The sequence below is a fragment of the Stenotrophomonas sp. TWI377 genome (assembly GCF_039674525.1).
Taxonomy (GTDB): domain Bacteria; phylum Pseudomonadota; class Gammaproteobacteria; order Xanthomonadales; family Xanthomonadaceae; genus Stenotrophomonas.
Window position 1 is genome coordinate 1 of record NZ_JBDJNT010000010.1, and the last position, 109779, is coordinate 109779.

Annotated in this window: 115 protein-coding genes, 13 tRNA genes and 1 other RNA gene (1 of these 129 only partly in view); 52 read left to right on the top strand and 77 right to left on the bottom strand. The window is 66.0% G+C overall.

Features of this window, described 5'->3' with window-relative positions:
- The first annotated feature begins 241 nt into the window (after positions 1 to 241).
- The 5 genes from mgtE (at position 242) to ABE546_RS10030 (ending at position 4684) form a co-directional block, all read left to right on the top strand.
- The gene (gene mgtE / locus ABE546_RS10010; RefSeq protein ID WP_123728558.1) at positions 242 to 1603 is read left to right on the top strand and encodes a magnesium transporter; all 1362 of its coding nucleotides are present in this window, start codon (positions 242 to 244) and stop codon (positions 1601 to 1603) included.
- Between the two features lie 13 nt (positions 1604 to 1616).
- On the top strand, positions 1617 to 1883 hold the full coding sequence (locus ABE546_RS10015; RefSeq protein WP_152153549.1) for a hypothetical protein: 267 nt from the start codon (positions 1617 to 1619) through the stop codon (positions 1881 to 1883).
- Between the two features lie 67 nt (positions 1884 to 1950).
- On the top strand, positions 1951 to 2751 hold the full coding sequence (locus tag ABE546_RS10020) for a prolyl oligopeptidase family serine peptidase (protein ID WP_346463540.1): 801 nt from the start codon (positions 1951 to 1953) through the stop codon (positions 2749 to 2751).
- Between the two features lie 38 nt (positions 2752 to 2789).
- On the top strand, positions 2790 to 3809 hold the full coding sequence (locus ABE546_RS10025) for a ParA family protein (RefSeq protein ID WP_346463542.1): 1020 nt from the start codon (positions 2790 to 2792) through the stop codon (positions 3807 to 3809).
- A gap of 71 nt (positions 3810 to 3880) precedes the next feature.
- On the top strand, positions 3881 to 4684 hold the full coding sequence (locus ABE546_RS10030) for an SIR2 family protein (protein ID WP_346463544.1): 804 nt from the start codon (positions 3881 to 3883) through the stop codon (positions 4682 to 4684).
- Between the two features lie 55 nt (positions 4685 to 4739).
- Here ABE546_RS10030 and ABE546_RS10035 read toward each other — a convergent pair whose 3' ends face one another.
- The 3 genes from ABE546_RS10035 to ABE546_RS10045 are packed head-to-tail and all read right to left on the bottom strand — an operon-like array spanning position 4740 to position 6763.
- Positions 4740 to 5690: an aspartate carbamoyltransferase catalytic subunit gene (locus ABE546_RS10035; protein WP_313212143.1), complete on the bottom strand. Its 951-nt coding sequence runs from the start codon at positions 5688 to 5690 to the stop codon at positions 4740 to 4742.
- A gap of 16 nt (positions 5691 to 5706) precedes the next feature.
- A complete protein-coding gene (ruvX, locus tag ABE546_RS10040) occupies positions 5707 to 6204 on the bottom strand; it encodes a Holliday junction resolvase RuvX (protein WP_313212142.1) in 498 nt (165 codons plus the stop codon).
- Positions 6197 to 6763: a YqgE/AlgH family protein gene (locus ABE546_RS10045; protein WP_313212141.1), complete on the bottom strand. Its 567-nt coding sequence runs from the start codon at positions 6761 to 6763 to the stop codon at positions 6197 to 6199. Before ABE546_RS10045 ends, ruvX begins: the two co-directional genes overlap by 8 nt.
- Before the next feature lie 109 nt (positions 6764 to 6872).
- Here ABE546_RS10045 and ABE546_RS10050 point away from each other — a divergent pair, with 109 nt between their 5' ends.
- Together ABE546_RS10050 and ABE546_RS10055 are read left to right on the top strand one after the other, a co-directional pair.
- Positions 6873 to 7409 (top strand): DNA-3-methyladenine glycosylase I, encoded by a 537-nt coding sequence (locus ABE546_RS10050; protein ID WP_346463663.1) that lies wholly within the window; start codon positions 6873 to 6875, stop codon positions 7407 to 7409.
- Positions 7406 to 8545, top strand: coding sequence for a hypothetical protein (locus tag ABE546_RS10055; RefSeq protein WP_346463546.1), 1140 nt, complete (start codon positions 7406 to 7408; stop codon positions 8543 to 8545). Before ABE546_RS10050 ends, ABE546_RS10055 begins: the two co-directional genes overlap by 4 nt.
- Before the next feature lie 6 nt (positions 8546 to 8551).
- Here the strand turns inward: ABE546_RS10055 and ABE546_RS10060 are convergent, their stop codons facing one another.
- On the bottom strand, positions 8552 to 9259 hold the full coding sequence (locus ABE546_RS10060; protein WP_179460934.1) for a YitT family protein: 708 nt from the start codon (positions 9257 to 9259) through the stop codon (positions 8552 to 8554).
- 186 nt (positions 9260 to 9445) lie between these two features.
- Here ABE546_RS10060 and ABE546_RS10065 point away from each other — a divergent pair, with 186 nt between their 5' ends.
- Positions 9446 to 10267: an alpha/beta hydrolase gene (locus ABE546_RS10065; RefSeq protein WP_346463547.1), complete on the top strand. Its 822-nt coding sequence runs from the start codon at positions 9446 to 9448 to the stop codon at positions 10265 to 10267.
- A gap of 87 nt (positions 10268 to 10354) precedes the next feature.
- Here the strand turns inward: ABE546_RS10065 and ABE546_RS10070 are convergent, their stop codons facing one another.
- The 3 genes from ABE546_RS10070 to ABE546_RS10080 all read right to left on the bottom strand — a co-directional run bounded on the left by ABE546_RS10070 (position 10355) and on the right by ABE546_RS10080 (position 13966).
- Positions 10355 to 11338, bottom strand: coding sequence for an aldo/keto reductase (locus ABE546_RS10070; protein ID WP_346463549.1), 984 nt, complete (start codon positions 11336 to 11338; stop codon positions 10355 to 10357).
- 372 nt (positions 11339 to 11710) lie between these two features.
- A complete protein-coding gene (locus ABE546_RS10075; RefSeq protein ID WP_313212136.1) occupies positions 11711 to 12850 on the bottom strand; it encodes a PilT/PilU family type 4a pilus ATPase in 1140 nt (379 codons plus the stop codon).
- 78 nt (positions 12851 to 12928) lie between these two features.
- Positions 12929 to 13966 carry a type IV pilus twitching motility protein PilT gene (locus ABE546_RS10080; protein ID WP_019185385.1) on the bottom strand — a complete coding sequence of 346 codons (1038 nt, stop codon included), beginning with the start codon at positions 13964 to 13966 and terminating at the stop codon, positions 12929 to 12931.
- Positions 13967 to 14074: 108 nt separating this feature from the next.
- On the opposite strand from ABE546_RS10080, the gene ABE546_RS10085 reads away from it, so the two are divergent.
- The 3 genes from ABE546_RS10085 to ABE546_RS10095 are packed head-to-tail and all read left to right on the top strand — an operon-like array spanning position 14075 to position 16266.
- On the top strand, positions 14075 to 14755 hold the full coding sequence (locus ABE546_RS10085; protein ID WP_346463550.1) for a YggS family pyridoxal phosphate-dependent enzyme: 681 nt from the start codon (positions 14075 to 14077) through the stop codon (positions 14753 to 14755).
- A 27-nt stretch (positions 14756 to 14782) separates the two neighbouring features.
- Complete coding sequence (gene proC, locus ABE546_RS10090; protein ID WP_346463552.1) at positions 14783 to 15604, top strand: pyrroline-5-carboxylate reductase; 822 nt, start codon at positions 14783 to 14785, stop codon at positions 15602 to 15604.
- A gap of 59 nt (positions 15605 to 15663) precedes the next feature.
- Complete coding sequence (locus ABE546_RS10095; RefSeq protein WP_313212132.1) at positions 15664 to 16266, top strand: short chain dehydrogenase; 603 nt, start codon at positions 15664 to 15666, stop codon at positions 16264 to 16266.
- A 139-nt stretch (positions 16267 to 16405) separates the two neighbouring features.
- On the opposite strand, the gene soxR is transcribed toward ABE546_RS10095, so the two are convergent.
- The gene (soxR, locus tag ABE546_RS10100; RefSeq protein WP_176990998.1) at positions 16406 to 16840 is read right to left on the bottom strand and encodes a redox-sensitive transcriptional activator SoxR; all 435 of its coding nucleotides are present in this window, start codon (positions 16838 to 16840) and stop codon (positions 16406 to 16408) included.
- A 91-nt stretch (positions 16841 to 16931) separates the two neighbouring features.
- On the opposite strand from soxR, the gene ABE546_RS10105 reads away from it, so the two are divergent.
- Entirely contained in the window at positions 16932 to 18305 is a 1374-nt protein-coding gene (locus tag ABE546_RS10105) for an MFS transporter (RefSeq protein WP_346463555.1), read from the top strand.
- A gap of 25 nt (positions 18306 to 18330) precedes the next feature.
- Here the strand turns inward: ABE546_RS10105 and ABE546_RS10110 are convergent, their stop codons facing one another.
- Both ABE546_RS10110 and ABE546_RS10115 read right to left on the bottom strand, forming a co-directional pair.
- The gene (locus ABE546_RS10110; protein WP_346463665.1) at positions 18331 to 20238 is read right to left on the bottom strand and encodes an alpha/beta hydrolase; all 1908 of its coding nucleotides are present in this window, start codon (positions 20236 to 20238) and stop codon (positions 18331 to 18333) included.
- A 38-nt stretch (positions 20239 to 20276) separates the two neighbouring features.
- Positions 20277 to 21254: a DUF4105 domain-containing protein gene (locus ABE546_RS10115; protein ID WP_313212145.1), complete on the bottom strand. Its 978-nt coding sequence runs from the start codon at positions 21252 to 21254 to the stop codon at positions 20277 to 20279.
- A gap of 209 nt (positions 21255 to 21463) precedes the next feature.
- Here ABE546_RS10115 and ABE546_RS10120 point away from each other — a divergent pair, with 209 nt between their 5' ends.
- The gene (locus ABE546_RS10120) at positions 21464 to 21874 is read left to right on the top strand and encodes a GFA family protein (RefSeq protein ID WP_313212130.1); all 411 of its coding nucleotides are present in this window, start codon (positions 21464 to 21466) and stop codon (positions 21872 to 21874) included.
- Here the strand turns inward: ABE546_RS10120 and ABE546_RS10125 are convergent.
- The 3 genes from ABE546_RS10125 to ABE546_RS10135 form a co-directional block, all read right to left on the bottom strand.
- Complete coding sequence (locus ABE546_RS10125; protein ID WP_143592064.1) at positions 21871 to 22089, bottom strand: hypothetical protein; 219 nt, start codon at positions 22087 to 22089, stop codon at positions 21871 to 21873. The two genes, ABE546_RS10120 and ABE546_RS10125, sit on opposite strands and share 4 nt — an antisense overlap.
- Positions 22090 to 22201: 112 nt before the next feature.
- On the bottom strand, positions 22202 to 25315 hold the full coding sequence (locus ABE546_RS10130) for an efflux RND transporter permease subunit (protein ID WP_346463557.1): 3114 nt from the start codon (positions 25313 to 25315) through the stop codon (positions 22202 to 22204).
- A 7-nt stretch (positions 25316 to 25322) separates the two neighbouring features.
- A complete protein-coding gene (locus ABE546_RS10135) occupies positions 25323 to 26528 on the bottom strand; it encodes an efflux RND transporter periplasmic adaptor subunit (RefSeq protein ID WP_346463559.1) in 1206 nt (401 codons plus the stop codon).
- A 178-nt stretch (positions 26529 to 26706) separates the two neighbouring features.
- Here ABE546_RS10135 and ABE546_RS10140 point away from each other — a divergent pair, with 178 nt between their 5' ends.
- The 3 genes from ABE546_RS10140 (at position 26707) to ABE546_RS10150 (ending at position 29650) form a co-directional block, all read left to right on the top strand.
- Positions 26707 to 27390, top strand: a complete 684-nt coding sequence (locus tag ABE546_RS10140) for a response regulator transcription factor (protein WP_313212127.1) — start codon at positions 26707 to 26709, stop codon at positions 27388 to 27390.
- Positions 27383 to 28753: an ATP-binding protein gene (locus ABE546_RS10145; RefSeq protein ID WP_346463561.1), complete on the top strand. Its 1371-nt coding sequence runs from the start codon at positions 27383 to 27385 to the stop codon at positions 28751 to 28753. The genes ABE546_RS10140 and ABE546_RS10145 overlap by 8 nt, the downstream gene beginning before the upstream one ends.
- 84 nt (positions 28754 to 28837) lie before the next feature.
- The gene (locus ABE546_RS10150) at positions 28838 to 29650 is read left to right on the top strand and encodes a sugar phosphate isomerase/epimerase family protein (RefSeq protein ID WP_313212125.1); all 813 of its coding nucleotides are present in this window, start codon (positions 28838 to 28840) and stop codon (positions 29648 to 29650) included.
- A 73-nt stretch (positions 29651 to 29723) separates the two neighbouring features.
- Here ABE546_RS10150 and ABE546_RS10155 read toward each other — a convergent pair whose 3' ends face one another.
- The 4 genes from ABE546_RS10155 to ABE546_RS10170 form a co-directional block, all read right to left on the bottom strand.
- A complete protein-coding gene (locus ABE546_RS10155) occupies positions 29724 to 30602 on the bottom strand; it encodes an SDR family NAD(P)-dependent oxidoreductase (protein WP_313212123.1) in 879 nt (292 codons plus the stop codon).
- Positions 30603 to 30688: 86 nt separating this feature from the next.
- Complete coding sequence (locus ABE546_RS10160) at positions 30689 to 31072, bottom strand: YbjQ family protein (RefSeq protein ID WP_313212122.1); 384 nt, start codon at positions 31070 to 31072, stop codon at positions 30689 to 30691.
- Positions 31073 to 31193: 121 nt separating this feature from the next.
- Positions 31194 to 31490, bottom strand: a complete 297-nt coding sequence (locus ABE546_RS10165) for a hypothetical protein (protein WP_346463563.1) — start codon at positions 31488 to 31490, stop codon at positions 31194 to 31196.
- Positions 31491 to 31586: 96 nt separating this feature from the next.
- Positions 31587 to 33104: an alpha/beta fold hydrolase gene (locus ABE546_RS10170; RefSeq protein WP_346463565.1), complete on the bottom strand. Its 1518-nt coding sequence runs from the start codon at positions 33102 to 33104 to the stop codon at positions 31587 to 31589.
- A 159-nt stretch (positions 33105 to 33263) separates the two neighbouring features.
- Between ABE546_RS10170 and ABE546_RS10175 the strand changes: the two genes are divergently transcribed.
- A complete protein-coding gene (locus ABE546_RS10175; RefSeq protein ID WP_346463566.1) occupies positions 33264 to 34973 on the top strand; it encodes a histidine kinase in 1710 nt (569 codons plus the stop codon).
- A complete protein-coding gene (locus ABE546_RS10180) occupies positions 34961 to 35662 on the top strand; it encodes a LytTR family DNA-binding domain-containing protein (RefSeq protein ID WP_313212118.1) in 702 nt (233 codons plus the stop codon). The genes ABE546_RS10175 and ABE546_RS10180 overlap by 13 nt, the downstream gene beginning before the upstream one ends.
- Positions 35663 to 35743: 81 nt before the next feature.
- Here ABE546_RS10180 and ABE546_RS10185 read toward each other — a convergent pair whose 3' ends face one another.
- From ABE546_RS10185 to ABE546_RS10195, 3 genes are read right to left on the bottom strand one after another with little or no spacing between them, the layout of a single operon-like run.
- Complete coding sequence (locus tag ABE546_RS10185; RefSeq protein WP_313212117.1) at positions 35744 to 36595, bottom strand: MBL fold metallo-hydrolase; 852 nt, start codon at positions 36593 to 36595, stop codon at positions 35744 to 35746.
- 8 nt (positions 36596 to 36603) lie between these two features.
- The gene (locus tag ABE546_RS10190) at positions 36604 to 36930 is read right to left on the bottom strand and encodes a hypothetical protein (protein WP_346463568.1); all 327 of its coding nucleotides are present in this window, start codon (positions 36928 to 36930) and stop codon (positions 36604 to 36606) included.
- Positions 36923 to 37483 carry a hypothetical protein gene (locus ABE546_RS10195; protein WP_313212115.1) on the bottom strand — a complete coding sequence of 187 codons (561 nt, stop codon included), beginning with the start codon at positions 37481 to 37483 and terminating at the stop codon, positions 36923 to 36925. The genes ABE546_RS10190 and ABE546_RS10195 overlap by 8 nt, the downstream gene beginning before the upstream one ends.
- 125 nt (positions 37484 to 37608) lie before the next feature.
- Between ABE546_RS10195 and ABE546_RS10200 the strand changes: the two genes are divergently transcribed.
- Positions 37609 to 38541, top strand: a complete 933-nt coding sequence (locus ABE546_RS10200) for a LysR substrate-binding domain-containing protein (RefSeq protein WP_313212114.1) — start codon at positions 37609 to 37611, stop codon at positions 38539 to 38541.
- A gap of 141 nt (positions 38542 to 38682) precedes the next feature.
- On the opposite strand, the gene ABE546_RS10205 is transcribed toward ABE546_RS10200, so the two are convergent.
- Positions 38683 to 39648 (bottom strand): helix-turn-helix domain-containing protein, encoded by a 966-nt coding sequence (locus tag ABE546_RS10205; RefSeq protein ID WP_346463570.1) that lies wholly within the window; start codon positions 39646 to 39648, stop codon positions 38683 to 38685.
- Between the two features lie 99 nt (positions 39649 to 39747).
- On the opposite strand from ABE546_RS10205, the gene ABE546_RS10210 reads away from it, so the two are divergent.
- Together ABE546_RS10210 and ABE546_RS10215 are read left to right on the top strand one after the other, a co-directional pair.
- Positions 39748 to 40617, top strand: a complete 870-nt coding sequence (locus ABE546_RS10210; protein WP_137190677.1) for an MBL fold metallo-hydrolase — start codon at positions 39748 to 39750, stop codon at positions 40615 to 40617.
- 10 nt (positions 40618 to 40627) lie between these two features.
- Positions 40628 to 41113: an isochorismatase family protein gene (locus tag ABE546_RS10215; RefSeq protein ID WP_137190678.1), complete on the top strand. Its 486-nt coding sequence runs from the start codon at positions 40628 to 40630 to the stop codon at positions 41111 to 41113.
- A gap of 263 nt (positions 41114 to 41376) precedes the next feature.
- Here the strand turns inward: ABE546_RS10215 and ABE546_RS10220 are convergent, their stop codons facing one another.
- Positions 41377 to 42246 (bottom strand): NmrA/HSCARG family protein, encoded by an 870-nt coding sequence (locus ABE546_RS10220; protein WP_313212112.1) that lies wholly within the window; start codon positions 42244 to 42246, stop codon positions 41377 to 41379.
- Between the two features lie 97 nt (positions 42247 to 42343).
- Here ABE546_RS10220 and ABE546_RS10225 point away from each other — a divergent pair, with 97 nt between their 5' ends.
- Positions 42344 to 43240, top strand: coding sequence for a LysR substrate-binding domain-containing protein (locus tag ABE546_RS10225; protein ID WP_346463572.1), 897 nt, complete (start codon positions 42344 to 42346; stop codon positions 43238 to 43240).
- Between the two features lie 162 nt (positions 43241 to 43402).
- Complete coding sequence (locus ABE546_RS10230; protein WP_346463574.1) at positions 43403 to 45094, top strand: hypothetical protein; 1692 nt, start codon at positions 43403 to 43405, stop codon at positions 45092 to 45094.
- Between the two features lie 97 nt (positions 45095 to 45191).
- Here ABE546_RS10230 and ABE546_RS10235 read toward each other — a convergent pair whose 3' ends face one another.
- Entirely contained in the window at positions 45192 to 45644 is a 453-nt protein-coding gene (locus ABE546_RS10235; protein ID WP_313212222.1) for a DUF4375 domain-containing protein, read from the bottom strand.
- A gap of 453 nt (positions 45645 to 46097) precedes the next feature.
- Between ABE546_RS10235 and ABE546_RS10240 the strand changes: the two genes are divergently transcribed.
- Complete coding sequence (locus tag ABE546_RS10240) at positions 46098 to 47276, top strand: integrase family protein (RefSeq protein WP_346463576.1); 1179 nt, start codon at positions 46098 to 46100, stop codon at positions 47274 to 47276.
- Here ABE546_RS10240 and ABE546_RS10245 read toward each other — a convergent pair.
- Positions 47273 to 47749 carry an Arc family DNA-binding protein gene (locus ABE546_RS10245; RefSeq protein ID WP_346463578.1) on the bottom strand — a complete coding sequence of 159 codons (477 nt, stop codon included), beginning with the start codon at positions 47747 to 47749 and terminating at the stop codon, positions 47273 to 47275. The two genes, ABE546_RS10240 and ABE546_RS10245, sit on opposite strands and share 4 nt — an antisense overlap.
- Before the next feature lie 95 nt (positions 47750 to 47844).
- On the opposite strand from ABE546_RS10245, the gene ABE546_RS10250 reads away from it, so the two are divergent.
- The 11 genes from ABE546_RS10250 (at position 47845) to ABE546_RS10300 (ending at position 54315) form a co-directional block, all read left to right on the top strand.
- Complete coding sequence (locus tag ABE546_RS10250; RefSeq protein ID WP_346463580.1) at positions 47845 to 48051, top strand: helix-turn-helix domain-containing protein; 207 nt, start codon at positions 47845 to 47847, stop codon at positions 48049 to 48051.
- A gap of 105 nt (positions 48052 to 48156) precedes the next feature.
- Complete coding sequence (locus tag ABE546_RS10255; protein WP_346463582.1) at positions 48157 to 48513, top strand: hypothetical protein; 357 nt, start codon at positions 48157 to 48159, stop codon at positions 48511 to 48513.
- Positions 48513 to 48764: a hypothetical protein gene (locus ABE546_RS10260; protein ID WP_346463584.1), complete on the top strand. Its 252-nt coding sequence runs from the start codon at positions 48513 to 48515 to the stop codon at positions 48762 to 48764. Before ABE546_RS10255 ends, ABE546_RS10260 begins: the two co-directional genes overlap by 1 nt.
- Positions 48761 to 48913 carry a hypothetical protein gene (locus ABE546_RS10265; protein ID WP_346463586.1) on the top strand — a complete coding sequence of 51 codons (153 nt, stop codon included), beginning with the start codon at positions 48761 to 48763 and terminating at the stop codon, positions 48911 to 48913. The genes ABE546_RS10260 and ABE546_RS10265 overlap by 4 nt, the downstream gene beginning before the upstream one ends.
- Positions 48910 to 49194 (top strand): hypothetical protein, encoded by a 285-nt coding sequence (locus ABE546_RS10270; protein ID WP_346463587.1) that lies wholly within the window; start codon positions 48910 to 48912, stop codon positions 49192 to 49194. The genes ABE546_RS10265 and ABE546_RS10270 overlap by 4 nt, the downstream gene beginning before the upstream one ends.
- Complete coding sequence (locus ABE546_RS10275; protein WP_346463589.1) at positions 49184 to 49696, top strand: hypothetical protein; 513 nt, start codon at positions 49184 to 49186, stop codon at positions 49694 to 49696. The genes ABE546_RS10270 and ABE546_RS10275 overlap by 11 nt, the downstream gene beginning before the upstream one ends.
- Positions 49697 to 50060: 364 nt before the next feature.
- A complete protein-coding gene (locus tag ABE546_RS10280; RefSeq protein ID WP_346463591.1) occupies positions 50061 to 50258 on the top strand; it encodes a hypothetical protein in 198 nt (65 codons plus the stop codon).
- Complete coding sequence (locus ABE546_RS10285; RefSeq protein ID WP_346463593.1) at positions 50255 to 50524, top strand: hypothetical protein; 270 nt, start codon at positions 50255 to 50257, stop codon at positions 50522 to 50524. Before ABE546_RS10280 ends, ABE546_RS10285 begins: the two co-directional genes overlap by 4 nt.
- A 327-nt stretch (positions 50525 to 50851) precedes the next feature.
- The gene (locus ABE546_RS10290) at positions 50852 to 52162 is read left to right on the top strand and encodes a phage major capsid protein (RefSeq protein ID WP_346463595.1); all 1311 of its coding nucleotides are present in this window, start codon (positions 50852 to 50854) and stop codon (positions 52160 to 52162) included.
- A gap of 399 nt (positions 52163 to 52561) precedes the next feature.
- Positions 52562 to 53671, top strand: a complete 1110-nt coding sequence (locus ABE546_RS10295) for a DUF262 domain-containing protein (RefSeq protein ID WP_346463597.1) — start codon at positions 52562 to 52564, stop codon at positions 53669 to 53671.
- Positions 53668 to 54315, top strand: a complete 648-nt coding sequence (locus ABE546_RS10300) for an MAE_28990/MAE_18760 family HEPN-like nuclease (protein WP_346463599.1) — start codon at positions 53668 to 53670, stop codon at positions 54313 to 54315. The genes ABE546_RS10295 and ABE546_RS10300 overlap by 4 nt, the downstream gene beginning before the upstream one ends.
- A 141-nt stretch (positions 54316 to 54456) precedes the next feature.
- Here the strand turns inward: ABE546_RS10300 and ABE546_RS10305 are convergent, their stop codons facing one another.
- From ABE546_RS10305 to ABE546_RS10375, 15 genes are all read right to left on the bottom strand, one after another.
- Entirely contained in the window at positions 54457 to 54930 is a 474-nt protein-coding gene (locus ABE546_RS10305; protein ID WP_346463667.1) for a hypothetical protein, read from the bottom strand.
- A 523-nt stretch (positions 54931 to 55453) separates the two neighbouring features.
- Positions 55454 to 55528, bottom strand: a tRNA-Val gene (locus tag ABE546_RS10310).
- 65 nt (positions 55529 to 55593) lie between these two features.
- Positions 55594 to 55947, bottom strand: a complete 354-nt coding sequence (locus ABE546_RS10315) for a PilZ domain-containing protein (RefSeq protein WP_088432861.1) — start codon at positions 55945 to 55947, stop codon at positions 55594 to 55596.
- Complete coding sequence (locus ABE546_RS10320; RefSeq protein ID WP_313212224.1) at positions 55944 to 56903, bottom strand: DNA polymerase III subunit delta'; 960 nt, start codon at positions 56901 to 56903, stop codon at positions 55944 to 55946. Before ABE546_RS10320 ends, ABE546_RS10315 begins: the two co-directional genes overlap by 4 nt.
- Positions 56896 to 57564, bottom strand: coding sequence for a dTMP kinase (tmk, locus tag ABE546_RS10325; RefSeq protein ID WP_313212225.1), 669 nt, complete (start codon positions 57562 to 57564; stop codon positions 56896 to 56898). The genes ABE546_RS10320 and tmk overlap by 8 nt, the downstream gene beginning before the upstream one ends.
- On the bottom strand, positions 57561 to 58622 hold the full coding sequence (gene mltG / locus ABE546_RS10330) for an endolytic transglycosylase MltG (RefSeq protein WP_313212226.1): 1062 nt from the start codon (positions 58620 to 58622) through the stop codon (positions 57561 to 57563). The genes tmk and mltG overlap by 4 nt, the downstream gene beginning before the upstream one ends.
- Positions 58623 to 58688: 66 nt before the next feature.
- Positions 58689 to 60044 carry an aminodeoxychorismate synthase component I gene (locus ABE546_RS10335; protein ID WP_313212227.1) on the bottom strand — a complete coding sequence of 452 codons (1356 nt, stop codon included), beginning with the start codon at positions 60042 to 60044 and terminating at the stop codon, positions 58689 to 58691.
- A gap of 96 nt (positions 60045 to 60140) precedes the next feature.
- Positions 60141 to 61403 (bottom strand): beta-ketoacyl-ACP synthase II, encoded by a 1263-nt coding sequence (fabF, locus tag ABE546_RS10340; RefSeq protein WP_176990978.1) that lies wholly within the window; start codon positions 61401 to 61403, stop codon positions 60141 to 60143.
- 136 nt (positions 61404 to 61539) lie between these two features.
- Complete coding sequence (gene acpP, locus ABE546_RS10345; RefSeq protein ID WP_017357544.1) at positions 61540 to 61779, bottom strand: acyl carrier protein; 240 nt, start codon at positions 61777 to 61779, stop codon at positions 61540 to 61542.
- Between the two features lie 153 nt (positions 61780 to 61932).
- Positions 61933 to 62676, bottom strand: a complete 744-nt coding sequence (gene fabG, locus ABE546_RS10350; RefSeq protein WP_070426748.1) for a 3-oxoacyl-ACP reductase FabG — start codon at positions 62674 to 62676, stop codon at positions 61933 to 61935.
- A 74-nt stretch (positions 62677 to 62750) separates the two neighbouring features.
- Positions 62751 to 63695: an ACP S-malonyltransferase gene (gene fabD, locus ABE546_RS10355; protein ID WP_313212228.1), complete on the bottom strand. Its 945-nt coding sequence runs from the start codon at positions 63693 to 63695 to the stop codon at positions 62751 to 62753.
- Positions 63696 to 63783: 88 nt separating this feature from the next.
- The gene (locus ABE546_RS10360) at positions 63784 to 64566 is read right to left on the bottom strand and encodes a serine/threonine protein phosphatase (protein ID WP_313212229.1); all 783 of its coding nucleotides are present in this window, start codon (positions 64564 to 64566) and stop codon (positions 63784 to 63786) included.
- Between the two features lie 75 nt (positions 64567 to 64641).
- Positions 64642 to 65619 carry a beta-ketoacyl-ACP synthase III gene (locus tag ABE546_RS10365; protein ID WP_313212230.1) on the bottom strand — a complete coding sequence of 326 codons (978 nt, stop codon included), beginning with the start codon at positions 65617 to 65619 and terminating at the stop codon, positions 64642 to 64644.
- Between the two features lie 88 nt (positions 65620 to 65707).
- Positions 65708 to 65905 carry a 50S ribosomal protein L32 gene (gene rpmF / locus ABE546_RS10370; RefSeq protein ID WP_017357626.1) on the bottom strand — a complete coding sequence of 66 codons (198 nt, stop codon included), beginning with the start codon at positions 65903 to 65905 and terminating at the stop codon, positions 65708 to 65710.
- Between the two features lie 108 nt (positions 65906 to 66013).
- Positions 66014 to 66523: a YceD family protein gene (locus ABE546_RS10375; RefSeq protein WP_088432868.1), complete on the bottom strand. Its 510-nt coding sequence runs from the start codon at positions 66521 to 66523 to the stop codon at positions 66014 to 66016.
- Between the two features lie 114 nt (positions 66524 to 66637).
- On the opposite strand from ABE546_RS10375, the gene ABE546_RS10380 reads away from it, so the two are divergent.
- Positions 66638 to 67210, top strand: a complete 573-nt coding sequence (locus tag ABE546_RS10380) for a Maf family nucleotide pyrophosphatase (RefSeq protein WP_346463601.1) — start codon at positions 66638 to 66640, stop codon at positions 67208 to 67210.
- Positions 67211 to 67213: 3 nt separating this feature from the next.
- On the opposite strand, the gene ABE546_RS10385 is transcribed toward ABE546_RS10380, so the two are convergent.
- Together ABE546_RS10385 and ABE546_RS10390 are read right to left on the bottom strand one after the other, a co-directional pair.
- Entirely contained in the window at positions 67214 to 68923 is a 1710-nt protein-coding gene (locus ABE546_RS10385) for a hypothetical protein (RefSeq protein WP_346463603.1), read from the bottom strand.
- Positions 68924 to 68939: 16 nt separating this feature from the next.
- On the bottom strand, positions 68940 to 70781 hold the full coding sequence (locus ABE546_RS10390; RefSeq protein WP_346463605.1) for a glycosyltransferase family 39 protein: 1842 nt from the start codon (positions 70779 to 70781) through the stop codon (positions 68940 to 68942).
- 40 nt (positions 70782 to 70821) lie between these two features.
- On the opposite strand from ABE546_RS10390, the gene ABE546_RS10395 reads away from it, so the two are divergent.
- From ABE546_RS10395 to ABE546_RS10410, 4 genes are read left to right on the top strand one after another with little or no spacing between them, the layout of a single operon-like run.
- Positions 70822 to 71775, top strand: a complete 954-nt coding sequence (locus ABE546_RS10395) for a MoxR family ATPase (RefSeq protein ID WP_313212234.1) — start codon at positions 70822 to 70824, stop codon at positions 71773 to 71775.
- A 1-nt stretch (position 71776) separates the two neighbouring features.
- Positions 71777 to 72733, top strand: a complete 957-nt coding sequence (locus ABE546_RS10400) for a DUF58 domain-containing protein (RefSeq protein ID WP_346463607.1) — start codon at positions 71777 to 71779, stop codon at positions 72731 to 72733.
- Entirely contained in the window at positions 72726 to 74678 is a 1953-nt protein-coding gene (locus ABE546_RS10405; RefSeq protein WP_346463609.1) for a DUF3488 and transglutaminase-like domain-containing protein, read from the top strand. Before ABE546_RS10400 ends, ABE546_RS10405 begins: the two co-directional genes overlap by 8 nt.
- Positions 74675 to 75199: a Slp family lipoprotein gene (locus tag ABE546_RS10410; RefSeq protein ID WP_019185338.1), complete on the top strand. Its 525-nt coding sequence runs from the start codon at positions 74675 to 74677 to the stop codon at positions 75197 to 75199. Before ABE546_RS10405 ends, ABE546_RS10410 begins: the two co-directional genes overlap by 4 nt.
- 56 nt (positions 75200 to 75255) lie before the next feature.
- Here the strand turns inward: ABE546_RS10410 and ABE546_RS10415 are convergent, their stop codons facing one another.
- From ABE546_RS10415 to dnaX, 4 genes are all read right to left on the bottom strand, one after another.
- Positions 75256 to 75615 (bottom strand): histidine triad nucleotide-binding protein, encoded by a 360-nt coding sequence (locus ABE546_RS10415; protein WP_346463611.1) that lies wholly within the window; start codon positions 75613 to 75615, stop codon positions 75256 to 75258.
- An 81-nt stretch (positions 75616 to 75696) separates the two neighbouring features.
- Complete coding sequence (recR, locus tag ABE546_RS10420; protein ID WP_259261179.1) at positions 75697 to 76296, bottom strand: recombination mediator RecR; 600 nt, start codon at positions 76294 to 76296, stop codon at positions 75697 to 75699.
- Positions 76297 to 76395: 99 nt separating this feature from the next.
- A complete protein-coding gene (locus tag ABE546_RS10425; RefSeq protein WP_019185335.1) occupies positions 76396 to 76716 on the bottom strand; it encodes a YbaB/EbfC family nucleoid-associated protein in 321 nt (106 codons plus the stop codon).
- 6 nt (positions 76717 to 76722) lie between these two features.
- On the bottom strand, positions 76723 to 78729 hold the full coding sequence (gene dnaX / locus ABE546_RS10430) for a DNA polymerase III subunit gamma/tau (RefSeq protein ID WP_346463612.1): 2007 nt from the start codon (positions 78727 to 78729) through the stop codon (positions 76723 to 76725).
- Between the two features lie 136 nt (positions 78730 to 78865).
- On the opposite strand from dnaX, the gene ABE546_RS10435 reads away from it, so the two are divergent.
- Positions 78866 to 78958, top strand: a tRNA-Ser gene (locus ABE546_RS10435).
- 330 nt (positions 78959 to 79288) lie between these two features.
- On the top strand, positions 79289 to 79741 hold the full coding sequence (locus ABE546_RS10440; RefSeq protein ID WP_346463613.1) for a GNAT family N-acetyltransferase: 453 nt from the start codon (positions 79289 to 79291) through the stop codon (positions 79739 to 79741).
- A gap of 90 nt (positions 79742 to 79831) precedes the next feature.
- On the opposite strand, the gene ABE546_RS10445 is transcribed toward ABE546_RS10440, so the two are convergent.
- Positions 79832 to 80149 carry a multidrug efflux SMR transporter gene (locus tag ABE546_RS10445; RefSeq protein WP_123728503.1) on the bottom strand — a complete coding sequence of 106 codons (318 nt, stop codon included), beginning with the start codon at positions 80147 to 80149 and terminating at the stop codon, positions 79832 to 79834.
- Positions 80150 to 80427: 278 nt separating this feature from the next.
- On the opposite strand from ABE546_RS10445, the gene ffs reads away from it, so the two are divergent.
- Positions 80428 to 80524: signal recognition particle sRNA small type (gene ffs / locus ABE546_RS10450), an RNA gene on the top strand.
- A 43-nt stretch (positions 80525 to 80567) separates the two neighbouring features.
- On the opposite strand, the gene ABE546_RS10455 is transcribed toward ffs, so the two are convergent.
- From ABE546_RS10455 to ABE546_RS10465, 3 genes are read right to left on the bottom strand one after another with little or no spacing between them, the layout of a single operon-like run.
- The gene (locus ABE546_RS10455) at positions 80568 to 80936 is read right to left on the bottom strand and encodes a nuclear transport factor 2 family protein (protein ID WP_346463614.1); all 369 of its coding nucleotides are present in this window, start codon (positions 80934 to 80936) and stop codon (positions 80568 to 80570) included.
- Positions 80937 to 80938: 2 nt separating this feature from the next.
- Positions 80939 to 81706: an MBL fold metallo-hydrolase gene (locus ABE546_RS10460; protein WP_346463616.1), complete on the bottom strand. Its 768-nt coding sequence runs from the start codon at positions 81704 to 81706 to the stop codon at positions 80939 to 80941.
- A complete protein-coding gene (locus ABE546_RS10465) occupies positions 81706 to 82455 on the bottom strand; it encodes a 3-deoxy-D-manno-octulosonic acid kinase (protein WP_313212245.1) in 750 nt (249 codons plus the stop codon). Before ABE546_RS10465 ends, ABE546_RS10460 begins: the two co-directional genes overlap by 1 nt.
- A gap of 21 nt (positions 82456 to 82476) precedes the next feature.
- Between ABE546_RS10465 and ABE546_RS10470 the strand changes: the two genes are divergently transcribed.
- On the top strand, positions 82477 to 83532 hold the full coding sequence (locus tag ABE546_RS10470; protein ID WP_346463618.1) for a glycosyltransferase family 9 protein: 1056 nt from the start codon (positions 82477 to 82479) through the stop codon (positions 83530 to 83532).
- Here the strand turns inward: ABE546_RS10470 and ABE546_RS10475 are convergent.
- Together ABE546_RS10475 and ABE546_RS10480 are read right to left on the bottom strand one after the other, a co-directional pair.
- Positions 83511 to 83918, bottom strand: a complete 408-nt coding sequence (locus tag ABE546_RS10475) for a DUF6165 family protein (RefSeq protein ID WP_019185792.1) — start codon at positions 83916 to 83918, stop codon at positions 83511 to 83513. The two genes, ABE546_RS10470 and ABE546_RS10475, sit on opposite strands and share 22 nt — an antisense overlap.
- Positions 83919 to 84324: 406 nt before the next feature.
- Positions 84325 to 84415, bottom strand: a tRNA-Ser gene (locus ABE546_RS10480).
- A gap of 166 nt (positions 84416 to 84581) precedes the next feature.
- Here ABE546_RS10480 and ABE546_RS10485 point away from each other — a divergent pair.
- Complete coding sequence (locus ABE546_RS10485) at positions 84582 to 85286, top strand: protein phosphatase 2C domain-containing protein (protein WP_019185793.1); 705 nt, start codon at positions 84582 to 84584, stop codon at positions 85284 to 85286.
- A 45-nt stretch (positions 85287 to 85331) separates the two neighbouring features.
- Here the strand turns inward: ABE546_RS10485 and dnaQ are convergent, their stop codons facing one another.
- Genes dnaQ through ABE546_RS10500 form a run of 3 tightly spaced genes read right to left on the bottom strand, consistent with a single transcriptional unit; the run spans position 85332 to position 87176 of the window.
- Entirely contained in the window at positions 85332 to 86063 is a 732-nt protein-coding gene (gene dnaQ / locus ABE546_RS10490) for a DNA polymerase III subunit epsilon (RefSeq protein ID WP_313212247.1), read from the bottom strand.
- Positions 86064 to 86067: 4 nt separating this feature from the next.
- On the bottom strand, positions 86068 to 86520 hold the full coding sequence (gene rnhA, locus ABE546_RS10495; protein WP_121042991.1) for a ribonuclease HI: 453 nt from the start codon (positions 86518 to 86520) through the stop codon (positions 86068 to 86070).
- An 11-nt stretch (positions 86521 to 86531) separates the two neighbouring features.
- Positions 86532 to 87176 (bottom strand): methyltransferase domain-containing protein, encoded by a 645-nt coding sequence (locus ABE546_RS10500; protein WP_313212249.1) that lies wholly within the window; start codon positions 87174 to 87176, stop codon positions 86532 to 86534.
- An 11-nt stretch (positions 87177 to 87187) separates the two neighbouring features.
- On the opposite strand from ABE546_RS10500, the gene gloB reads away from it, so the two are divergent.
- Positions 87188 to 87955 (top strand): hydroxyacylglutathione hydrolase, encoded by a 768-nt coding sequence (gene gloB, locus ABE546_RS10505; protein ID WP_346463620.1) that lies wholly within the window; start codon positions 87188 to 87190, stop codon positions 87953 to 87955.
- Positions 87952 to 89166, top strand: a complete 1215-nt coding sequence (locus ABE546_RS10510) for a transglycosylase SLT domain-containing protein (RefSeq protein WP_313212251.1) — start codon at positions 87952 to 87954, stop codon at positions 89164 to 89166. Before gloB ends, ABE546_RS10510 begins: the two co-directional genes overlap by 4 nt.
- A 112-nt stretch (positions 89167 to 89278) precedes the next feature.
- Here ABE546_RS10510 and ABE546_RS10515 read toward each other — a convergent pair whose 3' ends face one another.
- The 17 genes from ABE546_RS10515 to ABE546_RS10595 form a co-directional block, all read right to left on the bottom strand.
- Positions 89279 to 91252 (bottom strand): peptidyl-prolyl cis-trans isomerase, encoded by a 1974-nt coding sequence (locus ABE546_RS10515; protein ID WP_313212252.1) that lies wholly within the window; start codon positions 91250 to 91252, stop codon positions 89279 to 89281.
- Positions 91253 to 91464: 212 nt separating this feature from the next.
- A tRNA-Asp gene (locus ABE546_RS10520) sits at positions 91465 to 91541 on the bottom strand.
- 90 nt (positions 91542 to 91631) lie between these two features.
- Positions 91632 to 91708: transfer RNA gene (locus tag ABE546_RS10525), tRNA-Asp, on the bottom strand.
- 113 nt (positions 91709 to 91821) lie between these two features.
- Positions 91822 to 91898 (bottom strand) — tRNA-Asp (locus ABE546_RS10530).
- Positions 91899 to 91926: 28 nt separating this feature from the next.
- Positions 91927 to 92001 (bottom strand) — tRNA-Val (locus tag ABE546_RS10535).
- Between the two features lie 11 nt (positions 92002 to 92012).
- The gene (locus ABE546_RS10540; RefSeq protein ID WP_019185801.1) at positions 92013 to 92285 is read right to left on the bottom strand and encodes an HU family DNA-binding protein; all 273 of its coding nucleotides are present in this window, start codon (positions 92283 to 92285) and stop codon (positions 92013 to 92015) included.
- 207 nt (positions 92286 to 92492) lie between these two features.
- The gene (gene lon, locus ABE546_RS10545) at positions 92493 to 94967 is read right to left on the bottom strand and encodes an endopeptidase La (protein WP_346463622.1); all 2475 of its coding nucleotides are present in this window, start codon (positions 94965 to 94967) and stop codon (positions 92493 to 92495) included.
- Positions 94968 to 95109: 142 nt separating this feature from the next.
- On the bottom strand, positions 95110 to 96399 hold the full coding sequence (gene clpX, locus ABE546_RS10550) for an ATP-dependent Clp protease ATP-binding subunit ClpX (protein ID WP_019185803.1): 1290 nt from the start codon (positions 96397 to 96399) through the stop codon (positions 95110 to 95112).
- Between the two features lie 126 nt (positions 96400 to 96525).
- Positions 96526 to 97152 carry an ATP-dependent Clp endopeptidase proteolytic subunit ClpP gene (gene clpP / locus ABE546_RS10555; protein WP_019185804.1) on the bottom strand — a complete coding sequence of 209 codons (627 nt, stop codon included), beginning with the start codon at positions 97150 to 97152 and terminating at the stop codon, positions 96526 to 96528.
- A gap of 66 nt (positions 97153 to 97218) precedes the next feature.
- Complete coding sequence (tig, locus tag ABE546_RS10560) at positions 97219 to 98511, bottom strand: trigger factor (protein WP_121042977.1); 1293 nt, start codon at positions 98509 to 98511, stop codon at positions 97219 to 97221.
- Positions 98512 to 98744: 233 nt separating this feature from the next.
- A tRNA-Leu gene (locus tag ABE546_RS10565) sits at positions 98745 to 98829 on the bottom strand.
- Positions 98830 to 98935: 106 nt separating this feature from the next.
- A complete protein-coding gene (locus ABE546_RS10570; protein WP_346463624.1) occupies positions 98936 to 99247 on the bottom strand; it encodes a hypothetical protein in 312 nt (103 codons plus the stop codon).
- Between the two features lie 150 nt (positions 99248 to 99397).
- Positions 99398 to 99473 (bottom strand) — tRNA-Lys (locus tag ABE546_RS10575).
- Positions 99474 to 99634: 161 nt separating this feature from the next.
- Positions 99635 to 99710, bottom strand: a tRNA-Lys gene (locus tag ABE546_RS10580).
- Positions 99711 to 99791: 81 nt separating this feature from the next.
- Positions 99792 to 99868 (bottom strand) — tRNA-His (locus tag ABE546_RS10585).
- Between the two features lie 35 nt (positions 99869 to 99903).
- A tRNA-Arg gene (locus ABE546_RS10590) sits at positions 99904 to 99980 on the bottom strand.
- Between the two features lie 45 nt (positions 99981 to 100025).
- Positions 100026 to 100102: transfer RNA gene (locus tag ABE546_RS10595), tRNA-Pro, on the bottom strand.
- 178 nt (positions 100103 to 100280) lie between these two features.
- Between ABE546_RS10595 and ABE546_RS10600 the strand changes: the two genes are divergently transcribed.
- The gene (locus ABE546_RS10600) at positions 100281 to 101039 is read left to right on the top strand and encodes a Bax inhibitor-1/YccA family protein (protein WP_346463626.1); all 759 of its coding nucleotides are present in this window, start codon (positions 100281 to 100283) and stop codon (positions 101037 to 101039) included.
- A gap of 99 nt (positions 101040 to 101138) precedes the next feature.
- On the opposite strand, the gene ABE546_RS10605 is transcribed toward ABE546_RS10600, so the two are convergent.
- From ABE546_RS10605 to grxC, 6 genes are all read right to left on the bottom strand, one after another.
- On the bottom strand, positions 101139 to 102047 hold the full coding sequence (locus ABE546_RS10605) for a LysR family transcriptional regulator (RefSeq protein WP_070426713.1): 909 nt from the start codon (positions 102045 to 102047) through the stop codon (positions 101139 to 101141).
- 57 nt (positions 102048 to 102104) lie between these two features.
- Positions 102105 to 102848 carry an isochorismatase family cysteine hydrolase gene (locus tag ABE546_RS10610; RefSeq protein WP_346463628.1) on the bottom strand — a complete coding sequence of 248 codons (744 nt, stop codon included), beginning with the start codon at positions 102846 to 102848 and terminating at the stop codon, positions 102105 to 102107.
- A 159-nt stretch (positions 102849 to 103007) separates the two neighbouring features.
- Positions 103008 to 103436 (bottom strand): hypothetical protein, encoded by a 429-nt coding sequence (locus tag ABE546_RS10615; RefSeq protein WP_346463630.1) that lies wholly within the window; start codon positions 103434 to 103436, stop codon positions 103008 to 103010.
- A gap of 132 nt (positions 103437 to 103568) precedes the next feature.
- A complete protein-coding gene (locus tag ABE546_RS10620) occupies positions 103569 to 104576 on the bottom strand; it encodes an isocitrate dehydrogenase (RefSeq protein ID WP_346463632.1) in 1008 nt (335 codons plus the stop codon).
- Between the two features lie 334 nt (positions 104577 to 104910).
- Complete coding sequence (locus ABE546_RS10625; RefSeq protein WP_256776270.1) at positions 104911 to 105303, bottom strand: carboxymuconolactone decarboxylase family protein; 393 nt, start codon at positions 105301 to 105303, stop codon at positions 104911 to 104913.
- On the bottom strand, positions 105300 to 105599 hold the full coding sequence (grxC, locus tag ABE546_RS10630; protein WP_019185813.1) for a glutaredoxin 3: 300 nt from the start codon (positions 105597 to 105599) through the stop codon (positions 105300 to 105302). The genes ABE546_RS10625 and grxC overlap by 4 nt, the downstream gene beginning before the upstream one ends.
- Positions 105600 to 105740: 141 nt before the next feature.
- On the opposite strand from grxC, the gene ABE546_RS10635 reads away from it, so the two are divergent.
- The 4 genes from ABE546_RS10635 to ppk1 all read left to right on the top strand — a co-directional run.
- Entirely contained in the window at positions 105741 to 107381 is a 1641-nt protein-coding gene (locus tag ABE546_RS10635) for a M48 family metalloprotease (RefSeq protein WP_070426710.1), read from the top strand.
- A gap of 132 nt (positions 107382 to 107513) precedes the next feature.
- Positions 107514 to 108203: a phosphate regulon transcriptional regulator PhoB gene (gene phoB / locus ABE546_RS10640; RefSeq protein ID WP_121042967.1), complete on the top strand. Its 690-nt coding sequence runs from the start codon at positions 107514 to 107516 to the stop codon at positions 108201 to 108203.
- 98 nt (positions 108204 to 108301) lie between these two features.
- Entirely contained in the window at positions 108302 to 109642 is a 1341-nt protein-coding gene (gene phoR, locus ABE546_RS10645) for a phosphate regulon sensor histidine kinase PhoR (protein WP_346463634.1), read from the top strand.
- Positions 109639 to 109779, top strand: the beginning of a protein-coding gene (ppk1, locus tag ABE546_RS10650) for a polyphosphate kinase 1 (protein ID WP_346463636.1). 1941 nt of this gene lie beyond the right edge of the window; the window shows 141 of its 2082 coding nt (coding positions 1-141); the start codon lies at positions 109639 to 109641; the stop codon falls past the right edge of the window. The genes phoR and ppk1 overlap by 4 nt, the downstream gene beginning before the upstream one ends.

Here is a 109779-nt window from a genome sequence, read left to right on the forward strand (position 1 = left end):
TCGCCCCACCGGCCCGGGTTGGGCCGGCCGGGGCCCGGCCCGGACTCACCTTTGGTTGCGCGTGGGGGGGTGGCCGCCCCGGGCCCGGCACTACCGTCGTTGAATGCGTGCGTCCCACGCGCATCGCCGTCTGCGCGCTACCCGATTGACACACAAGCACGCGATAATGACGCGGTGACCACCGCCCATGCCGCATCCTCTACCGGATAGCGGCCTTTTTCTTTTTCCGCAGGAGCTGCGCATGGCCGAAGCCGTACGCCACGACAAGACGGCGCGCCAGCTGCGGCTGTTGTCCGATGCACTGGACAGCGGGCGGCTGGGTCCGGTCCGTCGGTTGGTCAATACCCTGGCGCCGGCGGAAATCGGCAACCTGCTCGAATCGCTGCCGCCGGGCAAGCGTGAGATCGTCTGGGGCCTGGTGGATCCGGAAGACGACGGCGAGGTACTGGTCCACGTCGGCGAGGAAGTGCGCGAAAGCCTGCTGGCCGACATGGACCCGGACGAGATCATCGCCGCGGTCGAAGATCTGGACATCGATGACCTGGCCGATCTGGTCGAAGACCTGCCGGACACGGTCATCGATGAAGTGCTCAAGTCGATGGACCGCGAGAACCGCGAGCGGCTTGAGCAGGTGCTGTCCTATCCCGAGGACAGCGCCGGCCGCCTGATGAACCCGGACGTGGTCACCGTGCGCGCCGACGTCAATGTCGATGTGGTGCTGCGTTACCTGCGCCTGCGCGGCGAACTGCCCGACCACACCGATCACCTGTTCGTGGTCAGTCGCCGCCACCAGTACCTGGGCCGCCTGTCGCTGGCCGCGCTGGTGACGCACGAGGACAACACCCCGATCAACCGCCTGATCGATGACGAGCAGCCGGCGATCGATGTCGGCGAGAGCGCCGATGAAGTCGCGCGCCAGTTCTCCGATCATGACTGGGTGTCCGCCCCGGTGGTGGACGACAACAACATCCTGCTCGGCCGCATCACCATCGATGACGTGGTCGACATCATCCGGTCGCAGGCCGAGCACCAGGCGCTGGGCGCCGCCGGCCTGGATGAAGAAGAAGATCTGTTCTCGCCGATCAAGCGCGCCGTGCGCGGTCGCGTGGTCTGGCTGGGCATCAACCTGTGCACCGCGTTCCTGGCGGCCAGCGTGATCGGCCAGTTCGAGCTGACCCTGCAGAAAGTGGTGGCGCTGGCGGTGCTGATGCCGATCGTGGCCGGCGTGGGCGGCAATGCCGCCGTGCAGGTGCTGACCCTGATGGTGCGCGGCATCGCGCTGGGCCAGGTCGGCCAGAGCAACGCGCGCATCCTGCTGTGGAAGGAATCACGCGTCGCCTTGATCAACGGCACCCTGATCGGCACCGTGGTCGGCATCATCGCCTACCTCTGGTTCCACAGCTTCCTGCTGTCGCTGGTGATCACCCTGGCGCTGATCATCAACTTCTGCGCCGCGGCCCTGGCCGGTGTGCTGCTGCCGCTGCTGCTCAAGCGCATGAACGTGGACCCGGCCGTGGCCGGTACCGTGGTGGTGACCGCTGTCACCGATGTCATGGGCTTCTTCAGCTTCCTCGGCCTGGCCAGCCTGATCCTGCTGCACTGACCCTGGACACCGCATGGCCCTGACCCTCGACAACTACTTCCAGCCCGGCTGGCGCGACGCGACGTATACCTGCGCCGCCTGCGAATGGCAGGGCAGCGCGCGGCAGATGCCGATGGAACTGCACGAAGACGAAGCGCAGTTCGACTGCCCGCAGTGCGAGAACCCGATCCTGCTGGTGGTCCACCCCAGTCTGGCGCAGGTGCAGGCGGCCGCCGCCGACGGTCACCCCGAGGCGATCGAACAGCTGGACATCCTGGCTGCGGCCCCGCGCCCGCACTGATGCACTGCAAGATGCTCCGGCGCGCCACCGGGCCTAGACTGAAATCGATTTCAGACAAGGCACGACAATGGCGCGACGCTGGGGAAGCTGGCTGCTGTGGGCGGTGGCGATGATGACAGTGGCCGGCTGTGCGAGCACCCCTGATGCCGCCGGTGGCCAGTTCGTCGGCCGTGCGGTCAAGGTGGATGGGCAGACTGCGTATTACCAGGTGTTCGTTCCTCGCAACGCAGCGGCCTCACGCGGCGAACTGCCCGTGGTGCTGTTCCTGCATGGCTCCGGTGAGCGTGGCCGCGACGGCCGCCGCCAGACCCAGGCCGGGCTTGGGCCCTACCTGCGCCAGCACGCCTCCACCTTCCCCGCGCTGGTCGTGTTGCCGCAGACGCCCGATGACCAGGAGTGGTCCGGCGAGAACAACCGCATCGCGCTGGCTGCACTGGATGCCGCCATCGCCGAGTTTGGTGCCGACCCGCAGCGGCAGTACCTGACCGGAATGTCGATGGGCGGCTACGGCAGCTGGAACATCGCGCTGGCCGAACCGACCCGCTTCGCCGCCATCGTGCCGGTCTGCGGCGCGGTGCTGTCCCCGCACCAGAGCCGCCCGGACCTGCAGGTGGAGGCCGTGGCCGGCCAGAGCGACCCGTACGCCGCCATCGCCCAACGCCTGCGCAACGTCCCGATCTGGATGTTTCATGGCGCGCTGGACGACCTGGTGCCGCCGGACGACGACCGCAAGCTGCACGCCGCGTTCCAGCAGGCCGGCGCGAAGGACGTGCGCTACACCGAGTACCCCGAAGGCAACCACAACGCCTGGGACGCCACCTATGCCGATGCGGCGATGTGGGCGTGGTTATTCATCCAGATGAACTGATAGCATCTGGAAACCGCCGCTATCGCAATAGTCACTCTATGCACACCCTATGCGTTTTCAACAACAAAGGGGGAGTGGGAAAGACCACTCTACTATGTAATCTCGCCGCGTATTTTGCGCTTGTCGAGAAAAAACGAGTACTAGTTGTTGATGCAGACCCCCAGTGCAACGCCACGGCCTATATGCTTTCTGAAACGAAGGTAGAAAAGCTGTACTCGTCTTCAACTGACGGGAGCACCATCAACTCGCTTATTACGTCACTAAAGAAATCAAAGGGGTTTGGATCACCACCGGTAACGAAAAGCGTCGGATTTGGTGTGGACATTGTTCCCGGCGACCCTAAATTCTCTCTGGCGGAAGACTTTCTTTCCAAGGATTGGCTCGATGCGACGAATGGACAAGAGCGCGGCCTTAATACTACCTACTTCCTAAAAGCAATGCTCTCCTGGGCAAAGACTCAAGGATATGATTATGTATTTTTCGACATTGGCCCGTCGCTAGGCGCCATAAATAGAACGGTTCTATTAGCGTGCGACTACTTCATCCTTCCGATGTCGTCTGACATTTTTAGCCTAAGGGGACTTCAGAACATTCAAATCGCAATTCAGGGATGGCTGAAAGGAGTTGAAAGAGGCTTGGAGGTGTATGAAGAGGAAAACGGAAGTCCGTTCGAAATGGAAGACGGCGTAGCCACGAGCACGGACAAGATAAGATTTATTGGATACGTTACTCAGCAATATACCGCAAAGACTGTTGGCGGCAAGAAGCAGCCGGTAAAATCTTTCGAAAAAATCATCAAGAGAATTGCTCCGGCAATTGAGAAAAGCCTAATCAAGCCACTGAACGACGGAGCAATTCTCAACTATAAACTTGGAGAGATTCCCTACTTCCAGAGCCTTGTTCCGATGTCACAAACCGCGGTCAAGCCAATCTTTGCGCTGAAATCTGCTGATGGTATTGTCGGCGCGCACTTTGATAAGGTAAAGGAATTCAACCAAGTAATATCCGAGATCGCAAACCATCTCGACCAAAACCTTGCTGAGGCAGACTGGGCATGAAGTGGCCGGACGCATTGGTTTCTGACATTGCCGCGCGAAGAGCCGTACTCTTTCTAGGCGCGGGAGTTTCAATGAATTCTGTCGGCCAAGACGGGAAATCGAGACCAAAAAGCTGGCCGGGTTTTCTAGAAGCAGGAGCAAAGAAGATTGGATCAGGGAACTCAAAGATCGTCAAACAAATCAGAGAGCTTATCTCAAGAAATGACCTGCTCACGGCTTGCGAAGTAATTAAGAACAAACTAGGCGAAGAAGCATTCGCAACCCTCATGATCGAGGAATTTCAAACACCCGGATTTCGTCACGCCGGAATTCATGAAACCCTTTGGTCATTAGATGCAAGAATCACCATAACTCCAAACATCGACACAATCTACGACACTCTTGTCGCCGATCGCGGCAACAACACAGTAACGGTAAAAACCTACAAAGATACCGATGTAGCGCAAGCCATTAGAAGACGAACCCCGCTCCTAATAAAGAGTCATGGAAGCATCGGCTCCCCCAACGCTCTTATCTTCACACGCAGTGATTACGCGAAAGCAAGAAACGAACATCGAACGTTCTATGAATTGCTTTATTCACTCCTAAGTACACACTCTTTTTTATTCGTAGGCTGTGGACTTGAGGACCCTGATATCCGCTACTTACTCGAAGACTACAAGTACAGAAACTCCTACACCCAAACCCACTTTTTCACCATCCCCAAAAATCAGTACGTTCCTGAGGTCCGGAACGTCTACTCCACATCCTTGAACCTTAACTTCATTGAATACTCTGAAGAGGACAACCACCAACAGCTCAAGGACGGCTTGATAGAGCTAAGCCAGAAAGTTGAGTTGGCAAGGCAGGAGATGAGCGCAAGAAGCTCTTGGTAAAGATGTTCTCGCTAAGATGCGGAGCTTTCGAAGAAGCTCCGCCATAGCTTTCCGCTTACCCCAACAACGTTTCCAGCACCGCCATGCGCACGGCGACGCCGTTGGCGACCTGGCGCAGTACCCACGACTGCGGGCCGTCGGCCACCTCGTCGGTCACTTCCACGCCGCGGTTGATCGGGCCCGGGTGCAACACGGCGGCGTCGGTGCCGGCACGCTTCAAGCGCGCGGCATCCAGGCCGTACTGCGCGTGGTACTGCTCCAGCGAGGGCACCAGGCCTTCTTCCATGCGCTCGCGCTGCAGGCGCAGCATCATCAACGCATCGGCGCCTTCCAGCATGGCGTCGAAATCATCGCCAACGATGCAGCCCTTGAGGGTGTCATCGTCCGGCAACAGCGACTGCGGGCCGCACACGCGGATCTCGCCGACGCCCAGCGTGCGCAGGGCATGCAGGTCGGTGCGGGCCACGCGCGAGTGCTTCACGTCGCCGACGATGATCACCTTCATTTTCGAGAAATCGCTGCCCTTGGCCTGGCGCAGGGTCAGCATGTCCAGCAGGCCCTGGGTCGGGTGCGAGCTGCGCCCGTCACCGGCGTTGACCAGGGCGGTACCCTCGCCCGCCACCGCGGCCAGCGCTGCCACCGCGCCATCATCGGGATGCCGCACCACGAAGCCGCGCACGCCCATGGCTTCCAGGTTCTTCAGCGTGTCGCAGGCGGTCTCGCCCTTGCGGGTGGAGGACGTGGAGGCGTCGAAGTTCAGCACGTCCGCGCCCAGCCGCTGCGCGGCCAGCTGGAACGAGCTGCGGGTGCGCGTGGACGGTTCGAAGAACAGCGTGCAGACCGCCGAGCCACCGAGCACATGACGCTTGTTGCCGACCCGGCCGACAGCCGCGTCGCGGATCTGGCCGGCGCGGTCGAGCAGCTGCAGCAGGGTTTCGCGGGGCAGACCCTCCAGGGTCAGCAGGTGGCGCAGGCGTCCATCGGAATCGAGTTGCGAGGCGGTCATGGGCAGGGTCTGAGGGTCAGGAAACGGGGGTGGCGTCATCCGGGCAGGAGAGCCAGCGTTCGATGATCACCGCCGCGGCCACTGCATCGAGTGCAGCGGCATCGCGACGGCGTTTGCGGCCTTCGGCGCGCTCGACCGCGAACCGGCGTGCCGCCTCGACCGAGCTGGAACGCTCGTCGACCAGCACCACCGGCAGTTTGAAACGTTCCCGCAGCTGGCGGGCAAAGCCCTGCGCACGCTTGCGGTTGGGCTGGTCCTGGCCGTCCAGGGTCAGCGGATCGCCGACCACCAGGCCGTCCGGCCGCCACTCTTTGATCAGGCGCTCCACCGCGGTCCAGTCCGGGCCATGGCCGTGGACATCGACCACCGCGATCGCCCGCGCATGGGTGCCGAACGAGCTGCCGATGGCCACGCCGATGCGGCGCGAACCGACGTCGAAGCCGAGCACCGTGCCATCACGGCGGATGGTTGGCGGCGTGGCCGCAGCAGGCGCTGGCGTGGCCGGCTCAGACATGGCCGCTGTAATCGGTGAGGCGGAACAGGTCCACGCCGATACGTGCCGCCGCACCTTGCCAACGCTGTTCGAACGGCGTGTTGAACAACAGCTCGGCGTCGGCCGGCACGGCCAGCCAGCTGTTCTCGGCCAGCTCGGACTCCAGCTGCCCTTCGCTCCAGCCGGCGCAGCCCAGGGTGACCAGCGCATTGCGCGGGCCCTCGCCACGGGCCATGGCTTCAAGGATGTCGCGCGAGGTGGTGAGGAACACGCCCTCGCCCACGGCCAGGCTGGAATCCCAGTTGCGCGCATCGTCATGGATCACGAAGCCGCGCTCGGGATGCACCGGGCCGCCGTTGAGCACGATCTGGCCAGGCAGGGTGTCACTGGTGGTGGTGATTTCCATCTGGGCCAGCACCTCGCCGAGGGTGTACTCGGAGGGCTGGTTGACCAGCACGCCCATCGCGCCGTTCTCGTCGTGCTGGCAGATCAGCGCCACGGTACGGGCAAAGGTGGGGTCGGTCAGCGACGGCAGCGCGACCAGCAGGTGGTGGGCAAGCGAAGTAGACAGTTCAGACATGGCCCCATTCTAGCCGCTGGCCGTGATGTGCGCTTTCGCGCTGACATAATGCAGGCCTGCGTGCGTGCCCCGGCCCGTGCGCCTGATCCGCCATCGCAAGGAGCTGCACGTGTCCGGTTACTGCCTCATCGCCCCCGGCCATCCGGTCCACGGCCACTACCATGACCACGAGTACGGCTTCCCGCAGCGTGAGGAGCGCGAACTGTTCGAGCGCCTGATCCTGGAGATCAACCAGGCCGGCCTGAGCTGGGAGACCATCCTGAAGAAGCGCGAGGGCTTCCGTGCGGCCTACGATGGTTTCGACGTGGACACGGTGGCCGCCTATGGCGAGCGTGAGATCGAGCGCCTGCTCAACGATGCCCGCATCATCCGCAACCGGCTCAAGGTGCACGCAGCGGTCCACAACGCCCAGGTGATCCAGCAGCTGCGGGCCAGCCACGGCAGTTTCGTCGGCTGGCTGGATGCCCACCATCCGCTGGACAAGGCCGGCTGGGTGAAGCTGTTCAAGAAGACCTTCCGCTTCACCGGCGGGGAGATCACCGGCGAGTTCCTGATGAGCCTGGGCTACCTGCCCGGCGCGCACGCCCCGGACTGCCCGGTGTTCAAGCGCATCGACACGCTCAAGCCGACCTGGCGCCAGAAGTGACGCACCCCGTCGTGCGGGCTGCGCTGCTCGCTGCCCTGAGCCTGCCCCCGCTGGCTGCCGCAAGCGACCTGGACGGCGTGCTGGAGCGCCTGCGCGCGGAGATCGCCGCGGTGCCGGTCGACGACCCGGCCCCGATCGATACCGTGCTGGCCCGCTACCGCGACGAAACCGGCATCGACCTGCAGATCCCGGTGGCCGGCGACAGCGATGCGCCGCTGCCCGCGCTGGTGCGCCCGGCCAACATCACCCCGGCCGATTGGGACGCGGTGACCCGCTACCTGCGCGGGACCGATGCCCAGCACAGCGTGCCGGTGGAGATGGGCGAGCTGTCGCTCTCCCTGCTCGATCTGGATGGCGACGGCCAGCGTGACCTGGTGCAGAGCGCCTACAGCGGCGGCACCGGCCTGTACACGCAGGTGGACATGCTGCGGCGGGATCCGCAGCGCGGCTTCGTGGTGCCGGACAGCCTGGACCCGCAGCGCCCTTGGGCACAGGGCCAATACGGCCTCAGCGGGCGTGGCAGCGATCAGGGCCTGTACTGGCTGCGTATCGACGGGGTCAGCTTCATCGCCTACCGCGATGGCGACTACTACGGCGATACCCTGCTGCTGAACCGGCCGTTGTCGGCCGACCCACGCGAACGCAGCCCGACGACCCGGTTGAAGGTGCGCTACGGCCGCGAGCATCGGCTGGCCGATCCGGTGATGCATGTCGACGGCGAACCGCTGGATGCGTCCGCCACGGCGATCGCAGCGGACCGGCGCCTGCTCAGGCACATCGAGCGCCTGCTGGCCGCGCTGACCGTTGATGGCGACGGCGTCGCGCATTTCGGCGATGAGCAGGGACGCTGCCCGGTCCCGGCCGGCACCGATCCCGGTGAGACAGACCTCTGGCCGTGGCGCGGCGCGGGGAGCTATACCTTCGATACCGCCGCCGACACCGTGATCCGCTCGGGGAAGCAGTGCTACAGCGCCACGCTCATCGCGCTGCGCAGCAGCTATGCCGGCGACCATGCCCTGTGCTGCCAGCTGTGGCTGTACCGCGGCCCGGGTGAACAGGCGGCCGCATTGGACCTGCGCAGCCGCCGCTGGGTCTCCGGCGTGACCGTCGTTGCGGTGCCACCGCAGGGCGAGTAACGGGCGTCAGACGCCCATGTAGCGGCCCGGGCGGTGGTTGAACATCAGCACCAGGCTGAGCACCACCGCGCCAATCGCCGAGTACATCACCTTGGACGGGGACAGCACCGAGAACGCCACGCACATCAGCAGTGTGTCGAACGACATCTGCACCTTGCCGGCGCTCCAGCCGCGGGTGCGCTGCAGGTACACGGCCAGGATGCCGATGCCGCCCAGGCTGGCCCGGTGGCGGATGTAGAACAGGATGCCCAGACCCGCCAGTGCGCCACCGACGATCGCCGAGTACAGCGAGCTCATGTGGGCGAAATCGGCCCAGCGCGGCAGCAGGTCGGTCAGCACGCCGCAGGCGGTGACCGCCGCGAAGGTCTTCAGGGTGAATTCCCAGCCCATGCGGCGCACGGCCACCCAATAGAACGGCAGGTTGACCAGCACGAATACCAGGCCGAAGTTCCAGCCGAAGGCGTAGTGGGCCAGAAACGCCAGCCCGGCCATGCCGCCGATCATCAGCCCACCCTTGGCGAAGATCGCCAGGCCGAGCGAGGCGACCAGGGTCGCCAGGACCATGCCCTGCACGTCTTCGGCCACGGAATGGCGCAGGGCTTTCTCGTCGGCCACGGTGCCGGCGCTGTCCGGTGGCGGGGTCAGCGGGCCTGCGGTGACCAGGTGGCCGTCAGCGTCGTCGCACGGCGCGGGGCCATGGGAATCAAGGGACATGGGGGTGGGGGTGTGACGTGGGGAGCGGTATTAGACACGATCGGCGTGACAGATGTTGGGGAGATTGATTCAGCTGCGCCAGGGTCGCGAAATCGACATCCCCCTTTCATCCCGCCTGAACACCCTGTAGACGCAGCATGCACGGGTACCCCGCTGCGCCCCTCCCTCCCTCAGGAGTTCCGTGCCATGCCCTACGTCACCACCGCCGACAAGACCGAGATCTTCTACAAAGACTGGGGCAAGGGTCAGCCCCTCGTGTTCCATCACGGCTGGCCGCTCAGCGCCGATGACTGGGATACCCAACTGCAGTTCTTCCTGCTGCAGGGCTACCGCGTGATCGCGCACGACCGCCGCGGGCATGGCCGCTCCTCGCAGACCAGCGGCGGGCATGAGATGGACACCTACGCCGCCGACGTCAACGCGCTGGCCGATCACCTGGACCTGCGCGATGCGATCCACATCGGGCATTCCACCGGCGGTGGCGAAGTCGCGCACTATGTGGCGCAGGCCAAACCCGGGCGCGTGGCCAAGGCCGTGCTGATCGGTGCGGTGCCGCCGATCATGGTCAAGAGCGAGGCCAACCCGGGCGGCACGCCGAAAGAGGTTTTCGATGGCTTCCGCCAGGCACTGGTCGCGGGTCGTGCGGCGTTCTACCGCGACGTGCCGATTCCCTTCTACGGCTTCAACCGCGAGGGCACGCCGCCACAGCAGGGCATCGTCGACAACTGGTGGCGGCAGGGCATGATGGGCGCGATCAACGCGCACTACGACTGCATCAAGGCCTTCTCGGAAACCGACTTCACCGAAGACCTGAAGAAGATCGACGTGCCGGTGCTGGTGATGCACGGCGACGACGACCAGATCGTGCCGATCGCCGATTCAGCAGAGCTGGCGATCAAGCTGCTCAGGCACGGCACGTTGAAGGTCTACAAGGGCTATCCGCACGGGATGTGTACGACGCATGCGGACGTGATCAACGCGGATCTGTTGGCGTTCATTCGCGGGTGAGGCGCGTGCCGACCGACGGTCGGCACCTACCCGACATCCGTGGGACGGGTAGCGCACGACCGTTGGTCGTGCGCCCCGTCGCCCCGCTCAGCGCGCGACCAGCTTCTGCCGCTCGGCGTTGTAGCGATCCCCGACGATGGCGATGCTGTCCAGCGCCTCGCCGATCTGCTGCATGTCCGCATTACTCAACACGACGGCCGCCGCGCCAAGATTCTCGGTCAGGCGATGCGGCTTGGTGGTACCAGGAATCGGCACGATCCACGGCTTGCGCGCCAGCAGCCACGCCAAGGCGACCTGTGCCGGCGTTGCGCCCTTCTCGGCGGCAATCGCGCTGATGCGGTCCACCAGCGCCTGGTTGGCTTGCCGCGCCTCCGCGGCAAACCGCGGCACGCTGTTGCGGAAGTCATCGGCCGCAAACTGCGTATCCACGTTGATCGCACCGGTCAGGAAGCCCTTGCCGAGCGGGCTGAACGGCACGAAGCCGATCCCCAACTCTTCCAACACCGGCAGCACGGCCTGTTCCGGCTCGCGCCACCACAGGGAATACTCGCTCTGCAGCGCCGCCACCGGCTGCACAGCATGCGCGCGGCGGATGATGTCGACACCGGCTTCGGACAACCCGAAGTGCTTCACCTTGCCCTCGGCGATCAGGTCCTTGACCGTGCCGGCCACGTCCTCGATCGGCACGTTCGGGTCCACCCGGTGCTGGTAGAACAGATCGATGCGGTCGGTCTTCAGCCGCGCCAGGCTGGCCTCGGCCACCGCGCGGATACGCTCGGGGCGACTGTCCAGACCGGCGTCGGCATGGCCACCCTTGAAGCCGAACTTGGTGGCGATCACCAGCTGGTCGCGGAACGGCGCGAGCGCCTCGCCCAGCAGTTCCTCGTTGAAGAAGGGGCCATAGGCTTCGGCGGTATCAAAGAAGGTGACGCCCTGCTCGACCGCAGCGCGCAACAGCGCGATCGCCTCGGTACGGTCGGTGGCCGGGCCATAGCCGTAGCTCAGCCCCATGCAGCCCAGGCCGAGGGCGGAAACCCGCAGGCCGCTGCGGCCCAGTTCACGTGTCTGCATGGTGCTGCTCCTGCCGGTGGGACCGGCGTCATGGGGGAGTGCCACGATAGCCCTGTCGGCGGCGGAGATTGGATGGTGTGGGGTACGTTCGGTCATGAGCGTGGCTAATCAATCGAGGCATGAAGCAGATACGCATCATCCCGGCAGCGCGTAGGTGACCTTTTTATCCTTGATCGATACCCATCGCCGCTGCTGCAGCTGTTGGATCAACGCTGCGCGCTGGAAGCCGCCGGCGCGCGGTACGGATCGTGCATGTCCATATGCCCATCACCTGATACGTTGATACCGGCAAGGTGCCGGCGCCCCTGCACCCCGGTTGCCCAGGACGGCGCGACCATCCCAGCGCCGCGCCGCCTGTTGAAGCCCGCTGTGTCAGCGGACTTCCGAAATCTCCACCCCGTCCAGCCCCTGCGACAGCGTGCGTGCATCGCCACCCTGCGACAGCTTGATGCGCAGGCGTACTTCGTTCTGCGAATCCGCATAACGCAGCGCGTCTTCGTAACTGATCTCGCCGGCCTGATACAGCTCGAACAGGCTCTGATCGAAGGTCCGCATGCCCAGCTGCACGGAGTCCTTCATCACTTCCTTGAGCTTGTGGATCTCGCCATCGCGGATGTAATCCTGCACCAGCGGCGTGCCGAGCATGATCTCCATCGCGACCTTGCGCGACTTGCCATCCGGCGAGGGAATCAGCTGCTGGGCGACCACGCCCTTGAGGTTCAGCGAGAGATCCATCAGCAACTGGTTGCGGCGGTCTTCCGGGAAGAAGTTGATGATGCGGTCCATCGCCTGGTTGGCGTTGTTGGCGTGCAACGTGCACAGCACCAGGTGGCCGGTCTCAGCGAAGGCGATGGCGTGATCCATGCCCTCGCGGGTGCGCACCTCGCCGATCATGATCACGTCCGGTGCCTGGCGCAGGGTGTTCTTCAGCGCCGCTTCCCAGCTGTCGGTATCGATGCCCACTTCGCGCTGGGTGATGATGCAGCCCTCGTGCTTGTGAACGAATTCGATCGGGTCTTCGATGGTGATGATGTGCCCGGTCGAGTTGTGGTTGCGGTAGCCGATCATCGCCGCCAGCGAGGTCGATTTGCCGGTGCCGGTCGCGCCGACGAACAGGATGATGCCGCGCTTGGTCATCGCCAGCGTCTTGATGATCGGCGGCAGGCTCAGCTCTTCCACGGTGGGAATGCGCGTCTCGATCCGGCGCAGCACCATGCCGACCTGGTTGCGCTGGTAGAAGCAGCTCACGCGGAAGCGGCCGACACCGGACAGGCCGATGGCGAAGTTGCACTCGTGGGTCTTTTCGAACTCTTCGCGCTGTGCCGGCGTCATCACGTTCAACACCAGGTCGCGGCTCTGCTGCGGCGTCAGCGGTGTCTGGGTGATCGGCGAGATCTTGCCGTTGACCTTGATCGCCGGCGGCATGCCCGCGGTGATGAACAGGTCCGACGCCTTCTGGTGCGCCATCAGCTTGAGGAACGAGGTGAAGTCGATGGTGGTGGTGGTGTTCATTGCGGTGTGCTCCGAAGATTGCCGGGAGCCGGCCAACGGCCGGCGGTGCAGGAAGCCGGGCAGCGCCCGGCTCTACCATCATTCGAAGATGCGCTTGTCCTTGGCGTACTCGCGCGCCTGGTTGCGGGTGATCAGGCTGCGCTTGACCAGATCCTGCAGGTGCTGGTCCAGGGTCATCATGCCCATCTGCTGGCCGGTCTGGATCGCCGAGTACATCTGCGCGACCTTGTCCTCGCGGATCAGGTTGCGGATGGCCGGGGTGCCGACCATGATTTCCCAGGCGGCGGTACGCCCCCCCCCCACCTTCTTCAGCAGCGCCTGCGAGATCACCGCGCGCAGCGACTCGGACAGCATCGAGCGCACCATCGGCTTTTCGCCGGCGGGGAACACGTCGATGATGCGATCGATGGTCTTGGCGGCCGAGCTGGTGTGCAGCGTGCCGAACACCAGGTGGCCGGTTTCCGCCGCGGTCAGCGCCAGACGGATCGTTTCCAGATCGCGCAGTTCGCCGACCAGGATGATGTCCGGATCCTCACGCAGGGCCGAACGCAGCGCTTCGTTGAAGCCGTGCGTGTCGCGATGCACTTCGCGCTGGTTGATCAGGCACTTCTGCGAGGTGTGCACGAATTCGATCGGATCCTCGACGGTGAGGATGTGGCCGTATTCGTTCTTGTTGATGTGGTCGATCATCGCCGCCAGCGTGGTCGACTTGCCCGAACCGGTCGGGCCGGTGACCAGGATCAGGCCCTGCGGCTGGTCAATCAGCTCGCGGAAGATCGGCGGGCAGGCCAGGTCTTCCAGCGTGAGCACCTCGGAGGGAATGGTACGGAACACCGCACCCGCGCCGCGGTTCTGATTGAAGGCATTGACTCGGAAGCGCGCCAGCGAGGGAATCTCGAACGAGAAATCGACCTCGAGGAATTCTTCGTAATCGCGGCGCTGCTTGTCCGACATGATGTCGTACACCAGCGCGTGGACCTGCTTGTGGTCCAGGGCCGGAATATTGATGCGACGGACATCGCCGTCGACGCGGATCATCGGCGGCAGGCCGGCCGACAGATGAAGATCCGACGCTTTGTTCTTTACAGAAAACGCCAACAGCTCGGCGATATCCATGCGCTGCTACTCCCCATGACTGCTGCGACTGGAAGGTTCTTTCCCCGGGCGGCAGTATAGAGCGAGATGTGCACAATACGCGCCAGCCCCTGATCCACCGGACCCGCCGTGACCGCCCAAGCCCTGCCGACCCTCCTGACGAACCTGCACAACGCGGCCGCTGCCGCCGGGCGGCCAGATCCGCGCCTGCTGGCGGTCTCCAAGACGCAGCCGGCCGAGGCCGTGCAGGCCCTGGCCGCGCAGGGCCAGCGAGCCTTCGGGGAGAACTACGTGCAGGAGGCGGTGGCCAAGATCGAGGCGCTGGCGCCGCTGGGCCTGGAGTGGCACCTGATCGGTAATCTGCAGTCCAACAAGGCCGAGCTGGCTGCCCGCCATTTCGACTGGGTGCAGAGCGTGGACCGCCTCAAGCTGGTCACCGCACTGGCCACGCACCGCCCGGTCGGCCAGCCGCCGCTGAACGTGCTGATCCAGGTCAACATCGATGACGAGGAGAGCAAGCACGGCTGCGCGCCGGAAGACATCGACACGCTCGCGGCCGCCATCGCTGCGGCGCCGCAGCTGCGCCTGCGCGGGCTGATGGCGATCCCGGCGCCTTGGCCCGATCCCGAGCGTCGCCAGGCCGCCTTCACCCGGATGGCCGCGCTGTTTGCCACGCTGGCGGCAGCGCATCCGCAGGTGGATACGCTGTCGATGGGGATGAGCAGCGATTACCCTGAGGCCATCGCCCATGGCGCCACCCTGGTCCGCATCGGCACCGCGCTGTTCGGCGCACGCCCGCGACCGGCCTGAGCGCCCCGCCCGTTCCAAGGAGAGTTCATGAGCACGTCCCCCATCACCTTCATCGGCGGCGGCAACATGGCCCGCAGCCTGATCGCCGGCCTGGTCCGCCAGGGCGTGGCCCCGGCCAGCCTCCATGTGGCCGAGCCGGTGACCGAACTGCGTGAGCAGCTGACCGCCGAATTCGGCATCAAGACCTACGCCAGCGCGAGCGAAGCCGCCGCGCAGGGCACGGTCTGGGTGCTGGCAGTCAAACCGCAGGTGCTGCGTGATGTCTGCGCCTCGCTGACCGATATCGCCCAAGGCAAGCAGCCGCTGGTGGTCTCCATCGCGGCCGGCATCACCAGCGGCCAGCTGGACCGTTGGCTGGGCAGTGGCATGGCGGTGGTCCGCGCGATGCCCAACACGCCGGCCCTGCTCGGCGCGGGCGTGACCGGGCTGTTCGCCACCGCCACGGTCAGCGCCGCGCAGCGCGCGCAGGCCGACACCGTGCTGGCCAGCGCCGGCCGCACCGTGTGGATCGATGACGAAGCGCGCATGGACGCCGTCACCGCCGTCTCCGGCAGTGGCCCGGCCTATGTGTTCCTGCTGGCCGAAGCGATGGAAGCGGCCGGCATCGCCCAGGGTCTGCCGGCCGAAGCGGCCCGCACCCTGGTGGTGCAGACGCTGCTCGGTGCCTCGCGCATGCTCGATGAATCCGGCGAAGCCCCGGCCGAGCTGCGTCGTCGGGTAACCTCACCGAACGGCACCACCCAGGCCGCGATCGAGAGCTTCCAGTCCGACGGCTTTGAAACCATGGTCGCGCGCGCGATCGACGCGGCGACGACGCGTGGGCAGGCATTGTCGGCGGCGAATGATTGACGACCAGGCGCAGCCACGCAGGGCGTGGCGTTACCCCTACGTTTACGGGAGACATGCACATGAAGATCCTGCTTGTCGGTGCCAGCGGCACCTTGGGCCAGGCCGTCGCCAGCACGTTGGGCGCCCACCATGAGGTTATCCGCGCCGGCCGTCATGGTGGCGATGCGCAGGTCGATCTGACCGACGATGCCAGCGTGCAGGCGCTGTTCGCGAAGGTGGGCAAGGTCGATGCCGTGATCGCGACCACCGGCCGGGTCCACTTCGGTCCGCTGGCGCAGATGCGGCCGGCCGACTTCAACCTCGGCCTGCAGGACAAGCTGCTCGGCCAGGTGCGGCTGAGCCTGGCCGCCCAGCATCACCTGAACACCGGCGGCTCGATCACCCTGACCAGCGGCATCATCAGCGCCCAGCCGATCCGCGATGGCGCCAATGCCACGGCAGCCAACGCCGCACTGGAAGGTTTCGTGCGCGCCGCCGCCTGCGAGTTGCTGCCGCGGGGGCTGCGCATCAACGCCGTGAGCCCGAATGTGCTGGCCGAATCGATGGATGACTACGGCGCGTACTTCCCGGGCTTTGAACCGGTGACGGCGCAACGCGCGTCGCTGGCCTACCAGCGCAGCGTGGAAGGCATCCAGAGCGGGCAGGTGTTCACCGTCTGGTGAGGGCGGTGCCGGCCAGCGGCCGGCACTACCCCCCACATCGCCGGCACTACCGGTCCCTGCAGCACCGGGCCCGGTCGTGCCGGCTGCTGGCCGGCTCCTGGCGACGGAGGGCACTTCGAGAGCCGGCCAGCGGCCGGCACTACTCCCAGCGGCGGGGGCCGTCGCCCTGATCGCCGAGCGTGTCGCCGGGGTTGGTCAGGCGGCAGCGTTTCAACGAGAGGCAGCCGCAGCCGATGCAGTCGGTGAGCTGGTCGCGCAGCAGCAGCAACTGCTCGATGCGCTGGTCCAGCTCGCTGCGCCACAACGCCGACATCTTCGCCCACTCGGCCTTGGTCGGCGTCTTGTTCTCCGGCAGCGCCGCAAATGCGGTCGCGACCGCCTCCAGCGGCATCCCGACCCGTTGGGCCACACGGATCACCGCCAACCGGCGCAGCACATCGCGGGCAAAGCGCCGCTGGTTGCCGGCGGTGCGCAGGCTGCGGATCAGCCCCTTGCGCTCATAGAAATGCAACGCCGAGACGGCCACCCCGCTCCGTTTGGCGACCTCGCCTACACTCAGTTCCTGCGCGATCACTGCTTGACCTCAACCATGGTTCAGGTGGCATCCTGCGCGCCGCTGGGGGTGCACTGCAAGCCCGGCGCTCCTACCGATGTCTGGAACCCGCATGTCCGCTGAAGTTTCCTCTCCGCCCGCCACCGTCCCGGTGGAGGACACGCCGATCCCCTCGATCCTGTCGCCGGCCTACCGGGCAACCACGATCGGCATGGTCGCGCTGGTCTCGCTGCATGGCTTCGAGGCGTTGGCCGTGGCCGCCGCGATGCCCACCGTGGCCCATGACCTGGACGGGCTGCGCCTGTACGCGCTGGCGTTCGGCGGCACCCTGGCCACCAGCGTGATCGGGATGACGCTGTCCGGGCGCTGGAGCGACCAGCAGGGCCCGGCGCGCCCGCTGTGGCTGGGCCTGGCGTGCTTCATCGCCGGCCTGCTGGTCGCCGGCTTTGCCCAGCACATGCCGGTGCTGGTGCTTGGGCGCCTGATGCAGGGGCTGGGGGCCGGCGCGATTTCCGTGGCGCTGTATGTGCTGGTCGGGCGCTCGTTCCCCGAGCCGATGCGGCCACGCGTGTTCGCCGCCTTCTCCGCCGGCTGGGTGGTGCCTTCGCTGATCGGCCCCAGCATCAGCGGCCTGATCGTGCAGCACCTGGGCTGGCGCTGGGTGTTTCTGATCGTGCCGCTGCTGGCGATTCCGGCGGCGTTGCTGCTGCGCCCCGCCCTGCGCCAGATCGGCGTGGTGGCCGCGGGCAGCACCGGCCGCAACGTCGTGCCCTGGGCCGTGGGTGCCTCCCTCGGCGCGCTCATGCTGTATATCGGCGGCCAGCAGCAGGGATGGCTCGCGCCAGCGCTGCTGGCACCGGCCCTGGCCGTGCTGGCACTGTGCAGTTGGAAGCTCCTGCCTACCGGCACGTTGACCCTGCGCCGCGGCCTGCCCAGCGTGATCGCGCTGCGTGGGATCGCGGCGTCCGCGTTTTTCGGTTGCGAAGCCTTCCTGCCCTTGCTGCTGCAGCGCGAGCGCGGCTTGACCCCGCTGTTGGCGGGCGTGGCACTGAGCCTGGGCGCGTTGGGTTGGTTTGCCGGCTCGTGGCTGCAGGGCCACCAGCAGCGCGGCTGGTCACGCCGGCAGTTGCTGCAGTCCGGCGCGCTGTTGATGTGCGTGGGCATCCTGGCCACGTCGCTGGCGATCCAGCCGGGCATGCCGCTGTGGTCGGCGATGGTGGGCTGGGTGCTGACCGGGCTGGGCATGGGACTGATCTATCCCAGCCTGTCGGTGCTCACGTTGTCGCTGTCAGCGCCGGCCCACCAGGGCGCCAACACCTCCGCCCTGCAGCTCAGCGAAGCCCTGGGCGTGGCGACCACGCTGGCCGTGTCCGGCTCGTTGTTCGCGCTGTTCCTGGAGGGCCGGGAAGCCCTGGGCTACCTGCTGACCTTCGCGATCATGCTGGTGCTGGCGATGCTCAGCGTGGCGGTGGCGCGGCGGATCTGAGCGCGGTGGCGTGGCGCGCGCATCCTCACGGATGCGTGTCGCCGACCTCTTTCAGGTCCTCTCGCAGGATGCGGCGGATCTCCAGCACGGCCTGCGGGGTCTCCTGCACGCTGTGCCCGGAGATGATCACCTTCTCCGATACCGCCCCCTCCAGATGCGCGCTCCAGTACGGCACCAGGCCATCGTCGGACTGCAGCAACGGCACCTCCGGTTTGCGCTGGGCGATGATCGAGTGGTACTTCAGCCCCGGTGTGATCGGCAGCGCGCCAGCGGCCTTCACGAACGGATCGCTGGCCTTGAGGTTGTCGATGCTGTTGGGAATCTGCAGCTTGGTGGTGCTGTTGGCCGATTCGGATTCCTGCAGGGTCAGGAACACATCCTCGAACTTGCCCAGGATGGTGATCGGCAACCGCACCAGCCGGCCGATCAGGCGCCCCAGCCGGTTGCCCGCGATGTCCGTGCCTTTGTGCGGCGCGGCGATGAAAATCACCCGCTCCACGTTCGGCTCGGCGGTGAAGTGCAGCAGCGGGCCGAGCTTGGCCTCGACGCGCTTCAGGCGCTCGCCCTTCAGATCGTAGTTGGCCAGCAGATCGTTCCACAGCACATCGCCGGAGGAGGTCACCAGCAGGCGTGCAAGCACGCCGCCCATGCTGTGGCCGATGAACACCATGTCCTTGGCGGCCGGCGTGCTGCCGGTCGGGTCGAAGTGCTTGAGCGTGTTGTTGAAGGCCTGGTTGATCTCGTAGCGGTTCAACGCGATCGGGGCGTTGGTCGGGTAGTACACCTGCCAGACCTGGAAATGCCGGCGCAGCTCGGGATCGCCCATGATCTCGTTGGCCACGTTGACCCAGGCTTCCGGGCTGCTGCCCAGGCCATGCAGCATGAAGATGATGCGGCGATTCGGGTCCCACGGCTGCATCAGGTATATGTGCGGCGCGCCGATGCCTTCGCTCAGGCCGAACAGCGTGCGCAGCGACTGCGTGGCAAAGCCGGACTGGGCCAGCCACAAGCCGTAGGCTGCGGTGAAGTTGCCCGCCAGCGGAACCTTCTCACCGTGCAGGTCCACGCTCTCGGTGGACTCGGGCGAGTACACATCAAACAGCACCTGGGTGGTATCGAGCACCTGCTGCAGATTGTCGCCCTTGAAGCGCAGCAGGGCGGTGGCGTTGATCGCGGACATCTCGCTGTACTGCGGAATCTCCGCCTTCCCGCCGTCGGCCGGTGCGACCAGCTTGGGTGGGTCCATGATCACCACCAGCTCGGCGCCGAAGCCATCGCGGCGATAGGTGCTGCGCAGCCCGGCAAAACTCACCGCCGAGGCGGACACCATCCGGGTCGGGATGCTCTGCATGCGCAGCTCATCGAAATCAGAGGTCAGCGTCCAGCGCTCCCCGGCCACGGCAGCGTTGTAATCCTCGCCTTCCAGCGCGCTCTCGCGGCTGCGCTTGAACACCACTGATGCGGTCTGCTCGGCGGCGTAGTTGTAGTAATCGCGTACCTGCGTCTGGCGATCCTCGAAGGCGCGGTCTGAAGGCGTGCGCCCGCTGAAGAACAGGTACGCATACGCATACCGCGCCGCTTCCAGCCACGCATCCAGGGCGGCGTCGGACATCGGCGTCTTTTCGCGGTCCTTGGGCTTGGGGGTCAGCGCCAACGCGGTCTTCACCCACAGCTCGGACTGCGCTGAAAGGCGCTGTTCCTCGGGCAGGACATCGGTCTCTTCCAGCGTCTTCTGGCAGCTGGCCACGTCCTTTTCGCACTGCGCCACGTCCATCCCGATCACGCTCAGCGTTTCCTGCGAGGCAGCGCTGAGCTTGCCCGAGGTCAGCACGTCGCCGCGCTTGTTGGCGAGGTATTCGGTCGGGGCCACCTGCTTCATGGTGACCATCGCACAGCCACTGGACAGCAGCAGCGAGAGCACCACGGCCAGCATCGGCAAGGCGCGGTGCGGCGACAGCTTCAATGCGGAACTCATGGAACGCTTCCCTGCCCTGTCCCCGGGACGTCCCGGCGGATCACCTGTGAAAAATCATCGTTTGCATTGCTCGCCCGCGCACGGTCGGTAATCCGCCCGCGTGCCTTCAGCGTCTCGAACGGTACCCCCGGCGTGAGCACCCCCAGATCGCGCGCGTATTCGGCGAAGTAGCCCGAGGCCAGCAGCCGGTAGTCCATCGGCAGGCCAGGCGCGATCTGCTTGGCCAGTTCGTACACGATGGTCGTGCAGTTGCTGGTCAGCGTGTTGTAGAACGCCGGCGCGGCATCGAGCTTGCGGGCCTCGCCGAGGTAGGACACGAACAGCGCCTTGAGCTGCTCCTGGGTCATGCCGTGCAGGCGGTACAGATAGACATCTTCGCCCCGCGCATTGGTGCGCGTGCGCACGATGTCGGTTTCCTCCGAAGCGACCAGGGTCATCTCGAACTTGCGGAAGAACCCGCCCAGCGCGGAGAACGACTCGCCGCGCTCCTTGCGGATCTCCAGCGAGAACACCAGGTAGCGACCGTCGTCGAAGCCGAAGGAAATCAGCGTATGCGCGATCGCCGGGCCCATCCAGTAGGACATGATCAGATCGGCCGAGCGCAGCTGGTCCAGGTTGTACTCGCGGCGTACCCAGCGCGCGTCGTAGTCGGTCTCGCTGCGCCAGGTGAAATCACGCACGTTGTCGAGCACCACACGCGGGCCATCCACCTCGACCACCTTCAGCCGCTGGGCGACATCATCGGCCCAGACGCGATCCTGACGCGGGGTGAGCAGCAGCCACCAGACGCCCGAGAGCACCAGCGCCACGCCGTACAGCACGCCCGGCCAGCGCCCGGCGCGCGCACGCGCCACCCCGATCGCACCGGTGACGGCAAATAGCGCCCACAGGCCGACCAGCAGATACCGCACCCAGCCCGGACCCGGCAGCTGGTAGGCCAGCAAACCGGTGATCCACAGCGCCGCCAGCAGCATCAGCAACGCCAGCCCCCATCGTCCTGCCTTCTTCACGCATCGATCCGTCGTCTATCCGGGGCGCTAGTTAGCCATAACCCCTGTGTGCGCTGCATGTCGAGCCTGTTCAGCTTCGGACCGGCGTTCACCCCGGACCCGGCACCACATGGCGTCGCCTGCCCACCCGATCGCATACTTGGCCACCAACGGCTACCCGGGAAGCGCCCCTCATGCAGGGATTGACCACCATCGGCGGCGTGCCGATCCAGCGCCACCATCTGCTGCGCTGCCACTGCGGCGCCGTCGTCCTGCGCCTGCACCTGCCCGACGGCGTGGTCGCGCCCCGGCGTTGCGACTGCTCCATGTGCCGCCGCCGCGGCGCGATCGTGGCCTCGGTGAAACTGGCGGATCTGGAGATCGTGCAGGGCCATGACGAACTGCGGCTGTATCAGTTCAACACGCACGTCGCCCGCCACCACTTCTGCGGCGTGTGCGGCATCTACACGCACCATCAGCGACGTTCTTCACCGGAGGAATATGGCTACAACGTCGGCTGCCTGGACGGTGTCAATCCGTTCGATATCGGCGAGGTGCCGGTGAATGACGGGGTCAACCACCCCGCCGATGCCAACCGCGCTTAGCGACGGCCCGGGCCGATCTTCTGCCACGGGGCCATGCCCTTGCGCCCATGCAGCAGCGGGCGCTTGAGCGGCAGCCGGCGCGGCATCGGGATGCCCACCCCGGGCGCGGCCGTATCGTCCTGGCGCAGTGACTCGGCACGCTGGCCGACCAGCAGGGCCGCCACTTCTTCCAACCCGTTTCGCATGGTCCGAGCGACCGTCTGCAGGGGATTCATGGCGTGTCTCCAAGCGGTGTGGGGACGATCTACGCTAATGGCGCACCGGCATTGAAACCGTGAACGGAATGGGTCAACAAGATGAAATCGGGGGTCCGGAGGGCATCTCCGTTCAGTGTTTTGCCACCGGATCGGGGCGGGCCTTGCCCAGGCGCCGCACCAGCACGAAGAACAGTGGCACCAGCAGGATCGCCAGCAGCGTGCCGGAGAGCATGCCGCCGATCACGCTGACACCGATCTCGCGCCGGCTCACCGCGCCAGCGCCGGTCGCCAGGGCCAGCGGGATCACGCCAGCCACGAAGGCCAGCGAGGTCATCACGATCGGCCGCAGGCGCAGGCGCGCGCCCTTCAGTGCCGCCTCCACCGCCGAGCTGCCCGCGCGGTACTCAGCCTCGGCGAACTCCACGATCAGGATCGCGTTCTTGGCCGATAGACCGATCGTGGTCAGCAGCCCCACCTGGAAGTAGATGTCGTTGACGAAGCCCGCCGCGGTGGTGGCGATCACCGTGCCGATCACGCCCAGCGGGATCACCAGCATCACCGCCACGGGCACCGTCCAGCTCTCATAGAGCGCGGCCAGGCACAGGAAGATGAAGGCGATGGAGGCCGCGTACAGCCACAGCGTCTGGTTGCTGGACAGCTGCTCCTGGTAGGACAGCCCACTCCACTGCAGCGCAAAGCCGGGCTGCTCGGCCACCAGCGTCTGCATGGTCTGCATCGCTTCGCCCGAGCTGCGCCCTTCGGCGGCACTGCCCTGGATCTGCATCGCCGGCAGACCATTGAAGCGCTGCTGCAGCTGCGGCCCACGTGACCAGTGGCTGCTGGCGAAACTGGCGAACGAGGCCATCTGCCCGTTGCTGCCGCGCACATACCACTGGCCGATGTCGTCGGGCACGCTGCGGTAGGGCTGGTCGCCCTGCACGTACACGCGCTTGACCCGGCCGCGGTCGAGGAAGTCGTTGACGTAGGTGCCGCCCCATGCCGAGGACAGCGTTGAATTGATGTCGGCCTGGGCCAGGCCCAGCGCACTGGCCTGCGCCTGATCGATGTCCAGATGCAGCTCGGCCTTGTCGCCGAGGCCATTCAACCGCACCGAGGTGAGCCGGTCGTCATCGCTGGCAGCCTGCACCACCTTTGCCTGGGCGGCCTGCAGCGCCGGCCGGCCGGCGGCGCTGTTGTCCTGCAGCCACAATTCGAACCCGCTGGACTGTCCCAACCCGCGCACCGCCGGCGGCGCCAGCACGTTGACCTTCGCATCGGGCAGATTGCGGAAATGCGCGTTGGCGCGGGCGATGATCGCCCCGGCGCTGTGCCTGGCATCGCGTTCGGACCACGGCTTGAGCGCCATGAACCCCTGCCCCGCGTTCTGCCCGGTGCCGGCGTTGTTGCGGCCGACCACCACGAACACCACGTCCAGGCTGTCCTTCTCGTGCTCCATGAAATAGCGACTGATCTGCTCGCCCAACGCCTCGGTGCGCGCCATCGGCGTGCCTTCCGGGGTGGAGAACTGGAAGGTCACCTGGCCCTGATCCTCCACCGGCAGGAAGCCGGTCGGCATCCGTGCATACAACGCGACCACCCCCACCACCAGCAGCACGTAGAAGGCCATCCAGCGACGCGGGTGCGCCACGATGCCGCCCAGCTTGCCGCGGTAGCCGTTCTGGCTGCGCTCCACGCCGCGGTTGAACCAGGCGAAGAAGCGGCCCGGTGGCGTCTGCGCGCTCGATGGCTTGAGCAGGGTCGCGCACAACGCCGGGGTGAGCGTCAGCGCGACCAGTGCCGACAGCGCCATCGCCGAGGCGATCGTGATCGAGAACTGCCGGTAGATGATGCCGGTGGAGCCGCCGAACAAGGCCATCGGCAGGAACACCGCGCCGAGCACCACGGTGATGCCGACCAGCGCACCGGTGATCTCGCCCATCGATTTCTCGGTCGCCTCGCGCGGCGGCAGGTGCTCCTCATGGATGATGCGTTCGACGTTCTCCACCACCACGATCGCATCATCCACCAACAAGCCGATCGCCAGCACCATCGCGAACAGGGTGAGCGTGTTGATGGTGAAGCCAGCCACCGCCAGCACGCCGAACGTGCCCAGCAACACCACCGGCACGGTGATCGCCGGGATCAGCGTCGCACGCAGGTTCTGCAGGAACAGGAACATCACCACCACGACCAGCACGATCGCCTCGATCAGGGTGTGGATGACCCCCTCGATGGAGACCCGCACGAACGGCGTGCTGTCGCGTGGGTAGGCCACTTCCAGCCCGGGCGGGAAGCTCGGGCGCAACCGCTCGATCTCGGCGCGCACCGCATCGGCGGTCTCCAGCGCGTTGGCACCGGAGGCCAGCGTCACCGAGAAGCCTGCTGCGGGATAGCCGTTGAGGAAGCTGCTGGTCTGGTAGTTTTCCGCGCCGATTTCCACCCGCGCGACATCGCTCAGGTGCACGGCCGCGCCGCTGGGCAGGGTGCGCAGGATGATCGCGCGGAACTGCTCGGCGGTCTGCAGCCGCGACTGCGCGGTGACGGTGGCGTTGAGCGCCTGCGCCGGCCCGGTTGGCAACGCGCCCAGCTCACCGGCGGTGACCTGGGTGTTCTGCGCCTGGATCGCGGTGCGCACATCCGAGGGCATCAGATCGAACGCGCGCAGCTTGTGCGGGTCCAGCCAGATGCGCATCGCATAGGGCGAACCGAACACGTTGATTTCGCCCACGCCGGGAATGCGGCTGATCGGGTCCTGCACATTGCTGACCAGGAAATCGGAGACGTCCACCCGTTCCATGCGCCGGTGGGTGTCATACAGCGACACCACCATCAGCGAATCACCCTGCGATTTGGCCACGGTGACGCCCTGCTGCTGTACTTCCTGCGGCAGCCGGTTGATCGCCTGGTTGACGCTGTTCTGCACCTGCACCTGGGCAATGTCCGGGTTGGCGCGCTGGTCGAAGGTGACCGTGATCCGCGCCTGGCCCGAAGACGAACTGGTGGAGGAGAAATACAGCAGGTGGTCGATGCCCTTGATCTGCTGCTCGATCACCTGGGTGACGCTGTCTTCCACCGTCTGTGCCGAGGCACCGGTGTAGTTGGCGGTGATGTTGACCTGCGGTGGCGCGATGTCCGGGTACTGCTCCACCGGCAACTGGGTCACCGCGATGGTGCCCAGCGCCATGATGCAGATGGCCAGGACCCAGGCGAAGACCGGGCGGTGGATGAAGAAGCGCGGCAGCATCGGCGGCTCAGCCCTCGCCGGCCGGCGCGGCGGCGGGCACCGTGGCCGGTGCGGCTTCGCCCGCGGGCTTGATCCGTACCGTGGCGCCTTCGCTCAGCCCCTGGCGGCCACTGAGCACGACCTGCTCACCGGCCCGCAGACCCTCGAGCACCAGCCACTGGTCACCCACCGCGCGCGCCGTCCCGAAGGTGCGTTGATGCACGCGTCCGTCCGCGCCCACCACCCACGCCAGCGCCTCGCCCTTCGGGCTGCGGTCCACGGCGGCCTGCGGCACCAGCAGCGCCTGCTGCTGCGTACCCTGGCCGACCTGGGCGCGCACGTACATGCCGGGCAGCAGCTGGCCCTGTGGATTCGGAAACTGTGCCCGCAGGGTGATGCTGCCGGTTTCCTGGTCCACATCGATGTCGGCGAATTCCAGCGTGCCGGTCAGGGCGTAGTCGGTGCCATCGGAGAGCTTGAGCTGCACCGGCGCGGTGGTCGCCTCCACGCCGCCGTCGGCGATCGCGCGGCGCAGCGCGAGATACTCGTTGCTGGACTGGGTGATATCCACGTTCATCGGATCCACCTGCTGGATGCGCGCCAGCGGCTCGGCCTGGCCGTTGGTCACCAGCGCGCCCGGGGTGAACAGCGCGCGGCCGATCCGCCCGCTGATCGGCGCGGTCACCCGCGCAAAGCCCAGGTTGGTGCGTGCGGTATCGCGCACCGCCTGCGCCGCCTGCACCGCCGCCTCGGCCTGCTGGTGGGTGGCCACCGCATCATCCACGTCCTGCTGCGCCGCCAGTTGACCGACACCGAGCTGCTGCATGCGCTTCGCACGCAACCCCGCCGCCACCGCACTGGCCTCGGCCGTGCGCAGGTTGGCCTGCGCTTCGTTCACCGAGGCCTGGTACAGCGCCGGTTCGATCTGGAACAGCGGCTGTCCGGCCTTCACCATCTCGCCCTGCTCGAACAACCGCGCCTGCAATACCCCGGACACCTGCGGGCGTACATCCGATTCCTGAGAGGCCACCGTGCGTCCGGGCAATTCCTGGGCCAGCGCCAGCGATTGCGCCTGCAGGGTCAGCACCGTCACCTCCGGCGCCGGTCCCTTTGCCTTGGGCGCTTCCTTGCTGCAGGCGGCCAGCCCCAACGCCACGGCCAGCCCCAGCAGCGGCAGGCGCCAAGGGCCGGACAACAGGCCGGGGGCCGGGGAGGACGGGAGCGGATCGGTCATGGGGGACGGTATTCCAGGCGTGAACGGGGCACATGGCCCCGGGCGGCAGGGCCACTGCTCGGGGCGAATATAGGAGAAGCGGGGCGAGGATCCGGCGAAAACCGCATGAAACATTTTTCATTTGCAGTCCCTCCGGGGGGTTGCGACGATGCACCGGTCCCAATCGTCAAAGTGGCCCATGCCGCGCGTACTCACCATCGAGGACGACCTCGTCACCGCCGAGGAGATCGCCACGGAACTGCGCAGCCACGGCTTCGAGGTGGACCGGGTGGGCAATGGCGAGGACGGCCTGGCCATGGCCTGCCGCGGCGACTACGCCGTGATCACCCTGGACCGCATGCTGCCGGGCATGGATGGCCTGGCCCTGGTCACGGCCCTGCGGCGCCAGGGCATCACCACCCCGGTGCTGATGATCAGCGCCCTTTCCGATGTGGATGAGCGGGTCCGGGGCCTGCGCGCCGGCGGCGACGACTACCTGACCAAACCCTTCGCCTCGGACGAAATGGCGGCCCGCGTGGAGGTGTTGATCCGTCGTCACGGGCAGCCAGCCGTGGCGGAGAACCAGTTGCGCGCCGGTGACCTGGAGCTGGACCTGATGACCCGCACCGCCCGCCGCGCCGGCGAGGAGATCACCCTGCTGCCGACCGAGTTCAAACTGCTGGAATTCCTCGTGCGCAACGTCGGCCAGGTGGTCACCCGCACCATGTTGTTCCAGGAGGTATGGGGCTACCACTTCGATCCCGGCACCAACCTGATCGACGTCCACATCGGGCGCCTGCGCAAGCGCATCGACCAGCCCGGGCGTGCCCAGCCGATCCGCACCGTGCGTGGCACCGGCTATGTCCTGGACGACCATGTCTGATCACTGGCGTTCCTCCAGCAGCCGGCTGCTTGGGCTGTACTGCGTGCTGTTCGTGGCCTGGTCCAGCGTACTGCTGGGGGTGATGTACTGGCGCGTCTCGGACTACCTCAACGACCTCGCCGAGTCCGGCCTGCAGCAGCGCGCGCACCTGTTCGAGAAGTTCGAGGGCCCGGCGCTGGACGATGCGCTGCGCGACAGCCTGCGCTATGACCTGCACGGGGCGTATGCCTACGGCATCTTCAGCCGCAGCGGGCAGCCACTGTCCGGCCCACTCCTGGCGATTCCCGATGGCCTGAGCATCGACGGGCACGCGCAGGCGGTGGAACGCTGGTCCCTGCGTAGTGGGCCGATCAAGGCGCCCGGGCGCGCGCTCGGCGTGGAAACGCAGGGTGGCCGGCTGCTGGTGTTCGTTCGCCAGAGCGGCAAGCTCTCCGCGGTCAACAGCATCATTCTCGATGCGCTGCTGTGGGGCGTCTCGTTGACCATCATTCCCGGCCTGGCCGGCTGGCACATCCTGCGCCGGCGCCCGCTCAAACGGATCCAGCAGATCGAGGCCGCGACCAACCGCATCATCGCCGGCGATCTCGGCCAGCGTCTGCCCGTGTCCGGCCACCCGGATGAGATCGACCGTCTCTCGAGCATCGTCAATGCCATGCTCGAACGCATCGAGCAGCTGATGACCGAGGTCAAGGGCGTGTGCGACAGCATCGCGCATGATCTGCGGACCCCGCTCACCCGCCTGCGCGCGCATCTCTACCGCACCCGTGTCGGGCTGGAAGAAGATGACCCGCGTGCCGCGCAGCTGGACAAGGCGCTGACCGAAACCGACCGGCTGATGGCGCGCTTCGGGGCGCTGCTGCGCGTCTCCGAACTGGAAAGCCACCAGCGCCGCTCGGCCTTCGTCGAACTGGATGCGGGCGAGCTGCTGCAGGAACTGCACGCGTTCTACCTGCCACTGGCTGAGGAGAAGGACCAGCAGCTGCTGCTGGAGATCACCCCGCAGGTAGGCACGCTGTGGGGCGACCGCGAACTGCTGTTCGAGGCGCTGGCCAACCTACTCTCCAACGCGTTGCACTTCACCCCGGCGCAGGGCCGGATCGTGCTTCGCGCGGTGGATGACCACGGCGCACCGCGCATCGATGTGATCGACAACGGCCCCGGCATTCCGCCGCAGGATCGCAGCCTGATCTACCAGCGCTTCTTCCGCGGCGGTAGCGGCGGCGAGACGACCGAGGGCTTCGGGCTGGGGCTTTCGATCGTGGCCGCCATCGCCGGCCTCCATGGGTTCCGGGTCCGCGCCGGGGATGCGCCGGGCGGCGGCGCATGGCTGAGCATCCGCTGCGCGGCGGAGGGGCTTCGCTGACACCCGGCCGCCTGCACATCGCGGCGATGCGGTAGCCACTAGCATCGGCGGCGACGCTTGATTCGCTGCAAGGTGTACCCCTCGATGTCCTCATTGCCCGGCCCGCGCTTCCTCAACACCATCCTGCTTGGCGGCGACACGGCCGGGAAACTCGGTGCCGCCGCCGCGGCAGGATTCGCACAGGTCGAGCTGTGGCGTGAGGATGTCGAGTCCTCATCCGTCGCCGACGTGCGTGCAACCCTGACGCGCAGCGGCCTGCAGCTCACCGACGTGCAGGTGCTGCTGGATTTTGATGGCGCTTCGGCGGCCACCCGCGAGGGCAAGCGTGCAGAGGCACTGTCCTTGCTTGCGCTGGCGCACGACATGGGCGCAGGCACGGTGCTGGTGCCCGCCTGCACCGCGACCGACTACGTGCCCGACCGCGTCACCGACGACCTGCGCTGGCTGTGCGCGCGTGCCGCCGAACGTGGCCTGCGCATCGCCTACGAAGGCATGGCCTGGAGCCGCCTGCATTCCACCCTGCCCTCTGCGTGGCAGCAGATCGAGCAGGTCGGCGCGCCGAACCTGGACATCGTGGTCGATGCCTTCCACCTGTTCGCCGCCGGGCGCACCGCCGACGATCTGCACGACGTGCCGGTGGAGCGCATCGCGCTGGTGCAGCTGTCGGATGTGCTGACCCAGCCGTTGCCCGGCCAGGTCACCACGCAGGCGCGGCATCACCGCTGCCTGCCGGGCGATGGCCTCTGGCCGCTGGAGACGCTGATCGATGCGCTGGCCGCGATGGGTTACGGCGGGCCGATCGGGCTGGAGGTGTTCAACGATGCGCTGAAGGCCCGCGATCCACATGCGGTGGCACGTGAGGCCATGGCCGCGCTGGAGGCCGTGCTGACGCGCTGATGCTCGACGGCTGCCACCCGCGGGCCGTGTCGGGAAATCCGGCAAGCGCAGGACGTCAGGACGTGAGCGGGTGTCAGCGTGGTTCGACTGCCGACTTGGCGATCTGCGGCCACTGCCTGGCGACCGCCTCGATGTTACCGGCCACTACGGCCCGCAGATCGCGCGGATAGCGCACGCCCTCGGCCTCGCTCAGCCGCGTGGCATGGAACCGGCCGTTGCTGGCGCGCAGAATCCAGCCACCCTCGATGCAGGCGCGCGAGGCCAGGAACACGACGCCCGGCGCCACGGCCTCCGGGTGCAGCTCATCCGGCTCGCCTTCCACGCCCCACATGCGGGTCTTGGCCACGGGTGAAACCGCGTTGACCACGATCCCATGCGCGGCGCCTTCGGCAGCCAGCACATTGACGATGCCGACCGCGGCCGACTTCGCCGCCGCGTAGGCCGCCAGCCCGTGCTGCACGTACTGCGGGTACAGCGCGCGGTCGGAGGTGGTCAGCACGATGCGGCCATGCCCCTGCGCCTGCATCGCCGGCCACGCGGCCTGGGCGAGCCACAACGGCGCCTTGGCCGCGACCGCCATCATGTGGTCGAAACGATCCTCGTCCACCGCATCGATCCGCTGGTACTCGACCCAGCCCGCGTTGTGCAGGATCACGTCCAGGCGGCCATGCCGCTGCAGAATATCGGCGACCCGTGCGGCGGCCGCGGAGCGGGACTGGATGTCCTGGTGGCTGGCCTCGACAGAGAGCCCCTCTGCACGCAGACGCGCAACAGCGTGATCGATCCGCTGCGGATCACGGCCGGTACCGTCCAGCGTAGCGCCCACGTCCTGCATCACCACATGCGCGCCGCGCTGGGCCAGCAACCGGCTGTAGGCGAAGCCGAGGCCGCCTGCGGCGCCGGTGACCAGGGCGACCTGCCCGGCGAAAGAAAGTGTGTCGTTGATCGTCATGCGGACAGCATCCGCCCTGGACAGCGCGGATGCCAATACCGATGACAGCTTGCTGCGATACGCAGGGCGTATCGCACACGAGATGCTTAGCGGTGCGTGGGCTCGACGATCACCGCCGTGCCGTAGCACAGCACTTCGGTCAGGCCGGTCATCACGTCGGTGGCGTCATAGCGCATCGCGATGATCGCGTTGGCGCCCAGCAGCCGCGCATGGTTGGACATGTCCCGGTAGGTCTCTTCGCGCGCCTGCTCGCACAGCTGCGTGTAGATGGTGATGTTGCCGCCGAAGATGGTCTGCAGCCCGCCGAGGAAGTTGCCCACGATGGAACGCGAACGCACGGTGATGCCACGCACCACGCCCAGGCTGCGCACCACGCGGAAGCCGGGCAGCTCCATCGCCGTGGTCACCATGGAATCGTCGAGCCGGGTTGCCGGGCCTGCGCGGCCACCGCTGTTGTAAGGATCTGCCATTGCTGCCTTATCCAGGTTGAGAGTATCGATCCGGCCAGCACGCAGGGTGCGGCTGGCGCTGGCGGAAGGATAGCGCCAAGGCAAGCAAGGAAGCGACGTCCCGTGGCGCCCGGCGGCGCCCCTATACCCCGCCGAGCCTGACCACCTGGTACACTGCGATATTCCGCTCGGCCAGCGCACGCACCACCTCGGGAATCAGCTGCATCGGCAGGTCCACTTCATAGCCGTGCGGACGGGCGTGCAGGAGCGAGGCGTCGAAGTGGAAGGCAGGATTGTCGCTGGCGCGTTGAACGAGGAACGTGGTGATCGCATCGCGGGCGATGTCCTCCGATTCCCCGACTTCGACATACACCCGGTACAGCGTGTCGCCATAATCATCGGGCGTGCCGTGCACGGAAGTCACCGTTGGATCGGTCATCGCGTCCTCCTGTGTTGGCGCAAGCGCCGGGCCAGCCGAAACCATACACCTCGGTCGGTCCACAGCGCCTGCACACAGTCGCACTTCCGGCAGCCCTCAGCGCCCCCGCGGATCGACCAGATCGCTCTTGCTACGCGCAAACACCGGCGCCCCCACGTCCAGCTCCGCATCACCCACCGGCCGACCTGCCAGGAAGTCCGTGATGCCCGCGGCGATGGCGGGATTCCCGAGCCACAGTTCGTTGTCGTGGCTGGCCCCGCGCACCCGCAATGTGCGGCTGTCGCTGAAGCCCGGCCGCAGCGCCTCGGCGTTGGCCGGCGGCGTGCGCCCATCCAGCGTGCCACTGATGAACAGCACCGGCACGTTGCTGCGCAGTGGCCCGCGGAAAGCATCGCCAAGATCGACCAGCCCCAGGCCATCCCCCAGTGCCGGGAAGGGGAAGTTCAGCGCATCGCCGAACAGGCTCTCGCGTGCCTGCGCCTCGGCCAGTGCGCGGCGCTGCGGAGTCTGGCCAGAGGCCACATCCATCGCCAGCGACATCGCGCCGTAGCTGCCGTACTCACTGCGCAGCAGCAGGACCATTGCCGCCAGCAGATCGTAGTCGCCGTTCTCGGCATCGCGCAGGATCAGCGGCAGCCACTGCTGGGTCATGCGGCGCCCGAGACAGGCACTGATCGCCAGCTGCGCGTCGTACGCGCCGATCATCACGGGCTTGCCGCCATGCATGACACTGTGGCCTTGGCGCGGCTGCTCGCGCAGGGCGGCCAGCACGCGCGTGGCCGAGCCGGTCAGATCATCGAAGCCCGCTCCTTTGGCCAACACGCCCAGCTCCGCCAGCAGCGCATCGGCCGACAGCGGCAGCTTCAAGGTGTCATCAGGTCCTTCCGTCCCCATCAGCACCACGCGGTCCAGACCGGCGCCGTGCAGGCGCACCGTGGCCAGCGCCAGATGCGTGCCATAGCTCATGCCCCACAGGCTGATCTTCGGCACCTTCAACGCACGCCGCAGGTCCTCCAGATCGCCGGCACTTTCCGCGGTGGTGTAGGCCCCCAGGTCCACGCCCGTCTCCCGCCAGTACGCCACGCAGCGGGCGGCAACGTCACGCAGCGCGGCGAGCGCCGCATCGTGCTGCAGCGGCTTTGCATCGTCGAACGTGTGCTCATGCGGGCACGACGGCGGCGGCTCCGACTCACCCGCCCCGCGCTGATCGAGCAGCAGCACGTCGGTTTCGCGCCGGACCTGATCGAACACCGGCCAGCGCGGTCCGCGCCCGGTCCCGATCCCCGAGCCCCCCGGACCACCGGCCAGGTACACCACGGGCGACGCATTGCCATCGCCACCCGTTGCCGGCAGGCGCACCACCCGCAGGCGCATGCGCGGGCCGTTGGGGTCGGCATGCCGGCGCGGCACCTCCAGGTAGCCCGCCTCGGCGGCGATGGTGCCGTGCTTCTGCGTCTCGAACGCATAGGGGGCGAACTCCAGCCGCGCCGCCGCATCACGTGCCAGCACAGGTGACGCGCCGACCAGGGTCAGGCAGAGCGCTGCCCACCGCGTGACCGGCAGGCACAGGCCGGGAGCAGGAGAACGGAACAGGGACATCGGGACGTTGGACATGACGGACTCCGGATGGGAGGTAAGGGAATCGAGCACCGAGTGACGGCGCATGCACCACGCCGTCAGCATCACCTTCCCCACGGCAGCCGAGGACGGCCCGTCCGCCGAACAGCTCCAGGCGGGGGTCCAGTGACTCCGTGCAACCGATACGATGGACGCATGCAGATCCCACGCACCCTGACCGCCCTCGTCGTCCTGCTCATCGCGGTCGCCGCGTGGCTGCTGTTGGTCGCGCCCCCACCGGGCGTGCACTACTACGAGCCACAGGAGATGGCACCCGCCACGTTGGATGCCGACGGCGCACTGCCCACCGCACCACCGACGGCACTGCAATGGCAAGCGGCCGACCAACGCGAACTGGTGAAGTGGCGCGGCCCTTACTGGCTGCGCTGGCGCTTGCCTGCGCAGCCAGCACACGGCGCGGCCGACCGTGCCCTGCGCATCTCGGTACGCGCCGCCAGCCAGCCCTTCTGGAACGGCCAGCCCTTGGCCGCCAATGGCACCGTCGGCCGCAACGCGGACGAAGAGCAGCCGGGACAGGTGGACATCATCCGTGTGCTGCCGCCCTCTTCCTCCAGTGGCACCGATACGGTGGTGCTGCTCGCCTCCAGCCATCATCAGTGGTTCAAACTGCGGGGCGCGGATGCCTTCGTTGCGGTCGGGCCGGCTGCCTCGATCTACAGCCTCAACCTTGGACCGTGGTTGATCGCCGCGCTTGCCACGGGGGCGCTGGGTGCGGCCTGCCTCTACTTCCTCGCTGCACAGCGCGGCCGTCCACGGGTACCGGGTGCGCGCCTGCTGCTCGCATTGGGGGTCGTCGGCCTTGCGTTGCCCGTCGTCGAAGCATGGCGGCCGCTGGTCGGCTATGGCTATCCGTGGCACGGCCCGCGACTGCTCATGCTGCTTCTGCTGCACCTCGCCGCGGCGATCCTGCTGCCGGCTTACCTGGCGCGTCGTTTCGGCGTCGCGGTGCCGAAGACAGCCCGCGTCGCCTATCTCGCCACACTGCTGGCGCTGGCCGCATTCGTGCCCAGCTTCGACGGCCGCGGTGCCGCACTCCTGCTGCTCAGCCTGCTGACCTCCGCCTACGTGCTGCTGCGCGCCCGTGGCGAGCCCGACGAGCGCTGGCCGATCCTGACCCTGGTGGTGGCCGGTGCATTCGCCGTGCCGCTGGCCGGCGGCATCTTCCTCGACGGCCCCTACTTCCTGTTCCTGGCCGTGCTGATGGGCTTCCTGCTGATCCGCCACGCCGCCCAACTGCGTACGTTGGACCACCACAACGCGCAGCTGCGCGAAGAGCGTGCCCGCCTCTCGCTGCAGCTGTTGCAACGGGGCATCCAGCCGCATTGGCTGATGAACACCCTGACCGGCCTGCAGGAACTGATCGAACAGGCACCGATGCGCGCCAGCCGCCTGGTCGAATCGCTGGCCGAGCAGTTCGACCGCCTGCGCGAGAGCAGCACCCGCCCCAGCGTGCCGCTGGACGAAGAGCTGGCGCTGTGCCGCAACCACCTGGACATCGTCGGCCTCGCGTTGGATCGCCACATCGGTCTCGAGGTCGACGGCGAGCACACGGGCCTATGGCTGCCGCCCGGCGTGCTGCATGCGCAGGTCGAGAATGCGCTGACTCATGCAGGAGCCGTCGCATGTGCCGAGCATCCCTTCCGCCTGCGTATCCAACGCGACGGCGACCGTTGGATGCTGGAGCTGCGCAGCGCACGCGGCACTGCCCCGCATCGCGGGCAAGGCACGGGCACCCGCTACATCGAGGCAAGCCTGGCCGCCACCTGCCCCGAGAACTGGCGCTTTGAACAAGGCCCCGATGGCAACGACTGGTACGGCCGCATGGAGCTGACATGCGCATCCTGATCGTCGAGGACGAACTGCTGGTCCGCCAGCGGCTGCTGCGGATGTGCACCGAACTGGCTGGCAGCCGCGCGCGATTCGATGCCGTGGCCGACCTTGACGCCGCCGGTGACCGGCTGCAGCGCAGCGTGTATGACGGCCTGCTGCTGGATTTGAATCTGGGTGGAGAGGATGGCTTCGACCTGCTGAAGCGCGTGGTGGCTGGCCGATACCACTGCGTGGTGGTCTCCGCGCATCGGGAGCGGGCGCTGCAGGCGTTTGAGCATGGGGTGCTGGATTTCGTGCCGAAGCCGTTCTCGCGCGAGCGGTTGCGGCAGGCGCTGGAGCGGTTGCTGGATGTTGGGCGGTATCGGTCCGGGGCGGCGCGTTACCTGGGCATCTGGCATGCGCAGGGGACGGCGATGGTGGAGCTGGCGGACGTGCTTTGGATTCGTGCTGATGGGGACTACAGCGAGGTGCGGATGCGCGATGGCCGGAGTGAGCTGCATGACAAATCGCTGGCGACTCTTACTGCCGTGCTACCGCCGGACTTTGTGCGCTGCCATCGGTCGTATCTGGTCAATTTGACGCATGTGCGGACGTTGCATGCGGCTTCGGGGAGCCGGTATTGGCTAGTGTTGAATGATGGGGCTGAGGTGCCGGTGGGGCGGGCGTTTGTTGAGGACGTGCGCGGGGAACTTGGGTCGATATAAGCGCTTCGAGAAGACCGCTGCAGCACCGATGTCGGATTTCGGCCAGGAGCGGACGCAGCCTTTACAACAACCAGTCCTTCTTCATCCGGCGTATGTGAAGGAATAACCTCTTCCGATGCGCTGAATGCGAACAAACCCCAGCTCACCCAAGTGCATGCCGGCCGCCATCAACTGATCTGCACTGACCATATCCAAAAGCGCTGAACGGGCCGCCGCAGCCCGCTGCGGATCCTGGTCGAATGCGATGGATACGTCGGGCCGGGCAATTTGGATGTGGGGAAAATGCACGATGTCACCCCAGATCAACGCACTGCGGTCCTCCGATTCCACCCGATATCCGGTGTGCCCTGGCGTATGGCCTGACAGCGGAACCATACTGATACCGGGCAGTACATCGCCCTCGGCCAACAAGCGCAAGTTGCGGCGATAGCCGGCGAACACCTGCCGTGCGAGCAGGAAGTTGCCCCGGGCACGATCATTGCTGCGGGCAAGGTTGCCGTCGTCCTCCCAGAAGGACAGCTCGCGTGGGTGTATGAGCAGCTCCGCATTGGGGAAGACGGGGTGACCTTGAGCATCGAGTAGACCGCCAACATGATCAGGATGCGCATGCGTGAGCAAGATCGTATCCACATCCGTGGGCTGCACACCGGCTCGCAATAGATTGCCCCTCAATTCCCCTCCCCAGCCCTTGATCCCCCCGGCACCGGCGTCGATGAGGATCGTGCGGCCCTTCCCCCGCACCAGGTAGGTGTTGATATGGATCGAGGACGGGTCGCTGACCCCGGCCTTCAGCTGTAGCTGCGCGGCCTCGGCCGGATCGATGTGGGAGAGCAGATCCAGACTGGTGGTCAGATGGCCATCGCTGATCGCTTGGATCAGGAAGTCACCGATCTGGAGGGTGGGCAGAGCCCGTTCAATGATGGATGCGTTCATGCCGCTCGTCAGTTTCGCGCGTGGAGGGAATCATTGCCGTAGCCAAAGCATCGGATGCGCGCCGTCAGCCCAGCATGGTCTTGGATGGCCAGATCGAGCTGCCGCATGAATTCGTCCATGAGCTCGGGCGTCCTCTCCGGACCCAGTCGGTAGGCCAGTTCCGCAGATGCCGGATGGCCCCGCCCCTGACGCGCAGCCAGGTAAAGGATGTGGACGTTGTCCAACGCAGCACCCAGCATGTCCGTACACAGCACCGCGCATCGCTCAGTGAGCGCGGCCAGACTGTCGTCCGCCGGCATCCGCTCCGCGGTGAAGGAGATCGAGAGCCTAGGCATGTGAGCGCTGCTCCGATCCTTGTTGGCCTTCAACCGCCACGCTCTTGAGTTGCGCGGTCATGGGCGTATACGCGTGCACACCGTCAGGAAGGGATTCCAAGACCGGGACTTGCCCGGCCGGAACGCGCGCAAGCCAGAGTGCTGCGGGCGCGCGATCGAGCGCAACCGCATGCAAGGCCTCGAATGCAGTCCCCATCTCAATGAGCGGCTCAGGGCCGACGCGACTCACCAGCAGGTAATCGCCCTGTTCGACGGCGGAGGCCCGATCCAAGCCACTGTATAGGTTGCGATGCCAGTCGGTGATGTGCTGCTGCCAGCGCGCGAAGTTGCCCCCTCCCTTCCGGGCATACTCGTCCCCCTGCAGGACCTCCAGGCCGTCTATCGAGTGAAGGGCAAGGTAGGTCGGGCACCCTGAACCACATGCCCTGAAGCGCTGCGAGGTGTGGAACCCCCGCACGGAAATGAGCGCAGGCAGTTTGTGCAGGCTGTAGAAATCGTTCCATTCCTCCTCGCTGGCGGAGTCGGAATAGCTGCATTCGACGGTGTAGATCATGGGAACACTCCTGGGCCGGCTTGTGCGCGCCCCTTGTTGATGTCCCCTCATGCTAGGCCTGCATTAGCTCGCATCAAACCGATGTTTCGGTATGCTTCAGTGACAAAAGATCACGCTGAATCCCCATGCGCAGGAAGATTCCCAGCAGCACCGCCCTGACCGCCTTCGAGGCCGCCGCCCGCCACGGCAGCTTTGCGCGGGCAGCGGAAGAGCTTTCCCTCACCGAGGGGGCCATCAGCCGCCAGATCGGCAGGCTGGAATCCTTCCTGGGGGTCCCCCTATTTGAGCGGGTCGGCAATCGCGTCCGCCTCCTGCCCAATGGGCAGCGATACGCCGCCCAGGTCCGCGAGTCGCTGGACCGCTTGGACCGGGACAGCCAATACCTGATGGGCCAGCCTGACAACGCGGCAAGCTTGGACATTGCCGTAACGCCCACCTTCGCGATGCGATGGCTCATCCCTCGCCTGCCCGCGTTTAGCCGCGCGCATCCGAACATCACCGTGCACCTTTCCGAGCGCACCGAGCCGTTCGTGCTGGCCGGCAGTGGATTCGACGCTGCCGTCCACTTTGAGCATCCGGCCTGGGCGGGGATGCGGACCTACCCGCTACTGCAGGAAGTGCTGGTGCCGGTGTGCCATCCCGCGCTCATCAAGGGCGCAGAGGCTCGCGTCTTACTGGACCAACTGCCGCGGCTACACCGACGACAGAGCCCCGATGCTTGGCAGCGCTACGCCAAGGACTCAGGGATAACCCTCACCAACCCAGCGGTGGGTGCACGCTACGACCTTCATGCGATGCTGATTGAAGCAGCGCTTGCAGGCCTCGGAGTCGCCTTGGTGCCACGTCTCTACGTGGAGACACAGCTGGAGCAAGGTCGGCTGGTGGCGCCATGGCCGCAAGGCGAGGCGGTGTCCAAGACGTTCTGCCTGGTGCTGCCCGAACCGATGGGTTTGACGCCCAGACCTGTGAAGACGTTCTCACGGTGGCTACTAGAGGAGGCTGGCAAACCTTGGGCTGAAGATATCGCTTGCGACAAAAGTCCGCGACTCCACGAATGAAACGAACGGATCTCGTTGCATGTCCGCTACCGGCCAGCAGCGGGCATCAGGGAAGCGTGCCGGTGCCTGGAAGAGCTCGATCTGGCGTAGCTCGGTTCACTGTCAACTGAGACGAATCCAGTGCTCCTTCATCTGAGCGCGTCACTGCCCGAAAGTCTTTCTCCAGTCCGAGGGACTCACGTGCATTGCTCGCTTGAAACTCTGACGGAATGAAACCGCGCTCTGAAACCCGGCCTTCTCTGCCACCACATCGATCGGCAGCGCTGAACTCTCAAGCAGCTCCATGGCGCGGCGAAGTCGTTCCGCCTGAACCCAGTCACCAACGGTCATGCCGGTGACCTTTGCAAACCTGCGGGTGAATGTTCTCCGGCTCATCGCCACTTTTGACGCTAGGCTGTCGATGGAATGATCGTCACCGAGATTGCGCCGGACCTCGTCCATCAGACTACTGAGGGCGGCGTCCCGTGAGTTGTCTGGGACGGGTTGATCGATGTACTGGGCCTGCCCACCCTCGCGGTGCGGCGGCAACACCATCACCCGCGCGACGCGGTTGGCCTCCTTCGTTCCGTAGAGCTTTCGCACCAGGTAGATGCAGCAGTCCAGTCCTGCGCCGGTGCCGGCCGAAGTGACGAGCCTGTCCTCGTCTACATAGAGTGCGTCCACGTCCAGCTTTACGCTTGGAAATCTACCCTGGAAGTCCGATTCGCCTGCCCAATGGGTCGCAGCGCGCTTTCCATCCAGAAGGCCTGAGTAGGCCAGCGCGTAGGTACCATAGCAGAGGCCAACGACGTAGGCGCCGCGCTCATGGGCAGCGCGCAGTCCGTGCTGAAGCGCCTCGGAGGGCGCCTGCCCCAGCTCCGGCCAACCTGCGACCACAACGACGTCGGCCTTATCGAGGAGCTCCAGTCCGCCGTCACCCCTGATCATCAAGCAGTGCGAAGTCGGCCCTCCGCTGCCCTCGACGGCGACCCGTACCCGGAACTCCGTTCGCCCCTCAAAACACATGCCGAAGATCGCCAGCGGGACAGACAGGTGAAACGCGCTGACGCCCGGCTGTGCCAGCAGGACGACCTCCGTCGTACCCACAGATTCTGAGTGGATGGTCATTTTGGCCCGATCCCATCGTCATTTGACATCTGGGCCAGTATCTCACGGAAGGCGCCAAGCCCAGACTTTTCCCATCACATGAGCCCTCAAGGAACTTCAATGAGCAAGACACTTCCCGTCGCACTGTGCCTGATGCTGGCCATGGGTGCCCCACTCCACGCATTCAGTGCCGAGGTCAGCCCCAAGGTCTCGATCCAGCAGATCCGCAATGCCACCATCAAGGTGACGTATGGCGGCCAGGTCTTCCTGGTCGATCCCATGCTTGCACGCAAGGGAACCTACCCGGGTTTTGCCGGCACTTACCGTAGCCACCTGCGCAACCCGCTCGTGGAGCTTCCGGAGTCCGTTGAGTCCGTGCTGCGTGGTGTCGACGCAGTCCTGATCAGCCACACCCACCTCGACCACTGGGATGATGCTGCCCAGAAAGAAATCCCCAAGTCGCTGCCCATGTTCGTCCAGGACAATGCGGATGCGGCCCTGCTCCGCAAGCAGGGTTTCAAGGATGTTCGAATCCTGGGCACCGGCACCGTATTCAACGGCGTCAGGATCAGCAAGGCAGGCGCCCGTCATGGCTCGGAGGAAATGTACGCCATCCCCGAGGTGGGCAAGCTGCTCGGCGCAACCATGGGCTTTGTTTTCCAGCAGGCTGGTCTGAAGACGGTGTATGTGGCCGGCGACACCGTCTGGGAAGCCGAAGTTCGCGAAACGTTGAAGACTTTCAAGCCTGACGTGGTGGTTCTCAACACGGGCGATGCGCGGATCGATGGATTCAATACCGGCATCATCATGGGCAAGGAAGATACGCTGCGCGTGCACCAGATGTCTCCCAACGCCAGGATCGTGGCTGTACACATGGATGCGGTCAATCACATGAGCGTCAGCCGCTACGACCTGCAGGACTACGTCATCGAAAAGGGCATCGAAAGCAGTGTCGTCATTCCGCAGGATGGCGAAGTCATCGACTTCTAAAGGAGGATGTATGAAAGCGCTCATTGTGATTGATATCCAGAATGACTACTTTGCTGGCGGCCACTTCCCGCTGGAAGGCGCGGAGGAAGCACTCCAGAGTGCGCTGGTACTGATCGAGACCGCGCACGGCAACAACGATCTGGTCGTGGTCGTACAGCATCAGGCACCCGCTGGCGCGCCCTTCTTCGAGACCGGCAGCGTCGGCGCCGATCTGCATCCGTCCATTCAATCGGCGATGCGGAATTCCCCTTTGGTGGTCAAGCATGAGGCGGATAGCTTTCTGCGAACCAATCTCGCCGAGCTGCTCCGGCAGCACAAGGTGGACACCATCGATCTGGTCGGCATGATGACCCAGCATTGCGTCACTCACACAGCCCTCTCGCCGGAGGCGGTGGGCTACCCGGTGACGATCCACGCTGACGCGTGCGCCGCCCCGACCCGTGCGCTGAGTGCGTTGGCACTGAGCGGGCTGAAGGCCCGCCACTTGGTCGTCTGATAGGCATTAAGCGCCCTGGCACGTCACGGTCCAGGACGCGTGCAGAGGAGACAAGCACCTAGGACTTCACGGAGTGGCATCGGATGGATTCACCACTCTGGGGACCGAACTTCCCATGTCCGCTTCCGGCCAGAAGCGGACGTTCACAAGCCCAGCGCCGCGCCAAGCGATCAAGCGGCGTCTGCTTGCCAAGTGGATGTTCCAGATGGCGAAGGCTGAGGGCTCTAACAGCTGGCTGTTCAACCGCTGCCCAGGCTCGGCCTTCATCCCGCTGACGCATGCTCCGCCGCAAACGCTGCGTACGTACGCAGCGGCCGACCCAGCAACTGCATCAACCGCTCCACGTCACCCGCGCCCGGCAGCATGCCGTCGCTGATGAATCGCTCGGCCATCTGTCGCATGTCGTAGGCCATCCACGCCGGCATGAACTGGCGCAGGTTCTGCTCGAAGGCGGCCGTGTCATCGCCCCCGTAGGCGATCGGGCGGTTCAGCACACCGCTCCAGATGGCGGCCACCTGTTCTCCGGTGAGTGCTTCCGGGCCGACCAGGTTGAGTCGGGTCAGCGCGCTGTTGTCCGGCGCCTGTTCGCGGTTGAGCAGTTCGATGGCGGCAATCTCGGCGATGTCGCGGGTGTCGATCATCGCCAGCCCCTTGCTGCCAATCGGCATGGGGTACACACCGTAGCCCTGCACCACGTCCTTGATGGTGAGGTCGTTATCGATGAAATAGGCCGGGCGCAGGATCGTGGCGCTGAAGCCCATCTGCTCGATCATGCGCTCCACGCCAAACTTGCCGGCGAAGTGCGGCACGTTGACGTAGCGGTCGCTGTGGATCACCGACAGGTACACCACGCGCTTCACCCCCGCCTCGCGGGCGACGTTGAGGGTGATAAGTGCCTGGGTGAATTCGTCGGCGACCACGGCGTTGAGCAGGAACAGCGTGGAGACGCCCTCGAAAGCTTGGCGGAGGGCATCCACATCCAGCATGTCGCCCTGCACCAGTTCCACGGTGGCGGGCAGGTTGGCAGTGGCGGGGGTGCGGACCAGTGCGCGAACGCTTGCGCCGCGCTGGGTGAGGTGCTGGACGACCTGACGGCCGATGGTGCCAGTGGCGCCGGTAACAAGAATGGTCATGGGGTACTCCGGGTGGGTGGTGAGGCCTCATGGTTGTTGATCCGCGTGCGGGCCGATAGCCCATATACTTGGACCATCTGTCTCGCTGGTGGAACACATGGACCTACTGGCCTTGGCCGACTTCAACCTGGTGGCGCGCCACGGCGGGTTTGGCCGTGCCGCGCGCGCAGCGGACCGCCCCAAGGCAACGCTCTCGCGGCGTGTGGCTGAGCTGGAGGCCAGCCTGGGGGTGCGGCTGTTCGAGCGTGGCTCGCACACGCTGAAGCTCACCGAGGAGGGTCGGGCGCTGTTCGAGCGCACCGAGACGCTGCTCACCGAACTGGACGAAGCGGCCACGTCCATTTCCTCAGGCGGCGACACGCCCCGTGGGCGGCTGCGCGTGAGCGCACCGATGCTGTTCTCGCAGATGGCGCTGGGCAAGATCGCAGCCGAATTCGTGAAGCGCTATCCACAGGTGCGGCTCGATGTCACTACCGAAGACCGCGCCGTGGACATGGTGGAAGAAGGCTATGACCTGGTGATAAGGGTCAATCCGGATCCAGATGAACGGCTGGTGGGGCGGGTGCTGATCCGGGACCGCCTCGTGGCGGTGGCGCACCCGGACCTGCCCCTGCCCGCGCTGGGCGAGACGGCGCCTGCGGTGTTCCGTCCGTCCAGCAATGCCACCGGCTGGGACCTGGTGACGCCGAGAGGCGAGATACGTATCGCGGTGGATCCGGTGCTGCGCCTGGGCGCACTGACCATGGTGCGCGATGCCGTTCGTGCAGGCACCGGCGCGGCGATGCTGCCCTTCTCGCTGGTTGCCGACGATCTCAGGGAGGGCGCATTGGTGTCGTGGGGACATGCGAAGGCCCCGCCGATCGAGATATGGGCGCTGTACCCTTCGCGACGACTGCTCAGCTCAAGGGTGGCGGCGTTGCTCGACCTGCTCAAGGAATCCTTCCCCGAGGGTCAGGCGGAGGAGCTGGCCGCCTTCGCAGGCGGGGGCCGCTGACGGCCAGAAACGGACACTGCCAGCGATTGGCGCCTTTCTGTTGTCCGAAAAGTCCGCGATCGGCCGGAAAAGCAGACCAGCCTGACTCTTCAGCACGGACTGCATCGTTGGAAGCAGTTGCTAACATTGCAAGCTACTCCTCAATGGAAGGACGTCGCCCGCATGCCTTTCCTCCCGGCGTTTCGCCGAGTCGCAGCGCTGACGCTCGTGGCGTTGCCGGTCTGTCCGTTTTCTACCTTATCAGCGGCCGGGCCTGCTTCCGAGACCAGCGCCTTCATCCACCCCATCAACAATGCCGAAGACGCCCCCTTGGTAGCACTGGGCAGCAACGGCCTGCTGCGCTATGCCTTGTACTCCGAACGCGGTAGCGATCACGCGCGCAACATCGTCCCGGACTTCTCCCGCGCCGGCTACCAGGGCGGCGGTGTCAGCCTGCCCACCCGCTCCAGCATTCCTGTTATTGAGGTCCTTGAGCCAAACGCGGAGGGTGACGACTATCCCCGCATCCAGGCCGCCATCGACGCGGTCGCCGTGCGTGTCCAGGACAGCCGGGGCCTACGCGGCGTAGTCCTGCTGCGGCGCGGCGGTTATAGGTTGAGCAAGACGCTGACCATCCGGGCCAGCGGCGTGGTGTTGCGCGGTGAAGGTCGAGGTGCCGACGGCACGGTGATCCGCTCCGAAGTCAGCGATCGGCAGGGCAGGATTCTTGAAGTGGGCAGCAGCGAATCCGCGGTTCCCCGCGCCGCTCTGGACCCACGCCGGACCGCCATCACCATGGACTACGTGCCGGTGGGGGCGATGCGGATCACGGTGCAGTCCGCAGCCGGCTATCGCGTGGGCGATACGGTGTCGATCGCGAGGGAACCCAATGCCCGCTGGGTCGGCCCCGAGGGCATCGATACCGCACGATACCGATGGACGCCCAGCGACTACGCTGTGTACAGCGAACGCGTCGTCACTGCCGTAGACCACGACACGATCAGCCTGGATGCCCCGATCATGGATGCCATCGCGACGCGCTTCGGTGGCGGCAGCGTCTATCGCACGGATCCCATCCGTATCTCGCAGGTCGGCATCGAAGACCTCCGCCTTGAGGGTAACCCCGAGACCGGGACGGTCAACGGCACCGCCGATTCCGGCCCCTTTACCGCACTCCGCTTGGGTGCAATCTACGACTCATGGGTTCGCGACGTGACCGTGCGTTATGTGTCGCATGGCTTCGTGACCCGCAACGGCGCCCAGTTCAATACCCTGCAGGACATTGCCTATCTCGACCCCAGGTATGGCGCCACCCAAGGCGCCCGCCGCTATGTGTTCCTTTACGAGGGCAACGCCGCCTTCAATCTGATCCAGCGCTGCTACAACCAGGGCGGCAGGCATACCTTCGTCATCGGCGCACGGGTACCCGGTCCCAATGTGTTTCTGGACTGCCTCGCCGTAGGTGACAGCAACGACAGTGGTCCACATCATCGCTGGTCCACCGGCACGCTGTATGACAACACCAAGGGATACATGCTGCGGGCACAGAACCGCCGGTACAGCGGAACGGGGCACGGGTGGGCGGGCGCGCAGCAGATGTTCTGGAACACCGAGCACGACATCTACGTCGTCCAGGCGCCGCCCTTCGCGATGAACTGGAGCGTGGGACAGGTGGGCGCCATTGCACCCGGGAAATTCCCGCCTGAGGAACCTGCAGGGATCGTGCAATCGGTGGGCCAGGTGGTGACACCTCGCAGCCTGTATCTGCAGCAGTTGCGTGATCGTCTGGGCGAACAGGCGGTGATCAACGTCACCACTGAAGCGCAACGTGACGGACGTATCTGGGACAGCCTGGCCGCTGGCGCGGTGGAATAGCACTCATAGCAGGGAGAGCTCGCTGAAGGGGATCTTCGCTATCGCCGAAAAGCGGACGCGAGCGGACCGAAGCAGCGCTGCCGAGGGCAACGGCGGTTCAATGCGCCATCGACACGGCATAAGCGTTCGCCGCACTCCTGAACCCTCCGTTCTCGGTTTCCACCAGCACAAAGAACTCCTCGTCCAAATGATGGAAAGGACCTGCTTGGTCATCGCTGTTCGCCCCTATCTCGTCCATCGCGAGGTCGCGCTCGGTTCGCTCTCTCGGATACCGGGGACCAAAGGCAGCCATCGCTTTGACGATCAGCTCCGCGGTAAGCGGCATGTGGAGGGCACGAAAGGCTCGAGCACCTTCAGGGGCGAGTACCCCTGTGCTGTTCGAGAAGAACTGCTCAAAACCACCATTGTTGATCTCGGATTGGCACCAGTGCGCGGCGAACAAAATGCGTGATGCTTCCGGGGCGGCATTATATTGATGCAAAAACACCTCCGCACCGTCGTAAATGGACACGGTGTCCCAGACTGGTTCAACCAGCTGCCAGTAGCTCACGGACAATCTCCAGCGGGGCCAGAGACCGGCGCGTCTTGGCAATCCTCCGGATTCTAGTGGAGGCTATTAACGAGCGCGAGGTGCGGCAGCGTGGATCGCACATCGGTGTTCCGCTCGCGCAATTCGTTCCATCGCCTGCCTCCTTCACCGGCAGATCTGCGCTTGATGGAGATCGGGACGCCTGGTCCAGAGAATTGACCACGTCGCGCTGCGCAGCCCTTGAACCACCCAAACCCAACCCAACAAAAAAGCCCCCGTTTCCGGAGGCTTTTTCGACTGAATCATGGTGGGCGGTACAAGGTTCGAACTTGTGACCCTTGCCGTGTGAAGGACGAGATACGGCCTTGCGGCACAAGGGATCGACCCATAGAGCCTTGTTTTCTAGTCTCATTGCGTACCGCTGGATTTGGCCGCACACTGCATTTTGCAGTTACAGCGCAGTTACGGCCCGCCATGAAGCAGTCCAAGCGACTCAATCCGTCCACCGTCGAAGCCGCCAAGCCCGAGGCAGCGCCCTACCGAATTTGGGACACGCTGGTCCCGCAGCTGCACCTTCGCGTGCAGCCGTCAGGGGTCAAGAGCTGGAACGTCCAGTGGAGCCGCACCAGCACCCGCGCGCTGGGGAAGTGGCCAGGCGTCAAAGTGGACGCGGCCCGCACCAGGGCGCGCGCTGTCCTCGCCGAAACGGACCAGCACGGCGCGCCCTTGGCGGTCGCCAAGCCCAAGGCCGACACCACCGTTGCCGACGCCTGCCGTGACTACGTGACCACCCTCAAGAAGGACGGCAGGGACACCGCCGCGGCGGACGCCGACCGGCGCTTCGAACGATGTCTGTACGCCGACAAGCTTGGCAAGGTGCGATTGACCGACCTGCACCAGGATCACATCGAAGCCTGGCGCGATCGCGTGGAAAGAGGCGACCTCCCTGCCCTACCGGTGAAGCGTGGCCGGCCACCGGTGGCAAAGCCCCTGGCTAAGTCCAGCGTCAACCGCATGCGCACGGTGCTGGTGGCCGCCCTGAATCACGCTGTGGCCCGGCGCAAGGCTTCACCCGACGTGGCGTTCGAATGGAACTCGGTGAAGCCCCTGAAGGACGCCAGCCAGCGCCGTGGGCTGTACCTGGAGCGTGGGCAACGCCGCTCGCTGCTGGATGCTGCTGTGGGGCCGGTGCGTGACCTGATCGAGTGCGTTGCGCTCACGGGCTGCAGGCCGGGCGATCCAGCCATCTGCCTGCGGTTGGACTATGACGGCCGCACCGCGAGTGTTCGATTCCGCAGCAAGGACCACGACCGCAAGATTCCGCTCTCCCCCGCCGCCGGCGCCATGTTCGACCGGCTTGCCAAGGGGAAGCTCCCCAAGGCCCACCTGTTCACCCAGGACGGCGGGAAGGCATGGACGGCTGACGCCTGGAGCGATCCGGTTAGGGAGGCCGCAGCGCGCGCTGGGCTACCTTCCGGCGTCACCCTCTACACCCTGCGCCACTGCTGGATCACGGACGCCATCGTAGGCGGCATGGACCTGCTCACCGTGGCGAAGCTTGCCGGCACGTCACTTGCGATGATCGAAAAGCACTACGGGCATCTGGTGCAGGGTGCTGCGCGCGACAAGCTGGCGCAGGTGCAGTTCCTTTAGCCGCGGCTGGAGATAACGCCCCATTCCTTAGCCCGCTTCCGGATCTCGGAAACGTCAGGATGCTCATTCTTCGCCTCTGCAATAGCAATCTCTGAAAGAAGAAGTGTCGCAGCGTCCACGACGCGTTTGAACATATCGCGCGCGCGCGTTGCGTCTTTGATTGCCTGGTCTACAGTCTGTCCAGCCGCCTGAGTGGGATAGGCGGCCTGGCTGCCGTTTGCCTGCTGCTCGGTCATGTCGTTGATGATTCGATCCATCATCTCCACTGTAGATCGAGCCATCTCGCGCTCCCCCGCAATTTGAGCGCGCAAGCCCATCGAGCCTAGATATTCATCCATCGGGTCGAAAGAGCGCTCCAGGCGATGAACAATTTCAGCCGACAGTGACCTTCCTGTGGCGTTTGCATGGTCTTCGAGCTTTGCTTTGAGGCCGCTCGGGAGGCGCAATTTGAACTGCAGGTCGGGGGTATTCATTGCGCGGATGATGGACCATCTTGGTCCTTGACCGCAACGGACCAATATGGTCCACTGCGCTCAACGGACCACATTGGTCCATATCTGGAGCAAGTATGAACGAACGTCACGAGCGCCTTAGCTACACCACGGATGAAGCGTGCGCCGTTACCGGGCTAAACCAGAACGCCTTTTATCGAGCGATGTCAGCAAACCAGCTGAAGACATTCAAGGTTGGCAAGCGCCGCATGGTCTCGGCCCGCGCGCTGCGCGAGTTCATTGAGGCCAGGGAGAAGGAGGCAACCGGCGGCGTAGCCGCATGAGGGAAAGCCACGGACAGACCCTCGGAAATAGAAACGGCCCGTCCGGTTGCACCCGGAACGAGCCGTCGAAGTCACTGCCGAACCCTTACGAGGAACGACCCGACCATGAGCAATATCCTACAGCAACCCCCGCCGGCCGCAATCGGGGAACTCCGCACCGCGCCCCCGGACTTTTCTGACAGCGCGCGCTGGGGCTTGGTGGCTGTCCAAGACAGCCTGAACGCACCCAGCTATGAGCCGGGCGACCTGCTGCACGTGGACCTGCGCCGCAACTACTTCGACGGTGACGCCTGCTACGCGGTATCGATCGGTGGCCAGCAGTTGATCCGTTTCGTCCAGGCGCGTCCCGGCGGCCTACACGTGTTCACCCGCAGCCAGCCCGGCGCCGCATACCCGGTCCCCCGCGACCTACTGGTGTTCCTCGGCATGGTGACCTACGCCACCACGACGCGGAGGGTGTGATGAGCTACCAGCAACCCGAACCGATCGCCTGCGACTGCTGCCTGATGCCGCTGTCCTACGGCCGCCACTACTGCCGCAGCGAGACCCGCAGAGGCCCAGCGACATTCCCGTACACCCTGTGCCTGGACTGCGCGAGCGATGAGGCCAACGACGCCCGCTCGCAGGTGGACGTCTTCGTCCTTCGCCGGGCCGGCCGGTTCTCGCCTCAGTGGGAAACGGCCGTCCGCTCTGTGCTGGCGGTGCAGGCATGAGCGCGATCATCATTCCGTTCCCAGCCGCTCGGATCGTGCGTATCCCCGTGCTGACGCCCAACGAGCAGATGCGCCTCGACACGCTAGCAGAACGCATCTACGCCGCCATGGAGCGTGCGCCCTCTATCCCGCAAGGAGGAGCGCAGTGAGCCGCCGCGCGCCACGCTTGGACCCCGTAGCGTGCGACTGCTGCGGGAAGTCGCTGCTGCCGGTGTTCGGCACCTTCAACAGGGTGGAATGGGAATACGGATGGGCCTCCCTGCCCTACGTGCTGTGCGGCGACTGCGCCCTGCAGCACAGGGCAAACCCCGGCGAGGCCCGCGTTCGCGAGTGGGTGCTGATCCGTGCAGCGCGCGCTGGAGAGGACTGGTTTCGCGCCGTGCGGCGGCTGGTGACGGGACAGGGCCAGAGTGAGCGCGATGGCCGATGACTACCGCAAGCGCATCCCTGAGCGGAACAGGGCGAAGCACACCGGCCGGCGGTCGAGCGACACTTTCGTTCGCCTGCCGCATCCAATGATCCAGTCGCCCGCGTTCTACGCCCTGGGTGGCGGCGCACTGAAGATGCTGATGTTCCTGGCCGCCCAGTACAACGGGCGCAACAACGGCGACTTGAGCGCAACGAAGGCGATGGTGTCGGAGGCCGGTGTGTGCGCCGCCAGCAAGCTTGGCGAATTGCTTGGCCAACTTGAGGAAGCCGGCTTCATCGTGCAGACCCGCCACGGCAACAGGAAGATCTGCAACCTCTACGCGTTGACCTGGTACGGAATCGACACCTGTCCGGGGAAGTCCCTCGAGCTATTACCCGGACCGCCGCGCAACGACTGGCGCAAAACGCGATCTGTAGTCCCCTCAGGGGGCCAAAGCAAAATGCAATCTGAGGCCCCCTCAGGGGGCCACATTGCACCCTTCAGGGGGCCAAAAGCAGCATGACCAACGTCTTTTGCACCCCTCAGGGGGCCATAAACAGCGATTTGGGGCATTTTATGGCCCCCTCAGGGGGCCCCTTTATATATATCTACCAAGCGGGAGCGCAGCGGACGCTTGGCGCTGTTGCTCCTGAGCGGTTGATTGACTGCATCCAGGGCTCGCGCACCACATCGGGTCCGCTGCACAGATTGCACCCTTCGAACATGTCGCAGATTGCACCCTTTGACCTGGCCGGCCGCGCGCTGCACACGGGTGACACCACGTCACGGGTGACAGATCGGCACGGGGCGCACCCCCTGCGCCCGGATCACCCGGTGCACGACGTTCACCACGTGCGCCCGATGCAGAACCACACCACGAGGAACGCATGACCAACGAAACCCTGAAGGTGGCGCTGACCAAACGCGCGCTGGCAAAGCAGTTGATGCGCGCTGGCAGCCCGAAGCAGGAGGCCGAGCAAGTGGCAAACCGCCTACCGCAATACCAACGCTGGACGAAGCTGCCGCTACACGTGCGAGCAGACATCGCCTGGAAGTCCGCAACCACGAAGAGAGACGAAAAATGAACACCGATCAGAAGATCGCCAGCACCGCGCAAGCCTTCAACGCCGCCGCTGCTGAACTCGCCGATGCAATGCTCGCCAAGCTGCAGCAACAGGATCCTGTGATCGCGGCAAAGGTCGCGCAGGTGCTCCAAAGCGGCGAGCGCATGGTCCTGTCCTGGGAGATGAATCCGGCTGCGCCTTCGATCTGGTGGGCAACCATCGACGAGTACCAGCAGATGAAACGGATCATGACGATTCCGGGCACCGGTGGAGCGCACCAGCATTGAGTCACGCGGCGCGCCAGCGCCAGATTGCCCGGGCCTCGCCGCAATGCGAGGTCTGCGGCGCGGCACTACCTGTTCGGCGGACCGGCAGGCCACGGCGCTACTGCAGCGATCGGTGCCGCCAGAAGGGCGCGCGCGTTCGCGCCATCGTGAACGTCATGGTTGGGATCGAACTGCTGAAAGCCGAGTTTGCTGCGGAAACAGAGACCGACTGGTCCGACGAATCCCACCGAGTCGCGTAACGAAAGGCGCAGCGCCGCGTTACGAAAGCATATCGCCCAGCCGCGCGCTGCGTTGAACTACACACGCACAAGCGAGACAGGCGCAGAGATGGAAGACGACCACACCAGCATCAGCGATGAGCAGCTCGAGAGCGGTCTCCGGAAGAGCAATCTTCCTGCCGCCGACATCGCCGCCGTGATGCAAGCGAGGGCGCGCATGCGTGCGCGTCACCATGAACAGGAAGGGAGAAACCCGCAAATGAGTCAGGAAATCAACGCCAGCCTTCGCGAGCTGGGCAGCAACCTCAAGGCGTACAAGGAAAGCACCGAGCAACAGGCCGCAGAAGTATCCATGCGCCTGTCGTCCGTCGAGCAGATCGTGGCGAAGATGGACCAAGAGGGGCATGGTCAGTACTCCCACGCGCACCAGGAAAGCGTAGGTACGCGCGCTGCAGCTGCGATTGGCGAGGATGCCGCTTTCGCGACAGCCCGCGACCAGGCCGCGCGGAGCATGAAGGTCGGCCAGTTCGCCTCCCGAGCGAACATCGATGCGTCGATCAAGGCCGCGCTGACCAACGAGGGCAAGGGCAACACAGGCGACACCAGCGTACCGAGCCAGCCCGAGCGCCGCGGCTTCATCGGCCAGGTACTGCCGCCCCTGCGTCTGCTGGACGTGCTGCCCAGTCGCCCGACCAGCAGCGATGCAGTGGAGTTCATCCAGTTCACTGGCACCGGCGATGCTGCCGAGCAGGAGCACGAGGGAGACACCAAGGCGCAGCTGGCGTTCGAAGGCACGCCGGCCCGCGCAGAGATCGTCACCATCGCCGGGTGGACCACTGCGTCCAAGCAGGTGCTGTCGGACGCGCCGGCATTGCAATCGCAGATCGACCGCGTGATCCGACACAAGGTGCTCGCGCGCCTGGAGAACCGGATCATCAATGGCGTCGGCGGCCAGGGCAAGATCAACGGCTTGCTCAACCAGGCAACGCCCATGGCCCCTGCCATCGGCGAGACACCAGCCGACATCATCGGAGAGGGGTTGGTCGCTATGGCCAACAACGGCTACGCCCCCAACCTGGTGCTGATGAACCCGCTGGACTGGTTCCGCCTGCAGATCACCAGGAAGAACGACACCGACGACGAATACGTGTTCGGCAGCCCGACGTCGCCGGCCCCGCCCTCGCTCTGGAACACCACCATCGTCCCGACTGCAGCGATGCCGGCGCGGCAGGTGCTGACCGTCGATACCTCGCTGGTGACCGTGCTGGATCGCGAGCAGATGAGCGTGGTACTGACCAACACGCACGCCGACTACTTCGTTCGCAACTTGGTCGCCATCCTGGGCGAGCTGCGCGCAGGTCTGGAGGTGCTCGACACCGCCGCGGTGCTCAAGTTCGAACTCCCGCCCATCGCGCCGTGAGGCCCTGAGCATCGGCCCGCCCAGCCCTGAATGGGGAGGGGTGGGCCGAAAGTTCAAAGGCCTCGTGGCCCTGACCGTGCCCCCAGCCGCTTATTTGCACCGTCAGTTGAGAAAAACGATTTTTTGCGCAGGATGAATGATCTTCACACATGGACTGGGCACAAAGGACAGCTGACGCCCTCGCTCACGTTACAAGCAGGCTGAGACCTAACCCCACGTTGGACCAACGCCATCTTGGCCTGCCTGCATGACAAGCTCCCCCGGGCGTAAGGTCCTACCATTAGCCCGGTCGGACAGAAGAGAGCCAGCCATGGTTTACCGCAGGGGGATGCGAAGATGCAGGATGCCGACTACCATTCAGCTAAGGGCAGGCGCCCTCAATGAATGGAGATCGCGGCAATGCTTGCTCAAGAAATCGAGAATACCCAACGTTCAGTCCGAACTGATGCCTATCAAATGTCGCTCGGCGAGCTCGTTGGCATGTATGAGGGTGACGAACTAATCATCAGGCCGGAATTCCAAAGACTGTTCCGGTGGGACATTGGACAGAAGTCCAAGCTTATTGAATCTATCCTGCTTGGCATCCCGCTTCCTCCAATCTTCGTCTTTGAGACAGAGGATGGTCGATGGGAGCTCATTGATGGACTTCAAAGGCTGTCAACCATCTTGGAGTTTATGGGCGCGCTTAAAGACCCCACGGGCGCTGCTATCCCTCCGTCATCCTTGGAAGCAACGCACTATCTCCCATCACTGAAGAACGCGGTATGGGAGCAGTCTTCCGATGTGACTGACCTGCAGCCGGAAGATCAGCAGCCGATTGGCAAGCCTCAGCAGCTGGCCATAAAGCGCTCGCGCATCGGCGTCGAGATCCTGAAACGACCAAGCGACAACGACGCAAAGTACGATCTGTTCCAGCGTTTAAACGCTGGGGGCACACCAGCGAATGCGCAAGAGCTTCGCAACTGCGTCATGTTGATGGTGAACACGAATTACTTCCGAGCCGTAAAGGATTCAGCTGAGACCCAGCGTTTCAAGGAGATCACAGGAACCAATGAGGAGCAAGCGGAGCGTCAGCGGCACCTCGAATACGCGACTAGGCTGCTCGTTCACACCTTCGTTGGCTATAACGGGCTCCTAGATGTCGAAGCCTACATTGACGAAGGCATCATTGCTCTCGCGAGAGAAGGCGACGCTAACAACGTCACCCGCACGCTAGATGCAACAACCGATCTCCTTCATCGAGCCCTTGGATCAAATGCCCTCAGACCTTGGGACGGAGCCCGTCACACCGGCAGAGTTGGCTTGGTCGGCCTTGAAGGCATCGCAGTGGGCGTTGCATCCAACCTTGAAGCGATTTTGGCTTCGGCCAACCCGGTCGATTTTGTGCGGTCAAAGGCGACTGAGTTCTGGCTTTCCCCTCAAGTCGCCACCTTCAAGTCACCTGGACTCCGAGGGACGCAGCGAATTCAGATGACGGTTCCGTTTGGGGTCGGCTTCTTCCAGCCATGACAAGACCGCGCACGCCTGAACTTCTTGGCGAGGTTCTAAATTCGGATAGAGTCTGGCGGATCAGGGAACTGTCGGACTTGAAGGCCGCAATTCGACGCTCGGATGGCATTGGGCGTCGCGTGCTTCTTCGTGCGTTGGTGACAATCGCGTACGCCCACTGGGAGGGCTATGTAAGATTGGCAGCCAAGAACTATCTTGAGTTTGTAGCCACCCAAACTCTGCGTTACGCGGAGCTTCATCCGCAGTTTCTAAAGAACTATTTTATTCCTCGGCTCGCCAGCTTGTACGGCTCCAAGAAGAACTTCGGCGACAGCTGCAGGATCGTAGAGGAAGTTCTTTCGGGCTCGGCCCTTCAGTTTTCCAAAGTGGACGAAGGTCTCGTCAGCACGAGATCTAATTTGAGCAGCTCCGTAATGAGTGACATATGCATGGTATGCGGCGTCGATTCATCACCATATGAATCACAGTCGGCCTTTATTGACAAGCTACTCCTTGACCGCCGCAACGCAATCGCGCACGGCGAGAATGCTTTCATCGACGATGGCCAAATCGACGAGATTGTCGATACTACCGTAACCCTTATGCGTTCATTTGGGGATCAACTGGAGAACGCCGCGGCAACTGCGTCTTACCGTCTAGCTTAATATCCACTCCGCACTCAAGCCCCAAATACTTGCGGCGCGTGACAAGCTTCGCGGCTGGAGCAATCCCTAAGGAATAGAGCTTCCGCGCGCGCCCCATAAGGCTACGTGTCAGTGCAGCGACGACCGAACTTGCAATACCGGCTAGCGGTGGACGGTAGCGGCCAGCGCGCTGCCGGGATCCAAAAGAAAGATCGCATCGTTTATCAAATAGAGCTGGTCGCTCAGGAAGATGCTCTGGCTGACTGACTTCCCACCCATTCCGATCTCTAGCGAAAGGTGGCGCCATTGCATGGGCAATGGCGTTCCGCCGAAGTCCCAATCGTCGGCTCGGTGGGAATAGGCGTGTCTGAGCGCCCTAAGCAGGACCACCACCGGGTTCTCGGAGTACTGACGCGCCAAGCCCGCAGTCACCCCATACCACCAGACGGCATCGTGAACATCAACGATCGCCTGGCGTGCCGTGTACTTCACAACTTCCTGAGCACGCTCGCGGAGGCGTTCGGGATAGACCGTGTACCGCCAGTCAATCGCGAGTCCCGCGAATGGTTTTGTTGCAATCAGATCCTCGAAGATCGTCAACTCAAAGGGGGCGCCCCGGTCGTGCGCATCCCACATGTAGCGGAACCCTGCGATGGCATGCCATACCGCCGAGTGCGCCGCAGTCACAGCGTAGATGGCCTCTTCCCGCGAAACGAGCTTCCGGACCATAGCTATCCTCCATAGGGACACCGTCAGCAGTTCGGTCGGCGGAATCGGCTGCTAGTGGGCGTCACCGGTTCAACAATTCCCCGAGGTTCTAATTCGCCGCGGTCTTGACGTGCTTAATTTCGCCAACTCTGGTGCGTTGCCTGGTCGAACCACTGCTCAAGGTCCTCACGAGGGCCCATCACAGACCGGAACCTGGTGGCGTCGGCATGTGACTCCCGCAACCACGAGTAGAAGTCCGAGAATCGGAGCTGCTGCTCATCCGTTGTACGGACTTCAGGGAGCGCGCGCCAAGCGGCGAGGAGTGCGGGAAAGAGACTACGGACTTCAGCTTTGGTCATTACGTTCTCCGGTGCACGGCAAAAAACGCTGTTACCACGCAGTTACGAAAAAGCCGGCTTTCGCCGGCTCTCGTGTAACGCACTGATTTATATGGTGGGCGGTACAAGGTTCGAACTTGTGACCCTTGCCGTGTGAAGGCAATGCTCTACCGCTGAGCTAACCGCCCGATGCTGCTGAGCCGCTCATTATAGGGCGGCAAATTTCGACGTCAACGGTTTCACCGAAATTTCTTCACATCGTGTGCGTGGGCTTGTCCGCGGTCAGGATGCCAGCCAGCAGCGTCTCGATCCGATGGCGGACGGTCTCCCCTTCTGCGCCGTCGGCCAGCTGTACGCCGATGCCTGCCGCGCGGTTGCCCTGCGCTCCGGCCGGGGTTACCCAGATCACCTTGCCGGCTACCGGCAGGCGCTCGCTGGAGTCCGGCAGGGTGAGCAGCAGGAACACCTCATCGCCGAGGAAGTAGCGTTTGGGCGTGGGCACGAAGATGCCGCCGTTCTTCACGAACGGCATGTAGGCGCTGTACAGCGCGGCCTTGTCCTTGACGGCAAGGGACAGGATGCCCTGTCGGGCGTTGGTGGCGCTCATGCTCTATTCCCCTTGGCGTGCCGTTCGTTGACCTTTCCCCAGGCCAGCAGCAGCTCCACCACCGCAAGATCGGCGCGCACCGTGGTGCGCAGCAGGTCGCGGGTGCGGTTGGCCGCATCGAACCAGGCGGCCAGCTTGTGCAATCGATCGGGATCGGTCAAGCCACCGCCGGTGGCCTGGGCCAGGGCGAGATCGGCGGCGTGGCGCAGGCGCACGGCGGCGTTGTCGTCGGCGGTCCAGCGCTGGGCCAGCTCAACCGCGCCGGCGCGGCCGGCGACGAGGGCTTCCAGGTCCGTGGCGACCTGGCGGCGCAGGGCCAGGCCATCCTCACGCAGCCACTGGTCGGCCAGGCCGGGGTGGCCGCGGGCGGCGTCCAGCGCTTCGCGGGCGCTGGCATCGCTGTGGCCCAGGGTCTGCAGCCAGGCGAGCGCTTCCTCGCGCGGCGGCAACTTGAACTCCAGGCGCTGGCAGCGGCTGCGGATGGTGGCCGGCAGGCGCGCGGGGTCGGCGCTGATCAGCCACAGGTAGCGGCCGGGCTGCGGCTCTTCCAGGGTCTTGAGCAGGGCGTTGCAGGCGGCGCGGTTGATGGCGTCGGCGGGATCGACGATCACCACCTGGGCCACGCCGTACTGCGGGGTCAGCGAGAGCTTCTGCGAGACCTCGCGGATCTGCTCGATCACGATCTCGGTGCGCAGCTTGTCGCCGGATTTGTTGGGGATGAACGAGATCCGCTGCAGGTCCGGGTGGGTGCCGGCGGCCAGCAGCTGGGCGCTGCGCTTGGCCGCGGCCGGCTCACCCTGCCCCAGCACGTGCTCGGCCAGCCGCAGCGCGACGCCGAGCTTGCCCAGGCCGGCCGGGCCGCAGAACAGCAGGCCATGGCCGAGGCGACCGGCGTCGAGCGCGGCCACGGTCTGGTCATAGGCGCGCTGCTGCCAGGGGGAAAAGGGTTCAGCCACGATCCGGCTCCTGTGCCAACCATGCCTCCACGGCCGCCACCACCGCGCCGGCGACGCCGGCCTGGTCCTGGCCGGCGTCGATCAGGCGGTAACGTGCGGGGTCTTCGCTGGCACGCTGGCGGAACACCGCGCGTACCCGCTGGAAGAAATCATCGTGCTCGCTTTCGATCCGGTCCGGCCACATGTCGCGGCCGTTGGCGCGCGCACGGCCGACGGCTACGTCCACATCCAGCAGCAGGGTCAGGCCGGGCAGCAGGCCGACGGCGCGGCGCTCCAGATCGGCGATCCACGCCGGGTCCAGGCCGCGGCCGCCGCCCTGGTAAGCGTAGCTGGAATCGGTGAAGCGGTCGCACAACACGTAGGCGCCGCGTTGCAGCGCCGGGGCGATCACCTGGCGCACGTGCTGGGCACGGGCGGCGAACACCAGCAACAGCTCGGCCTCGGCCGAGAGCGGCTCGGCGGCGATCTCCGCATCCGGCTTGAGCACCAGCGCGCGGATGCGCTCGGCCAGGGCGGTGCCGCCGGGTTCGCGGGTCAGCACCACCTCATGGCCACGGGCCTGAAGGGCCTCGCGGATCGCGTTGATGGCGGTGGTCTTGCCGGCGCCCTCGCCCCCTTCCAGGCTGACGAAATGCGGGTGCCGGTGCAGCGCGGGACTCATTGGGGTGCGGCCTCGTTGGTACGTCTGCTGCGCAGTTGCTGCAGGTAGCGGGCAACGGCAGCGTTGTGGTCGGTGTAGTTGGCCGAGAAGATGTGCGCGCCACTGCCATCACCGACGGCCACGAAGTACAGCGCGTCACCCTTGGCTGGCTGCGCGGCGGCATGCAGCGCATCGCGCCCTGGCATGGCGATCGGGGTCGGGGTCAGGCCGGCGCGCGTGTATGTGTTGTACGGCGTATCGGTGGTGAGGTCGCGCTTGCGGATGTTGCCGTCGTAGCTGCTGCCGATGCCGTAGATCACGGTCGGGTCGGTCTGCAGGCGCATGCCGATCTTCAGGCGGCGCATGAACACCCCGGCGATCTGCGGACGCTCGCTGGGCAGTGCGGTTTCCTTCTCGATGATCGAGGCGAGGATCAACAGCTCATACGGCGAGTTCAGCGGCAGATCGTCCACGCGGCTGTCCCACGCGGCGGTGAGTTCCTTTTCCATCGCGGCATGCGCGCGCTTGAGCACGTCGATGTCGCTGTCGCCGCGCTGGTAGACGTAGGTCTCGGGCAGGAAGCGGCCTTCCGGGTGTTCGCCGGGGAAACCAAGCGCCTTCATCAGCGCGGCATCGTCCAGCGCATCGGTGGTGTGCACCAGCGGATCGGCGCGCTTGAGCGCAGCGCGCAGCTGGCGGATGTTCCAGCCTTCCACGATGGTGACGCGGTGCTGCAGGACACGGCCCTGGCGCATGCGGGTCAGCAGCTCGCGCGGGGTCAGCGCCGGATCGAGCGCGTATTCACCCACCTTGAGTTTGCCGGCGGCATCGAGCTGGCGTGCCAGCAGCTGCCACTGGGTGTCGCTGCCTTCGTCCACGCCGGCCTGGCGCAGCTTGCCGAGCACGGTGCTGAAGCCATCACCGGAGGCGATCACCACGCTCTCCGCGCTCGGGGTGACCGGTGCATCGGCAAAGGCGCCCTGGCGATGCCAGAACCATGCCCCTGCGGCCGCCACCAGCAGGGCCAGCACCAGCAACACGGCCAGTACGGCCAGACATCCCCGTTTCGCACCCGCCATGCTCACCTCGAATCCATTTCTTCGCCGCGCAGCATACCGCGCGGGTGCTGCACACCGCCAAACGGCTCAGGCATCGCTGCCCAGCGCACGCAGCAGGCCACGGGCCTTGGCGCGGGTTTCGTCCAGTTCCCTGTCGGCAACCGAATCGACCACGATCCCGGCGCCGGTGCGGAAGCTGGCGGTGTCGGCGGCCACTTCGGCGGTCCGGATCAGGATGTTCAGGTCCAGGTCGCCATCGCGGTTCAGCCAGCCGAACGCGCCGGTGTAGGCGCCACGCGCGGTCTGCTCCAGCTCGGCGATGATCTGCATGCAGCGCACCTTGGGGCAGCCGGTGATGGTGCCGCCGGGGAAGGTCGCGGCGATCACCTGGCCCGGGCTCACGTCCTCGCGCAGGCGGCCACGCACGTTGCTGACGATGTGGTGCACATGGGCGTAGCTCTCCACGGTCATCAGCTCATCCACCTCCACGCTGCCCGGTGCGCAGATGCGGCCGAGGTCGTTGCGCTCCAGATCGATCAGCATCACGTGCTCGGCGCGCTCCTTGGGGTGGCCGACCAGCTCCTGGATGCGCGCGGCATCGTCATCGCCGGCGAAGCGCGGGCGGGTGCCGGCGATCGGGCGGGTCTGGACGTCATCGCCATGCACCGAGACCAGGCGCTCGGGCGAGGAGCTGACCACCGCCCTGCCCTGCGCCATGAACAGCCCGGCGAACGGGGCGGGGTTGGCCACGCGCAGCTGCGCGTACAGCGCCTGCGGCGAGAGCGCCTCGGCGAACTGCGCATTCCAGCGCCGCGAGAGGTTCACCTGGAACACGTCACCCGCGCGCAGGTAATCGATCACCTTGCCGACGCCATCGGTGAAGCGCTGCGGCGCGTCCTCGCCGATCGCCACCGGTGGCTGCCACGTCGGCAGCGGGGCCAACGTGGCGGCCGCGGCGAGGTCGTCCTGCAGGGTCTGCAGCAGCGCGGCCTGGCCGGTCTCGCAGACGGCATGGAACTTGCCGAGCACGCGGTCGTGCAGCACCGCCGCCGGGCAGCGCAGCGCCAGCGCGGACGGCAGTCCATCGGCGCGCGCCGGCAAGGCCAGCACGTCTTCGATCTGGCCGGCCAGTTCGTAATCCAGCATCAGCGCCCAGCCACCACGGAACGGCAGCGTGGTCGCTTCGCGCGGCAGCCGCAGCGCGGCCCAGTGCGCGTCCAGCACCTCTAGGAAGCGGCCCTCATGGGCGACGCCATCGGCATCGCGCACCACGCCGTCGGCCTGCAGTGAGAGCGCTTCACCGTTGCCCATCAGCAGCAGGTCCCAGCGCCCCTGTGCGGTGCCCGAGGCGGTGGATTCCATCAGCAGCGGGTAGCGCTGCGGGGCCAGGCGCTGCAGGGCCAGCAGGTCGGTGGTGGCGGGCAGCGGAAGCGTCTGGAACATGACAGGACACCGGAGGGGGCGCGCAGCGTGCGCGGGGGCCAGATACACCAAGGCCGCCATGATGGCGGCCCGGGTGGGGATACACGGAACGTGCGGTCAGACGCGCTTGAACACCAGCGTGCCGTTGGTGCCGCCGAAGCCGAAGCCGTTGGACATCACCACGTCGACCTTGGCCTCGCGTGCGGTGTTGGGCACGTAATCCAGGTCGCAGCCTTCGCCCGCTTCATGCAGGTTGATGGTCGGCGGAATGATGTTGTCGCGCAGCGCCAGCACCGAGAAGATCGCTTCCACGCCGCCGGCCGCGCCGAGCAGGTGGCCGGTCATCGACTTGGTGGAGCTGACCATCATCTTGTAGGCGTGGTCGCCGAAGGCGGTCTTCATGGCCATGGTTTCACCCAGGTCGCCCAGCGGCGTGGAGGTGCCGTGCGCGTTGAGGTAACCGACCTGGTCCGGGGTCACGCCGGCGTCCTTCAACGCCATGGTCATGCAGCGTGCCGCGCCTTCGCCGTTCTCGCTCGGGGCGGTCATGTGGTACGCATCCGAGCTGGCGCCGAAACCGGCAAGCTCGGCATAGATGCGCGCGCCACGCGCCTTGGCGTGTTCGTACTCTTCCAGGATCAGGATGCCGGCACCGTCGCCGAGCACGAAGCCGTCGCGCTCCTTGTCCCACGGGCGCGAGGCTTCCGCCGGGGCATCGTTGCGGGTGCTCATCGCCTTCATCGCGCAGAAGCCGCCCAGGGCGGTCGGCGAGGAGCCGCGCTCGGCACCGCCGACCACCATCACGTCCGCATCGCCGTACTGGATCATGCGCATCGCGGTGCCGATCGAGTGGTTCGAGGTCGCGCAGGCGGAGACCGCCGAGAACGACGGCCCCTTCAGGCCGGTGATGATGCTCAACTGGCCCGGAAGCATGTTGATGATGGTCTTGGGCACGTAGAAGGGCGAGATCTTCTTGCCTTCGTGGAAATCGATGGTCTGCTCTTCGATGCCCAGCAGGCCGCCGATGCCCGCCCCGACGATGGCGCCGATGCGCTCGGCGTTGCCGTCGGTGATCTCCAGGCCCGAATCGTTCAAGGCCATGAAGGCGGCACCGAGGCCGTAATGAATGAACGGGTCCATCTTCTTGGCATCCTTGCCAGTGACCCGGAACTTGCCGAACTGTTCGTTGTCGGCGGTGATGTCGAAGTCCCTGACCTCACCTGCGATCTTGGTGGTGAAACGGTCCAGGTAGGACTGCGAAACGTTGGTCAGCGGACCGATGCCGGAACGGCCTTCGGTGATGCCCTTCCAACTGCTGGCCATATCATTGCCCAATGGCGAGACCATGCCCATGCCGGTAACGACGACGCGACGCTTCATTGCAGATTCTCCTGACCCGGGTGTTGCGGGTATCACGCGGTAAAACGCTCAAAAGCACAGGGCCGCAAGCGCGGCCCCATGGGTTTGCCGCACGCGGTCGCAGCGATCGCCACGGCCGCGCGCGAGCCGCCTGACATCAAGCCTTGACGTGGGCGTTGATGTAGTCGATCGCAGCCTGCACGGTGCTGATCTTTTCGGCTTCTTCGTCCGGGATTTCGCACTCGAACTCTTCTTCCAGCGCCATCACCAGTTCAACGGTGTCCAGCGAGTCAGCGCCCAGGTCATCGACGAACGATGCGCTGTTGGTGACTTCCTCTTCCTTGACGCCAAGCTGTTCGACGACGATTTTCTTGACGCGTTCTTCGATGGTGCTCATTGGATATCGCTCCAGATGGAGTAGTGGTTCAAAAATGACGCCATCCGGTGAGGGATGACCGTGGGATAGTGTAGTGGAAACCAGCGACACCTTGCATTGCAGCAAAACATCAAACGGATCAACCACTTGCGGCGCAATCCTTGCGCCACATGCTTACGGCATGTACATGCCGCCGTTCACATGGAGGGTTTCGCCGGTGATGTAGCTGGCCGAAGGACCGGCCAGGAACGCCACCGCGTTGGCGATATCGGACGGCTCGCCGAGCCGCTCCAGGGCGATCGACTTGACCAGGCCGGTGCGCTGCTCTTCCGGCAGGGCCTTGGTCATGTCGGTATCGATGAAGCCCGGCGCGACCACATTGACGGTGATCCCGCGCGAGCCGATTTCCTTGGCCAGCGACTTGGAGAAGGCAATGATGCCGGCCTTGGCCGCGGCGTAGTTGGCCTGGCCGGCATTGCCGGTCACGCCGATCACCGAGGCGATGTTGATGATGCGGCCCTTGCGCGCCTTCATCATGCCGCGCATGACGGCCTTGGAGGTGCGGAAGACGCTGGTCAGGTTGGTGTCCAGGATCGCCTGCCAGTCTTCTTCCTTCATCCGCAGCAACAGGTTGTCGCGGGTGATGCCGGCGTTGTTGACCAGGATGCTGATGGCGCCGAATTCCTTGGCGATACCGTCCAGCACGGCCTCCAGCGCAGCGGCGTCGGTGACGTTCAGCGCGCGGCCGTGACCACCCACGGCGGCCAGGCGCTCACCGATGGCGGCGGCACCGGCGTCGGTGGTGGCGGTGCCGATGACGGTCGCACCCTGCGCGGCCAGTGCGTCGGCGATCGCGGCACCGATACCCCGGCTGGCGCCGGTGACCAGTGCGATTTCACCCTGAAGGGGCTTGCTCATCTCATTTCCTCAAACGGGACCGGTCCGGCCGGGCTGGCGCGAAGCCATTCCAGCACGGGCGCGATCGGAAGACATCAGGCGGCCCAGGTCTCGCGGGCCGTCTCGAAATCGGCGGGCGTGGACAGTGTGCGCGCGTCCAGCGATTTGTCGATGCGCTTGATCAATCCGCTCAGCACCTTGCCCGGGCCGCATTCGGCCACGCGGGTGACGCCACGGGCGGCCAGCGCCTGCACGCAGCCGGTCCACTGCACGGGCAGGTACAGCTGCTGCACCAGCGCCTGGCGGATGGCGTCCACGCCGTCATGCACACGGGCATCCACGTTCTGCACTACCGGCAGGGCCGGGGCGCGCCAATCCAGGCCGGCCATGGTTTCGGCCAGGCGGTTGGCGGCTTCGCGCATCAGCGGAGTGTGCGAGGGCACGCTGACAGCCAGCTTGACGGCCTTGCGGACGCCCTTCTCGGCCAGCAGCGCCAGCGCACGATCCACGGCGGCAGCGTCGCCACCGATGACGATCTGGCCGGGCGAGTTGTAATTGGCGGGCACGACGACCTGGCTGCCGGCGGCCTGCTCGCAGACCTCCACGACCAGCGCGTCTTCGGCGCCGAGCACGGCGGCCATGGCGCCCACGCCGGTCGGGGCGGCTTCCTGCATCAGCTGGCCACGCAGGCGCACCAGGTGGGCACCGTCCCGCAGGGTCAGCGCGCCGGCGGCCACCAGGGCGGTGTACTCGCCGAGGCTATGGCCGGCCAGGACGGCCGGCTGGACGCCGCCAACGGCGTTCCAGGCGCGCCACACGCCGATGCTGGCGGCCAGCAGGGCCGGCTGGGTGTATTCGGTGCGGTTGAGCATTTCCTCGGGACCGCCCTGCGACAGCGCCCACAGGTCGACACCGGCGCCGTCGGAGGCTTCGGTGAAGGCCTCGCGGATCTGCGGGTGCAGCTCGGCCAGTTCGGCCAGCATGCCCAGCGACTGCGAGCCCTGGCCCGGGAACACGAATGCGAGATTGGTATCGGTCACGCGATCATCCGCCTGCAAAAATCGAACGGCGAATGATAAAGGGGAACGTCGCCCTTCGTCTGTACTGCCGCGTATGTGGGGTCTTTCTTCAGGTGAACAGCTGGAGGATGTCGAGGTCGCCGTCACTGAAGAAATCGATGCAGATCACGGCCAGCATCAGCACGCCCAGGGTGGTGGCACCGTGCACGATGAGGATGGAATGGGCCAGCGCCCGGGCGGAGCGGCCCATCTTCATGCTGGCGCGGGCCAGCCCCTGGAGGCGGCCGGTGACATCGTGGGCATGGGCGAGGACCGGGGCTTCGGCGCCGTCCATGGCCTGGGCCATGAGGGTCTGCAGCTGTTGCGGACGGTCCTCGTAGTACTTGGCCACGCCGTAACCGAACATCAGCCAGTCGCGGGCCTGGGCCTGGGCGAGGTCCATGACCTCAAGGGGATCTTCCTCGAAATCGATGAAGCCGATCTCCTTGCCATCCCAGGTGAGGTTGCGCGGCAGCGGCTGGCCGAAGTACGCGCCCTTGCGGTGCGCCTGGGCAATGGCATTCATCGCGGCGGACACAAGGCGGTCACGGCCGGCATCGTCGGCTTCGCGCAGGCAGGTATTGAACGAGGAGCCGTTGTCGCCGAGCACGAGGGCGGCATGACCGCTGCCGATCACACTGGGGACGTTGACACCTTGCGCCTGCAGTTCGGCCAGGCGGCGGGCCTCGGTTTCGCGGGCGGCGTCGCCACCGCGGTGCGGCGGTGGGCGCAGGGCGTCGAGCTGGAAGCGACGGGCAATGAAATTGAGCAGCCCGAGTGCGACCACCCGGCTGCCTTCGCCGTACTGCTTCAGCCAGGCGCGTTGGCCCTCGATGACGATGGGCTCAACCATGGCAGTTCTCCTGAAATGCATACGGCCCCGTAATGGGGCCGTAACGACAGCGTCACGTTGTCGTAACTGACACTATCAATAGCGCAGCAGAGCAGAACCCCACGTGAAGCCGCCGCCGAAGGCTTCCAGCAGCAGCAGCTGGCCGCGCTCGACACGGCCGGAGCGGACCGCGTGGTCCAGCGCCATCGGCACGGAGGCCGAGGAGGTGTTGCCATGCTTGTCCACCGTCACCACCACCTGGTCCATGGACATCTCCAGGCGCTTGGCGGTGGCTTCGATGATGCGCAGGTTGGCCTGGTGCGGGATCAGCCAGTCCAGGTCGTCCTTGGTCAGCGCGTTGGCTTCCAGGGTTTCATCGACGACCGAGTCCAGCGCCTTGACGGCGTACTTGAACACGTCGTTGCCCTTCATCAGGATCGCGCCGCGGGCATTCTCGCCCTCGCCGAAGCCGGCCGAGACGCCCACCGGGTTCCACAGCAGCTCTTTCTTGCTGCCATCCGAATGCAGGTGGGTGCTGAGGATGCCGGTCTCTTCGTCGGCCTTGAGCACGACGGCGCCCGCGCCATCGCCGAACAGCACGCAGGTGGTGCGCTCGGTCCAGTCGACGATACGGGTCAGCGTTTCCGCACCGATGACCAGCACATGGCGTGCATCACCGGAACGAATGAATTTGTCGGCCACGCTCAACGCGAACACGAAGCCCGAACAGGCCGCGTTGACGTCGAAGGCGGGGCAGCCGCTCGCACCGAGCTTGGCCTGGATCAGGCACGCGGTGGACGGGAAAATCAGGTCAGGCGTGGTGGTACCCACCACGATCATGTCGAGCTGCGAAGCGTCGATACCGGCCGCTTCAAGCGCACGTACCGCGGCGTGGTAGCCGAGGTCGCTGGTGGTTTCGCCTTCGGCCGCAATGTGCCGTTCGCGGATACCAGTGCGCGATTGAATCCACTCATCGCTGGTGTCGACCATTTTCTCCAGATCCTGGTTGGTCAACACTTTTTCGGGCAAATAACTACCGGTGCCCGCGATCCTCGAGTAGATCCGCTTGCTCATTGCATGTCCTGTAGCTCGATCGCCAAACGTGACGATCGGGAAGAATGGGGTAAAGGCCGCTGCCCGACCGGGCAGCGGCCTTCACAAATCAATCTTCTTCGACGGCCGAGTTCGACTTGGTCGTGATCACCTTCTTGCCACGGTAGAAACCGTCAGCGGTGATGTGGTGACGCAGATGCACTTCACCGGTGGTCGGATCGGTGGACAGCTGCTTGGCGCTCAGGGCGTCATGCGCACGGCGCATACCGCGGCGGGATGGGGTGACACGGGATTTCTGCACAGCCATGGGATTGCTCCAAACTCGGTTCGTTTTGCTTCGTCGTATCGTCGCGCAGGACGCCAGCGCCCAGCACAGTTTTCGCTTTCGCCGCAGCCGCCGACGACAATCCGGCTGCTATTGTTTTTTCAGTGCCGCCAACGCCGCGAACGGATTGGCCTTGCTGATTTCTTCTTCGGTCGGTGCCCAGTCCTTGTCCACGGCCTCACCATCGGGAGACAGCGGCACGACGGGCACGGCCAGGACGAGTTCGTCCTCGACCAGTTCCAGCGGTCGCAGCATGCCGTCTTCCGGCACCAGCCACGGCTCCCAGCCTTCCGGCAGCGAGGATTCTTCCTCTTCGCTGCGGATCAGGCCGAGCCGCTGCACCATCGAAACCGGCAACAGGAAACGCTGCAGGCTGCGCTGACAGATCAGCGGCAGCGCGGTGTCGATGGACAGTTCAACATAGGATACCTGCAGGATGTCGTCGTGCGCGAATTCCAGTGCATAGGTGCACGTTCCTTCGGTATCGGCGACAAGGCCCTGGAGGCGGGTCAATTCCGCTAGATTCACCTGGCCGTCGAAGCACCTGCGTGCTGCGACCATCCGCCAAGCATCCAGCATTTCGGGCACGTTTGCGGACATAAGCCGCTGAATGTTAAGGATCGTCCGGGCCGCTGTCAAATGCCTGCGCAGTCAGGTTGCCGATCCCCGCCCCGAAGGGCCAGACTGCCGCCCTTCCGTGCCCGGTATTGTCGCATGACCCCGCTGCTGCTTGCCTCTACTTCCCGCTACCGCCGTGAACTGCTGGAGCGGCTCGGCCTGCCCCTGGAGACCGCCCGCCCCGAGGTGGACGAGACCCCCGGCCCCGCCGAAGCCCCACGGGCCGTGGCGGCGCGGCTGGCGCGCGCGAAGGCCGAGGCCGTCGCCCGCCTGCACCCGGGCCGGTGGGTGATCGGCTCGGACCAGGTGGCGGAACTGAACGGCGCCCCGCTGGGCAAGCCCGGCTCGGTCGAGGGCGCGCATGCGCAGCTGGCCGCGATGTCCGGGCAGGTGGTCGCGTTCCACACGGCCGTGAGCCTGGTGCGCGATGGCGAGGCCCTGGCGAGCTGTGATCTGACCCGGGTCCACTTCCGGGTGCTGGAGGCCGCCGAGATCGCCCGCTACGTGGCGGCCGAGCAGCCGCTGGACTGCGCCGGCAGCTTCAAGTGCGAAGGCCTGGGCATCACCTTGTTCGAGGCGATCGAGAACCGCGACCCGACCGCGCTGATCGGGCTGCCGCTGATCGCGGTCAGCCAGCTGCTGCGCCAGGCCGGCTACACCCTGCCCTGAGCCTCAGCGCAGCTGCAGCGCCTCCAGGCAGCTGGCATCAAGTTCGCCGGTGGCCCAACCAACCCAGCGGCCCGCCAGCGGCATGGCCAGGCCCACGGGATGCCCGCCGCATTGCAGGACCAGCCGTGGCGCCCTGCTCTGGGCGCTGAAATCGATGCGCCAGGCCGGGTGCCCCAGGAGGTTGCGCACGGCCACGAGGGAGACATCGCTGACCGGGACGGCCACGCCGGTCGCCGTCGTTGGCGCCCCCTGCAGATAGCGAACTTCCGGCCAGGCGAACACCGATGCCCCGTGCGTGCGCAGGCTGGGCAGCGCGGCCAGCACTTCGCCGGGCACGCTTTCGCCATGCGTCTGATCCGGATCGACCACACCGGCCGCGGCCGCTGTAGCGGTCATGTTGGCCACCCGCTGCATGCTGGCACCGAGGTAGGCCATCCACGCCGTACTCGGCACGGCCACCAAGGCCAACAGCAGGGCTGCCCAGGCCACCGCCCCGGGACGGCGCAGGCCGACGCGCACGATCGTCCACAGCATCAGACCGGACCAGAACAACCACGACCAGGGCACATAGCGCGGTGCGGCCAGCTGCGTGGGGTAGTCGGCAAAGTAGGTCCAGCGGCTCAGTGCGACCAGCCCGCCCACGGCCAGGCCGAACCATGCCATTGCCAGCCCCACCGATTCCCCCGCCCCGGCGCGGTGGCCGCGCTGCCAGGTGCGCCAGGTCATGCCGAGCAACCCGGCCATCCCCGCAGCACCGATCAGCAGATGCGGCCAGCGCGAGGTCAGCACCGGTCCGAACTGCGCCTGATAGGCGCTCGCCACGGCATGCACCACGCCGCGCACGGGCGCGAACGGCAACTGCTGTGCCGCTGCCGGATCCAGTGCCGGCCAAGCCAGATAGATGAAGGGCGAGGCCAGCCAGCGCAGCAGCACGTCCAGCTGCGGCAACGGGGCCAGCGCCATCTGTGTCGGCATGCCGGTCCGCCCCATGCCCAGGTGCAGCCCGACCGCCACGAGCAGGCCGGCGATCCAGGGCACCCAGTGCGACAACGGCGCACGCCGCACCACCAGCACCGCCGCCAGCCCCACGAACACGGCCACGCCGCTGCCGAAGGAGAACGTCGCCGCCACGCCGCATACGGCGGCCGCGACCGCGCCGCGGCGATCGCCACGCAGCAGCAGGGCGACGCCCGCCATCAGCGCCACGGTGATCAGGTACGCGTGGACCGATTCGTTGGCATGGGTGAGCGCGCGCTGGCTGCCCAGCCAGAAGACCGACAGCGCTGCGACCAGGGTGGCGGCGGCGCGCACCGGCGGCGCCAAGGCATCGGCCCTGATGATCCGGGCGAGCAGCCCTACCGTGGCCAATGCCAACGCAACGCCGGTACCGATCTGCAGCCATTGATTGCCGTGCAGCCACTCCAGCTCGGCGTAGCGCACCAGGTTCGGCAGGATTTCGCGGTGGCCATTGTCCGACACCAGCACGTTGCCCGGCCACGGCATCTCCAGCAGCTTCTGGGTGAAGCGCCACGGATCGGCGTACAACACGCGCGGTGAGAGCCACAGCATCGCGGCCACACCCACCGCGACGATGCCCACCACCGCGCACCACAACGCACGGATCAGCGCGGGTGACACCGGCGTGGCGTGCGGGTGGGAAGCAGACAGGGGGGCAGATTCCTGCGGCGCATTGCGCATGACGGTGTCATCCATGGAAGAACACGCACGCTCAGCGCGCGGGGACGGTGAAGGCCTGTTCCTGCCACTGCTCCACGCTGCCGTCCTTGCCGTGCAGCGTCATGCCGAGCCAATGACGGCCGGGCGCGAGGTGGTCGGTCTTCAGCGTGGCATCGAAGGCCACGTTCGGGTGCTGCGGATCGGTGGAGATCTTCCACGCGCCGGTGATGTCGTAGGGCCGACCGTAGACCGCATCGCCCACCGGCTGGCCATCGATCAGCAGCTCGACACGCTCGATGCCCACGCCATCCTTGAAGGCCCAGCCACGCACCTGGAGGGGGTTGCCCGCCGCGGCGCCGGGCTGCGGCGTATCCAGCCAGGCCATCGCCGGCGTGACGCACGGCCCCTCGACCCGCTCGGCCGGCAGCTTGAACAGCAGGAAGCGCTGGAAACCATGATCGTTGCTGACCACACGCGGCGGCGGCAGCGGGCCCACCTGTTCGCAGACCGCGTGGTAGCGCGCCAGCAGATCGCGATAGCGCTGGTCGCTGGGCGAGAGCACCAGCAGCATCGGCGCGTCGCGCTGGCCATCGTGCAGCAGCCCCCACAGCCCCAGCTGCGCAGTGCGGCCGTGCTTGTCGTTCAACGGGTGGGGCAGCACCTCGATAGAGGCGTCGCGCAACTGGAAGCCCAGTTCCGCACCCACCTTGAAGTTGCCGGCCAGCACGCGCGTGCCGGGCGGCATGCGTTTCAGCTCGTCGCGCACGGCGCCTGCCAACGGTTCCCAGCCGGCGAAGTTGCGCGGGTAATACTTGTAGCCGGCCAACTGCTCACGCACGCTCGGGATGGAGACCGTCAGGTAATAGCCGAAGGCCAGCGCCAGCCCGGCACCGGCCAACCACCAGCCGGTACGGCGCAGCCAGCGCGGCCAGCCGTTGAGTACCACCGGCACCGCGATCAGCAGCGCCAGATAGCCCGGCAGCGGCCAGTGGAAACTGATGCGCTCCACATCGGTGAAGAAGCCCAGGCCGAAGATGGACAGCGTCGACACCGCGCCGATCAGGCCGAAGTAACGCCATTGCGCGCGTGCGCCACCACCGGAGCGGGTGCCCGCCAGGGCCACCTTCCACATCGCGATGCACAGGATCGGGGTGACCAGCATCGGCTGGATCACCAGGAACCACAGCCCGCTCCATTCGAACGCCCACGGGTGGCGCTCGACCACCTGGAATTTCAGGCCCGCATCATGGTTGTCGGCATTCCACGACAGCAGCGGCAGCCACGCCAGCACGCCCACCGCCAAGGCCACCCAGACGCGCGGATCGCGCAGCATGCGCCGGCCCTGCGGCAGCACCAGCAACGCGATGAAACCGACCACGATCACGCCGATGAAGCGGTAATGGCTGAGTGCGCCGATGGCCAGGCCGGCGGCCAGCTTCACCGCCGCCGCGGCATCGACACTGCGCAGCAGGCGCGCGCCGGCATCCAGGCACAGCACCGCGGCCAACGCCATCGGCACATCCGGGACGGCCAGCATGCCCAGCGTGGCCGACAGCGGCATCAACAACGTGAGGCTGCCCGCCTGCCAACCGGCCACCGCACCGAACCAGCGCGTGGCGATGCGTGAGACCAGCCATGGCAGCCACGCACCGATCGCCAGGAACGGCAGGCGCAGTGCAAGCACATGATTGCCGCCCACTTCCACGCCCAGGCGTGCCAGCCAAGCGGTCAGGCCAGGCAGGTCCGAATAGGCCGCCGCCAGATGCTGACCCTCCTGCCAGTAAAAAGCTTCGTCCACGAACAAGGGCAGACGTGCGGCCACCACCAGCTTGACGGCGGTGACCAGCGTCCACAACAACAGGAATATGGTGCGTGCGCGTTGTTCGCCCTGCATTGCTCTATAGAATCAGTGGAATCATCGAATCGAGACGGACATGGATCATTCGCCCCCCGTGCCAGCCATGCTAACCGATGTACTGCGACAGTCCCTTCGCGCCGCCCAGGATCAGGTCAACGGGCTGGTGCTGGGCAAGGCGCAGGAGGTGCGGCTGGCGTTCGTGGCGCTGCTCTCCGGCGGCCATCTGCTGATCGAGGACCTGCCCGGGCTGGGCAAGACCACCCTCGCCCATGCCATGGCCTCCAGCCTCGGGCTGGGCTTCCAGCGGGTGCAGTTCACCTCTGACCTGCTGCCGGCCGATGTGCTTGGCGTCTCGGTGTATGACGCCGGCAGCCGCCAGTTCCAGTTCCACCCGGGCCCGGTGTTCACGCATGTGTTGCTGGCCGACGAGATCAACCGTGCGCCGCCGCGTACCCAGAGTGCGCTGCTGGAAGCGATGGCCGAGCAGCAGGTCACCCTGGATGGCGTGACCCATCCACTCCCGGATCCGTTCTTCGTCATCGCCACCCAGAACCCGGTCGACCTCTCCGGCACGTTCCCGCTGCCGGACTCGCAGCTGGATCGTTTCCTGCTGCGGTTGGCCCTGGGCTACCCCAATCCGGAATCGGAACGCGAGCTGCTGCGCGGCACCGATCGCCGCCATCTGATCGCGCAGGCCACCGCGCGCCTTAGCGAGGTGGACGTGCGCACGCTGCGCGAGGCGGTTGGTCAGGTGCATGCCAGCGAGGCGTTGATCACCTATGTGCAGGCCCTGCTCGCCCGCAGCCGCCAGCACGCCGGGGTACGCGTGGGCCTGTCGCCGCGTGCCGGGCTGGCATTGCTGCGCGCCGCCAAGGCGCATGCGCTGCTGCTCGGCCGCGCGCATGTGGTGCCCGAAGACGTGCAGACCCTGTTCGTGGCAGTGGCCGGGCATCGCCTGGTGCCCGAGGCCGAAGCCGGCAACGGGCCGGCACTGGCCCGCGCCATCCTCCAGACCGTGCAGGTCGACTGAGATGCGCCGCGGCTGGGGAGCCCGCTGGCAGCAACTGCAACATCTGGCGCGACCGCGCCGCCCCGAGCACCTGCCGTGCCGGTTCGACCGGCGCCGCATCTATGTGCTGCCGACGCGGTTCGGGCTGTTCGTCGCCGCGCTGCTGTCGGCGATGCTGCTCGGCGCGCTGAACTACAACAACAATCCTGCGCTGCTGCTGGCCTTGTTGCTGGCGACCGTCAGCATCGCCAGTGCGATCAGCGCGCACCTGCAGCTGTCCGGATTGCAGGTGGATGCGGTCTCCGCCGAGCCGGTCACCGCGGGCGCGCCGTTGCGGCTGCGCATCAGTCTGTCGCGCGCCGATACCCGCGCCCGGCGCGGCCTGCAGGTGGAGCACGAGGGCGTGGCCGCGTTCGGGCACCTGATCGACAGCGACCAGATCGAAGTGGATCTCGCGCTGCCCACGCACCGGCGCGGCTGGTTCGACCTGGCCCGCATCCGCATCGCCACAACGCAACCGCTCGGCCTGGTGCGCGCGTGGTCGTGGGTCTGGCCGGAAACCCCGTTGCTGGTCTATGCGGCACCGGAAACGCACGCACCCTCCCTGCCGGAAAGCGGCGGCGACCCACTGCATACCCGCGTGCATGCCAGTGGCGAGGAGCTGCATCAGCTGCGCCCGTATCGCGCTGGCGATCCGATGCGCAGCATCGCGTGGAAACCCTCCGCGCGACGCGACACCCTGTTGGTGCGCGAGTACGAAAAGCCGGTCGGGCTGGAGATCGTGCTGGACTGGTGGCACCTGGCACCGCTGGGCACCGAAGCACGGATCGCACGCATGGCGCGCTGGATCGACCTGGCCGAACGCGAAGGCCGCCGCTACACGCTCAAGCTGCCGGGCCAACCGGTGCTCGGGCCTGGCAACGGCAGCGCCCATCACCACCTGTGCCAGCGCGCACTGGCGCTGTTGCCTCATGACTGACCGGCCCGTGTCCCTGCTCAGTTCCGGTGCGCGCTACTGGACGCTGGCCAGCGCGGCGCTGGGCCTGTTGCCGCTGCTGCTGCAGCTGCCCACCGTGCTGGCCGCCGTCATCGCCGGTGTCGCACTGCTGACCGCGCTGGCCTCGCGGCAGCGACTGTTGCCGGGCGCCCTGCGCCTGTTGCTGGTGCTCGCCATGCTGGCCGCCATTTACTGGCAGATGGGTCCACGGCCTGGCCGCGACACCGGCTGCGCGCTGCTGGCAGCAATGCTCGCGCTGAAATCCAGCGAGCTGCGCAGCCTGCGCGATGCCCGCAGCCTGGTCGGCTTCGGGCTGTTCGGCCCGTTCGCGGCGTTCCTGCTCGACCAAGGCCCGTTGACGATGACGCTGGCCGTGCTGGCCGGCCTGGTCGCACTGCTCGCCCTGCAACGCCTGGCACACCTGGAGGGACAGGCACCGCCAGCGCCCCTCAAACGCCAGTTGCGCGGCATCGGCCGGTTGGTGCTGCTCGGCCTGCCGCTGGCCCTGGCCGGTTTCTGGCTGTTCCCGCGGTTGAGCGAACCGCTCTGGGGCATCCCGGATCGCGCGGTGGGCAAACCCGGCCTGTCCGACACGATGGAGCCCGGGGAGTGGCTGGACCTGATGGCCGATGACACCCCGGCGCTTCGCGTGCAGTTCTTCGGCGCGATCCCCGCGCCACAGCAACGTTACTGGCGCGGGCCGGTACTGACCCATTTCGATGGCAAGCGCTGGGAGCAGGACCGGCGGCAGATCGAGCGTGCGCCGGCCGCCGTGACCCACGCCAGCACGCAGTGGGACTACCAGATCGATTACGAGCCGACCGATCGCCGCCAGTTGGTCGCGCTGGATCTTCCGCTGCAGGCACCGCCCGGCAGCGACCTGGATGCCAACCACAGCCTGCGCAGCCACGCGGCGTTGAACGCACTGACCCGTTGGCGGCTGACCTCCGCACCGGCGGTGGCCTATACCGAAGCGCTGACGCCTGACGCGCGGCGCCTTGCGCTGCAGTTGCCCGACGGCTTGAATCCGCGCACGGCAGCGCTGGCCCGGCAGTGGCGACAGGACGCCGGCAGCAACGATGCCGCGATCGTGCAGCGCGCGCTGGACTGGGTGCGCGCGCGTTTCGTCTACACCCTGGACACGCCCGAGCCCGGTCGCGATGGCGCGGACGAATTCCTGTTCGATCAGCAGGCCGGCTTCTGCCAGCACTTCAGCTCCTCGTTCGTCGTATTGATGCGCAATGCAGGCATCCCGGCGCGGGTGGTGACCGGCTTCGCGGGCGGCATCCGCAACCCATATGGCGACTACTGGGTGCTGCGCCGGATGGACGCACATGCCTGGGCCGAAGTGTGGCTGCCGGGCCGCGGCTGGGTGCGGGTCGATCCGACCGCCGCCGTTGCGCCGGAGCGCGTTTACGACACGCTTGAGGACCGGCTGGGGGCCGGCGCTGCCGGCGCCACGCTGGACAGCCGATGGCTGCAGATCGGGCAGATGGGCGACTGGCTGCGCCGGGGCTGGAACGACCTGGTCCTGTCCTTCGATGCCAACCGTCAGCAGCAGCTTCTTAAACCGTTTGGTTTCGAGCGGCTGGATCCGAGCCAGCTGGTGGGAATTTTCATCGTCTTCGCACTGGCCGCGCTAGGCTGGATGGCATGGCTGCTGGCCCGGGGCGAACGCGAGCGCGACCCGCTGTTGCGGGCTTGGCATCGGCTGGGACGCCGGTACGCACGCTATGGGCTGTCCCGCGCCAGCGCCGAACCCGCTGACGAGTGGGCGCGTCGGGTGGACCGGCAGCGACCCGATCCTGCGCTGCTGTCGCTCAGCGCGCGTTTCGTCCAGGCGCGCTACGCTGGCGCTGACGTCGACCTCACTTCATTATTGCGCGACCTGCGCAGGCATCGCCCGACCTCCGGAGCATCCCCATGAAGATTCAAATCCTGCTTCCCCTTGCTGCCTCTCTGGCACTGGCTGCCTGCGCCACCGCGCCCAAGCCGTTGCAGGGGCAGTTCAGTATGGTCAGCCCGCGCGACGCGGTTCCCACCCAGCAGGTGGGCACCCCGGTACGTTGGGGTGGTCGCATCATCGAAACCAATCCGGGCCAGGGCCAGACCTGCTTCCAGATGATTTCGCGCCCGCTCAACGGCAGTGGCCGCCCGAGCACCACCTCGGCCGACGCCAGTGACGGCCGCTTCATCGCCTGCCGTGCCGGCTTCTACGATCCGGCGGTGTTCGAGCCGGGCCGCGATGTGACCTTCATCGGCAAGATCGGCGGCTACGAGAACACCCGGATCGGCGAATACGACTATCGCCTGCCGAAGCTGGACGCCGACGTCATCTACCTGTGGCCGGAACAGCGCCAGGTGGATGTGGTGCCCGCCTACCCCTACGGCCCGTGGGGCCCGGGCTGGGGTCCGGGCTGGGGCTACCGTGGCTGGGGCTGGTGGTAACACGCTGACGCAGAAACGCCGCCCTCGGGCGGCGTTTTTGTCTGCGCCTGGCCGGCTCAGCCGTTCGGCGTACCGAAGTGACCCAACTGCGCGCCGGCCAGCAGGTGCAGGTGGATATGGAACACGGTCTGCCCGGCATGCTCGCGGCAGTTCATGACGATGCGGTAGCCGTCCTGCGCGAAACCTTCGCGGCGCGCGTAGTCCGCGGCGGCCATCGCCAGCTTGCCGATCAGGTGTGCCTGCTCCGGGCGCACGTCATCCAGGGTCGGGATCGCCTCGTGCTTGGGAATGAACAACACGTGCACCGGCGCCTGCGGGGCGATGTCCTTGAAGCCGAGCACGTCCTCGTCTTCGTAGACGATGGTGGCCGGAATTTCGCGGCGGATGATCTTGCCGAACAGGGTGTCGTGGCTCATGAGGGCACCTCGTGGAACAGGGCCCTGGAGAGTAGCGCGGATGCGCCCCCGGTTTCGATCATTGCCGCGCGGTGCGCCGCGTCATTCCTGCACTTCAGTACGCGTGCCGAACGCGTGCGACAGCGTGCCGCGATCCACGTATTCCAGTTCGCCCCCCAGCGGGAGACCCTGCGCGAGGCGGCTGGGCCGCACCTTGTAGCTGCGCGCCATCTGCGCCAGGTAATGCGCGGTCGCTTCGCCTTCCACGGTGGCACTGGTGGCGATGATCAACTCGTTGACCTCGCCTTGCTTCAGGCGCGCCTCCAGCTGATCCAGGCCCAGCTCGCGCGGACCGATGCCATCCAGCGGCGACAACCGCCCCTGCAGCACGAAGTACACTCCACGGAACCCGGTGGCCGTTTCGATCGCCAGGCGATCGGCCGGTGATTCCACCGCGCACAGCTGCTGGCGCTCGCGGCTGCCGTTGGCGCAGACCGCACAGATCTCGGTCTCGCTGAAATCCCGGCACTGTTCGCAATGCCCGATCCGCTCGATCGCCTTGGCCAGCACCTCGGCAAGCTTCTGGCCGCCCTCGCGCTCGCGCTCCAGCACGTGGTACGCCATGCGCTGGGCGGTCTTCTGGCCCACGCCCGGCAACACGCGGAAGGCCTCGATCAATTGTTCGAGCAGGGGCAGGCTCATGGCGGATCGCTCATCTCAGAAACAAGCGCGCGAAGCCCGAAGGCTTCGCGGCGCGGTCACCACGGTCGCGCCAGGCAGACACCCGGCGCAGGCGGTGGGTCAGAACGGCAGCTTCATGCCCGGGGGCAGCTGCATGCCGGCGGTCGCCGAACCCATGCGGTTCTTCGACTCGGCGTCGATCTTGTTGGAGGCATCGTTGAACGCGGCGGCCACCAGATCTTCGGTCATTTCCGCATCGGACAGCACCGACGGATCGATGCGCACCTTGCGGCATTCCTTGGTGCCGGTCAGGGTCACGCTGACCATGCCGCCGCCGGCGCTGCCGGTCACTTCCAGCTTGGCGAGGTCTTCCTGGGCCTTCTGCAGGTTCTCCTGCATCTTCTGGGCCTGCTGCATCAGTTGGGCGATATTGCCGCGCATGGGTCTTTACTCTTCAAAAGGACGAATGGAATCGGCGACGACCCTGGCACCGTGTTGCTGGACCAGCAACTGCACCGAAGGATCGGCCATGAAAGCGGCTTCCGCCGCCGTTTGGCGTTCGCCACGCTGACGGTCAGCGCGCTGATGCAGGGTCTCGGCACCGGCTGCACCGGTATCGATCACCAGGCGCGGGGCCTGCCCCAGGGGGCCGGTCAACGCCGCGATCAGCGCCGCCTGCGAGCGGTCCGAACTCAAGTACTCAAATCCGGGCGAAATCGCCAGTTTCAAGACGCCGTGCTGGTAGCTGATGAACGCCGAGTGCGCGGCCAGCTGTTTGGACGGGCCATTGAGCTGGCTCCCAGCCACCAGTTCCAGCCAGGCATCGGCGGTCAGGTCGCCCTGTGGCTCCGAGGGCGCGGTATCCGGCGCCGAGGGGGCGATGGCGATGCCCTCCGGGCGGGCCACCGGGGCGGGAGCTTCCCGTGCAGGCGCGGGAGCAGCCGGTGCCACGGTCCGCTCGGCCGACGCTTCCCACGGGGCGACCATGGCCGCATCCGGGGTGGCCATTTCAGCAGCCAGCGCTTCGTCGCGATCGGCGGCATCGCTTTCACGGTGCCACGGCGGCAGATCGTCGTCGGCAGCGGGCGCCGCGACGCTTGGTTTGGACGGTTTGACCGGCTCGGCGGCTGCCGGGGCCGGGACAGGTTGTTTCGGCGCCGGCGGTGCGGGCTCAGGCGCCGCGGAGACGGGAGCAACCACGGGCGTCACCGGGGCCGGCTGAGCGACGGGGGCGCTCGCCTTGGCCGGCGCCACGACCGATGCAGAAGCCGCGCTCGCTGCCGCAGCGGCCATGCCGGTGCCCTGGCCGCTGGCCTGGCCACCACTGTTCACGTCGGTGCCGGTGCCCGGATCGCGGGGCACGGGCGGTACGGCGGCAGCGGGACGGAACGCCAGCATGCGCAGCACGGCCATCTCGAACCCGGCGCGCGGGCTCGGGGCCAGGTGCAGGTCACGACGGCCGCCCAGGGCCATCTGATACCAGAGCTGGACCACTTCCGGGCGCAGCCGCTGGGCGAAGGCCTCGGCATCGATCCCCTCGCCTGCCGTCGCGGCGCCCGGCACCAGCTGCTGCACCTGGATCCGGTGCAGGGCTTCGGCCAGGGCATCGAGCACCCCGCTCCAGTCCGGCGAGAACTCGGCCAGCAGGGCCACGGTCTGCAGCAGGCGCGGGCCATCACCATCGGCGAGCGCATCCAGCATCGCGGCGACCTGGGTGCGGTCGACCGTGCCCAGCATCGCGCGCACCACGTCCTCGCGCAGCGCGCCGCCGGCATAGGCGATCGCCTGATCCAGCAGCGACAGGCCGTCACGCAGGCTGCCATCGGCCGCCTTGGCCAACTGCACGATGGCGGTCGGGTCGGACTCGATCTCCTCGGCCGCCAGGATCTTGGTCATCTGGCCCTGGATCTGGTCCTCGTCCAACCGCTTCAGGTTGAACTGCAGGCAGCGCGAAAGCACCGTCACCGGCAGCTTCTGCGGATCGGTGGTGGCCAGCAGGAACTTCACATGCTCCGGCGGCTCTTCCAGCGTTTTGAGCAGCGCATTGAACGCCGCCTTGGACAGCATGTGCACTTCGTCGATCAGGTAGACCTTGTACTTGCCCCGGGAGGGCATGTACTGGGCGTTCTCGATCACCTCGCGGACATCATCCACACCGGTATTGGACGCAGCATCGATCTCGAGCAGATCGATGTAGCGGCCGGAGTCGATATCCAGGCAGGCCGGACACTGGCCGCACGGATCGGCGCTGGTGCCCTGCTCGCAGTTCAGCGACTTGGCAAAAATACGGGCAATGGTGGTCTTGCCGACCCCGCGGGTGCCGGTAAACAGGAACGCATGGTGCACCCGGCCGCTGTCCAGCGCATTGCTGAGCGCACGGACCACGTGTTCCTGGCCCACCAGCTCGGCAAAACGCTTCGGACGCCACTTGCGGGCAAGGACGAGATAGGACATCAGGCCACCGTCTTCATCGGGACGACCATTGTGCCACGCCTGTCCAGCCCCCCTGCCCCCTGTGACGAACCGCTTGTGCGATTCCGATTCCCCCGCTAGAATCTGCGCCCCTGCAGCGGGTTATTGCAGCAGGTCCGGAGAGGTGTCCGAGCGGTTGAAGGAGCACGCCTGGAAAGTGTGTAAGCGTCTAAACCGCGCTTCGGGGGTTCGAATCCCCCTCTCTCCGCCAGACAAATGCAAAAGGCCGCCCCTCGGGGCGGCCTTTTGCATTTCTCACGTTCGTCATTCATCCGGCTCCGATAGCAGCGCGCGAAACCATGGAGAGGGGGATGAGAACCCCCGACCGGGGGTTCGACGGATTCGCCAGGAGCGAATCCGGACAGCCGAACGGCTGGCCCTGGAGCGCGCAAGCGCGGAAGGGCTGGGTGCATGGATGCAGCCAGCAATCCCGATGAAGCGGCCACCCTGCATCCGAAGCCTCTGCGTCGCCACCGCTAACGGTAGAGCCGACCGCTGGTCGGCTGCTCTTTGCGCAGCCAACCCATGCCAAAGTCCCCCCATGCCCACCCTGCGCCCCTACACCCCAACCGACGCCCCCGCCTGCCTGGCACTGTTCGACACCAACGTGCCGCGTTACTTCGCCCCACACGAACGCCACGACTTCGCCACTTACCTGCTCCACCCACACCGCGCCCACGACTATCTGGTCATCGACCACAACGGCCACCTTGTCGCCTGCGGCGGCCTCGCCCTCGACAACGAACACACCGCGGCCTTCTGCTGGGGCATGGTCGACCGCACCCGTCATCGCCAAGGCCTGGGCGCGCAGCTCTCCCACGCGCGGCTGGCCCACGCAAGAACACTCGGCGCCCAGCGAATCACGCTCAGCACCAGCCAGCACACGCAGGCGTTCTACGCCGGCCTCGGCTTCGTCGTCACCCACATCACCCCCGATGGGCATGGCCCCGGGCTGGATGCGGTGGAGATGGCACTCGAACTGGCGCCACGTTGAGCGGCGCCAGTGATTGGAGTGCGTCAGGGTTACGTCAGCCACGCATGGCGTGGCTCTACCCCCGAGCGCGCAGCGTGCATTTTGAACGCCTCAGCTGCTGCTCAACTTCATCAACACCAACCCGCTCACGATCAACACCGCCGCGGCAATCCGCATCGCGCTGACCTGCTCGCCGAGGAAGGTAATACCGATCACGAACGCACCGACCGCGCCGATGCCGGTCCAGATCGTGTACGCGGTGCCCAGCGGCAACGTGCGCATTGCCAATGACAGCAGCCAGAAGCTGGCGATCATGGTGACGAGGGTGATGATCGAGGGGGTGAGCTTGCTGAACCCCTCGGACTGCTTCATCGAGAACGCCCAGACGATTTCCAGTACACCCGCTGCCAACAGATAGATCCAGGCCATGCGGCCCTCCTTGATGGGGGCCAGGCCGTCCTGGTCAGTGATTCCCGAAATGGGGGAGGCCGTTCCTCCTGTGCCGCGCATTTTAGCAACCCGCCCGCACATTGGCCGCTCCGTGTCACGGCGGGCTACACGGGATTCAGCCTCCGCGTCTGGCACTGCGTGCCACGCATGCGCTAGAATGCGCGACTGCACTGCCGGGCCTGTTCCTGCGGTGCAGCTTCCGCCTGCGGTTGGCTGATCCTTGATCGCCCAGCAGCCGGAACGTCTCTATGGTGGCCCCGTCGGCCCCTCGCGACGCTAGGTCGAAAATCCCGCCAGGGCCGGAAGGCAGCAACGGTATCGATCGACGCGGGCGCCGAGGTCAGCCGGCGGGGCCGCCACCTTTTTGGGCCCCTGTTTTCCTTCGCGATGCTGCCGCTCAAGGCGCCGCGGGCGTGCCCTGATGAAACACCACCCGCCATGCCTCGCCGTGCAGCCGCCACAGCGAGCTGCGCAGCACCTCACGTTGGCGCACCCCTTCGATCACATACCAGCTGCGGTAGCGCACCTGCGCCAGCGTCGGGGCCAGCAGAGCGACGTCATAATCGCAGGACACGATCTCCACCTGCGCGCGCTCACGCGGAAGCTCGGCCAACACAGCAGCACGGTCGAAACAGGTGCCCGAGCTGCCGATCTCGCGAAAGTCATCATCCAACAGCGCCGCCAACTGCGCGACATCACCGCGAACCGCCGGCGCATGCAACGCGCGTTCGAGCGCCTGCAGATGGGCGGCCAGCGCGTCGTCCATGCTCAGGGCGGATCCTGGGCCAGCACATGCATGGCGGTCGGGGTGGCCAGCGCCACACGCTCACCGGGCAGGGCCACACGGTGGCCACGCTGGCGCAGCGCCTCGCCGTCCGTCTCGCTGGCGTAGTGATAGAGCATCATCCGCGCCTGCAGCTCGGGCGTGTACTCACGCTCCAGGTCGTCCACTCCGGTGTGCGAGGGATTGCCGTGCAGGCCGCAGTCGTGGGCGATCAGTTCGTTGTCGTCGGCGTAGCGCGCCAGCATTTCCGGAATCGGGCGGGTATCACCACTCCAGGTGACCGCACCCTTCAGGCGCAGGCCATAGGCGGTTTCCGGCCAGTGATGACGCACCGGGAAGACCTCCAGACGCACGCCGTCATGCCAGAACGCCTCGCCGACCACGATCAGCTGGAACGCATCCCAGAAGTTCGCACCGCCCTCGGCCAGCACGTTCGGGTAATCGGCCACGCGCTTGTGCAGCAGCGGCACGACCGTCGCCGGCACGTAGAGGCGGATGCGGCCGCGACGCTGCGGCGAGAAATACGCATCCACGAACAGGCGTTCGAAACCGGCGACATGGTCCAGGTGCACATGAGTAACGAACAGTGCCTGCGGCACATGCCCGTAGTGCGCCTGGAAGGCGGTCAGCCCTTCCCCGCCGCAATCGATGGTGAGCCACGGGCGGCCATCGCGCTCGATCACCGCCATCGGCGAACCCAGCTGCACGGCCGACGCATTGCCGACCCCCATGAAACGCAATGCCCAGTCCATCAGTAACCCCGGTTCCAGGCCAGGTCGTAGGCGCGGCGCAGCCGTGCGTAGTCCTTCTCGACATCCTCATGGCTGCGCTCACCGCGCAGCTTGATCAGCGAGCGCAGCAGCCGCTTGAGATTGCGTTCGCGCCAGCGGGTAGCGGGAATGCGCAGCACGCCGCGATCGAAATCGATCAGCCACCCGTGGCCGTTGGCGTCGAACAGAATGTTGTGGGCATTGAGATCGGCATGGTCCAGCCCGGCGCGATGGAAGCGCGCGATCAGCCGGCCGGTCTCTTCCCAGGGAGCGCCGCGCCCGGCGACCAGCGCCCGATCGGCCAGCGAGCGCACGCCCTCCAGCCGCTCCATCAGGATCGCCGCTTTGTAGCGCAGGCCTTCGCGCATGTAGAACGCGGCGATCGGCCGCGGCACCGGCAGCTTCTGCGCGTGCAGGGCGCGCATCAGCCGGAATTCGGCAAAACTTCGGGTGCGGTTGGCGCCGCGCCAGAGGTAGTGGTCCCGGCTGAGCTTGGCCGCCAGGCCGCCGCGCAGGTACTGGCGCAGCACGGCATGACCGAAGGGCGCATCGACGAACCAGGCGCCGCCGCGGCCGCCATCGGCGACCGGTCGTGCCCGCTCGCCCCAGTGGGCCGGCGCGAACAGGCTCATCTCGGCTTGCCGCAAGGCTTCGCGGTCGAACAGAATGGCACCGATACCGCGTCCATCGCGGCAGGGCGTCAGCGCTTCAGTGGCGTCGAATGCGACCATTCCTTCGAGTCTAACAACACCATGGCACCAACGTCCTCTTCCTTGTGTCTTTTGCGTTTGTCCGCGCTGGGGGACGTGACCCATGTGGTGCCGCTGGTGCGCACCCTGCAGCAGGCCGATCCCGGCGTGTCGCTGCACTGGATCATCGACAAGGCCGGCCACAAGCTGCTCGATGGGCTACCGGGCGTGACCTTCCACAGCTACGACAAGAAGACCGGCCTGGCCGGCATGCGCGCCCTGCGCGAGAGCCTCCCTGCGGGGCGTTTCGATGCGCTGCTGCAGATGCAGGTCGCCTTCCGCGCCAACGTGCTCTCGGCCTTCGTGCCAGCCAAGCGCCGCATCGGCTACGACAGATCGCGCTCCAAGGACCTTCACGGGCTGTTTATCAATGAACGCATCCCCGACCGCCCGGGCATCCACGTGCTCGACGCGATCGGCAGCTTCTGCGAGCCGCTCGGCCTGAAACAGACCGAGGTCAGCTGGGATCTGGCCGTGCCGCCGGCGGCGTTCGAGTGGGCCAATGCCCAGTGGGCCGACGACGGCCGCCCGGTGCTGATGATTTCGCCCTGCTCCAGCCACGTACGCCGCAACTGGTATGCCGACCGCTATGCGGCCGTGGCCAACCACGCCACCGCGCGCGGCTGGCGGGTGGTGCTGTGCGGTGGGCGTACCGATCTGGAGCGCGGCATGGCCGATGCCATCCAGGCGCAGCTGACCACCCCGGCGCTGGATCTGGTCGGCAAGGACACGCTGAAGCAGCTGCCGGCGCTGCTGGCGCGCGCCGCGCTGGTGATGACGCCCGATTCGGGCCCGATGCATATCGCCAACGCGATGGGCACCAAGGTGCTGGGCCTGCACGCGGCCAGCAACCCGCACCGCAGCGGCCCCTACTCCGACCGGCGCTACTGCGTGGACCGCTACGACGACGCCGCGCGCAGATTCCTGGGCAAGCCGGCCAGCGAACTGAAGTGGGGCGCGAAGGTCGAGTTCGACGACGTGATGCAGCTGATCACGGTCGAGGACGGCATTGCCGCATTCGAGCGCTATGTGGCCGATTACGCCCCGCGCGGCGCGTAATCCTTGTACGACTTCTCTTCCACGTAGAGCGAGCCCAGCGCCAGGTTGATGTCCTTCTTGATGCGGGCACGCTCATCGTTCTGCTGGTAGACGCTGCGGGCCAGTTCGACGAAGTGGTCGTCGAAGGCCTGGGCTTTGTCCTGCAGGCGGATGTTGTCTTCGATGTCCCACAGGCGCTCGTTGACGGCCTTGAGCTCGGCACGCAGGCGGGCGATGTCCTTGACCCCGGCCGGGTGCGCCATCCAGGTCTTTTCCAGCGCGCTCAGCTCGGTGCGGATGTTGGCCAGCTTGGCCTCGTCGCTGATGCGCTCGGATTTGATCTGCAGGATCGAGATCTTGTCGAGCAGTTCACCGAAGGACACGGGGACGAGGATTTCAGCGGTCATGGTGGGGATCCGTTACGTGAGGCGGGCAGTTTAGCGGAGCGCATGTTGGAGGGGTGTGGCCTGAGGGTGTGGCCCCTCGGGTAGAGCCACGCCGTGCGTGGCTGCGCGGTGATCGGGTAGAGCCACGCCATGCGTGGCTGCGCGATGGTCGGCGGGAGGCAGCCACGCATGGCGTGGCTCTACCGCGATGACGTCGCGTGGCCTGCGGGGTGGCCGCTTCATTGCCGGGATTGCTGGGCCCATCCATGGGCCCAGCCCTTCCGCGCTGCGCGCTCCAGGGCCAGACGTTCGTCTGTCCGGATCTGCTCCTGCAGATCCGTCGAGCCCCCGTCGGGGGTTCTCGTCCGCCCATCAGGCCAGATAAAAAGAAAAGGGCCGCCCAATGGGCAGCCCTTTTCTTTTTATCTGGCGGAGAGGGGGGGATTCGAACCCCCGAGGCGCTATAAACGCCTGCCTGATTTCGAGTCAGGTACATTCAACCGCTCTGCCACCTCTCCAGATGGTCCCGGCGAACCGGGACGCGAATGATACGGGCAGGACGCGCTGGCGACAAGTCATTCCGCACCGGCGAAGTGAATTTCTTCTGTATGGATGCCTTGCCGGATGTCCGGCGGGCCGCGATCATGCCGTTATCCCTCGCAATCCTCACCGGCACGCGCCTTCATGATCGAATTCGGACACCTGACCCACCCCGGCCTGCGCCGCGACCTCAATGAGGATACGTATTACGGGGATGGCGAACTGGCGCTGTGGCTGGTCGCCGATGGCATGGGCGGGCACGCCTGCGGTGAGGTGGCCAGTGCGCTGGCGCGCGAGACCATCGTGCGCGAGATCCGCCGCGGGGCGACGCTGGCGCATGCGATCCGGATCGCCGATGAGGAAATCATCCGCACCTCGCGCCGCCGCAACGACAGCCTGCCGATGGGCACCACCGTGGTGGCGGCCCGTGTGCAGGGCAATCGGTATGAGGTGGCGTGGGTCGGCGACAGCCGCGCGTACCTGTGGCGCGACGGCAAGCTGGCCCAGTTGAGCCAGGATCACAGCGTGGTCCAGGAACTGGTCGCGCAGGGCAATCTGACCGCCGAGCAGGCGCGTGCACATCCGCATCGCAATGTGGTGACCCAGGCGCTGGGGGTGACCGATCCGGCGCACCTGAATGTGGCGACCACCACCGGTGAGCTGCGCCCGGGCATGCAGTTGCTGCTGTGCAGCGACGGGCTGACCGAAGAGGTCGAGGACAAGGGCATCGCCCGTACCCTCGCCTTCGATGATGCCAGTGCGCAGGAATGCGTGGATACGCTGGTCGCCGCCGCGCTGGATGGCGGCGGTTCGGACAACATCACCGTGATCCTGGTGCGGTGTCATTGAGGCAGGCATCCCGACCAACGGTCGGGATCTACCGGGGGCGGGCCGTCAGGCGCTGACCGCTTCCACCGCTTCAGGTTCACCATCCCAGATCGCGCGGCCGGCCTTCTTGCGCAGCTTGGCCAGGCGCGCTTCGTGCGCTTCCCGCTCCGAGGCCGTGGCGACCACGCGCGGGCGCGGCAGCAGGCGCGAGGTGTCGAAGGTCTGCGCGTGGGCGCTGCCGGTTTTCTGGTCATCGGCCGAGCCGAAGCCGATTTCTTCCTGGCCCGAGGTCAGCGCGATGTACACATCGCCCAGGATCTGCGCATCGAGCAGGCCGCCGTGCAGCTGGCGGTGGGCATTGTCCACGCCCAGGCGACGGCACAGCGCATCCAGCGAATTGCGCTGGCCCGGGAAGCGCTCGCGCGCCATCTTCAGCGTATCGATCACCGTGCAGCGGTCGGTGATCTTGCCGTAGTGGTCGCCCAGCAGCGACAGCTCGTTGTCCAGGAAGCCCAGATCGAACGCCGCGTTGTGGATGATCAGCTCGGCGCCATCGATGTAGGCCAGGAAGTCGTCGACGACCTGGGCGAAGTCCGGCTTGTCGGCCAGGAACTCCAGGGTCAGGCCCGTGACTTCCTGCGCGCCCTGTTCGAACTCGCAGTCCGGCTTGAGGTACTGGTGGTAGTTGTTGCCACTGGGGCGGCGCTCGAGCAGTTCCACACAGCCGATTTCGACGATGCGATTGCCCTTCCGCCATTCCAGGCCGGTAGTTTCGGTATCAAGGATGATCTGACGCATGGGCTCAGTGTACCGGGCCGGCGGCGCGGATCCGGATCGCGGCGTCGCGCGCCAGCTGATCCACGCGCTCGTTGTCCGGGTCGCCGGAATGGCCCTTCACCCAGCGCCAGTCGATGGTGTGCTTCAGCGTGGCCGCATGCAGGCGCTCCCACAGTTCCCGGTTCTTGACCGGCGAGCCGCCGGCGGTCTTCCAGTTCTTGCGGATCCAACCGGGCATCCACTCGGTCAGGCCCTGGCGCACGTACTGCGAATCGGTGAACAGCACGATGTTGCACGGCTCGGTGAGGGCTTCCAGCCCCGAGATGGCCGCCATCAGCTCCATGCGGTTGTTGGTGGTATGCGCTTCACCACCGCTCAGTTCGCGCTCGTGCGCGTTGTAGCGCAGCAATGCCGCCCAGCCGCCAGGGCCGGGATTGCCGAGGCAGGAACCGTCGGTGTGGATTTCTATCGTCTTCATTCCATTCCAGATCAGGTGGCCACGGTGCCGTGCCAGCGTGGCGCAGCCACCGGCGTCGGTCCCGGCAAGGCCAGAGTGCGTTTTTCAGCGGTGAACAGACAGGCGGCCCGCAGCGGGGCCAGATCGCGCCGCGCCGGCGAGCGGTCGCGCCACATCGGGCCGAGGTACTGCAGGTCTTCGCAGCTCAGGCCAGCCTGCGCGAGGGTGTGGCGCAGCCGCTGTGGGCTGCGCACGACCAGCCCGTGATGGCGCCACTGCCGGCGGTACGGGCTGAACGGGTTGAGGGTGGAAAGCCACAGGCGGCCGCCCGGCATCAGTACACGGGCGCAGTCGGCGATCAACGCCTCGGCGTCCCGCGCGGTGACATGCTGCAGGACGATCGCATTGACGCTCTCATCCGGCAGCGGCAACGGCAGCCCGCAGTGCACATCCCCGGCGTAAGCCGCGCCGTCCCGGTACAGGCGCAGGCCGCGGCCGGGCAGATCCACGCACCCGAGCCAGCCAGGCGTCGGCGCCACCCACAACCAGGGGTTCACCGGGCGCTCGGCCAGCAGGCTGCGCAACCGCTCCGATTCCAACCGGCACAACGCTTGTGCCGGTTCAGTATCAAACCAGGATGCGACTGTCGCTTGACGGGGGCTCGGTGCGGGGGGCATGGTCCAATTCTATGCGACTGACCGCCCTACCCGCGTTTGCGGACAATTACATCTGGGCACTGGTCGCCGACGACGGCCGCGCCGTGGTCATCGACCCCGGCCAGGCCGACCCCGTCCTGGCCGCCGCAGCGCAGCAGGGATGGGTCCTGCACAGCATTCTGCTGACCCACCACCACAACGACCACATCGGCGGCGTGGCCGAGCTGCAGGCCCGGTTTCCCGCGGTGGAGGTCTACGCACCGGCGGAACCGCGCATCGCGGTCCCTGCCCACCGGGTGGCTGAAGGTGAATGCGTTCAGGCATTGGGGCTGGGGTTCCACGTAGTATCCGTGCCCGGGCACACCCGGAGCCATATCGCGTTTCACACCGCTGAACACCTTTTCAGTGGCGATGCGTTGTTCAGCCTGGGCTGTGGGCGCATGTTCGAAGGTACGCCTCCCCAGCTTCTGGCATCCCTGCGGAAGCTGGCGTCCCTGCCAGCGCAACTGATGGTCTGTTGCGCCCACGAGTACACCCTGTCCAATGCCGTCTTCGCGCGGCATGTAGACCCCACCAACGCTGCGTTGTCGCAGCGCCATGAGGAGGCCTTGGCCATGCGCCGCGATGACCTGCCCACGCTGCCGGTTTCACTGGCAAGCGAGCTGGAATGCAATCCGTTCCTGCGTACGAACACCCCCGCCATCCAGGCGGCCGTCAGCGCCCATCTTGGGCGTCCCGTAACCGATGAAGTCGATGTTGTCGCAGGGCTGCGACACTGGAAAGACGGATTTCGAACATGAGTCGGCGATTGTTGCCGCTCGCGCTTGGCCTGGCGATCGCCGTGGCCGGCAGCGCGGGCGCCCAGTCGTTGACCGCCGGCATGTCCCAGAACGTGGCCGGCCTGTCCTCCCTCCCCCTGACCGCTGCGGCGCTGCCGCCGGCCTCGGTGCGCAACGGGCAGGACATCTTCGCCAGCTTCCGCGATGGTCTGGCCGAACCCACCTGCAACGCCGAGGCGACCAGCCCGCGTTGGCAGAAGCAGTTCGCGCATGCCCCCTCGCGGTTGGCCAACCAGGATGACGATGCGCTGGTGCTGTTCGGCTACGTGGTCGAAGAGCTGCGCAAGTCCGACCTGCCCACCGAATTCGCGCTGATTCCCTTCGTGGAAAGTGGCTACCGGCCCAACGCCCGCAACGGCGGCGGCCCGGCCGGCCTGTGGCAGTTCATCGCCACCACCGCCAAGAACCACCGCGTGCAGATGACCCCGGGCTACGACGGTCGCCTCTCGGCCGTGGATTCCACCCAGGCCGCGGTGCGTTACCTCAAGACCCTGCACGGCATGTTCGGCGGCGACTGGCGCTTGGCGACGATGGCCTACAACGCCGGTGAGTACCGGGTGCTGCAGTCGCTGCGCAAGGCCGGCATGAACGCGCAGAACGCGCGGCCGGCCGAGTTGCCGGGGCTGTCGCCGGTCACCTATGCCTATGTCGAGAAGCTGCATGCGCTGGCCTGCGTCCTGGAAGACGCGGAAACCGAGCCGGCGGTGATGGCCTCACTGGATCGCACCGTGCCCGTGCTGAAGGGCCACACCCTGCCGGCCGGCACCAGCGTCCAGCAGTGGGCCCAGCAGCGCGATCTGGATCCGGCGCGGATCGCCCGCCTCAACCCGGCCCTGGCCAGCGGCAAAGGCCGCCCGTCCGGCCAGGTGACGGTGCTGGCTCCGACTGCGCATGCACCGGTGGACGCCAGCGCCAGCGTGGCCGCCATTGCGCTGGCCCCCAGCGCACCGGTGGACACCCCGGCGGCGCGCACGACGCCTGCGCCGGCAGCCACCCGCACGGTAGCCAGCGCGGATCGCCCGCGCAGCCGCCGGCACACCGTGCGCGACGGCGAGTCGCCCTGGACCATCGCCCGCCGGTACGGGATGCCGCTGAAGGCCCTGCTGTCGCTCAATGGGCTCAGCGGGAGCAGTGTGCTGAAGCCCGGTGCGGTGCTGCGCGTCGAAGACTGAGTGCGCGGATCCCATTGCGGGTAACGACACTGCCCGGTTCTGCCGGGCAGTGTCGTTCAACAAAAAGCCCGGCATTGCCGGGCTTTTTGCTGTCCAGCAGAAGCCGACCCGGTTACAGGTTGGCTTCTTCGGTCTGCACCTTGAAGTGCTTGCGCATGGCGTCGACGTAGGCCTTGGCGGCGGCCATGCCGTCGATCTGGCTCAGCTGCTCCTTGAGCTGCTGCTGCTGGGCGGCATCCACTTCGGCCACGTTGCCCGGGGTGACCTTGGTCACCGCGTAGATCACGTAGCGGCCCTGCACGGCAACCTTGCCGTAGCTCGGCTTGCCTTCGGCCGGCAGCGGTGCGCTGAACACGGCGCGGTTGATCTCCGGGGTCGGCACCGGCTGGGTACGCGGCAGGCCCGGCAGCGGGCTGATCTGCAGCTTGTCGCTGGTCGCCAGCGCCTGCAGGGTCTGCCCGGCCTTCAGCTTGGCCAGCACGGCGTCCACGGCCTTCTCCGAGGCCTGTCGGGTGCGGTCGGCATGGATCGCGGCGATCACCTGCTCACGGGCCTTGGCCAGCGGCAGCGCCTGCTCCGGGCTGTGCTCGGTCACGCGGATCATCACGTTGTGGTTCGGGCCCAGCTCGATCGGGTCGCTCACCGTGCCGTCCTGGGTCAGGATGTCGGAGAACGCCGCGCGCAGCACGGCCGGGTTGGCGGCGATGCCACTGGCGGTGGTGCGGGTGAACGGACCGATGGTCTGCACCGGCAGGCTCATGTCCTTGGCCGGGCCTTCCAGCGAGGTCGGGTTCTTGTAGACCAGATCCACCAGACGGCCGCTCAGCTCGGTGAACACACGGTCGGTGTCGGCCTTGAGCTGCTCGGCGGCCAGCTGGTCACGGACCTCGTCGAACGAACGGCCTTCGCCCCCCTTGGTCTCACGCAGCTTGAGCACGTGGAAACCGAAATCGGTCTTGACCGGACCGGTGACCTCGCCCGCCTTCATGGCGAACAGGGCATCTTCGAACGGCTTCACCATCGCGCCGCGTTCCACCCAGCCCAGGTCGCCGCCGGTGTCCTTGGAGCCCGGATCTTCGGAGTTGGCCTTGGCCAGTGCGGCGAAATCGGCGCCCGGTGCCTTCGCTTCCGCGGCCAGGCGCGTGGCCTTTTCTTCGGCGGCCTTGAGCTTGGCCGGATCGCTGCCGTCGGCGCTGATCAGGATGTGCGAGGCCAGACGCTGTTCCGGCGTCGCGAAGCGTGCCTTCTCATCTTCATAGCGCTTGCGCAGGGTGGCCTCGTCAGCTGCCGCCGGGGCCGGCAGGTTCGCGCCGTTGATCTCGACGTACTCCAGCGACACCGTCTCCGGCTGGCGGAAATCCTTGGTGTGGCTGTCGTACCACTGCTTGATCTGCGCGTCGGTCACTTCGGCGGTATCGGCCGGGGTTTCCGGCAGCGCGGCCAGTTCGACATCACGGGTTTCACCCAACAGCTTCATCAGGCGCTCGGCTTCGCTCTGGGTGGTGAACCCGGAACGCTGCAGGGCCGACGGAATGATCGACTGCTGGATGCTCTCGCGCACCAGCGCTTCGAACTGCGTCGGGGTGCGCGGCGGATTGCCGCTGGCCAGCGCGATGCGGTAGTTGTCCTGGTTGAACTTGCCATCGGCGCCGAGGAAGGCCGGGATCGAGGAAATGTACTCGCGTACCGCTCCATCACCGATCACGATGCCGGACTGTTCGCCGGCCAGGCGCACGACCTGCTCATCGATCATCTGATCGAGCACGGCCAGCTTGCTTTCGGTGCTTTCGAACTGGCGCGGATCGAAATCCTCGCCCTGTTCCTGGCGTGCCTGCTGGCGCGCCTGCTCGAAGCGCACGCGGAAATCATTGGAGCTGATCTCATGGTGCTGCCACAGGAACGAAACCGGCCACCACGACGGGGCGGACTTCCACCAGGTCGGCGGGGCGGCCACTTTGGCCACGTTCTGCGAGCCGACGCCACCGAGGTAGCTGGAGTCGATCACGAACAGGAACGGAATCATCAGCAGCCCCAGGATCACGGTAACGATCCAGCCCGAGGTCTTGTCGCGAAGTTTCTGCAGCATGGGAAAAATCAAGGCCTGATTGGCGAGCCCGGCAGTGTAACCCGCTTCGCGGCAGGCTCCAAAAGTGCCCGCGCCCGCCCCTGCGCGCGGATCCTCCCGCTGCCGCACCTGCCGATCGTGACGGACCAACGGCGTGTGCCGCACTGTCGATCGATCTGCTGGATGGAAAACAAAAAAAAGCCCTTGGTTTTCACCAAGGGCTTTTCAAAGATTGGCGGAGCGGACGGGACTTGAACCCGCGACCTCCGGCGTGACAGGCCAGCATTCTAACCAGCTGAACTACCGCTCCGCACTTGAACTTTGCAGGCGCTCATTCTATCCGAAGATATTCAGATTGCCCACCCCGAAATACTGCTTTTTTCGAGGTTTTTTTAAAAACTGGCGGAGCGGACGGGACTTGAACCCGCGACCTCCGGCGTGACAGGCCAGCATTCTAACCAGCTGAACTACCGCTCCGCACTTTAACTTTTTCAGCCGACCAACGGTCTGCTTTCCCAGCTGACCAACGGTCAGCTCTACCATCGGCGGAGAAAACAAGGCCCCCGATTGCTCAGGGGCCTTCTTGAAACTGGCGGAGCGGACGGGACTTGAACCCGCGACCTCCGGCGTGACAGGCCAGCATTCTAACCAGCTGAACTACCGCTCCACATTTCAAAACTTTTACTGGCAGTGCCTGGTGGGTGCTGAGGGTTTCGAACCCCCGACCCTCTCCGTGTAAAGGAGACGCTCTACCGCTGAGCTAAGCACCCCAGCAAGCCGCTTAGTTTACGGCATCCTTCAGGGCTTTGCCAGCCTTGAACGACGGATTCTTCGACGCAGCGATCTTGATGGTGTCGCCGGTCTTCGGGTTGCGGCCGGTACGGGCAGCGCGGTCGCGGACCTGGAACGTGCCGAAGCCCACCAGCGTCACCGCGTCACCGCCCTTCAGGGCCTTGGTGACGGAAGCGATGACGGCATCAACGGCGCGGCTGGACTCGGCCTTGGTCAGGTCGGCGGCTTCAGCAACGGCGTCGATCAATTCGGTCTTGTTCATTCTCTACAGCTCCTTTGGCGGGGATTCCGCGGATTCAACATTGAGACACCCGACGACGATACGCCGTCGAATGCCAGTGAAGTTCTCAGTTCGCCGAATTCAGAATTGCGCTGACTCGCGAGTGGTGCTTTTATACCAGTGCCCCCCTACCCGCGCAAGCTGAAAAGCCAATAACGACGCGGGTTTCGGGCATTTCCACAGCACGCGTCAGTGCTTGACGCGGGTCGTGGAAGCTGTCTTGGACTTGCCGCGTACCGTGACACGCTGCCCATCTTTCTTGGGCTTCGGTGCCGTCAGCGGCGTCTCCAGCGCCAGGTCGAGCACTTCCTCGATCCACTTCACCGGCACGATCTTCAGATCGCGGGTGACATTGGCGGGGATATCGGCCAGATCCTTGCGGTTCTCCTCGGGGATGATGACCGTGGTGATGCCGCCACGCAGCGCCGCCAGCAGCTTCTCCTTGAGGCCGCCGATGGCCGTGACGCGGCCTCGCAGGGTGATCTCACCGGTCATCGCCACTTCGGCCCGGATCGGCACCTTGGTCAGCGTGGACACCAGCGAGGTCACCATGGCGATACCCGCGCTGGGGCCATCCTTCGGGGTGGCGCCATCGGGCACATGGACGTGCACGTCGTGCTTCTGCAGGAACTCGTTGTCGATGCCCAGCCGCTCGGCGCGCGAACGCACCACCGACAGCGCCGCCGAGGCCGATTCCTTCATCACGTTGCCCAGCTGGCCGGTCAGGATCAGCTGGCCCTTGCCCGGCACCAGGGTGGATTCGATCTGCAGCAGATCGCCGCCCACTTCGGTCCAGGCCAGGCCGGTGACCAGGCCCACTTCGTTCTGCTCTTCGGCACGGCCGAAATCGACGCGACGCACGCCCAGGTACTTGTCCAGGTTCTTGCCGTTGACCACCACCAGCGCCTTCTTCTTCGCGCTGGTCTTCTTGCCGGCCTTGGCCGGCTTGGCAGGCTTTGCCGGTGCCACCGGACCGGCGAGCGCGATCTCCTTGACCACCTTGCGGCAGATCTTGGCGACTTCGCGCTCGAGGTTGCGCACGCCGGATTCGCGCGTGTAATAGCGCACGATGTCCTGGATCGCGTCGGCCTCGATCTCCAGCTCTTCCGGCTTCAGGCCGTTGGCCTTGATCTGCTTGGGCACCAGGTAGCGCATGGCGATGTTGAGCTTCTCATCCTCGGTGTAGCCGGGGATGCGGATCACTTCCATGCGGTCCAGCAGCGGGCCGGGGATGTTGAGCGAGTTGGAGGTCGCCACGAACATCACTTCGGACAGGTCCAGATCCACTTCCAGGTAGTGATCGTTGAACGCGTTGTTCTGCTCCGGATCGAGCACTTCCAGCAGCGCCGAGGACGGATCGCCACGGAAGTCCATCGACATCTTGTCGATCTCATCGAGCACGAACAGCGGGTTCTTGCTGCCCACCTTGTTGAGGTTCTGCACGATGCGGCCCGGCATGGAGCCGACGTAGGTGCGGCGATGGCCACGGATCTCGGCCTCGTCGCGCACGCCGCCCAGGCTCATGCGCACGAACTTGCGGTTGGTCGCCTTGGCGATGGACTGGCCCAGCGAGGTCTTGCCCACACCGGGCGGGCCGACCAGGCACAGGATCGGGCCCTTCATCTGCTTCACGCGCGACTGCACGGCCAGGTATTCCAGGATGCGGTCCTTGACCTTGTCCAGGCCGAAGTGATCGGCATCCAGCGTGTCCTGCGCGGCCTTGAGGTCCTTGCGGACCTTGCTGCGCTTCTTCCACGGCACGCCCAGCAGCCAATCCAGGTAGTTGCGCACCACGGCGGCTTCGGCCGACATCGGCGACATCTGCTTGAGCTTGTTGAGCTCGGCCTTGGCCTTGGTCTCCACCGGCTTGGGCATGCCCGCCTCGGCGATCTTGCGGGCCAGCTCGTCCATCTCGCCGGGCGCGTCATCCAGGTCACCCAGTTCTTTCTGGATGGCCTTCATCTGCTCGTTGAGGTAGTACTCGCGCTGGCTCTTTTCCATCTGCGACTTCACGCGGCCGCGGATGCGCTTTTCCATCTGCTGTACGTCGATCTCGCCATCGACCAGGCCGACCAACATTTCCAGGCGGTCGCCGATCTGCAGCGTTTCCAGCAGGCGCTGCTTGTCGGCCAGGCGCACGCTGATATGCGCGGCGATGGTGTCGGCCAGGCGCGCGGGCTCATCGATGCCGGCCAGGGTCTGCAGCAGCTCCGGCGGCAGCTTGCGGTTGGTCTTGACGTACTGCTCGAACAGCGACATCAGCGAGCGGGCGATCGCCTCGATCTCGCGCGGCTCGCGCGATTCGTCCGATTCGATTTCCATGCCCACGCCGTGTAGCGAGCCATCGCGCTCGGTCACGTCGGTGACGTTGACCCGCGACAGGCCTTCGACCAGCACCTTGATGGTGCCATCGGGCAGCTTCAGCAGCTGCAGGACCTGGGCGAGCGTGCCGACCTGGTACAGATCGGCGGCGGACGGATCATCCGTCTCGGCGGACTTCTGCGCGAGCAGCAGGATGCGCTTGTCCGCTTCCATCGCCTGCTCCAGCGCATGCATGGACTTGTCACGGCCGACGAACAGCGGAATGACCATGTGCGGGAACACCACCACGTCACGCAGCGGCAGTACCGGCAGGTCGAGAGTCTCAGTTGGGGAACGGGCCATGTGGGCTCCAGTGGAACAGTGGGGATGGCCTCCGGGCGCCTCGCCCGGATACAAAAAAAGCCGATGGCCTCGTTATGGGGCCATCGGCTTCTAGATGCAAGCTGTTCTGAAAAAATTCTTTCAATTCAATTACTTGAACTGATTATTCAGCACCAGCCGCCTTCTGTTCAGGCGCCGGTGGCGTCTGGTAGATCAGGTACGGTTCGGACTTGTGTTCGATCACCGATTCGTCCACTACCACCTTGCTGACGTTCTCTGCCGAGGGCAGGTCATACATGGTGTCCAGCAGGACCGATTCGACGATGGTACGCAGGCCACGGGCACCGGTCTTGCGCTTGAGCGCCTTGCGGGCGATCGCGGCCAGGGCGTCGGGCCGGAACTCCAGCTCGACGTGTTCCATCTCGAACAGCTTCTTGAACTGCTTGGTGATGGCGTTCTTCGGCTCGGTGAGGATGCGCACCAGGGCAGCCTCGTCCAGCTCTTCCAGGGTTGCCACGACCGGCAGGCGGCCGACGAACTCCGGAATCAGGCCGAACTTGATCAGATCTTCCGGCTCGACTTCCGCCAGGATCTTGCCCACTTCCTGCTTGCGCTCGGAACTCTTCACCTTGGCACCGAACCCGATGCCGCCCGAATCGTTCGAACGCTGCTGGATCACCTTGTCCAGGCCGGCAAACGCGCCGCCACAGATGAACAGGATGTTCTTGGTGTCCACCTGCAGGAATTCCTGCTGCGGGTGCTTGCGACCGCCCTGCGGCGGCACGCTGGCCACGGTGCCTTCGATCAGCTTCAGCAGGGCCTGCTGGACGCCTTCGCCGGACACATCGCGGGTGATCGACGGGTTCTCGCTCTTGCGCGAGATCTTGTCGATTTCATCGATGTAGACGATGCCCTGCTGTGCCTTCTCGACGTCGTAGTCGCACTTCTGCAGCAGCTTCTGGATGATGTTCTCCACGTCCTCGCCCACGTAACCGGCTTCGGTCAGCGTGGTGGCGTCGGCCATGGTGAACGGCACATTGAGCAGGCGGGCCAGGGTTTCGGCCAGCAGCGTCTTGCCCGAACCGGTCGGACCGACCAGCAGGATGTTCGACTTCGCCAGTTCGACTTCGTCGTTCTTCTGCCGGCTCTCGATGCGCTTGTAGTGGTTGTATACGGCCACGGCCAGGGTCCGCTTGGCGCGGTTCTGCCCGATCACGTACTGGTCCAGGACCTCGAGGATCTCGCGCGGCTTGGGCAGCGAACTGCGGGCCGACTGCGCCTTCTCCTCCAGCTCCTCACGGATGATGTCGTTGCACAGCTCGACGCATTCATCGCAGATGAACACGCTCGGACCCGCAATCAGCTTGCGCACCTCATGCTGGCTCTTTCCACAGAAAGAGCAGTAGAGGATCTTGCCGGTGTCCGTGGAACGACCTTGGCGGTCTTCGCTCATGCTTCGCTTACCCAGTTACCCCACCCGACTGAACGGGGGTTCGATTCGAGAATAGCACAGGGTCAGGAGGACGCCAGTCCCGCCTGACCCGGTGGAAACAAGCCGGTTTCCCGGCTTGGCATAACCTTACGCCGGCTGGATCGACTCTTCCGGACGACGCTCCAGGACCTGATCGACCAGACCGTAGGCCACTGCATCGGCCGCGCTCTTGAAGTTGTCGCGCTCGGTATCCCGGGCGATGGTCTCCAGCGACTGGCCGGTGTGCTTGGCCAGCACTTCGTTCAGGCGCGAACGCAGGGTCAGGATTTCACGGGCATGGATATCGATATCCGTGGCCTGGCCCTGGAAACCGCCCAGCGGCTGGTGGATCATCACCCGCGAGTTCGGCAGCGCATACCGCTTGCCGGCCGCGCCGGATGCCAGCAGCAGGGCGCCCATCGAGGCGGCCTGGCCGACGCAGATGGTGCTCACGTCCGGCTTGATGTACTGCATGGTGTCGTAGATCGCCATGCCGGCGGTGACTACGCCACCGGGCGAGTTGATGTAGATGCTGATGTCTTTTTCCGGGTTGTCCGCTTCCAGGAACAGCAGCTGCGCCACCACCACGTTGGCCATGTGATCGTCGATCGGGCCCACGAGGAAGATCAGACGCTCTTTCAACAAGCGCGAATAGATGTCATAGGCGCGCTCGCCGCGGCTGGTCTGTTCGACCACCATCGGAACCATGTTCAGGGCTGTGGTTCGGTTGTCCATTAGTGAGGCACCTATTTTGGGGGGAACGACCCCGCGCCGGGGCGCGGGGCGTAAAACGCGGGCCGCTTACTGGCGGATCGCGTCCTGGAACGACAGCTTCTCTTCGGTGTGCTGGGCGCGCTCGGCGATCCAGTCGATCACCTGCTCTTCCATCACACGATTCTGCAGCCCACTCATCAGCTGGGGGTCGTTGCGGTACATCTCAATGACCTGTTCCGGCTCTTCATAGGTCGACGCGATCAGGCGCATGGTTTCATTCAGGCGCTTCGGGTCCAGGCGCAGGTCGTTCTTGCGGGCCACTTCGCCGACCAGCAGGCCGACCAGCACGCGCTTGGCGGCCGCTTCCTTGAAGCCTTCATGGGCATCGGCCGGGACGTCGCCCGGGTTGCGGCCGCTGCGGCGGATCTGCTCGAGCTGCTGATCCAGCATGGCGCGGGCTTCGTTCTCGACCAGGCGCGGCGGCATTTCCACCGAGGCATAGGCGGCGATCAGCTGCTCGCCGACTTCGCGGCGCAGGCGGTTCATCAGGGCACCCTTGAGCTCACGCTCCAGGTTGGCGCGGATGTCCTTGCGGAACTGCTCCACGTCGCCACCCTTCACGCCGAAGCTCTTGATGAACTCGGCATCCACTTCCGGCAGCACCGGCGCGGACACGTCCACCGCCTTGACGGTGACCTTGACCTGCTTGCCAGCCAGCGCGGGCACGCGCCAATCGGCCGGGAACTCGACGTCCAGGGTCTTTTCTTCACCGGCGGTCAGACCGACCAGGCCCTGTTCGATCTGCTCGAACATCATGCCCTGGCCCACGATCACGCTGCCCTTCTCGGTGCCTTCGGCCGGCAGGCGCTCATCGCCGGCCTGCGACCAGGTTTCCAGGGCGACCAGATCGCCGTCCTGGGCGCCACGGGTGACCGGGCTCCAGCTGCGGCGCTGTTCGCGCAGGTTGGTGATCATCTGGTCGATGTCGGCGTCGTTGATCTCGGCGGTGTGGCGGACCACGGTCAGCTTGCTGACGTCCACGTCGCCGAAGTCCGGCACCAGCTCGACGGTGGCCACGAAGGACAGCTCGCCCTCGCCCTTGTCGATGCGCGGGGTGCCGGCGATGCGCAGCTCGTGCTCGCGCAGGGCGGCATCGAAGGTCTCACGCAGCAGGCCGTCGACGGCTTCGCTGCGGACCTGCTGGCCGAAACGCTGCTCGATCACCTTGGCCGGCACCTTGCCCGGACGGAAGCCCTTGATGCGCGTGGTGCGGGCGATTTCGCCCAGACGGCCGCTGATGTGCGTCTGCAGACGGTCTTCCGGCAGCGAGAAGGTCAGGCGGCGTTCCAGATTGCCAGTGGATTCGATCGAAGCTTGCATGTTGACTCCTGCCACCGGCGGCATGGGCCCCGGCACGATGTGATGGATGAAACGGGTTTTGGACGCGGGGTCGTGGACGCGCATGCCCGCCGCAGCCCTGTAGTTTCGCCGATAAACGCCAGCGCCGCCAGCGCGGGCCGAGAACGACCGGGGGCCGCCAGGGGCCCAGCATGTGGCCGTCTCCCCGATCCGGGACGTGCCCATGGTCATGGTGCCGGCAAAACGCCCTGCACTGGTGCGAAAGGGGGGACTCGAACCCCCACGCCTTGCGGCACTGGAACCTAAATCCAGGGCGTCTACCAATTCCGCCACTTTCGCGAGCCTGCAAGCTCAGGCGCACATTGTTGCAGGCGGGGCCGGAAAGCGGAAGGTCGTCATGTCGCTTAATGGGGTGAAGCGCGTGCCCCACCCCGCCGATCAGCGGCTATCGCGCAGGCAGCGTCACGCCGGGACGCAATGGCGCTTCCACCAGGCCTTGCCGATCTTCGCCCTGGGGAGCGTCCTGCATGGAGACACGCGCAAGTGGCTTGGCCGGCTGGACATCGCCGGGAGGAAGATTGTTGCGGAATACGGTCGTGGCATAACCGGCCAGGACCGGGTCGAGCGACGCGTGGGCGGGCGTTTCGGCCGCCGTGGCGGCCGTGGCCGCGGCCGCGCAGGCGGTCAACGCCACGGCGGCAAGGATCCGGAGAGTCATGATGTGCGTACCTCGATGGGCGCTTTGGGCGCGGTCCATCGAGTGGAACCTGATTGCCGGTTGCGATCCGTGCGCTGTCGCGCAGCTTGGAAACGCAGGGTGTCGCGTTCGACCCCGGTTTCAGGAGGCTTTCAGATACGCACCCCGGAAAAGAAAAAAGCCGCCTGGCGGACCAGGCGGCTTCTGTCTTGGTGGGCTGTCAAGGATTCGAACCTTGGACCTATTGATTAAGAGTCAACTGCTCTACCAACTGAGCTAACAGCCCGAAAATCGGGAGGCGAATTATGCAGGGTTTCCTGCACGCGACGCAAGCGTTTTGTTTGAACGGGCGGCCAATGCCGGCAGTAGACCGCCAACGCGCCAGCTGTTCAACGTCATGTCGCGAACAAGAAAAAAGCCACCGGGCGGACCCGATGGCTTCTGTCTTGGTGGGCTGTCAAGGATTCGAACCTTGGACCTATTGATTAAGAGTCAACTGCTCTACCAACTGAGCTAACAGCCCTGAAAAACTCAGGCGCACATTGTAGCGTGTGTGCTGCCTTTTGCAACCCTGATTCACTTTCGATGAACCAGTTTGAATCAGTGGGGTGGCTGAGGGGACTCGAACCCCCGACCACCGGAATCACAATCCGGAACTCTAACCAACTGAGCTACAGCCACCACTGAAAACTTTGCTTCCTACCGCTTGCACCGAATGGCGCGCCCGACAGGAATCGAACCTGTAACCGCCGGCTTAGAAGGCCGGTGCTCTATCCAGTTGAGCTACGGGCGCTCGATCCGGATTGTCGCATTCCAATCCCGATTTGAGCAGCGGGCTTGGTCGGGGTAGAGGGATTCGAACCCCCGACATCCTGCTCCCAAAGCAGGCGCGCTACCAGACTGCGCTATACCCCGGCGGTTTGTTTCCCTCCGGGGTTCCCCCCGAAAGAGCCGCCTATTGTGGGAATCGGTGTGGCATCTGTCAACGGTTTTCACACATCAATTCACATGTCGTCGTGACCGAGGGCCGCTTCCGCTATGCTCGGGTCAGCGGCCGGATGGCCGAACCCCTACCCCATCAAGGAGATTGGCAATGCGCAGCGGCAATCCCGCACTTTCCGAGTCGACCTTCCTCGACCTGGCCAGCGGCTCGGTCGTGGCCCGCCCCGACCAGGCGATGACCATCAACGGCACCGTCAACAAGACCGGCGTCCTGTTGCTGCTCACCGTGCTGACGGCCGCCTTCGCGTGGAGCCAGTCGGTCGATGCCTATGGGCAGGTGTCCTCCAGCGCGATGATGTACACCATCGGCGGCGCGGTGGGCGGGCTGATCCTGGCACTCGTCACCGTGTTCAAGAAGGAATGGTCGCCCGTCACTGCGCCGATGTATGCCCTGGTGGAAGGCTTCTTCCTCGGTGCGATCTCGGCCGTGTTCAACATGAAGTTCCCAGGCATCGTGTTCCAGGCGGTGCTGCTGACCTTCGGCACCCTGTTCGCGCTGCTGATGCTGTACCGCAGTGGCGTGATCAAGGTCACCGAGAAGTTCAAGATGGGCGTGTTCGCCGCCACCGGTGGCATCGCGCTGGTGTACCTGGCCTCCTTCGTGCTGAGCTTCTTCAACATCAACGTGCCGGTGATCCACGATGCCAGCCTGCTGGGCATCGCCTTCAGCCTGTTCGTGGTGGCGGTGGCCGCGCTGAACCTGGTGCTGGATTTCGACTTCATCGAAACCGGTGCCGCCGCACACGCCCCGAAGTACATGGAGTGGTACGGTGCGTTCGGCCTGATGGTCACGCTGGTGTGGCTGTACGTGGAATTCCTGCGCCTGCTCTCCAAGATCCAGCAGCGCTGAGCCACTGGCCAGGCACGCATCAGGGGCGCCTTCGGGCGCCCTTCTTCATGCGCCCGCATGGCGCCCCGGCAAGCTCCGGCCGGAGCGCCTGGAAGGGTACTAGGCCGCCGCGCCGGCTTGCCCTGCGTAATGCGCAGCCAGATGCTCCACCAGCGCGCGCACCTTTGGCGCCAGCGAACGGGCGTGCGGATACAGCGCGAAGTAGCGGCGCTGCCCGGCATGCCAGCCAGGCAACACATGGATCAGGCGACCGGCGCGCAGATCGTCCTGCACGGTCAACGCGGTAAACAGGCTGATACCCATGCCGGCCCGCACTGCGGCATAGAGGGCGGGCGTGGCGTCCACGCGCAGCCGTTGGCCGGCCTCCACGCTGGCCTGCGCGCCCCGCGGGCCCTGCAGGTGCCAAGCGGTACTGGCCGCGCCGGGCTGGAACGCCAGCAGCGTGTGCGCCGGAAGGTCCGCCACCTGGCGCGGCAGGCCGTGCCGGGCCAGGTAAGCCGGCGCGGCCACCAGGATGCGCGGGCAGCATGCCAGTTCGCGGGCCACCAGTTGGCTGTCGGGCAGGCTGGCGGCAATGCGAAGCGCCATGTCGAAACCACCCCCGACCACGTCCACCAGCTGGTCGTTGGCCGACAGATCCAGGCTTACCTGCGGATAGCGGGCCAGGAACCCCGGCAGCCACTGCGGCAATTCCTGGCTGGCCACCACCTGCGGCACGCTGATGCGCAGGCGCCCGCTCGGCGCTGCCTGGCCCGCGCGGGCGCGGTCGTCGGCCAGCTCCAGCCGCTCAAGCAGGGCTACGGCATCGCGGTAATAGTCGCGCCCGGCCTCGGTCAGCGACAGCCGCCGGGTGGTGCGATCGAGCAACCGGACCTGCAGGTGCTCTTCCAGCTGCCGCAGCTGCCGCGACAGGGAGGAGTGGGTGGTTCCCTGCCGCTCTGCGGCCGCACTGAAGCTGCCGGCCTCGACGATGGCGCGCAGCGCGCGCAGGGCGGCGAAGTGATCCATCGGCAGTCAGCTCCAGGCGAGTGGCAGGACCCGCCGGATGCGGGCCTGCCCAGCTTATCAAGCGCCCTCGCCCGCCTCGCGGACCGGCAGGGCCAGGATCGCGTCGGTGGCCATGACATCGCCGAATGCATCCTCGATCTGCGCCAGGGACGCCTCGTGCAACGCGCGGTGGCCGATGCGCGTGCCATCGGCCAGGTCGAGGTCGCGACTGGCGCTGGCATCGGACGCCACGAGGACACGGTAGCCGCGCGGCGCCGCAGCCGCGTCGCGGGCGGCCCCGACGACGCAGGCATGGGTCTGGAGGCCGGTGATGATCAACGTGTCGATGCCGGCCTGCTTGAGCACCGTATCCAGCGCCGCAGCCGAGGCGCCGGCGAACACGCTGACGTTGTCCTTCTGGATGACGGTTTCGCCACTGCGCGGCTGCATGTCACGATGGAAGGCGACGTTGACACTCCCCTGCGCGAACAGCGGCGCGCCCGCCGGCAGCACATGCTGCACGTGGATGACGCGGATGCCGTGGGCATCGGCGAAGTCGACCACGCGGCGGGTCTGGCGCAGTGCGGCCATGCCGTCGGGAATGACCATGCGGCCGCCGGCGAAACCTGGCGCGGCACGGGCATCGAAGTATTCGTTCTGGAAGTCGATCACCAGCACCGCGGTCTTCGCTGCGTCGAGCGAGGCGGGCACCGGGGCACCCGCCATGTGGCGGATGGTGGGATGGGACGGTTCAGTGGCAACCACCGGGGCGGTGGCAGCCATGCCGATCAGGCTGGCCAGGCCGAAGGCCGTGAGGTTCATGGGACGACTCCTGTGCGATGGAAAGTGGGCACAGGATGCGAGGCGGATGGCGCACGAACCAGCCATGGATTGACACATGATCTGTGCAGATTTCGAACAGACCGATCGTGTGGAGTCGCGCCAGGCGCGACTGCTTTTCGTTCGGGCGCCCGTAAACGATCAGCCGCGCAGGGCTCGACTCGACGACGCCAGCGTGACGCCATTGAGCCGCACGATCACCGCGTCCTTTCGCCCTGGCACCACTTCGGCAGCGTTGCTGCCAGCGCGCACGGCACGTTCCAGGCCCGCCGGGTACTTCACCGGCACCCCTGCGAGGGTCTGCACATGCGCTGCCCCATTCTTGCCCCTGATGATGAACTCCGCGCAGGCGCCCTCCAGCCGGTACACCGGCGTCCCCGCCGGACATTCGATCAACTGCAGCGCGCGCGCTTCGCTGTGCCGCAGGTTGCGGATGGAGACCCCATGCTTGCGCAGGCGACGCAACGCGCGCTGGGAACGGGACCAGGGCCAGCAGAAGACGAAGTAGATGCCTACGCCGATCGCATAGACGGCAACAGCCGCCACCACCCACACAGCCGCATCAGGCATCTGCAAAAACCCTGTCGGTGAAAAGCCGCACTTTAAAACGCAGACGGGCCGTACATGGACGGCCCGTCTTCAACAATGCGCAGCGTTGCCTGGCTACCGCCTGGGACAGCACCCAGCAAGAGCGCCGGCCGCTTACAGGCGGCTGGCGATGGCCTGGGCGAAGCCCATGGTGTTGCCGGTGCCACCCAGGTCGCCGGTCAGCGAATCCTTGGCTTCCAGCGTGGCCACGATGGCCTTGCGCAGGCGCTCGGCGTTGTCGACCTGGCCGACATGGTCCAGCATCTGTGCGGCGGCCAGCAGCAGCGCGCACGGATTGGCCTTGCCCTGGCCGGCGATGTCCGGCGCGGTGCCGTGCACGGCTTCGAAGATCGCCGCGTTCTCACCGATGTTGGCGCCCGGGGCCAGGCCCAGGCCGCCGACCAGACCGGCACACAGGTCGGAGATGATGTCGCCGAACAGGTTGGTGGTCACGATCACATCGAACTGTTCCGGACGCATCACCAGCTGCATGCAGCAGTTGTCGACGATCATTTCCTGGAACTCGATGTCCGGGTACTTGGCTGCCACTTCACGCGCCACGGCCAGGAACAGGCCCGAGGTCGACTTGATGATGTTGGCCTTGTGCACGGCGGTGACCTTCTTGCGGCCGGTGCTGCGGGCCAGCTCGAAGGCGTAGCGCACGATGCGCTCGGAGCCCTTGCGGGTGATGCGGGTGCCGGAGAAGGCGGTCTCGCCATCGGCCGACACTTCCTGGCCTTCGGCCAGGTACGCGCCTTCGGTGTTCTCACGGACGGTGATCAGGTCCACGCCGTCGCCGAAACGCGACTTGGTGTTCGGGAACGAGACCGCCGGACGCACGTTCGCGTACAGGTCGAAATGGCGACGCAGGCTGACGTTGATCGAGGTGAAGCCGCCACCGACCGGCGTGGTCAGCGGGCTCTTCAGCGCGATCTTGTTGCGTGCGATCGACTCCAGCGTGGAGGCCGGCATCAGATCGCCGTGCTTTTCCAGCGCAGCCAGGCCCGCGTCGGCGTCTTCGTATTCAAAGCCGGTGTCCAGCTTGCCGAGCACGAACAGGGTAGCGTCCATGATCTCCGGGCCGATGCCGTCACCGCGGATGACCGTGATTTTCTGCGTCATTGATGTGTATTCCGAACCGAGGGGGAGCGCCATCCGTGAGGTGCGCAAAGCGCGGGCGCAAGGGAAGTTTCATCGGCAATTATGCCTTACCCGCCCGATGGACCCCAAATGGGCCATTGGTCTTAGGCGGGCAAGGCAGAATTGCCGCGCATGCCTCCTCTACCCCGCGCAGGCAATCACGGGGTGCTGAACGATGGGTAGCCACCGACCGTTGGTCGGTGGAAACGTGGTCCAGAACATGAACGGGAGACCGTTGCAGCACCGAGAGCGCTGGGGGCCAACGAAGCCGACCAACGGTCGGCTCTACCGCGGCGGGGCCGGGTCGGCCCCGGTCTCAATGCTCGTGAACGGCCGGCGCGTCGGCGCCACCTTCGAGCTGGTCCAGGAAATCCACCGCCCGGCGCAGGTGCGGGATCACGATCGAGCCGCCGACCACCAGGCCGACCGAGAAGGTCTCGAAGAACTCCTCGCGGGTCACGCCGGCGTCCTTGCACTGGGCCACGTGGTAGCTGATGCAGTCATCGCAGCGCAGCACCATCGAGGCGACCAGGCCCAGCAGCTCCTTGGTCTTCACATCCAGCGCGCCGGCCTGGTAGGTCTGGGTATCCAGCGCGAAGAAGCGGCGCACGACCTGGTTGGGTTCCCCCAGGATGCGCTGGTTCATGCGCTGGCGGAACTCGGTGAATTCGGCAATGCGGTCCTTGCTGCCGTCGTCGGCCGCGCTCATGCCGGGTCCTGCCCGGCCAGCAGCGGCTCCAGCTTGCCGGCACGGTGCAGCGCCATCATGTCGTCGTAGCCGCCCACATGGACCTCGCCCACGAAGATCTGCGGCACGCTGGTGCGGCGGGTCTTGGCCATCATCTTCTCGCGCTCGACCGGGTCCAGATCGATCCGGACCTCGGTCCAGTCGCGGCCCTTGCTCTTCAGGAAGTTCTTGGCGGCCACGCAGTACGGGCACACCGCGGTCGAGTAGATGGTGATGGCGGGGGCGCCACCGGGGGTGGAAACAGCATCTTGGCTCACGGGAAACTCCACAGCGGAACGTTGGTCTGTATATGGTAGCGGTCCGCTGGATTTTCCACGTCACCGTCGCAACACTGTGGTTTAACTGCAGGTTGCACTGGCCCTGTCACGCTGTCGTCCGCCTTCCCCCAGGAGCTCCGTTTGCGCCCTCTGCTGCTCTCTGCCGCCTTGACCCTGGCCCTGGCCGTACCGCTGGCCGGGGCCCAGGAAAGCAAGCTGCCGGACATCGGTTCTTCGGCCGGCGAGCTGCTGACCCCGGCACGGCAGGCCGAATACGGCGGGATGATGCTGCGCGAACTGCGCAACTACGGGTACCTGCTCGATGACCCGCTGGTCGATGACTGGCTGCAGACCATGGGTGCCCGGCTGGGCTCCAACAGCGCCCAGCCACGCCAGTCCTACACCTTCTTCATGCTCAAGGACCGGCAGATCAATGCCTTCGCGACCCTGGGCGGCTACATCGGGGTCAATGCGGGCCTGGTACTGACCGCCGAGCGCGAGGACGAGGTCGCCGCGGTGCTGTCCCACGAAATCGCCCACGTCACCCAGCAGCACGTGCTGCGCGGCGTCGAGCGCGCACAGCGCGACCAGATCCCGATCCTGCTCGGCATGCTTGCCGCGATCGTGGCTGCGCAGCAGGCCGGCGGCAACTCCTCCGGTGACGCCACTATGGCCGCGATCACCTCGGGCATGGGGCTGATGCAGCAGCGCCAGATCAATTACACCCGCTCCAACGAATCCGAGGCCGACCGCCTGGGCATCCGCACCCTGGCCCGCAGCGGCTATGACGTGGATGCCATGGCCGGCTTCTTCGAGCGCATGTCCGCCTCGATGCGTGGCAACCAGGGGGGCTACAGCGTCCCGGACTTCCTGCAGACCCACCCGGTCACCACCACCCGCATCAGCGAGGCCAAGGCCCGCGCCGAACAGATGAAGAAAGACACGGTGCTGCTGACCACCGAGGTGCCCGGCGGCGTCCGCCAGGAACGGGTGAACCCGTCCGACCCGGCGTTGTCCGATCCTCTGGTGCGGCGGAGCAACCCGTTGCTGCCGGCCTCGATGCAGATTTCGGTCAACTCGCTCAGCCGCGGCAGCACCGGTCAGTTCGAATGGGCGCGCGAGCGGCTGCGGGTGCTCAGCGCCGACACCCCGGGCGATGTCATCCGCGAATACGAAAGCCTGCAGCGCGCGCAGAAGAACGGGCTGACCGAACCACAGCGCTACGGGCTGGCCCTGGGCCGGCTGCGCAACAGTGCCGCCGCGCAGGCCAGCCGCGACCTGGCCGAGCTGCTGCGCGACCACCCCGACAACGTCTGGGTGGCACTGGCGCTGGGCGAGGCGGAGTCGCGCAGCGGCCAGCAGGCCCAGGCCAACGCCCGTTTCGAGACCCTGATGCGCCAGCACCCCGGCAGCCGCCCGGTCGCGTTGACCTACGCCACCATCCTCAATGAACAGGGCGGGCGCGAGGCCGGCCAGCGCGCGCAGGCGATGCTGCGCCCGATGCTGTCGCAAAGCGGCAATGATCCGGTCTTCCAGCAGCGCTTCGCCCGCGCCAGCGAATTGGCCGGGGATACCACCCGGGCCAGCGAGGCCTATGCCGAGGCGGCCTTCCTCAGCGGCCGGCCGGAGCAGGCCCTGATCCAGCTGCAGGCCCTGAAGCGGCAACCGGACCTGGACTACGTGGGCCGGGCCCGGGTCGATGCCCGGATCGAGAGCATCACCCCGACCGTGCTGGAAATGCGCCGCCAAGGCATCGACGACCCGGAACTGGACCGCCGCTGAGGCGCCGTTCAAGGGGTCGGGATGACGGTGGGATGGCGGTCAACGACGGGAACGGCCCCCTCGTCACAAACCTGTCATGAAACCGTAGTCTACTGAGCTCAATCCCGATCTGATGAGCAATACGGTGGGCACGTGCAGAAACGCATCCTGATCGTCGATGACGAACCCGCGATCCGCGAAATGGTCGCCTTTGCCCTGCGCAAGGGCGACTACGACCCGATCCATGCCGGCGACGCGCGCGAGGCGCAGACCGCCATCGCCGATCGCGTCCCGGACCTGATCCTGCTGGACTGGATGCTCCCGGGCACCAGCGGCCTGGAGCTGGCCCGGCGCTGGCGCAAAGAAGCCCTGACCCGCGAAGTGCCGATCATCATGCTGACCGCGCGCGGGGAAGAGAACGACCGCGTCGGTGGCCTGGAAGCCGGAGTGGACGACTACGTGGTCAAGCCGTTCTCGGCGCGCGAACTGCTGGCCCGCATCCGTGCGGTCATGCGCCGCGCCCGCGACGATGACGAAGATGGCAGCGTCGCGGTCGGTACGATCCGCATCGATGGCGCCGCGCACCGCGTCTTCGCCGGCGACCAGCCGGTGCCGATCGGTCCGACCGAGTACCGCCTGCTGCACTTCTTCATGACCCACCCTGAGCGCGTGTACACCCGCGCCCAGTTGCTGGATCACGTGTGGGGCGGCAGCGTGTATGTGGAGGAGCGCACCATCGACGTGCACATCCGCCGCCTGCGCAAGACGCTGGAGCCGTTCGCCGCGGAGAACATGGTGCAGACCGTACGCGGCGCCGGCTACCGGTTCTCGACGTCCACCTGAGTCTCGTCGGGCCGGTCCCGGGCGCGCATGCCCGGTTCCGGCCACTCCTGCTATAACCTTGGATCGAGTCCGAGGACCGCACTTTCTGCGAGACCGCAATGCCCCGCCACATCCGTTCTGCCTGGTTGAAAACGCTGGCCACCCTCGCCGCCCTGCTGCTCGCGGCCGGCTTGCTGGGCCTGGCAGTCGGACATGTGTGGATGTGCATCGCACTGGCCTCCATCGGTGCACTGGCGTGGCATTACTGGCGGCTGCGCCGGGTGCTGCGCGGCCTCACCGCGCGCCATCGCTGGGACATGGGTGACGGCACCGGTGTATGGAACGAGCTGGACCGCCTGCTCTACCGCAACCAGTGGGAAATGCGCACGCGCAAGCGTCGCCTGCTGGACATGCTGCGCAGCTATCGCGCTGCTGCGGCCGCGCTGCCGGATGCGGTGGTGGTGGTCGACCGCAACAGCCAGCGCGTGCAGTGGTTCAACGAAGCGGCGACCTCGCTGCTCGGTCTGCACCACCCGGGCGACCTGGGCGAAGCGCTGGTTGAACGCCTGCAGCCGATGCCGCTGGCGCACTGGCTGGCCGGGGGCCGCAATGCCGAACCGATCCTGGATGTGCCCTCCCCGGTCGATCAGGCGATCCGCCTCAACCTGCGCCTGATCCCCTACTCGCCCGATTACTGGCTGCTGATCGCACGCGACGTCAGCAAGCTGCTGCGACTGGAACAGGTCCGCCGCGACTTCGTCGCCAACGTCTCGCATGAACTGCGCACGCCGCTGACGGTAGTGCACGGTTACCTGGACATGATGGACCCGGAGGACTTCCCCGGCACCGGCCCGATGCTGGAGGAAATGCGCAAGCAATCCCAGCGCATGGCGCAGCTGGTCGAAGACCTGCTCACCCTGTCGCGGCTGGAATCGCAGGAACACACCGAAGCCGAAGCCGTGGCGATGACGCCGATGTTGGCCACGCTGCGTCGCGAGGCCGAAGCACACAGCCAGGGCCGTCACCAGATCAGCTTCATCGATACCGCCGGTGTGGATCTGCAGGGCTCCAACAAGGAACTGCACAGCGCATTCTCCAACCTGGTCACCAACGCGGTGCGCTACACCCCGGCCGGTGGCCGCGTGGAAGTGGAGTTCGCGCGCGAAGGCGAAGGTGTGGTGCTGTCGGTACGCGATACCGGTTACGGCATCCCGGCCAACCATCTGCCGCGCCTGACCGAACGCTTCTACCGTGTCTCCAGCAGCCGCTCGCGCGAAAGCGGCGGCACCGGCCTGGGGCTGTCGATCGTCAAACACATTCTCGGCCTGCACCACGCCCGCCTGGAGATCCAGAGCGAGGTGGGTAAAGGCAGCACGTTCTCGTGCCATTTCGATGCCGACCAGGTGCGTGCGCGCAACGAGGTCGTCTCCCTTCCTTCTTCTGAAGACTTTTCCGCATGAGCACTCCTGTTCCCGTCGCCGTGCCTGTGGACGGCGATCCGCTGCGCGATCCGGCGCTGTACATCAACCGTGAGCTGTCGCAGCTGGATTTCAACTTCCGCGTGCTGGCCCAGGCCATGGACCCGCAGGTACCGCTG

Coding starts and splice junctions, on each gene's coding strand:
- mgtE (WP_123728558.1), top strand. CDS start 242: ATGGCCGAAGCCGTACGCCACGACAAGACGGCGCGCCAGCTGCGGCTG.
- ABE546_RS10015 (WP_152153549.1), top strand. CDS start 1,617: ATGGCCCTGACCCTCGACAACTACTTCCAGCCCGGCTGGCGCGACGCG.
- ABE546_RS10020 (WP_346463540.1), top strand. CDS start 1,951: ATGGCGCGACGCTGGGGAAGCTGGCTGCTGTGGGCGGTGGCGATGATG.
- ABE546_RS10025 (WP_346463542.1), top strand. CDS start 2,790: ATGCACACCCTATGCGTTTTCAACAACAAAGGGGGAGTGGGAAAGACC.
- ABE546_RS10030 (WP_346463544.1), top strand. CDS start 3,881: ATGAATTCTGTCGGCCAAGACGGGAAATCGAGACCAAAAAGCTGGCCG.
- ABE546_RS10035 (WP_313212143.1), bottom strand. CDS start 5,690: ATGACCGCCTCGCAACTCGATTCCGATGGACGCCTGCGCCACCTGCTG.
- ruvX (WP_313212142.1), bottom strand. CDS start 6,204: ATGTCTGAGCCGGCCACGCCAGCGCCTGCTGCGGCCACGCCGCCAACC.
- ABE546_RS10045 (WP_313212141.1), bottom strand. CDS start 6,763: ATGTCTGAACTGTCTACTTCGCTTGCCCACCACCTGCTGGTCGCGCTG.
- ABE546_RS10060 (WP_179460934.1), bottom strand. CDS start 9,259: ATGTCCCTTGATTCCCATGGCCCCGCGCCGTGCGACGACGCTGACGGC.
- ABE546_RS10065 (WP_346463547.1), top strand. CDS start 9,446: ATGCCCTACGTCACCACCGCCGACAAGACCGAGATCTTCTACAAAGAC.
- ABE546_RS10070 (WP_346463549.1), bottom strand. CDS start 11,338: ATGCAGACACGTGAACTGGGCCGCAGCGGCCTGCGGGTTTCCGCCCTC.
- ABE546_RS10075 (WP_313212136.1), bottom strand. CDS start 12,850: ATGAACACCACCACCACCATCGACTTCACCTCGTTCCTCAAGCTGATG.
- ABE546_RS10080 (WP_019185385.1), bottom strand. CDS start 13,966: ATGGATATCGCCGAGCTGTTGGCGTTTTCTGTAAAGAACAAAGCGTCG.
- proC (WP_346463552.1), top strand. CDS start 14,783: ATGAGCACGTCCCCCATCACCTTCATCGGCGGCGGCAACATGGCCCGC.
- ABE546_RS10095 (WP_313212132.1), top strand. CDS start 15,664: ATGAAGATCCTGCTTGTCGGTGCCAGCGGCACCTTGGGCCAGGCCGTC.
- ABE546_RS10105 (WP_346463555.1), top strand. CDS start 16,932: ATGTCCGCTGAAGTTTCCTCTCCGCCCGCCACCGTCCCGGTGGAGGAC.
- ABE546_RS10110 (WP_346463665.1), bottom strand. CDS start 20,238: ATGCTGGCCGTGGTGCTCTCGCTGCTGCTGTCCAGTGGCTGTGCGATG.
- ABE546_RS10115 (WP_313212145.1), bottom strand. CDS start 21,254: ATGCTGCTGGCGGCGCTGTGGATCACCGGTTTGCTGGCCTACCAGCTG.
- ABE546_RS10120 (WP_313212130.1), top strand. CDS start 21,464: ATGCAGGGATTGACCACCATCGGCGGCGTGCCGATCCAGCGCCACCAT.
- ABE546_RS10125 (WP_143592064.1), bottom strand. CDS start 22,089: ATGAATCCCCTGCAGACGGTCGCTCGGACCATGCGAAACGGGTTGGAA.
- ABE546_RS10130 (WP_346463557.1), bottom strand. CDS start 25,315: ATGCTGCCGCGCTTCTTCATCCACCGCCCGGTCTTCGCCTGGGTCCTG.
- ABE546_RS10135 (WP_346463559.1), bottom strand. CDS start 26,528: ATGACCGATCCGCTCCCGTCCTCCCCGGCCCCCGGCCTGTTGTCCGGC.
- ABE546_RS10140 (WP_313212127.1), top strand. CDS start 26,707: ATGCCGCGCGTACTCACCATCGAGGACGACCTCGTCACCGCCGAGGAG.
- ABE546_RS10145 (WP_346463561.1), top strand. CDS start 27,383: ATGTCTGATCACTGGCGTTCCTCCAGCAGCCGGCTGCTTGGGCTGTAC.
- ABE546_RS10150 (WP_313212125.1), top strand. CDS start 28,838: ATGTCCTCATTGCCCGGCCCGCGCTTCCTCAACACCATCCTGCTTGGC.
- ABE546_RS10155 (WP_313212123.1), bottom strand. CDS start 30,602: ATGACGATCAACGACACACTTTCTTTCGCCGGGCAGGTCGCCCTGGTC.
- ABE546_RS10160 (WP_313212122.1), bottom strand. CDS start 31,072: ATGGCAGATCCTTACAACAGCGGTGGCCGCGCAGGCCCGGCAACCCGG.
- ABE546_RS10165 (WP_346463563.1), bottom strand. CDS start 31,490: ATGACCGATCCAACGGTGACTTCCGTGCACGGCACGCCCGATGATTAT.
- ABE546_RS10170 (WP_346463565.1), bottom strand. CDS start 33,104: ATGTCCAACGTCCCGATGTCCCTGTTCCGTTCTCCTGCTCCCGGCCTG.
- ABE546_RS10175 (WP_346463566.1), top strand. CDS start 33,264: ATGCAGATCCCACGCACCCTGACCGCCCTCGTCGTCCTGCTCATCGCG.
- ABE546_RS10180 (WP_313212118.1), top strand. CDS start 34,961: ATGCGCATCCTGATCGTCGAGGACGAACTGCTGGTCCGCCAGCGGCTG.
- ABE546_RS10185 (WP_313212117.1), bottom strand. CDS start 36,595: ATGAACGCATCCATCATTGAACGGGCTCTGCCCACCCTCCAGATCGGT.
- ABE546_RS10190 (WP_346463568.1), bottom strand. CDS start 36,930: ATGCCTAGGCTCTCGATCTCCTTCACCGCGGAGCGGATGCCGGCGGAC.
- ABE546_RS10195 (WP_313212115.1), bottom strand. CDS start 37,483: ATGATCTACACCGTCGAATGCAGCTATTCCGACTCCGCCAGCGAGGAG.
- ABE546_RS10200 (WP_313212114.1), top strand. CDS start 37,609: ATGCGCAGGAAGATTCCCAGCAGCACCGCCCTGACCGCCTTCGAGGCC.
- ABE546_RS10205 (WP_346463570.1), bottom strand. CDS start 39,648: ATGACCATCCACTCAGAATCTGTGGGTACGACGGAGGTCGTCCTGCTG.
- ABE546_RS10210 (WP_137190677.1), top strand. CDS start 39,748: ATGAGCAAGACACTTCCCGTCGCACTGTGCCTGATGCTGGCCATGGGT.
- ABE546_RS10215 (WP_137190678.1), top strand. CDS start 40,628: ATGAAAGCGCTCATTGTGATTGATATCCAGAATGACTACTTTGCTGGC.
- ABE546_RS10220 (WP_313212112.1), bottom strand. CDS start 42,246: ATGACCATTCTTGTTACCGGCGCCACTGGCACCATCGGCCGTCAGGTC.
- ABE546_RS10225 (WP_346463572.1), top strand. CDS start 42,344: ATGGACCTACTGGCCTTGGCCGACTTCAACCTGGTGGCGCGCCACGGC.
- ABE546_RS10230 (WP_346463574.1), top strand. CDS start 43,403: ATGCCTTTCCTCCCGGCGTTTCGCCGAGTCGCAGCGCTGACGCTCGTG.
- ABE546_RS10240 (WP_346463576.1), top strand. CDS start 46,098: ATGAAGCAGTCCAAGCGACTCAATCCGTCCACCGTCGAAGCCGCCAAG.
- ABE546_RS10245 (WP_346463578.1), bottom strand. CDS start 47,749: ATGAATACCCCCGACCTGCAGTTCAAATTGCGCCTCCCGAGCGGCCTC.
- ABE546_RS10250 (WP_346463580.1), top strand. CDS start 47,845: ATGAACGAACGTCACGAGCGCCTTAGCTACACCACGGATGAAGCGTGC.
- ABE546_RS10255 (WP_346463582.1), top strand. CDS start 48,157: ATGAGCAATATCCTACAGCAACCCCCGCCGGCCGCAATCGGGGAACTC.
- ABE546_RS10260 (WP_346463584.1), top strand. CDS start 48,513: ATGAGCTACCAGCAACCCGAACCGATCGCCTGCGACTGCTGCCTGATG.
- ABE546_RS10265 (WP_346463586.1), top strand. CDS start 48,761: ATGAGCGCGATCATCATTCCGTTCCCAGCCGCTCGGATCGTGCGTATC.
- ABE546_RS10275 (WP_346463589.1), top strand. CDS start 49,184: ATGGCCGATGACTACCGCAAGCGCATCCCTGAGCGGAACAGGGCGAAG.
- ABE546_RS10280 (WP_346463591.1), top strand. CDS start 50,061: ATGACCAACGAAACCCTGAAGGTGGCGCTGACCAAACGCGCGCTGGCA.
- ABE546_RS10285 (WP_346463593.1), top strand. CDS start 50,255: ATGAACACCGATCAGAAGATCGCCAGCACCGCGCAAGCCTTCAACGCC.
- ABE546_RS10290 (WP_346463595.1), top strand. CDS start 50,852: ATGGAAGACGACCACACCAGCATCAGCGATGAGCAGCTCGAGAGCGGT.
- ABE546_RS10295 (WP_346463597.1), top strand. CDS start 52,562: ATGCTTGCTCAAGAAATCGAGAATACCCAACGTTCAGTCCGAACTGAT.
- ABE546_RS10300 (WP_346463599.1), top strand. CDS start 53,668: ATGACAAGACCGCGCACGCCTGAACTTCTTGGCGAGGTTCTAAATTCG.
- ABE546_RS10305 (WP_346463667.1), bottom strand. CDS start 54,930: ATGTGGGATGCGCACGACCGGGGCGCCCCCTTTGAGTTGACGATCTTC.
- ABE546_RS10315 (WP_088432861.1), bottom strand. CDS start 55,947: ATGAGCGCCACCAACGCCCGACAGGGCATCCTGTCCCTTGCCGTCAAG.
- tmk (WP_313212225.1), bottom strand. CDS start 57,564: ATGAGTCCCGCGCTGCACCGGCACCCGCATTTCGTCAGCCTGGAAGGG.
- mltG (WP_313212226.1), bottom strand. CDS start 58,622: ATGGCGGGTGCGAAACGGGGATGTCTGGCCGTACTGGCCGTGTTGCTG.
- ABE546_RS10335 (WP_313212227.1), bottom strand. CDS start 60,044: ATGTTCCAGACGCTTCCGCTGCCCGCCACCACCGACCTGCTGGCCCTG.
- fabF (WP_176990978.1), bottom strand. CDS start 61,403: ATGAAGCGTCGCGTCGTCGTTACCGGCATGGGCATGGTCTCGCCATTG.
- acpP (WP_017357544.1), bottom strand. CDS start 61,779: ATGAGCACCATCGAAGAACGCGTCAAGAAAATCGTCGTCGAACAGCTT.
- fabG (WP_070426748.1), bottom strand. CDS start 62,676: ATGAGCAAGCCCCTTCAGGGTGAAATCGCACTGGTCACCGGCGCCAGC.
- ABE546_RS10360 (WP_313212229.1), bottom strand. CDS start 64,566: ATGGTTGAGCCCATCGTCATCGAGGGCCAACGCGCCTGGCTGAAGCAG.
- ABE546_RS10365 (WP_313212230.1), bottom strand. CDS start 65,619: ATGAGCAAGCGGATCTACTCGAGGATCGCGGGCACCGGTAGTTATTTG.
- rpmF (WP_017357626.1), bottom strand. CDS start 65,905: ATGGCTGTGCAGAAATCCCGTGTCACCCCATCCCGCCGCGGTATGCGC.
- ABE546_RS10375 (WP_088432868.1), bottom strand. CDS start 66,523: ATGTCCGCAAACGTGCCCGAAATGCTGGATGCTTGGCGGATGGTCGCA.
- ABE546_RS10380 (WP_346463601.1), top strand. CDS start 66,638: ATGACCCCGCTGCTGCTTGCCTCTACTTCCCGCTACCGCCGTGAACTG.
- ABE546_RS10385 (WP_346463603.1), bottom strand. CDS start 68,923: ATGGATGACACCGTCATGCGCAATGCGCCGCAGGAATCTGCCCCCCTG.
- ABE546_RS10390 (WP_346463605.1), bottom strand. CDS start 70,781: ATGCAGGGCGAACAACGCGCACGCACCATATTCCTGTTGTTGTGGACG.
- ABE546_RS10395 (WP_313212234.1), top strand. CDS start 70,822: ATGGATCATTCGCCCCCCGTGCCAGCCATGCTAACCGATGTACTGCGA.
- ABE546_RS10400 (WP_346463607.1), top strand. CDS start 71,777: ATGCGCCGCGGCTGGGGAGCCCGCTGGCAGCAACTGCAACATCTGGCG.
- ABE546_RS10405 (WP_346463609.1), top strand. CDS start 72,726: ATGACTGACCGGCCCGTGTCCCTGCTCAGTTCCGGTGCGCGCTACTGG.
- ABE546_RS10410 (WP_019185338.1), top strand. CDS start 74,675: ATGAAGATTCAAATCCTGCTTCCCCTTGCTGCCTCTCTGGCACTGGCT.
- ABE546_RS10415 (WP_346463611.1), bottom strand. CDS start 75,615: ATGAGCCACGACACCCTGTTCGGCAAGATCATCCGCCGCGAAATTCCG.
- recR (WP_259261179.1), bottom strand. CDS start 76,296: ATGAGCCTGCCCCTGCTCGAACAATTGATCGAGGCCTTCCGCGTGTTG.
- ABE546_RS10425 (WP_019185335.1), bottom strand. CDS start 76,716: ATGCGCGGCAATATCGCCCAACTGATGCAGCAGGCCCAGAAGATGCAG.
- dnaX (WP_346463612.1), bottom strand. CDS start 78,729: ATGTCCTATCTCGTCCTTGCCCGCAAGTGGCGTCCGAAGCGTTTTGCC.
- ABE546_RS10440 (WP_346463613.1), top strand. CDS start 79,289: ATGCCCACCCTGCGCCCCTACACCCCAACCGACGCCCCCGCCTGCCTG.
- ABE546_RS10445 (WP_123728503.1), bottom strand. CDS start 80,149: ATGGCCTGGATCTATCTGTTGGCAGCGGGTGTACTGGAAATCGTCTGG.
- ABE546_RS10455 (WP_346463614.1), bottom strand. CDS start 80,936: ATGGACGACGCGCTGGCCGCCCATCTGCAGGCGCTCGAACGCGCGTTG.
- ABE546_RS10460 (WP_346463616.1), bottom strand. CDS start 81,706: ATGGACTGGGCATTGCGTTTCATGGGGGTCGGCAATGCGTCGGCCGTG.
- ABE546_RS10465 (WP_313212245.1), bottom strand. CDS start 82,455: ATGGTCGCATTCGACGCCACTGAAGCGCTGACGCCCTGCCGCGATGGA.
- ABE546_RS10470 (WP_346463618.1), top strand. CDS start 82,477: ATGGCACCAACGTCCTCTTCCTTGTGTCTTTTGCGTTTGTCCGCGCTG.
- ABE546_RS10475 (WP_019185792.1), bottom strand. CDS start 83,918: ATGACCGCTGAAATCCTCGTCCCCGTGTCCTTCGGTGAACTGCTCGAC.
- ABE546_RS10485 (WP_019185793.1), top strand. CDS start 84,582: ATGATCGAATTCGGACACCTGACCCACCCCGGCCTGCGCCGCGACCTC.
- dnaQ (WP_313212247.1), bottom strand. CDS start 86,063: ATGCGTCAGATCATCCTTGATACCGAAACTACCGGCCTGGAATGGCGG.
- rnhA (WP_121042991.1), bottom strand. CDS start 86,520: ATGAAGACGATAGAAATCCACACCGACGGTTCCTGCCTCGGCAATCCC.
- ABE546_RS10500 (WP_313212249.1), bottom strand. CDS start 87,176: ATGCCCCCCGCACCGAGCCCCCGTCAAGCGACAGTCGCATCCTGGTTT.
- gloB (WP_346463620.1), top strand. CDS start 87,188: ATGCGACTGACCGCCCTACCCGCGTTTGCGGACAATTACATCTGGGCA.
- ABE546_RS10510 (WP_313212251.1), top strand. CDS start 87,952: ATGAGTCGGCGATTGTTGCCGCTCGCGCTTGGCCTGGCGATCGCCGTG.
- ABE546_RS10515 (WP_313212252.1), bottom strand. CDS start 91,252: ATGCTGCAGAAACTTCGCGACAAGACCTCGGGCTGGATCGTTACCGTG.
- ABE546_RS10540 (WP_019185801.1), bottom strand. CDS start 92,285: ATGAACAAGACCGAATTGATCGACGCCGTTGCTGAAGCCGCCGACCTG.
- lon (WP_346463622.1), bottom strand. CDS start 94,967: ATGGCCCGTTCCCCAACTGAGACTCTCGACCTGCCGGTACTGCCGCTG.
- clpX (WP_019185803.1), bottom strand. CDS start 96,399: ATGAGCGAAGACCGCCAAGGTCGTTCCACGGACACCGGCAAGATCCTC.
- clpP (WP_019185804.1), bottom strand. CDS start 97,152: ATGGACAACCGAACCACAGCCCTGAACATGGTTCCGATGGTGGTCGAA.
- tig (WP_121042977.1), bottom strand. CDS start 98,511: ATGCAAGCTTCGATCGAATCCACTGGCAATCTGGAACGCCGCCTGACC.
- ABE546_RS10570 (WP_346463624.1), bottom strand. CDS start 99,247: ATGGACCGCGCCCAAAGCGCCCATCGAGGTACGCACATCATGACTCTC.
- ABE546_RS10600 (WP_346463626.1), top strand. CDS start 100,281: ATGCGCAGCGGCAATCCCGCACTTTCCGAGTCGACCTTCCTCGACCTG.
- ABE546_RS10605 (WP_070426713.1), bottom strand. CDS start 102,047: ATGGATCACTTCGCCGCCCTGCGCGCGCTGCGCGCCATCGTCGAGGCC.
- ABE546_RS10610 (WP_346463628.1), bottom strand. CDS start 102,848: ATGAACCTCACGGCCTTCGGCCTGGCCAGCCTGATCGGCATGGCTGCC.
- ABE546_RS10615 (WP_346463630.1), bottom strand. CDS start 103,436: ATGCCTGATGCGGCTGTGTGGGTGGTGGCGGCTGTTGCCGTCTATGCG.
- ABE546_RS10620 (WP_346463632.1), bottom strand. CDS start 104,576: ATGACGCAGAAAATCACGGTCATCCGCGGTGACGGCATCGGCCCGGAG.
- ABE546_RS10625 (WP_256776270.1), bottom strand. CDS start 105,303: ATGAGCGCGGCCGACGACGGCAGCAAGGACCGCATTGCCGAATTCACC.
- phoR (WP_346463634.1), top strand. CDS start 108,302: ATGCCCCGCCACATCCGTTCTGCCTGGTTGAAAACGCTGGCCACCCTC.